The 111,352-nt window shown below is 45.9% G+C and carries 146 protein-coding genes and 18 tRNA genes (1 of these 164 cut by a window edge); 120 read left to right on the top strand and 44 right to left on the bottom strand.

The window, feature by feature from the left end:
• The 36 genes from B5G34_RS00765 to B5G34_RS00585 all read right to left on the bottom strand — a co-directional run.
• Positions 1-1,565, bottom strand: partial view of a phage tail tape measure protein gene (locus B5G34_RS00765; RefSeq protein ID WP_162609387.1) — the beginning only. It extends 4,237 nt beyond the left edge of the window; only the first 1,565 of its 5,802 coding nucleotides appear in the window; the start codon lies at positions 1,563-1,565; its stop codon lies beyond the left edge, outside the window.
• Positions 1,566-1,579: 14 nt separating this feature from the next.
• Positions 1,580-2,101 carry a hypothetical protein gene (locus B5G34_RS18250; RefSeq protein WP_140397153.1) on the bottom strand — a complete coding sequence of 174 codons (522 nt, stop codon included), beginning with the start codon at positions 2,099-2,101 and terminating at the stop codon, positions 1,580-1,582.
• Between the two features lie 34 nt (positions 2,102-2,135).
• Complete coding sequence (locus tag B5G34_RS00755) at positions 2,136-2,732, bottom strand: hypothetical protein (protein ID WP_087333547.1); 597 nt, start codon at positions 2,730-2,732, stop codon at positions 2,136-2,138.
• Positions 2,733-2,734: 2 nt separating this feature from the next.
• Positions 2,735-3,184: a DUF1064 domain-containing protein gene (locus tag B5G34_RS00750; RefSeq protein WP_087333546.1), complete on the bottom strand. Its 450-nt coding sequence runs from the start codon at positions 3,182-3,184 to the stop codon at positions 2,735-2,737.
• 44 nt (positions 3,185-3,228) lie between these two features.
• The gene (locus tag B5G34_RS00745) at positions 3,229-3,960 is read right to left on the bottom strand and encodes a hypothetical protein (protein WP_087333545.1); all 732 of its coding nucleotides are present in this window, start codon (positions 3,958-3,960) and stop codon (positions 3,229-3,231) included.
• 14 nt (positions 3,961-3,974) lie between these two features.
• On the bottom strand, positions 3,975-4,712 hold the full coding sequence (locus B5G34_RS00740; RefSeq protein ID WP_087333544.1) for a hypothetical protein: 738 nt from the start codon (positions 4,710-4,712) through the stop codon (positions 3,975-3,977).
• 1 nt (position 4,713) lies between these two features.
• Entirely contained in the window at positions 4,714-5,217 is a 504-nt protein-coding gene (locus tag B5G34_RS00735) for a hypothetical protein (protein ID WP_087333543.1), read from the bottom strand.
• Positions 5,210-6,187: a hypothetical protein gene (locus B5G34_RS00730; RefSeq protein WP_087333542.1), complete on the bottom strand. Its 978-nt coding sequence runs from the start codon at positions 6,185-6,187 to the stop codon at positions 5,210-5,212. Before B5G34_RS00730 ends, B5G34_RS00735 begins: the two co-directional genes overlap by 8 nt.
• Before the next feature lie 288 nt (positions 6,188-6,475).
• Positions 6,476-6,919 carry a hypothetical protein gene (locus tag B5G34_RS00720; RefSeq protein ID WP_087333540.1) on the bottom strand — a complete coding sequence of 148 codons (444 nt, stop codon included), beginning with the start codon at positions 6,917-6,919 and terminating at the stop codon, positions 6,476-6,478.
• Between the two features lie 4 nt (positions 6,920-6,923).
• Complete coding sequence (locus B5G34_RS00715; RefSeq protein WP_087333539.1) at positions 6,924-7,526, bottom strand: hypothetical protein; 603 nt, start codon at positions 7,524-7,526, stop codon at positions 6,924-6,926.
• A 36-nt stretch (positions 7,527-7,562) separates the two neighbouring features.
• Positions 7,563-8,573 carry a hypothetical protein gene (locus B5G34_RS00710; protein WP_087333538.1) on the bottom strand — a complete coding sequence of 337 codons (1,011 nt, stop codon included), beginning with the start codon at positions 8,571-8,573 and terminating at the stop codon, positions 7,563-7,565.
• Between the two features lie 25 nt (positions 8,574-8,598).
• Complete coding sequence (locus B5G34_RS00705; protein WP_087333537.1) at positions 8,599-9,120, bottom strand: hypothetical protein; 522 nt, start codon at positions 9,118-9,120, stop codon at positions 8,599-8,601.
• 17 nt (positions 9,121-9,137) lie between these two features.
• Positions 9,138-10,679 (bottom strand): hypothetical protein, encoded by a 1,542-nt coding sequence (locus B5G34_RS00700; protein ID WP_087333536.1) that lies wholly within the window; start codon positions 10,677-10,679, stop codon positions 9,138-9,140.
• A 24-nt stretch (positions 10,680-10,703) separates the two neighbouring features.
• Positions 10,704-10,907 carry a hypothetical protein gene (locus B5G34_RS00695; protein WP_087333535.1) on the bottom strand — a complete coding sequence of 68 codons (204 nt, stop codon included), beginning with the start codon at positions 10,905-10,907 and terminating at the stop codon, positions 10,704-10,706.
• A gap of 12 nt (positions 10,908-10,919) precedes the next feature.
• Positions 10,920-12,407 carry a hypothetical protein gene (locus tag B5G34_RS00690; RefSeq protein WP_087333534.1) on the bottom strand — a complete coding sequence of 496 codons (1,488 nt, stop codon included), beginning with the start codon at positions 12,405-12,407 and terminating at the stop codon, positions 10,920-10,922.
• An 11-nt stretch (positions 12,408-12,418) separates the two neighbouring features.
• Positions 12,419-14,680, bottom strand: a complete 2,262-nt coding sequence (locus B5G34_RS00685; RefSeq protein ID WP_140397151.1) for a terminase — start codon at positions 14,678-14,680, stop codon at positions 12,419-12,421.
• On the bottom strand, positions 14,677-15,594 hold the full coding sequence (locus B5G34_RS00680; protein ID WP_087333532.1) for a hypothetical protein: 918 nt from the start codon (positions 15,592-15,594) through the stop codon (positions 14,677-14,679). Before B5G34_RS00680 ends, B5G34_RS00685 begins: the two co-directional genes overlap by 4 nt.
• Positions 15,595-15,758: 164 nt before the next feature.
• Positions 15,759-16,745, bottom strand: a complete 987-nt coding sequence (locus B5G34_RS00675; protein WP_087333531.1) for a tyrosine-type recombinase/integrase — start codon at positions 16,743-16,745, stop codon at positions 15,759-15,761.
• 95 nt (positions 16,746-16,840) lie between these two features.
• Positions 16,841-16,916 (bottom strand) — tRNA-Thr (locus B5G34_RS00670).
• A 3-nt stretch (positions 16,917-16,919) separates the two neighbouring features.
• Positions 16,920-16,995 (bottom strand) — tRNA-Met (locus B5G34_RS00665).
• Between the two features lie 4 nt (positions 16,996-16,999).
• Positions 17,000-17,073, bottom strand: a tRNA-OTHER gene (locus tag B5G34_RS00660).
• A 5-nt stretch (positions 17,074-17,078) separates the two neighbouring features.
• A tRNA-Trp gene (locus B5G34_RS00655) sits at positions 17,079-17,152 on the bottom strand.
• A gap of 3 nt (positions 17,153-17,155) precedes the next feature.
• Positions 17,156-17,243 (bottom strand) — tRNA-Tyr (locus B5G34_RS00650).
• 3 nt (positions 17,244-17,246) lie between these two features.
• A tRNA-Asn gene (locus tag B5G34_RS00645) sits at positions 17,247-17,325 on the bottom strand.
• Between the two features lie 17 nt (positions 17,326-17,342).
• On the bottom strand, positions 17,343-18,413 hold the full coding sequence (locus B5G34_RS00640) for a metallophosphoesterase (protein ID WP_087333530.1): 1,071 nt from the start codon (positions 18,411-18,413) through the stop codon (positions 17,343-17,345).
• 280 nt (positions 18,414-18,693) lie between these two features.
• On the bottom strand, positions 18,694-19,809 hold the full coding sequence (tnpB, locus tag B5G34_RS00635) for an IS200/IS605 family element RNA-guided endonuclease TnpB (protein ID WP_087333529.1): 1,116 nt from the start codon (positions 19,807-19,809) through the stop codon (positions 18,694-18,696).
• Between the two features lie 32 nt (positions 19,810-19,841).
• On the bottom strand, positions 19,842-20,612 hold the full coding sequence (locus B5G34_RS00630; protein ID WP_162609386.1) for a PhoH family protein: 771 nt from the start codon (positions 20,610-20,612) through the stop codon (positions 19,842-19,844).
• Positions 20,613-20,628: 16 nt separating this feature from the next.
• Positions 20,629-21,252, bottom strand: coding sequence for an ATP-dependent Clp protease proteolytic subunit (locus tag B5G34_RS00625; RefSeq protein WP_087333527.1), 624 nt, complete (start codon positions 21,250-21,252; stop codon positions 20,629-20,631).
• 347 nt (positions 21,253-21,599) lie between these two features.
• Positions 21,600-22,577: a hypothetical protein gene (locus tag B5G34_RS00620; RefSeq protein WP_087333526.1), complete on the bottom strand. Its 978-nt coding sequence runs from the start codon at positions 22,575-22,577 to the stop codon at positions 21,600-21,602.
• Positions 22,578-22,918: 341 nt separating this feature from the next.
• The gene (locus tag B5G34_RS00615) at positions 22,919-23,905 is read right to left on the bottom strand and encodes a hypothetical protein (protein WP_162609385.1); all 987 of its coding nucleotides are present in this window, start codon (positions 23,903-23,905) and stop codon (positions 22,919-22,921) included.
• A gap of 256 nt (positions 23,906-24,161) precedes the next feature.
• A complete protein-coding gene (locus B5G34_RS18245; RefSeq protein ID WP_162609384.1) occupies positions 24,162-25,106 on the bottom strand; it encodes a hypothetical protein in 945 nt (314 codons plus the stop codon).
• A gap of 152 nt (positions 25,107-25,258) precedes the next feature.
• Positions 25,259-25,927 (bottom strand): hypothetical protein, encoded by a 669-nt coding sequence (locus tag B5G34_RS00605; RefSeq protein WP_087333523.1) that lies wholly within the window; start codon positions 25,925-25,927, stop codon positions 25,259-25,261.
• Positions 25,918-26,121: a hypothetical protein gene (locus B5G34_RS00600; RefSeq protein ID WP_087333522.1), complete on the bottom strand. Its 204-nt coding sequence runs from the start codon at positions 26,119-26,121 to the stop codon at positions 25,918-25,920. The genes B5G34_RS00605 and B5G34_RS00600 overlap by 10 nt, the downstream gene beginning before the upstream one ends.
• A gap of 47 nt (positions 26,122-26,168) precedes the next feature.
• Entirely contained in the window at positions 26,169-26,414 is a 246-nt protein-coding gene (locus tag B5G34_RS00595) for a hypothetical protein (protein ID WP_087333521.1), read from the bottom strand.
• Between the two features lie 49 nt (positions 26,415-26,463).
• Positions 26,464-26,823 (bottom strand): hypothetical protein, encoded by a 360-nt coding sequence (locus B5G34_RS00590; protein WP_087333520.1) that lies wholly within the window; start codon positions 26,821-26,823, stop codon positions 26,464-26,466.
• A gap of 11 nt (positions 26,824-26,834) precedes the next feature.
• A complete protein-coding gene (locus B5G34_RS00585) occupies positions 26,835-27,857 on the bottom strand; it encodes a hypothetical protein (RefSeq protein WP_140397148.1) in 1,023 nt (340 codons plus the stop codon).
• Positions 27,858-30,253: 2,396 nt separating this feature from the next.
• Between B5G34_RS00585 and B5G34_RS00580 the strand changes: the two genes are divergently transcribed.
• The 5 genes from B5G34_RS00580 (at position 30,254) to B5G34_RS00560 (ending at position 32,423) form a co-directional block, all read left to right on the top strand.
• The gene (locus B5G34_RS00580) at positions 30,254-31,105 is read left to right on the top strand and encodes a hypothetical protein (RefSeq protein ID WP_087333518.1); all 852 of its coding nucleotides are present in this window, start codon (positions 30,254-30,256) and stop codon (positions 31,103-31,105) included.
• A gap of 147 nt (positions 31,106-31,252) precedes the next feature.
• Positions 31,253-31,468: a hypothetical protein gene (locus B5G34_RS00575; protein ID WP_087333517.1), complete on the top strand. Its 216-nt coding sequence runs from the start codon at positions 31,253-31,255 to the stop codon at positions 31,466-31,468.
• A gap of 56 nt (positions 31,469-31,524) precedes the next feature.
• The gene (locus tag B5G34_RS00570) at positions 31,525-31,716 is read left to right on the top strand and encodes a hypothetical protein (RefSeq protein WP_087333516.1); all 192 of its coding nucleotides are present in this window, start codon (positions 31,525-31,527) and stop codon (positions 31,714-31,716) included.
• A 14-nt stretch (positions 31,717-31,730) separates the two neighbouring features.
• Entirely contained in the window at positions 31,731-32,084 is a 354-nt protein-coding gene (locus B5G34_RS00565; RefSeq protein ID WP_087333515.1) for a hypothetical protein, read from the top strand.
• Positions 32,085-32,210: 126 nt separating this feature from the next.
• Positions 32,211-32,423, top strand: a complete 213-nt coding sequence (locus tag B5G34_RS00560; RefSeq protein ID WP_087333514.1) for a hypothetical protein — start codon at positions 32,211-32,213, stop codon at positions 32,421-32,423.
• A gap of 104 nt (positions 32,424-32,527) precedes the next feature.
• Here B5G34_RS00560 and B5G34_RS00555 read toward each other — a convergent pair whose 3' ends face one another.
• On the bottom strand, positions 32,528-32,782 hold the full coding sequence (locus tag B5G34_RS00555; RefSeq protein ID WP_087333513.1) for a hypothetical protein: 255 nt from the start codon (positions 32,780-32,782) through the stop codon (positions 32,528-32,530).
• A 169-nt stretch (positions 32,783-32,951) separates the two neighbouring features.
• Here B5G34_RS00555 and B5G34_RS00550 point away from each other — a divergent pair, with 169 nt between their 5' ends.
• The 65 genes from B5G34_RS00550 to B5G34_RS00285 all read left to right on the top strand — a co-directional run bounded on the left by B5G34_RS00550 (position 32,952) and on the right by B5G34_RS00285 (position 67,747).
• Entirely contained in the window at positions 32,952-33,266 is a 315-nt protein-coding gene (locus B5G34_RS00550) for a hypothetical protein (protein WP_087333512.1), read from the top strand.
• Between the two features lie 16 nt (positions 33,267-33,282).
• Positions 33,283-33,414 carry a hypothetical protein gene (locus B5G34_RS19340; RefSeq protein WP_275532282.1) on the top strand — a complete coding sequence of 44 codons (132 nt, stop codon included), beginning with the start codon at positions 33,283-33,285 and terminating at the stop codon, positions 33,412-33,414.
• Positions 33,415-33,458: 44 nt separating this feature from the next.
• On the top strand, positions 33,459-33,896 hold the full coding sequence (locus tag B5G34_RS00545) for a hypothetical protein (protein WP_087333511.1): 438 nt from the start codon (positions 33,459-33,461) through the stop codon (positions 33,894-33,896).
• 65 nt (positions 33,897-33,961) lie between these two features.
• Positions 33,962-34,150: a hypothetical protein gene (locus B5G34_RS00540; protein ID WP_087333510.1), complete on the top strand. Its 189-nt coding sequence runs from the start codon at positions 33,962-33,964 to the stop codon at positions 34,148-34,150.
• A 16-nt stretch (positions 34,151-34,166) separates the two neighbouring features.
• Positions 34,167-35,771 (top strand): hypothetical protein, encoded by a 1,605-nt coding sequence (locus B5G34_RS00535; RefSeq protein ID WP_087333509.1) that lies wholly within the window; start codon positions 34,167-34,169, stop codon positions 35,769-35,771.
• The gene (locus B5G34_RS00530) at positions 35,743-36,678 is read left to right on the top strand and encodes a hypothetical protein (RefSeq protein WP_087333508.1); all 936 of its coding nucleotides are present in this window, start codon (positions 35,743-35,745) and stop codon (positions 36,676-36,678) included. Before B5G34_RS00535 ends, B5G34_RS00530 begins: the two co-directional genes overlap by 29 nt.
• Positions 36,675-36,863, top strand: coding sequence for a hypothetical protein (locus B5G34_RS00525; protein WP_087333507.1), 189 nt, complete (start codon positions 36,675-36,677; stop codon positions 36,861-36,863). Before B5G34_RS00530 ends, B5G34_RS00525 begins: the two co-directional genes overlap by 4 nt.
• A 66-nt stretch (positions 36,864-36,929) precedes the next feature.
• Positions 36,930-37,268, top strand: a complete 339-nt coding sequence (locus tag B5G34_RS00520) for a hypothetical protein (RefSeq protein WP_087333506.1) — start codon at positions 36,930-36,932, stop codon at positions 37,266-37,268.
• 11 nt (positions 37,269-37,279) lie between these two features.
• Positions 37,280-37,525 (top strand): hypothetical protein, encoded by a 246-nt coding sequence (locus tag B5G34_RS00515; protein WP_087333505.1) that lies wholly within the window; start codon positions 37,280-37,282, stop codon positions 37,523-37,525.
• A 13-nt stretch (positions 37,526-37,538) separates the two neighbouring features.
• On the top strand, positions 37,539-38,108 hold the full coding sequence (locus tag B5G34_RS00510; RefSeq protein ID WP_087333504.1) for a hypothetical protein: 570 nt from the start codon (positions 37,539-37,541) through the stop codon (positions 38,106-38,108).
• Positions 38,098-38,337, top strand: coding sequence for a hypothetical protein (locus tag B5G34_RS00505; RefSeq protein WP_087333503.1), 240 nt, complete (start codon positions 38,098-38,100; stop codon positions 38,335-38,337). The genes B5G34_RS00510 and B5G34_RS00505 overlap by 11 nt, the downstream gene beginning before the upstream one ends.
• Before the next feature lie 12 nt (positions 38,338-38,349).
• Positions 38,350-38,850 carry a hypothetical protein gene (locus B5G34_RS00500; RefSeq protein WP_087333502.1) on the top strand — a complete coding sequence of 167 codons (501 nt, stop codon included), beginning with the start codon at positions 38,350-38,352 and terminating at the stop codon, positions 38,848-38,850.
• A gap of 53 nt (positions 38,851-38,903) precedes the next feature.
• On the top strand, positions 38,904-39,827 hold the full coding sequence (locus tag B5G34_RS00495; RefSeq protein ID WP_087333501.1) for a DUF932 domain-containing protein: 924 nt from the start codon (positions 38,904-38,906) through the stop codon (positions 39,825-39,827).
• 30 nt (positions 39,828-39,857) lie between these two features.
• A complete protein-coding gene (locus B5G34_RS00490; RefSeq protein ID WP_242956728.1) occupies positions 39,858-40,121 on the top strand; it encodes a hypothetical protein in 264 nt (87 codons plus the stop codon).
• Positions 40,122-40,130: 9 nt separating this feature from the next.
• Positions 40,131-40,772, top strand: coding sequence for a hypothetical protein (locus B5G34_RS00485; RefSeq protein ID WP_087333500.1), 642 nt, complete (start codon positions 40,131-40,133; stop codon positions 40,770-40,772).
• A gap of 62 nt (positions 40,773-40,834) precedes the next feature.
• Positions 40,835-41,611 carry a ParB/RepB/Spo0J family partition protein gene (locus tag B5G34_RS00480; RefSeq protein WP_087333499.1) on the top strand — a complete coding sequence of 259 codons (777 nt, stop codon included), beginning with the start codon at positions 40,835-40,837 and terminating at the stop codon, positions 41,609-41,611.
• A 108-nt stretch (positions 41,612-41,719) separates the two neighbouring features.
• Positions 41,720-41,911 carry a hypothetical protein gene (locus B5G34_RS00475; RefSeq protein ID WP_087333498.1) on the top strand — a complete coding sequence of 64 codons (192 nt, stop codon included), beginning with the start codon at positions 41,720-41,722 and terminating at the stop codon, positions 41,909-41,911.
• A 141-nt stretch (positions 41,912-42,052) separates the two neighbouring features.
• Positions 42,053-42,346: a hypothetical protein gene (locus tag B5G34_RS18240; RefSeq protein ID WP_140397147.1), complete on the top strand. Its 294-nt coding sequence runs from the start codon at positions 42,053-42,055 to the stop codon at positions 42,344-42,346.
• A gap of 28 nt (positions 42,347-42,374) precedes the next feature.
• Complete coding sequence (locus B5G34_RS18235; protein ID WP_140397146.1) at positions 42,375-42,656, top strand: hypothetical protein; 282 nt, start codon at positions 42,375-42,377, stop codon at positions 42,654-42,656.
• A gap of 16 nt (positions 42,657-42,672) precedes the next feature.
• Positions 42,673-42,945, top strand: a complete 273-nt coding sequence (locus tag B5G34_RS18230) for a hypothetical protein (protein ID WP_140397145.1) — start codon at positions 42,673-42,675, stop codon at positions 42,943-42,945.
• Positions 42,946-42,949: 4 nt separating this feature from the next.
• Positions 42,950-43,612, top strand: a complete 663-nt coding sequence (locus B5G34_RS00465) for a metallophosphoesterase family protein (RefSeq protein ID WP_087333496.1) — start codon at positions 42,950-42,952, stop codon at positions 43,610-43,612.
• 164 nt (positions 43,613-43,776) lie between these two features.
• On the top strand, positions 43,777-44,682 hold the full coding sequence (locus B5G34_RS00460) for a hypothetical protein (protein WP_087333495.1): 906 nt from the start codon (positions 43,777-43,779) through the stop codon (positions 44,680-44,682).
• Positions 44,683-44,724: 42 nt separating this feature from the next.
• On the top strand, positions 44,725-45,027 hold the full coding sequence (locus B5G34_RS00455; RefSeq protein WP_087333494.1) for a hypothetical protein: 303 nt from the start codon (positions 44,725-44,727) through the stop codon (positions 45,025-45,027).
• A gap of 6 nt (positions 45,028-45,033) precedes the next feature.
• The gene (locus tag B5G34_RS18610; protein ID WP_162609383.1) at positions 45,034-45,204 is read left to right on the top strand and encodes a hypothetical protein; all 171 of its coding nucleotides are present in this window, start codon (positions 45,034-45,036) and stop codon (positions 45,202-45,204) included.
• Between the two features lie 12 nt (positions 45,205-45,216).
• Positions 45,217-45,513, top strand: coding sequence for a hypothetical protein (locus B5G34_RS00450; protein WP_087333493.1), 297 nt, complete (start codon positions 45,217-45,219; stop codon positions 45,511-45,513).
• Positions 45,514-45,524: 11 nt separating this feature from the next.
• Positions 45,525-45,794 (top strand): hypothetical protein, encoded by a 270-nt coding sequence (locus B5G34_RS00445; protein WP_087333492.1) that lies wholly within the window; start codon positions 45,525-45,527, stop codon positions 45,792-45,794.
• A gap of 18 nt (positions 45,795-45,812) precedes the next feature.
• Positions 45,813-46,409 (top strand): hypothetical protein, encoded by a 597-nt coding sequence (locus B5G34_RS00440; protein WP_087333491.1) that lies wholly within the window; start codon positions 45,813-45,815, stop codon positions 46,407-46,409.
• A gap of 108 nt (positions 46,410-46,517) precedes the next feature.
• Positions 46,518-46,751: a hypothetical protein gene (locus tag B5G34_RS00435; protein WP_087333490.1), complete on the top strand. Its 234-nt coding sequence runs from the start codon at positions 46,518-46,520 to the stop codon at positions 46,749-46,751.
• Positions 46,752-46,859: 108 nt separating this feature from the next.
• Positions 46,860-47,249, top strand: a complete 390-nt coding sequence (locus B5G34_RS00430) for a hypothetical protein (protein WP_087333489.1) — start codon at positions 46,860-46,862, stop codon at positions 47,247-47,249.
• Positions 47,250-47,253: 4 nt separating this feature from the next.
• Positions 47,254-47,652: a hypothetical protein gene (locus tag B5G34_RS00425; protein WP_087333488.1), complete on the top strand. Its 399-nt coding sequence runs from the start codon at positions 47,254-47,256 to the stop codon at positions 47,650-47,652.
• A gap of 14 nt (positions 47,653-47,666) precedes the next feature.
• Entirely contained in the window at positions 47,667-48,575 is a 909-nt protein-coding gene (locus B5G34_RS00420; RefSeq protein ID WP_087333487.1) for a DUF4121 family protein, read from the top strand.
• 483 nt (positions 48,576-49,058) lie between these two features.
• On the top strand, positions 49,059-49,271 hold the full coding sequence (locus B5G34_RS00415; protein WP_140397144.1) for a hypothetical protein: 213 nt from the start codon (positions 49,059-49,061) through the stop codon (positions 49,269-49,271).
• Between the two features lie 4 nt (positions 49,272-49,275).
• Positions 49,276-49,473, top strand: coding sequence for a hypothetical protein (locus B5G34_RS18225; RefSeq protein ID WP_140397143.1), 198 nt, complete (start codon positions 49,276-49,278; stop codon positions 49,471-49,473).
• Positions 49,445-49,786, top strand: a complete 342-nt coding sequence (locus B5G34_RS00410) for a hypothetical protein (RefSeq protein WP_087333485.1) — start codon at positions 49,445-49,447, stop codon at positions 49,784-49,786. The genes B5G34_RS18225 and B5G34_RS00410 overlap by 29 nt, the downstream gene beginning before the upstream one ends.
• Positions 49,780-50,061 carry a hypothetical protein gene (locus tag B5G34_RS00405; RefSeq protein WP_140397141.1) on the top strand — a complete coding sequence of 94 codons (282 nt, stop codon included), beginning with the start codon at positions 49,780-49,782 and terminating at the stop codon, positions 50,059-50,061. The genes B5G34_RS00410 and B5G34_RS00405 overlap by 7 nt, the downstream gene beginning before the upstream one ends.
• A 4-nt stretch (positions 50,062-50,065) precedes the next feature.
• Positions 50,066-50,320, top strand: coding sequence for a hypothetical protein (locus B5G34_RS18220; RefSeq protein ID WP_140397140.1), 255 nt, complete (start codon positions 50,066-50,068; stop codon positions 50,318-50,320).
• 223 nt (positions 50,321-50,543) lie between these two features.
• Positions 50,544-51,515, top strand: a complete 972-nt coding sequence (locus tag B5G34_RS00400; RefSeq protein ID WP_087333483.1) for a hypothetical protein — start codon at positions 50,544-50,546, stop codon at positions 51,513-51,515.
• A complete protein-coding gene (locus B5G34_RS18215; RefSeq protein WP_140397139.1) occupies positions 51,512-51,814 on the top strand; it encodes a hypothetical protein in 303 nt (100 codons plus the stop codon). The genes B5G34_RS00400 and B5G34_RS18215 overlap by 4 nt, the downstream gene beginning before the upstream one ends.
• A gap of 16 nt (positions 51,815-51,830) precedes the next feature.
• The gene (locus B5G34_RS18210) at positions 51,831-52,121 is read left to right on the top strand and encodes a hypothetical protein (protein WP_140397138.1); all 291 of its coding nucleotides are present in this window, start codon (positions 51,831-51,833) and stop codon (positions 52,119-52,121) included.
• A 99-nt stretch (positions 52,122-52,220) separates the two neighbouring features.
• Positions 52,221-52,457, top strand: coding sequence for a hypothetical protein (locus tag B5G34_RS00395; protein ID WP_087333482.1), 237 nt, complete (start codon positions 52,221-52,223; stop codon positions 52,455-52,457).
• Between the two features lie 7 nt (positions 52,458-52,464).
• Complete coding sequence (locus B5G34_RS00390) at positions 52,465-52,797, top strand: type II toxin-antitoxin system PemK/MazF family toxin (protein WP_087333481.1); 333 nt, start codon at positions 52,465-52,467, stop codon at positions 52,795-52,797.
• Between the two features lie 12 nt (positions 52,798-52,809).
• Positions 52,810-53,631, top strand: a complete 822-nt coding sequence (locus tag B5G34_RS00385; RefSeq protein ID WP_087333480.1) for a tyrosine-type recombinase/integrase — start codon at positions 52,810-52,812, stop codon at positions 53,629-53,631.
• Between the two features lie 63 nt (positions 53,632-53,694).
• On the top strand, positions 53,695-54,813 hold the full coding sequence (gene tnpB, locus B5G34_RS00380; protein ID WP_087333479.1) for an IS200/IS605 family element RNA-guided endonuclease TnpB: 1,119 nt from the start codon (positions 53,695-53,697) through the stop codon (positions 54,811-54,813).
• 162 nt (positions 54,814-54,975) lie between these two features.
• Positions 54,976-55,299: a hypothetical protein gene (locus B5G34_RS00375; RefSeq protein WP_242956726.1), complete on the top strand. Its 324-nt coding sequence runs from the start codon at positions 54,976-54,978 to the stop codon at positions 55,297-55,299.
• Positions 55,300-55,346: 47 nt separating this feature from the next.
• Entirely contained in the window at positions 55,347-55,580 is a 234-nt protein-coding gene (locus B5G34_RS18205) for a hypothetical protein (RefSeq protein ID WP_140397137.1), read from the top strand.
• A gap of 12 nt (positions 55,581-55,592) precedes the next feature.
• Positions 55,593-55,994, top strand: coding sequence for a hypothetical protein (locus B5G34_RS00370; protein ID WP_087333474.1), 402 nt, complete (start codon positions 55,593-55,595; stop codon positions 55,992-55,994).
• A 36-nt stretch (positions 55,995-56,030) separates the two neighbouring features.
• Positions 56,031-56,378: a hypothetical protein gene (locus tag B5G34_RS00365; RefSeq protein ID WP_087333472.1), complete on the top strand. Its 348-nt coding sequence runs from the start codon at positions 56,031-56,033 to the stop codon at positions 56,376-56,378.
• The gene (locus tag B5G34_RS00360) at positions 56,375-57,256 is read left to right on the top strand and encodes a hypothetical protein (RefSeq protein ID WP_087333470.1); all 882 of its coding nucleotides are present in this window, start codon (positions 56,375-56,377) and stop codon (positions 57,254-57,256) included. Before B5G34_RS00365 ends, B5G34_RS00360 begins: the two co-directional genes overlap by 4 nt.
• Positions 57,257-57,620: 364 nt before the next feature.
• Positions 57,621-57,788, top strand: coding sequence for a hypothetical protein (locus B5G34_RS18605; protein ID WP_162609382.1), 168 nt, complete (start codon positions 57,621-57,623; stop codon positions 57,786-57,788).
• Positions 57,778-58,356: a hypothetical protein gene (locus B5G34_RS18200; protein WP_140397136.1), complete on the top strand. Its 579-nt coding sequence runs from the start codon at positions 57,778-57,780 to the stop codon at positions 58,354-58,356. Before B5G34_RS18605 ends, B5G34_RS18200 begins: the two co-directional genes overlap by 11 nt.
• A 237-nt stretch (positions 58,357-58,593) precedes the next feature.
• Entirely contained in the window at positions 58,594-59,082 is a 489-nt protein-coding gene (locus tag B5G34_RS00350) for a hypothetical protein (protein ID WP_087333465.1), read from the top strand.
• Between the two features lie 141 nt (positions 59,083-59,223).
• The gene (locus B5G34_RS00345) at positions 59,224-59,922 is read left to right on the top strand and encodes a hypothetical protein (RefSeq protein ID WP_087333464.1); all 699 of its coding nucleotides are present in this window, start codon (positions 59,224-59,226) and stop codon (positions 59,920-59,922) included.
• A 174-nt stretch (positions 59,923-60,096) separates the two neighbouring features.
• Positions 60,097-60,513, top strand: a complete 417-nt coding sequence (locus B5G34_RS00340) for a hypothetical protein (protein ID WP_204245884.1) — start codon at positions 60,097-60,099, stop codon at positions 60,511-60,513.
• 668 nt (positions 60,514-61,181) lie between these two features.
• Complete coding sequence (locus B5G34_RS00330) at positions 61,182-61,469, top strand: hypothetical protein (protein ID WP_242956725.1); 288 nt, start codon at positions 61,182-61,184, stop codon at positions 61,467-61,469.
• A 15-nt stretch (positions 61,470-61,484) separates the two neighbouring features.
• Positions 61,485-62,336, top strand: a complete 852-nt coding sequence (locus B5G34_RS00325) for a tRNA(His) guanylyltransferase Thg1 family protein (protein WP_242956723.1) — start codon at positions 61,485-61,487, stop codon at positions 62,334-62,336.
• Between the two features lie 55 nt (positions 62,337-62,391).
• Positions 62,392-63,345, top strand: coding sequence for a prohibitin family protein (locus B5G34_RS00320; protein ID WP_087333460.1), 954 nt, complete (start codon positions 62,392-62,394; stop codon positions 63,343-63,345).
• A gap of 59 nt (positions 63,346-63,404) precedes the next feature.
• Complete coding sequence (locus B5G34_RS00315) at positions 63,405-63,731, top strand: hypothetical protein (RefSeq protein ID WP_087333458.1); 327 nt, start codon at positions 63,405-63,407, stop codon at positions 63,729-63,731.
• Between the two features lie 7 nt (positions 63,732-63,738).
• Entirely contained in the window at positions 63,739-64,059 is a 321-nt protein-coding gene (locus B5G34_RS00310; RefSeq protein ID WP_087333456.1) for a hypothetical protein, read from the top strand.
• Positions 64,060-64,188: 129 nt separating this feature from the next.
• Entirely contained in the window at positions 64,189-64,902 is a 714-nt protein-coding gene (locus tag B5G34_RS00305; protein WP_275532281.1) for a phosphoadenosine phosphosulfate reductase family protein, read from the top strand.
• Positions 64,903-64,907: 5 nt separating this feature from the next.
• Entirely contained in the window at positions 64,908-65,177 is a 270-nt protein-coding gene (locus tag B5G34_RS00300) for a hypothetical protein (RefSeq protein ID WP_140397134.1), read from the top strand.
• Between the two features lie 12 nt (positions 65,178-65,189).
• On the top strand, positions 65,190-65,540 hold the full coding sequence (locus tag B5G34_RS00295) for a hypothetical protein (RefSeq protein WP_087333451.1): 351 nt from the start codon (positions 65,190-65,192) through the stop codon (positions 65,538-65,540).
• Positions 65,541-65,720: 180 nt separating this feature from the next.
• Positions 65,721-66,245, top strand: a complete 525-nt coding sequence (locus B5G34_RS18195) for a hypothetical protein (protein ID WP_140397133.1) — start codon at positions 65,721-65,723, stop codon at positions 66,243-66,245.
• On the top strand, positions 66,230-66,523 hold the full coding sequence (locus tag B5G34_RS00290) for a hypothetical protein (RefSeq protein ID WP_087333449.1): 294 nt from the start codon (positions 66,230-66,232) through the stop codon (positions 66,521-66,523). Before B5G34_RS18195 ends, B5G34_RS00290 begins: the two co-directional genes overlap by 16 nt.
• A gap of 148 nt (positions 66,524-66,671) precedes the next feature.
• Entirely contained in the window at positions 66,672-66,962 is a 291-nt protein-coding gene (locus B5G34_RS18190; RefSeq protein WP_140397132.1) for a hypothetical protein, read from the top strand.
• 23 nt (positions 66,963-66,985) lie between these two features.
• Positions 66,986-67,747 carry a DUF1848 family protein gene (locus B5G34_RS00285; RefSeq protein ID WP_087333447.1) on the top strand — a complete coding sequence of 254 codons (762 nt, stop codon included), beginning with the start codon at positions 66,986-66,988 and terminating at the stop codon, positions 67,745-67,747.
• 249 nt (positions 67,748-67,996) lie between these two features.
• Here the strand turns inward: B5G34_RS00285 and B5G34_RS00275 are convergent, their stop codons facing one another.
• Positions 67,997-68,578, bottom strand: coding sequence for a hypothetical protein (locus B5G34_RS00275; RefSeq protein WP_087333441.1), 582 nt, complete (start codon positions 68,576-68,578; stop codon positions 67,997-67,999).
• Between the two features lie 110 nt (positions 68,579-68,688).
• On the opposite strand from B5G34_RS00275, the gene B5G34_RS00270 reads away from it, so the two are divergent.
• The 28 genes from B5G34_RS00270 (at position 68,689) to B5G34_RS00140 (ending at position 83,158) form a co-directional block, all read left to right on the top strand.
• Positions 68,689-69,276: a hypothetical protein gene (locus B5G34_RS00270; RefSeq protein WP_087333439.1), complete on the top strand. Its 588-nt coding sequence runs from the start codon at positions 68,689-68,691 to the stop codon at positions 69,274-69,276.
• Positions 69,277-69,278: 2 nt separating this feature from the next.
• Positions 69,279-69,779: a hypothetical protein gene (locus tag B5G34_RS18185; protein WP_162609380.1), complete on the top strand. Its 501-nt coding sequence runs from the start codon at positions 69,279-69,281 to the stop codon at positions 69,777-69,779.
• 54 nt (positions 69,780-69,833) lie between these two features.
• Positions 69,834-70,400: a hypothetical protein gene (locus tag B5G34_RS00265; RefSeq protein ID WP_087333437.1), complete on the top strand. Its 567-nt coding sequence runs from the start codon at positions 69,834-69,836 to the stop codon at positions 70,398-70,400.
• A gap of 152 nt (positions 70,401-70,552) precedes the next feature.
• The gene (locus tag B5G34_RS00260) at positions 70,553-71,254 is read left to right on the top strand and encodes a hypothetical protein (protein WP_087333435.1); all 702 of its coding nucleotides are present in this window, start codon (positions 70,553-70,555) and stop codon (positions 71,252-71,254) included.
• Positions 71,255-71,354: 100 nt separating this feature from the next.
• Positions 71,355-71,789 (top strand): hypothetical protein, encoded by a 435-nt coding sequence (locus tag B5G34_RS00255; RefSeq protein ID WP_087333433.1) that lies wholly within the window; start codon positions 71,355-71,357, stop codon positions 71,787-71,789.
• 27 nt (positions 71,790-71,816) lie between these two features.
• Positions 71,817-72,092: a hypothetical protein gene (locus B5G34_RS18180; RefSeq protein WP_140397130.1), complete on the top strand. Its 276-nt coding sequence runs from the start codon at positions 71,817-71,819 to the stop codon at positions 72,090-72,092.
• Between the two features lie 27 nt (positions 72,093-72,119).
• On the top strand, positions 72,120-73,052 hold the full coding sequence (locus B5G34_RS00250) for a metallophosphoesterase (RefSeq protein WP_343286543.1): 933 nt from the start codon (positions 72,120-72,122) through the stop codon (positions 73,050-73,052).
• Positions 73,053-73,065: 13 nt separating this feature from the next.
• Positions 73,066-74,034: a Fe-S-oxidoreductase gene (locus B5G34_RS00245; protein WP_087333431.1), complete on the top strand. Its 969-nt coding sequence runs from the start codon at positions 73,066-73,068 to the stop codon at positions 74,032-74,034.
• 99 nt (positions 74,035-74,133) lie between these two features.
• Positions 74,134-75,159, top strand: coding sequence for a nucleotidyltransferase domain-containing protein (locus B5G34_RS00240; RefSeq protein ID WP_087333429.1), 1,026 nt, complete (start codon positions 74,134-74,136; stop codon positions 75,157-75,159).
• A complete protein-coding gene (locus tag B5G34_RS00235) occupies positions 75,134-76,489 on the top strand; it encodes an HD domain-containing protein (protein ID WP_087333427.1) in 1,356 nt (451 codons plus the stop codon). The genes B5G34_RS00240 and B5G34_RS00235 overlap by 26 nt, the downstream gene beginning before the upstream one ends.
• A 17-nt stretch (positions 76,490-76,506) precedes the next feature.
• The gene (locus B5G34_RS00230) at positions 76,507-76,803 is read left to right on the top strand and encodes a hypothetical protein (protein WP_087333425.1); all 297 of its coding nucleotides are present in this window, start codon (positions 76,507-76,509) and stop codon (positions 76,801-76,803) included.
• Between the two features lie 340 nt (positions 76,804-77,143).
• Positions 77,144-78,328, top strand: coding sequence for a hypothetical protein (locus B5G34_RS00220; RefSeq protein WP_140397129.1), 1,185 nt, complete (start codon positions 77,144-77,146; stop codon positions 78,326-78,328).
• A gap of 58 nt (positions 78,329-78,386) precedes the next feature.
• A tRNA-Pro gene (locus B5G34_RS00215) sits at positions 78,387-78,462 on the top strand.
• A gap of 3 nt (positions 78,463-78,465) precedes the next feature.
• A tRNA-Gly gene (locus tag B5G34_RS00210) sits at positions 78,466-78,540 on the top strand.
• 70 nt (positions 78,541-78,610) lie between these two features.
• A tRNA-Ser gene (locus B5G34_RS18600) sits at positions 78,611-78,701 on the top strand.
• Positions 78,702-78,805: 104 nt separating this feature from the next.
• Positions 78,806-78,881, top strand: a tRNA-Gln gene (locus B5G34_RS00205).
• A gap of 3 nt (positions 78,882-78,884) precedes the next feature.
• Positions 78,885-78,960: transfer RNA gene (locus B5G34_RS00200), tRNA-Lys, on the top strand.
• A gap of 3 nt (positions 78,961-78,963) precedes the next feature.
• Positions 78,964-79,054, top strand: a tRNA-Ile gene (locus B5G34_RS00195).
• Positions 79,055-79,255: 201 nt separating this feature from the next.
• A complete protein-coding gene (locus tag B5G34_RS00185; RefSeq protein WP_087333419.1) occupies positions 79,256-79,669 on the top strand; it encodes an NUMOD1 domain-containing DNA-binding protein in 414 nt (137 codons plus the stop codon).
• Between the two features lie 34 nt (positions 79,670-79,703).
• Positions 79,704-79,779, top strand: a tRNA-Thr gene (locus B5G34_RS00180).
• A 1-nt stretch (position 79,780) separates the two neighbouring features.
• Positions 79,781-79,856 (top strand) — tRNA-Ala (locus B5G34_RS00175).
• A gap of 3 nt (positions 79,857-79,859) precedes the next feature.
• Positions 79,860-79,934: transfer RNA gene (locus B5G34_RS00170), tRNA-Glu, on the top strand.
• Positions 79,935-80,065: 131 nt separating this feature from the next.
• A tRNA-Leu gene (locus tag B5G34_RS00165) sits at positions 80,066-80,150 on the top strand.
• A 15-nt stretch (positions 80,151-80,165) separates the two neighbouring features.
• Positions 80,166-80,250: transfer RNA gene (locus B5G34_RS00160), tRNA-Leu, on the top strand.
• A gap of 396 nt (positions 80,251-80,646) precedes the next feature.
• Positions 80,647-81,297, top strand: coding sequence for a hypothetical protein (locus B5G34_RS00155; RefSeq protein WP_087333417.1), 651 nt, complete (start codon positions 80,647-80,649; stop codon positions 81,295-81,297).
• Between the two features lie 353 nt (positions 81,298-81,650).
• Positions 81,651-81,738: transfer RNA gene (locus B5G34_RS00150), tRNA-Ser, on the top strand.
• 197 nt (positions 81,739-81,935) lie between these two features.
• Complete coding sequence (locus B5G34_RS00145; RefSeq protein WP_087333415.1) at positions 81,936-82,754, top strand: hypothetical protein; 819 nt, start codon at positions 81,936-81,938, stop codon at positions 82,752-82,754.
• The gene (locus B5G34_RS00140) at positions 82,751-83,158 is read left to right on the top strand and encodes a DUF1071 domain-containing protein (RefSeq protein WP_162609379.1); all 408 of its coding nucleotides are present in this window, start codon (positions 82,751-82,753) and stop codon (positions 83,156-83,158) included. Before B5G34_RS00145 ends, B5G34_RS00140 begins: the two co-directional genes overlap by 4 nt.
• 16 nt (positions 83,159-83,174) lie before the next feature.
• Here the strand turns inward: B5G34_RS00140 and B5G34_RS00135 are convergent, their stop codons facing one another.
• A complete protein-coding gene (locus tag B5G34_RS00135; protein WP_087333410.1) occupies positions 83,175-83,378 on the bottom strand; it encodes a hypothetical protein in 204 nt (67 codons plus the stop codon).
• Between the two features lie 70 nt (positions 83,379-83,448).
• Here B5G34_RS00135 and B5G34_RS00130 point away from each other — a divergent pair, with 70 nt between their 5' ends.
• From B5G34_RS00130 to B5G34_RS00070, 13 genes are all read left to right on the top strand, one after another.
• Positions 83,449-84,120, top strand: a complete 672-nt coding sequence (locus B5G34_RS00130) for a vWA domain-containing protein (protein WP_087333408.1) — start codon at positions 83,449-83,451, stop codon at positions 84,118-84,120.
• 24 nt (positions 84,121-84,144) lie between these two features.
• A complete protein-coding gene (locus B5G34_RS18175; RefSeq protein ID WP_162609378.1) occupies positions 84,145-84,402 on the top strand; it encodes a hypothetical protein in 258 nt (85 codons plus the stop codon).
• A gap of 10 nt (positions 84,403-84,412) precedes the next feature.
• On the top strand, positions 84,413-86,593 hold the full coding sequence (locus tag B5G34_RS00125; protein ID WP_162609377.1) for an RNA ligase: 2,181 nt from the start codon (positions 84,413-84,415) through the stop codon (positions 86,591-86,593).
• A gap of 121 nt (positions 86,594-86,714) precedes the next feature.
• A complete protein-coding gene (locus B5G34_RS00120; protein WP_087333404.1) occupies positions 86,715-87,233 on the top strand; it encodes a cell wall hydrolase in 519 nt (172 codons plus the stop codon).
• Positions 87,234-87,244: 11 nt separating this feature from the next.
• On the top strand, positions 87,245-88,399 hold the full coding sequence (locus B5G34_RS00115) for a DNA cytosine methyltransferase (RefSeq protein ID WP_087333402.1): 1,155 nt from the start codon (positions 87,245-87,247) through the stop codon (positions 88,397-88,399).
• Between the two features lie 244 nt (positions 88,400-88,643).
• Positions 88,644-89,474 (top strand): thymidylate synthase, encoded by an 831-nt coding sequence (thyA, locus tag B5G34_RS00110; RefSeq protein WP_087333400.1) that lies wholly within the window; start codon positions 88,644-88,646, stop codon positions 89,472-89,474.
• 7 nt (positions 89,475-89,481) lie between these two features.
• On the top strand, positions 89,482-89,961 hold the full coding sequence (locus B5G34_RS00105) for a dihydrofolate reductase (RefSeq protein ID WP_087333398.1): 480 nt from the start codon (positions 89,482-89,484) through the stop codon (positions 89,959-89,961).
• Positions 89,958-90,482, top strand: a complete 525-nt coding sequence (locus B5G34_RS00100; protein ID WP_087333396.1) for a hypothetical protein — start codon at positions 89,958-89,960, stop codon at positions 90,480-90,482. The genes B5G34_RS00105 and B5G34_RS00100 overlap by 4 nt, the downstream gene beginning before the upstream one ends.
• A gap of 25 nt (positions 90,483-90,507) precedes the next feature.
• On the top strand, positions 90,508-93,918 hold the full coding sequence (locus tag B5G34_RS00095; RefSeq protein WP_087333394.1) for an LAGLIDADG family homing endonuclease: 3,411 nt from the start codon (positions 90,508-90,510) through the stop codon (positions 93,916-93,918).
• A 14-nt stretch (positions 93,919-93,932) separates the two neighbouring features.
• Complete coding sequence (locus B5G34_RS00090; protein WP_343286542.1) at positions 93,933-94,409, top strand: deoxyuridine 5'-triphosphate nucleotidohydrolase; 477 nt, start codon at positions 93,933-93,935, stop codon at positions 94,407-94,409.
• Positions 94,393-94,593 carry a helix-turn-helix domain-containing protein gene (locus B5G34_RS00085; RefSeq protein ID WP_162609376.1) on the top strand — a complete coding sequence of 67 codons (201 nt, stop codon included), beginning with the start codon at positions 94,393-94,395 and terminating at the stop codon, positions 94,591-94,593. Before B5G34_RS00090 ends, B5G34_RS00085 begins: the two co-directional genes overlap by 17 nt.
• Positions 94,594-95,167: 574 nt before the next feature.
• Positions 95,168-95,713: an RNA polymerase sigma factor gene (locus B5G34_RS00075; protein ID WP_087333388.1), complete on the top strand. Its 546-nt coding sequence runs from the start codon at positions 95,168-95,170 to the stop codon at positions 95,711-95,713.
• Positions 95,710-96,927, top strand: a complete 1,218-nt coding sequence (locus tag B5G34_RS00070) for a hypothetical protein (protein ID WP_087333386.1) — start codon at positions 95,710-95,712, stop codon at positions 96,925-96,927. Before B5G34_RS00075 ends, B5G34_RS00070 begins: the two co-directional genes overlap by 4 nt.
• A 71-nt stretch (positions 96,928-96,998) precedes the next feature.
• Here B5G34_RS00070 and B5G34_RS18595 read toward each other — a convergent pair whose 3' ends face one another.
• The gene (locus B5G34_RS18595; RefSeq protein WP_162609375.1) at positions 96,999-97,148 is read right to left on the bottom strand and encodes a hypothetical protein; all 150 of its coding nucleotides are present in this window, start codon (positions 97,146-97,148) and stop codon (positions 96,999-97,001) included.
• Positions 97,149-97,269: 121 nt separating this feature from the next.
• On the opposite strand from B5G34_RS18595, the gene B5G34_RS00065 reads away from it, so the two are divergent.
• Both B5G34_RS00065 and B5G34_RS00060 read left to right on the top strand, forming a co-directional pair.
• Complete coding sequence (locus tag B5G34_RS00065) at positions 97,270-98,145, top strand: LysR family transcriptional regulator (RefSeq protein ID WP_242956721.1); 876 nt, start codon at positions 97,270-97,272, stop codon at positions 98,143-98,145.
• A 103-nt stretch (positions 98,146-98,248) separates the two neighbouring features.
• Positions 98,249-99,442, top strand: a complete 1,194-nt coding sequence (locus B5G34_RS00060; RefSeq protein WP_087333382.1) for a coenzyme F420-0:L-glutamate ligase — start codon at positions 98,249-98,251, stop codon at positions 99,440-99,442.
• A gap of 39 nt (positions 99,443-99,481) precedes the next feature.
• Here the strand turns inward: B5G34_RS00060 and B5G34_RS00055 are convergent, their stop codons facing one another.
• The 3 genes from B5G34_RS00055 to B5G34_RS00045 form a co-directional block, all read right to left on the bottom strand.
• The gene (locus tag B5G34_RS00055; protein ID WP_087333380.1) at positions 99,482-100,030 is read right to left on the bottom strand and encodes a GNAT family N-acetyltransferase; all 549 of its coding nucleotides are present in this window, start codon (positions 100,028-100,030) and stop codon (positions 99,482-99,484) included.
• Between the two features lies 1 nt (position 100,031).
• On the bottom strand, positions 100,032-100,586 hold the full coding sequence (locus B5G34_RS00050) for a phosphatase PAP2 family protein (RefSeq protein ID WP_087333378.1): 555 nt from the start codon (positions 100,584-100,586) through the stop codon (positions 100,032-100,034).
• A gap of 75 nt (positions 100,587-100,661) precedes the next feature.
• Positions 100,662-101,174, bottom strand: coding sequence for a DUF4330 domain-containing protein (locus tag B5G34_RS00045; RefSeq protein ID WP_087333376.1), 513 nt, complete (start codon positions 101,172-101,174; stop codon positions 100,662-100,664).
• Positions 101,175-101,289: 115 nt separating this feature from the next.
• Here B5G34_RS00045 and csaB point away from each other — a divergent pair, with 115 nt between their 5' ends.
• The 6 genes from csaB to rpoD all read left to right on the top strand — a co-directional run bounded on the left by csaB (position 101,290) and on the right by rpoD (position 109,744).
• Positions 101,290-103,512, top strand: a complete 2,223-nt coding sequence (gene csaB, locus B5G34_RS00040) for a polysaccharide pyruvyl transferase CsaB (protein ID WP_087333375.1) — start codon at positions 101,290-101,292, stop codon at positions 103,510-103,512.
• A 5-nt stretch (positions 103,513-103,517) separates the two neighbouring features.
• A complete protein-coding gene (locus B5G34_RS00035) occupies positions 103,518-104,594 on the top strand; it encodes a glycosyltransferase (RefSeq protein WP_242956719.1) in 1,077 nt (358 codons plus the stop codon).
• Between the two features lie 65 nt (positions 104,595-104,659).
• Positions 104,660-105,322: an HAD-IA family hydrolase gene (locus tag B5G34_RS00030; RefSeq protein ID WP_087333373.1), complete on the top strand. Its 663-nt coding sequence runs from the start codon at positions 104,660-104,662 to the stop codon at positions 105,320-105,322.
• Between the two features lie 130 nt (positions 105,323-105,452).
• On the top strand, positions 105,453-106,457 hold the full coding sequence (locus B5G34_RS00025) for a deoxyguanosinetriphosphate triphosphohydrolase (protein ID WP_087333370.1): 1,005 nt from the start codon (positions 105,453-105,455) through the stop codon (positions 106,455-106,457).
• Between the two features lie 157 nt (positions 106,458-106,614).
• Entirely contained in the window at positions 106,615-108,405 is a 1,791-nt protein-coding gene (gene dnaG / locus B5G34_RS00020) for a DNA primase (RefSeq protein WP_087333368.1), read from the top strand.
• A complete protein-coding gene (gene rpoD / locus B5G34_RS00015; protein ID WP_242956717.1) occupies positions 108,398-109,744 on the top strand; it encodes an RNA polymerase sigma factor RpoD in 1,347 nt (448 codons plus the stop codon). Before dnaG ends, rpoD begins: the two co-directional genes overlap by 8 nt.
• A gap of 247 nt (positions 109,745-109,991) precedes the next feature.
• On the opposite strand, the gene B5G34_RS00010 is transcribed toward rpoD, so the two are convergent.
• Complete coding sequence (locus tag B5G34_RS00010; protein WP_087333364.1) at positions 109,992-110,672, bottom strand: Crp/Fnr family transcriptional regulator; 681 nt, start codon at positions 110,670-110,672, stop codon at positions 109,992-109,994.
• Positions 110,673-110,815: 143 nt separating this feature from the next.
• Between B5G34_RS00010 and B5G34_RS00005 the strand changes: the two genes are divergently transcribed.
• Entirely contained in the window at positions 110,816-110,998 is a 183-nt protein-coding gene (locus B5G34_RS00005) for a hypothetical protein (RefSeq protein ID WP_087333362.1), read from the top strand.
• Positions 110,999-111,352 lie beyond the last annotated feature (354 nt).

Here is a 111,352-nt window from a genome sequence, read left to right as displayed (position 1 = left end):
GCCTTAATCATACCCATACGGGACAGCATTGTATTGTAGAATGTACCAGTGGATTCAGGAGCTTCCTGCATTGTTTCATTCACAACTGCAAGCTGGCCAACCACTTCATCCAGTGACAACCCAGCAAGCTTTGCGTTTGCGGCTGTTTTGCTTAAAGCAATAGCAAGATCACCGGCAGATGTTGCGGCAACCTGATCGGTCGCAACAAACTTATCGACCACTCCTAAAGCATCGTCCACACTAAGTTGATAACCCTTCATTGCAGCTGTTAAAGCTGTAGCAGCTTCGCTGCTATCGATAAAGCCGGTGATCGATAAGATCATTGAATCTTTGATTAGTGTGTTTGTCTCTTCTAAATTAAAACCTTGTCTCTGCCATTCGACAGCGGCATCTGCTACACTTTTTGTTGTGCCGCCAAGTTCCTGCGCCATAGTATTGTAGCTCTGCAACAATGCCCTGGCTTCGCTCACGCTGTTGTTCATCACGATACGCAAATTAGTAAGAGCTTCATCCATTTCGTATATGGTCTCAATTGCTTCACGCATACCGCGAATGAATTGCATAGTTAAAGCACTAGAGATTAAATATACTGAAAATGTCTTAATTTTATCATGAAGATATGTAAATGCGTTTCCGCCTTCATACCCCATGCTTACCATTTCACTTTTCAGAGCCTTAATTTTTGTTGTTGCGGATGATAATGCACTAGCATTACCAGTAGATGCGGCAGTTTTAAGCAAAGTGTTAATTTGCTCAATCTCTGAAGCATATTGCGTAAGCACAGTTGGTTTAACCCTCTGTAAATATTGGCCAAAGCTAGCAAGTTGTGATTTTGCGTTTGCAATACTATTAGCTACCTTTTCAGAGTCGCGAATTTGAGCAGTGGCTGCTTGCTTGCTGCTTGCCTCTAACTTTTTATAGTAAGCGTTCATCTGCTCTAATCCGACATTACTTGCCAATCCAATATTCTGCATCCAACGATCTTGATCTGCAAGCCGCATCGCATTGTTATACTCTACATATTGTTGGTATGAGCTTGGCGTTTGAAGCTGAGCAAGATTGTATTTTAAAGCTTTGATTTGTTCATTAGCTTCAGCAAAAGACATTTTGTTGCCTGTCGCAACAGCTTTGTTTAAGTTTTGCGTAATTTGCTGTATCTCTTTATTGAACAGACGGAGCTGATCTGGGCTCATTTTCGCAACATAAGAATTAAAATTTTGTGCTGCTTGATATGCCTGTCCAATTCTGTTAGCAAGGGCTATATACTCCTGTTCAAAGCTACGAGCTGCATTTTTTGCAGTGGATGTACCCGTAGTGCTGCTCTGTTGTTTGTTTCCTGTATTTGTGCTCTTGGCTGTTCCATTAGCGCTAACATTTACATTAAAGACCTTGCTTGATAAAGCTTTTTGAATGTCATCAACAATTTTTTTAGTGTTTATGTTAATAGAGAGCCCGCCAGCAAGCTGACTCTTAAGTTGATTCTGGATCAATTTGGCAGATTCGCCATTCGCAGTGTATCCGCCAACAGCTCCAATCAAAAGACTAATATCCGCCTGCTTACTCATTGATTCACCACCTGTCATTTATAATTTGCGCCGAGTGTAGCTATTGCACCAACATGAGACATGTTAAAGTCAAAAATAGCCTGCTTCATAAAATCATCTCCAGAATAATGCTGGCGACTGCGCACTTGCTCACCATGCCACTCACCAAAAACTGATCCTGAAGCATGCCATCCATTCGATAAATGCAACACAATATTTTCCACACCGTCGCCCCAACGGCTATCTGGTGAAAGAGATGGCCGAAATACAGCACTTGGAGCAAAGCTAATATCGATGCGATATTTACCATCTGAAGTTGGAATTGGTTTTCCAACAATATAAGCAGCGTCATTAGAAAGATCTGAATCAGCCAATGACGCAGGGAGGTTCTCTTGAATACAATGAATCAAATCTTTTACAATTGTCATATATGATGTGCTAATAACTGTGTCACCAAGAGTTCTTCCGTTTTTATTTGCTTCATCGATTGCTTTTTGCACTTTCTTTTTGCCAGCAGGAGAAAGTAAATATTGGTTTAAAATTGTCTCGATACTCATTTACATCCCCCTTTTTGCAAAAAGAGAAGCAAGGTTAAACTCCTTGCTTCTCTTGATTTGCTGCGACAATCTCAATAATCTTGCTATTGTCAAGCGTGGCAATATTATTGATGGCACCAACTAATGCGTTAGTATCAACATCCTTGAATTCATCAGTCAATGTAGTAAGTGTTGCTGTAATGGCATCAATATTCTGCATAAGTTCATCAATTTTCTTTTTCTGCATGTTGATATCGGTTTCAACTCTATATGCGATTTTCTTTTGTGCCGACTCGCAAATATGATTCCATTGGCTAGGATTAACACAACTCATCAATTGCCCCATAACATTGCTTCCATACGTAAGCATATACAACCTATCCAATCCAATCTCAACTTTCAGATTAGTGTAGTACGCAATAAAATTCATTAACACTGATGATTGATATGCTTCTGGTGTATATTCTCCATCAATAAACACGGCATCAACAATGCTATTTACACACCCATATTCTTCCCCTGGAGACAAAAATGATTTAACCGATACAATGATCTCTTCTCCATCAATTTGAAAACTAACACTTTCTTTGGTTTCATCCTTACAAGCCTTAATCATTTTATCGACCTTGTTAATAGATACCTTGCGATCCATATTTATTTCCTTTCTTTATCTGCAGATTTTTTCTTTTTCCTAAGTTTTCTTTGTGCAACTACGTATTCGTAATCACAAAAACCGCCATCGATTTTTGAATAACATATCCATCGATAATCAATGTCCGGATATGTATGCCAAAACATTTTTCTTTTTATTTTTGCAACTGCATCCGGCATACCTTTAATATCAATAACTTCAATCCTTCCATCCGCATACTCAACATAAAAATCTGCTATATACATAATAGCCTGAACTTGTTTACCATCATGAGTAAATTTTGGTTGCAACACATATGGCTTTTGTAATTCAAAAGCAAGAATCTTGCCGCTTCCCAGACCGGGCAAAATTACATCACGATAGTATTTCATCTCAACGATACTATCAAAAACAATCCCGTCACATGTCCTTTTCTCAGTATCAGAACTCACATTATATTTACTTCTACTCATAAAACATAAAACTAAAAAAGAGGGGGCAAAGCCCCCTCTTTTAATTATGCTCCTTCATCCTCGATTAAGATCATATCCATGATGTTATCGTTCTGATCAGACAGAAGATCAAAGTTAATGGTCATAGTAGCAGGATCGCCATTGTTACTGAAGCCAAAAGACAGAGTCTGTTGAGGACTCGCCTTATACACAACAAGTTTATAAGGATAGTTGATACCGTCTTCACCCTTCATCAGAGTCTCACCATAAATGGTCACGGCCTTCGGGAAGGTGGTAGACTTGATGGACATTTTCTTCACACCAGAAGTCAGTTCCTCAATACCATACACAATATAATTTCCGGTTTCCTCGCCAGTCAGAGTAATGGTGTGGTCATCCAGCGTAGCTTCGACAGGAGTGCCCAGGTCATCAGCTTCAGCATACACATTGATGCTGCCAGGGATCAAATTGACCTCAGGAGGCACAGTAATGGAACCAGCTGTAGCCTCAAGAACAAGACGCTTAATGAACTTTGCGGTGTTTTCGATCTCTGCACCAGTGCAGATAGAGAACAGCTCGCTAGTCAGCAGTTGAGTCTCAACCGCCAAAGTACCGCCCTTTTCGCCATAAAAGGTAACACGCTTAGGATGGCCTTGGCCTCCGTATGCAAAGACCTGCTCGCCAGTAATCTCCTGAGTTGTTGCATTGGCATAATCCAGGACGTGAACAGGACGCTGAGTAGCGAAATCGCAAATGGTTAAATCGCAAACTTCACGGTTAGCAAATGTAACTGACATATTGTCATTCCCTCCTATTGTTTATTCTTATACCATAAGGAAAAATCAAATGGCTCTGTACCCCAAGCAGCCCATTTCAAACTACAGACATCAATCTGCGTTTTTGTATCCAACCGATAGAACTGATCGTACAGTTGATATATGGTTAAATCTCCAATATTCAGAAGATTGTATGAATTGCTTTGAACTGAAACCGCAGAGACAACATCATAAATAGCCAACATTTCTCCCGTAGTCTTTTTAGCCTTTCGCCCTTTTTTTAGCTTTGCAAATATTGCCCTTGCTTTATTGTTTGCAAATACACATTCATTTTCCGACATCTCTGCTTTTATGTAGTTTGCTTTTAGAATTACATCTCTCACATTCTTATATGTGTTGCTGTCAACAATAGAGACTCTTTTCTTCCCGTTGTAAATAGAAAATCCGCAAAGTTCATAGTCATACACTACCGTTTCTTTGATAAAAAACTGAAGTGCTTTCCATAAAACTTCACGGAAAAAATCAACGGATATCAACAAACTAAAAGCATCAATGCGTGCGCGAGCATCATAGGATAGTTTTTCATACTCATCCCGCGCTTTGTATAAATCGATTACATCATCTGTGTTATATGAAATAATCGACAAGTATTGGTTGTACTTTTCAAAAATTTCAGGATCGCTTATATCGACTAATTTGACCTGCTCCACTGTACACAACCCAGGGATCTGGATGTCGCGGCCCAAAATCAACGCTAATTTTGTTTCAGACATATCAGTTTGCCAAATTAAAATCCGGTATTGAATAAGTTAGTGTCTTTTTTGCAAATGAAGCGTTCCCAGACGTGGTTGTCCTCACATTTTTTAACTCCAACTTACCAATACCAAAATCCCTATCAAGCCTTAAAGCAAAGTCAATATAGCGAATTAGATTGTTTAGGCGATTTCCTCTCATGCTTCCAAATTTTGCGCGGTCTAAAACCATAATGGCGTGAGAGCACAAAACTGAAATATACAATTCCAATGTTTTTTGTGCTGATGTTCTAACTGATACAACGTCAGTATCAACGCATATCGCAGATAGAACTTCCTGTGTTGTACCAGGAATATATTCGTAGTCGTAAAATGATTTCCAGTTTCCCTTCTGGTCCATAATATCAGAAATTTTTGCATCCTTTTTATCAGCCAGAAGATCAATGACTTCTTGTTGCTGTGATAATCTTTCAATGACCAAAGCCGGGTAATCAACCAGTTCATCAAGGTTAGTGTTGTCAACCATAAACATCCACCACCTCAATTGACTTTCTAGCTATTTCTTCTCCGAGGCGATCAGTCACATACAATTCAATAATCGCACCTATTGCTTGACTTTCTGCAGACAACAACACAGAATTATCCGCATTTTGCTCCATATGAACAAATTCATGTTTATCTGTTTGCACAGAATAATTCCAAGCAATATTATTCTGACCTTCAACCGATGGGGTTAAGGTATACAAAAATGTTCCCAGTCCAGCTCGAAGAATATCCATTCCACTTATTGTATAAATGTTTGGATTTTCTTGGCCTTCATTACTTTGAACATAATCACACACCATAAGGTCAATATTGTCATTCGGATGACAGGCCTCATCTTGGCTTAAATTCCATACGATAAACCCATTTTCGAGATCTTGATATACATTTGTTTGCTGGTCAACAGATGTGCAGCTATAGGTCCTTGGTTTCCCATTGATAAGTTCGAGCATAAAACGCTTATCAAGATCCACCAGCTTCGTTTCGTCGTCGTATGGTATTTGCACCTTATATTCACGGTTAGATACACTAATCTGGGTTCCATTTGTCACATTAGAGGTATAGGGCTTTGTCATCAAGCACCATCGTTCAATGATGTCTTTTGTTGCTGGGTTTTGCCACCTGATTTGTCTGTTGCATTGGGCAATACGTCCTTTATAGGCGATAGTATTGTCAAAATCCAATTCGACAACCAACCAATGCAAATTTTCCCAAACAACAATATCTCCGATTTTAATTGTGTCACCTGGCATTAAAACAAAAGTCTTCTCATTTAATGCCTGAGTTGATGAAACAATCATTTTTTTCAGTTCTCCATCCACTAACGTATTTTTAGCGGAAGGAACCTTTTCAAATTGTGTAATCAAAGCCTCTTTTTCACGAGATATAATTCTATCGCGTGAAGTCATGCCTTTATGCTGTAACTGCTTGGCATACAAATCCCAATTTATCAATGGAGATCACCCCCAAAATCAAACTTTACAAGCTCAATCTCTGCAATAATCTCAAAGGTTAATCTCCTACATTTAAAATGTGCAATCTTTGCGTCCATAAGGTAGTTCACCAAATTTGCAATCTTAATGTAATGCTTATTGGATTGTAAATCTGGAAATGTTTTAAAAGCACCCATAACGTCAGACGACAAACTTTCAAGATACGAAAAATATTTTTCTCCGCCGTTGTCAGATTCATATGATGTCAAAATCTTATAAGATGCCCCTATCAAATAATCCAAAAAAATATCAAGCATTATTTGTACTCAACTCGGCAATGTTAGATGTTTTGTAACTGTATAACATCATCTTTTTTCGAAAATCTTTCTCCATAAGTTCCTGCATTTTCATCATTTTGTCAAGTAAATTAGCGGGGCTGAAAAAGCTATAGTCTCCAGAATTCATCAGGTTATAGAAATTTTCTTCGTTTGCTACTTTTGGTTTAGCCCAGTAATAAGCTTCTCCAGTAGCTAAGATCTCAATAATCTCCTCGTCCAGATCATTATTGAACTGGGCAAGGAGATCATCTCTATCCGACAAATCAACCTTACAAATCCTAGAGAAATCAACAACAGCGCTTTTTAGGAAACCATTAAGAATCGCCTCTCTGTCTGACGGTTGAAAATCAAGTAGACCATAAGCGGAGATTTTTTGAATGGCTACTTGATGAATTTCACTATACGGTGTTGGCATACAATCACTCCATATTCTCTACCAGAGAACAACCAAGCACTTCTTCAAGCGTCTGAATTTTGCTTCGAGAATCAAGAGTTCTATCCTCAATCTTCTCTAAAGCAGCATACATCACCGTCTTCTTTTGTCCAGAAGACAATTTAGACACAGCAGACTTCAACTCCTCCATCGGGAGATTGAATAACTCATCAATCTCTTCCACGTTCAAAGTATTTTTGTAAAACTCATTGATGTGCAGATAATCAATCACATCTGGATCATCAAACAAGATCCAGTTGTTCTTAAAAAACTTTGGATGACTATTTCTCAGAGTTTTTAAATCCGCAATTTCTACGTAGTCTTCATCCCCAAAATTTTGCATCTTCAGGGTATAGCCAGACTTTGGAAGCCCAATTACAAGAGTTCCATGATATCCATTTCGGATCAACACAGAATCAGTCAGTTCAAAATTAGGCTTAGGTCGCTTAACTGCCTTGATCTCAGGTTGCACAACCTCTACAGTTGCAATATTTTCTTGAGCGGCAGAAGGGGCCGCAACAGCGGCCCCTTTCTTTGCACGACTGGTGGTCTTAGTAGAGTTAGTATTAGTGGTTCGCTTAGTAGCCATTCCTTGTGTCTCCTTTTAATCTATTTTGTTTGCTTATTAGGTCATCTCGTATACACCAAACTTACGACCGACAACCACGCCGACGACGTAATAGGTGATGTACATAACCTCCATAGACATATCAGCGTTCTCAGTAGCATCATCAGTGATCTTAAACACATCATCGCCACCAACGACCATCTTGATGAAGCGATCCATATTGGAAGGAATCACATAAATCTTATCGTCATCAAAGATAAACTCATCGCTTCCAGCCTTCAGACGCTGAGGAACAACAATCACATCGATGCCGTTCCACTTCATGGGATAGCCATAATTGTAAATATCACTCTTCTCCTCAGTGCTCACATTGGTGGTTGCCTTAATCTTGCGAGCACCCTTCAATGTGCAAACAATAGTCACAGTGGCACCATCATTGATAGCAGAAACACGCTGGCACACATCCAGCAGAGCATCCTCATCATAAGTACCAGCGGTAGGATAATAATCCTCGCCCAGAGTATCCTGAGTCACACCGCTGAATGCACCATAAATATCGTCCAACTGACGCTTAGTCACAGCCTCAGTAACCTGATCAACCAGATCATTGATGTCAGCGCGGCCAGACAGAACGCGAGTCATCTCCTCGTATGCCTTAATGCCATGGGCAGTAGGTACAAGGGTCACAGAGCTGCGAGCAGCCACACGCTGACGGCGAATGCCCTGAGTGCCACGAGCGATATCGGCCACAACCAGATTGGCCTTCTCCTTGACGGTAAACTCCGCACCATCACCCTCAGCAAGGTTCTTCTGCTCAACAAACCGATTGAAGAACTCATTACCAGTCAGACCCTCAGCACGAACCTGATCAATCAGGGTCTCGATAATGGTGTACATCTGAGGGTTATTTCGGAAAGACTTATAGGTCAGCTTGGTGCTACCGCCATTAGCATCGATCAAAGCCTGACGAATGGTCTCACGAGCCTCGTCCTTAGAGAACTGCTGAACACAGCCATGACGATAGTCCAGCATCAACTTAACAAGATCTTTGGTATTCATATCTGCCATGATTTCATTCCTCCTTTAAAAAAAATTAGCCGCCAACGCCAACGTGAGGCGCGACAGCAATCACATAGTATTTCACAGATCCAACGGTATCAATCTCAATAACCTTGCCGATCACCAAAGCAGAAGCAGTCTCGGTAGCGACGGTATGGATCTTAGTCTGGTCAGCCTTCACTTCAACAGCATGGCCGACAGAAGGAGTGCCGTCCAAAGCCTCTGCAGTCACAGAGAAAATATCACCGTTATGGAAGATGTAAGCACGAGCAATGTCACCCTTTTCATTGGTGAACTCATCCAGATTATGCTTGCGCTCATCCACCATATACTCAGGAGACGCAATCAGGGCGATAGCCTCCAGCTTAGTCTCAGCGGTGGGCTTCACTGCCTTGAAAACCTCTCGCTCGCCAGTGATCAGAGAGTCAATCGCAACAACATTGCCGTTATCAATAGCGGCATAATCGGAACCATCGTGATAGCGCACAGAACGCAGCAGGGAAGGATCAGTGGTTCCAGCCATCAGATCCAGCCGAACAATTGCATGATTAGCCATATATTTTTCCTCCTCTTTTACTTTTTGCGGCTGTATTTTGCAAACAGACCGCCATACAGTTCTTCATTATTTTCATTTGCTTGAGAAACAGCAACACGCACCGTTGTCTGTTTCTTAGCGGGCTTAGAAAACGCCATAGACATCTTGCCTTTGATGGCATAACATTCTTTCTCAAGATCGCTAAGGTCTGAGAAATCATAGGCAGTTTCTGACAGTGCCTTAAATTCCTCGTTTTCAGCAAGTTCAGCAAACCGCTCCAAAATCTCATCTACCTTCTTCTTGTGCTCTGCTTCCTGGGTTGCCATCTTAAAAGAATTCAGAGCATCATACGCATCATTGTCATAAGAATGAGTCTCCTTGTATTCGCTAAACTCATTGGAAAGAGCCTCAAATGCAGTACGTGATTGCTCTAATTTTGCATTCTCCTCTTCTGTCAGCCAGCGCAGAATCATCCGCTCAAACTCACCAGTGATAGAAGCGGTCGCAGTCTCTTCGTCATAAGTGTAAGAGAACCGGCCATTAGTGGATTCATAATCCCCGGCGGCATTCCACACATCCTTTTCGACATATACATACTCATCATCAAAATCAACCAGGTAGTAGTAAGTCTCTTGGACAAGTTTACCGGCTCCGTCTCGAACAATCTCTGGGTCAAGAGCGTTGCGCAAAGCATCGCGGCGCTGATTGTAGGTAGCAGAGAACATCTGCTCACTGGGAACATTTTCAGGATCGCCTTCACCATTATTGTTGATGTTCGCATTTGCAAACTCAGCAACCTTGGCTTCAAACTCTTCCTCAGTCATCTCCGCAGAAACCTCAAAATTCAAATCTTCAATTTTGAGGTTATACTTTGCGAGAATTTCAAACTTCTTCTCCTCAGTCAAACTAACTTCCCCTCCTTCTGTTTTGTTATTGTCAGAATAGTAAGCACGCAACTCTTCAAGCATAAGAGCAAATTGAGCCTTATAATCAGATACGGCCACATTCGTTCCGATCTGAACGCTTGCGCTTTCAAAACATGGTTCAACCGAATTGCCTAAAATGCACAAAGCTTCAAAATTCATATTTTCGATGACACAGTAGCCATCTTTGTCGATCACATATTGATCAACATTGATTTCCATTGACTGATGCCATACTCCCTGAGAAGCCAAACATTCGTAGCCTGGTTGTCGCTTCCAAAGAATGACGTTGCAAAACAGATACTCGCGAACAGTACCGTCTTCCTCAGTCACTTCCTGCCAAGACGCATTCATTGTTTCAGGGACAACTCCAAAAGGTGTGGTTGCCGCCTCAACAGCAACAGTCCCGTCATCATTAACTTTTACTCTAACGTCATGACTACCAAAGTCCTCAGCCTCTGCATCGAAACGTCCAACAAGGGGGCAGTTTGCCAATGACGGCAATGCTTTCTCAAATACTTCCTTACTGATATCGCTTCGGTTTCGATTTCGTCCTGAATACGCAATGGCCACCCGACCAGCCGCAAAAGAAGGATTAAGGTCTGTGAGATTGTCAAATTTCAGGTCAAAGTTAATCCCGATCTTTTTGTTCTTCACTTATTTCACCTCCTCCTTTTGCAGCTAAAAGGCCATGAAAAGATTTCTGACAATTTTACATTTATTTGTTTTCACGGCGTTATCTATATCAAAACAAAAATGTGCGGGATTTGAATAATCAAAAATCCGCACATCTTGTTTGATATTATATTGAGTTGTAATCTCTACAGCTCCGGATGCCACAAGTTGATTCGCCAGAGCTTCATCAAACACAAACAAAGCATTCATAAACACACCACCTTATCTGTTTGTATTTGCCTCAGATTCACGAGTCTGTACTCCGGATTCTTGCAGCTCAGTATCGTCAGCTGTTGGGCGTCCGGCGGATGACTGTGTATAGCCACTAACCAATGGAGTTAACTCTCCCATGCCAAGCATATTCATCTCAACATAATTCAAGCCAACAACATCATTCGGAGATAACCCAAGCGCAGAAGCATAAGAACTCTTCACTGGAATCCCGAGCGCTGCAGCATCCTTATAATAAGAAATCCAATCACTTTGGTTAAACTTAGTGATTGGAAGGAAATTGATTTTGAATTTTGTTGTGCCGGACATCTGCTTGAGAATACGGTTAATCAATCTCTCACATTGATACACAATGGCGAACACGATTTCCTCATCCGAAGAAATAGAAAGCTTTAGCGCTCCAGCAGTGTTATTGTCAGCAGAGCCAAACAGCAAAGGTGATGTGCCGCCTTCTCTCCAGAATTGCTCCTCAGATCTTGACACAGTATCAACATCATTCAGATTTCCACTCTTATCAAAACTATAAGAAGAAGCCTTCATAGGAGCCATGAAAGCTCCAACGTATGGAGGCAAGGCGTTCACCATATGCTCATAATATTGCAATGCGAGATCATAATCCATTTTTGGAGTTCCGTCATCGTCAACAGGTATCTCTAAGCCAATCATTTTGTAGTTAGAGATTTCAGACGCGGTCTCCTGCAAGGACTTATAAGTCTCAATGTCGTACAACATCGGCAGCGTGGATGCCCACGGGGGTATGCTATAACTTTTAGTAGTCTCATCTGCCTTCAGACAAAATGATATTGATTCTGGAATCTCAATCCATCTTTGCTGCGAATTCGCTTTATACTGTTCATATAAAGTAGTAAACTCAGGCGGATACAACATCAATTCGTCTTCTTTTACCTGACTAAAGTCAACTGCATACATCCATGTTCCATCGACAATAGACGATAGTTTGCAGATATCAGGGTTAATTCTTTGAATAAAATACGAATTTGAACCTGACCATTGAACACCGTAGAATACGCCCTCACGCAAAGCAACCAACATAGCTTTTTGTAGTTCATGCTTTAGGTTCATCATATCTAGCTGCGCTACAGCCTTCAGATAAGATTTCCGGAAAGAATCTTGCTTCACTTTAGATACATCAAAATCAATCGGAGTAAGATTATATGCCCACATAAACATATAAGCATAATATTGGATCAAACGCCGGTATTGACTTGATGCATCATACATATAGATGGATGCATTCCGGATATTTTTTTCGTTGCTTGACGGAGACTGCATATACTGCAGTATTTGTTCTTTTGTGTATCTGGTAAAAGTAGTCGATGTGCTCCGATTGCTCAACAGATCAACCAGCTGTTGTTTCTGCAACTGAGCATATTTCCATGCAAAATTATATGCGCTTTGATGACGAGCAATATCATCGTCCGAAGGTGTCACAATTATATTTTTACCATCATGTTCCATTGCGTCACCTCCTACTTCTTAATGTTAGGCGCTCTGAAATTAAATACAGGGACGCTCTTTTTCTCCTTAGGTTTTGTCAAAAGGTCTTTACGTCTTTTTGTTGTGAGGGCATATGCCGCCATAGCAGCTGTATAAGATCTATCATCGTGCATTGTATTTCGTTTATCTCTAACGAGATCGTAAGAAATACCGCCTCCGGCAGACTCATATCGGCACATATACGACATTTCGTTTTTCAATAGGTTAATCTGCGCCAAAGCCATCTGCTCTTCTTGTGAGAGCTTTGCTTCTTGGAATTCTCCATTTGGAAGCTCAACTGTTATATGATCTTTTCCGTCATACTCTGTGAATTTCATCAAATTTAGCTTAACAACCTTTTCCAAATCACTATACATCAACGCCTTAAAACCTTTAGGGTTAATCAAATGTACGATAGGCATAGCGTCAACGTATGTTTTTCGAGCAGTTTCATACTGTTTGTGATCAGGATCGATTACTCCTCGATGCTTGTTGCCATGACGATCAGTCCAATCAGCCATCAGCTGGTCTGCCACTGCACTGATTCCACCGCCACCTGCACCAGCATCAATGTAAAGTTCGATATTTTCCCATTCAGCAGCGCGAGCACCATTATAAGCAATCATCGTATCTTTGATGATATCTAATTGTGCCGGCATTGGCAAAGGAGTCTTCTTAGATGTTCCTGGATCAACCATAGAAATCACATTCTCTAATTGCAGATAATATCCTATCGATTTATCTTCAATCAATTGCCATACACTCAGAACACTACCATCGAAGTTTCTAGCAGGGTCATAGCACAGAATAAATTTCTTTTTGCCGGTATCATTACAAAGCAATGGTAATCTCAAATCAGAATTTCTGATCAGAGACTCCATCGAAACTACAGCGTTCTCTCCTCCGCCTTTTCTAAATCTATTGAAAAGCTCTCGTTCTGCAGAATCAGGATCGTCTTCCATGGCCTTCTTAATCGATTCATCTGTTAGGTGAGACTCAATCAATACTCCATTTACTGACGAATAGTTTTTAATTGCATGAGCATTCAAATCACATACGAAGTAATTCGGGTCTCCCATCAGCATCTTCTTTGAGAACATCACATATTTTGAATAATATGGGTATTCAACATCTCCGGCAGAAGAGGCATAAAGAAGTTGCAACGGCATCGTTTTCGGCCTAATGTATTTAATCTTACTGGTACTTAAAGCAAAGCTAGAGTCAAGATCAGCAAAATGCTCCGTGGCCGCCATCTGCTCTTCAGTTTGCCATGCACATTCATCGTATAGAACTGATCCACGCTTACCACGAATTGCATTCAGGTTTGTAGACAAAGTTGTCAATCCAGAGTTATTGTATAGTTTCATGGTATGCCCAGCTGGGTTGTGTATAAATCCAGTTTCAGAATTTGCGGATTTTACAACCTCACCAGCGAACAAATCGTTTGCGGAAGCAAACGAAGGGATTCTTTGAAGTGCTATATCCTCAAGCTTCTTAAACACTTCTATACTCTGAGCTGCAGAGTTAGTGCTTATATACACTTGATAATCCGGAATCAGCAACATTTTTGTCATCAAAAAAACTGCCGCTAGAGTTGTGTTGTGAGTAACAGTCATCTTCTTTCCGCACATAAACAACCCTTTTTCATTATCTACTTGAATGCATCTCGTTGGAACAGATTCAGTCTTTATAATCTGCTCTATCTTTTTCTTGTTTCCTTTGTGATCAGGGTATAAGTATAAAGAAAGATCAGGATTAAACGATATGAATCTATCGATATGTTTTGTAGAACTGGTCACATATGAACTATCTGATGTCGATAGTGTCCATAAATGGTCAGCATCAGCGACAATACATTCTCCATCATCAAACGTAATTTCATAACACACATTTCCAACATAAATCGGGGAAACATATGAGACTGTAGTTGGATGGCCATTGTTGTCTAATATAACATCTCCAGCTTTCAGCTCTCCCATAGTGGTATATCCAGATGGTGTTGGGATAGGAGTGCCAACAGCAAGAGCTTTCCCGCTGCCACGACATGCAAGCCACAGGACAAACGGCTTATCCCAACTTTCCATAAAGCACCATCGCTGATAGTCCATAAGCTCAATCCCGAAAAAGTAATTTGCAAACCAAACAGGATTTTTACGGCCTTCGTTAATGATTTTAGTAAAGCGCTCATACTCTTCTAAGTTTCTTTGAGATAATTCTACAGTTGTTTTTGGGAAAAACTGTTCCAGTAGAATCACCTCTTTTTAATTTTATAAGACTCCAATTCTGCAATTTTATTTTTTAAGCATCTATTTTCTTCTTCGAGTTCTTCACATTGTTCCGTCTTTGATTGAAGCATTTCTCTTTGTTCTTTGATCATATCAACATAGTCGCTATCATCTAATGAAAGCTGATCAAGAATGCTTCTGTTGCTGATATCTGCCACTTGCCGCATAGCTTCTGCAGTATGGATATCAAACAAATTAGTCCTGATTTGCTCAAACCCAATTTCTGCAATTTCCTTCATCTTCATCGAAAGAGTGTTTTTCCCTGCTCGATTACTGTCGTTGTAATTTGCAGAAAGTCCATTATCTTTAACGATTGTAGATATAGAATTCAAGAATTTACCTTTCGTATCACTTAAGGCTCTTAACTTTGTTTCATTTGGCATCTTCAGCATCAATTCTTCATTGATTACCTTATCAATTTTTCTACACTGCAAATGTAGTTGTGTAATTTGAATGATAGCTTGAATCTTACTGCTATCATCTCGAACACCTTCAGCATCACAATAGCCAGCAAGCATATTAAAGCAATACTTCCGATCTTCATCAGTAATCTCGTCCACATCAAATGGATCATAGCCAATTACAGATATGGCATAATTCATATTCTGAGTGTCTTTTTTAGTCCATTGTGATGCACGCCAATCTCGAATTGCCTCTGCATCCTTTCCCAATTCACCATCTGCTAAAGATGTTTCAAAATTACGATCTTGATATTGCTTCATTTGGATTTGCCTATAGTACCCAGATAAATCAAGCGTACCATCATCACCAAGATTTCCAAAATACACCGTTGCAATATAAGGCCAATCCAGCAATGCACACAGGCACTTTATGGCTTTTTCTTGGTCTTTATAGGTATCAAGATAATCTTGATGAATCTTCATTACGCAATCTTTACAAATTACCGCCACGCCATCTGAATGCTTCCACAGATATGAATACCTGCTTTTGTAGTATGATGATGCAGGTTTTGCGGTATCACAGCATATACATTTGTATTTTTTGTTTGCAACTGTAGATTTTGTTCTAGTAGCCGTAAGAAGCCCCCCTAAACACCGTATTTATCGCGGCTCTCTTGGAGTCTCTTCTTATCTTCACGCAAGTAATGTTTTTTCGTAACATCCAATCCTTGATGGTGAAGTAACGCACTAATTTCTTCTATTGGAGCTCCAGATAATTTCATGATCTGGCTTGCACTATGTCTAAAGTCATGAGGATGTAAGGTCGGAACACCAATCAGCAGCCCAATCTTTTTGCACCAATCATTTAATGTACTATTTGCAATAGATGCTTCTCCTCCGCGATTCGGAATATAAAATACCCAGCCACTATCTTGAATATTATTAGACTGCCTAAAATCCAACAGCTCATGCAAATATCCAAGAACCTCTGCAGAAAAATACAAAGTAACAATGTATCCTTCTTTTTCCAAGACATTGTTAATTAAACGATCTTCCCATTCAATCTGATCCCATTTGATATTGCTGATCGCATTTACTCTCGCCATGGTAGATAATGATAAAAATGCATACAACCTCATCATCAAGGCAATGTGCTTTGAATGTGTAGTTTTCGCACTCTCAACTTGGCCGTTGAGTTTACTCCTCATATCTTCAACTTGCTCTATTGTTAAGAATGTCTGTTCAACCACGTCCGTGTCTTTCTTTGGGCGATCTATAAATTCCATTGGGTTTTCTGAGACGATCCGCTTTTTCCTAAGATATTTATAAAAAGCGGCAATAGAAGACATCCTACGTTTAATTCTCCTGGAATTATTGCCTTGCTTTTTACACCAATATAAAAACTCTGTGATATCATCTTCATTGATGTCTAAGATAGATTTATTGTTTTGATTATCGTAAATATAAATCCACCAACTCTGCAAGTCGTTCAAATACCCATAAATGGTCTTTTCGCTTAACTCACGAAGCTCCATATCAATTTGGTATTTTCTCCAATACATCTTTGTTTCTTCGTTGATAAGCTCTAGTTTGTCTGGATCATATAATCGAATGGGAGCACTTTTTTGAGCCACTAAAAATACCCCCTAACTGTATGTAAAATAAATGGCCCTGCCGCAGCAGAGCCACCGAATTCGCGCCTTATAACTTACGAATCCTTATCGTTTTATGGAGCTGGTGACAGGGATCGAACCTGCGACCTGTTGGTTACAAATCAACTGCTCTGCCAGCTGAGCTACACCAGCATGTGGTTGCGGATACTGGAGTCGAACCAGTTCCTCGAAGCTTATGGGGCTTGTGACTTAACCGTTTGTCCTATCCGCAATATTGGTGGACCAGGCAGGTATCGAACCTGCATCCTCCGGTTTTCAGACCGGCGCTCCGACCGTAAGCTACTGATCCAAGAGTGGCAGGGGTAGAAAGAATCGAACTCTCATACCCGGTTTTGGAGACCGTCACTCTACCATTGAGCTATACCCCTAAATGGTGGGCCGGGTAGGAGTCGAACCTACGGTGTATCTTACGTGCTTGATTTACAGTCAAGTGTCATCGCCAACTAGACATACCGACCCATATGGAGGACCCTGTGGGACTCGAACCCACGACCTTACGATTAACAGTCGTATGCTCTAAAACCAACTAAGCTAAAGGTCCATCAAGAGGGAAACCTCTCAGCTAAACTTTATATCATATAAACATTCAATACCGGTATCATTAACAACTAATACCATTTGTTCAGGCTTGTTTTGTAGCCGATGATCCATACAAAAATTATCTGGACCAGACAGGCATCCACTTTCAATTACCTTAGAATCATACACAGTGCGGAATCCATTTGTGTGTCGATGACCAGCCATTACGATATCAGGTTTGGCACCAAAGAACATTGTAAGTTTTTGCACTACGCTTTCCATCGTGTCTTTATCACCATGAACACCATAGACAAGATTTCCTCTCACAGAAAATCTAGCAACGCTCTCTTCATCATTATGGTCGTAAATATGTACGTTCTCATATTCGGATAATTTTGCCTGCATATAAAACGGAACGAGAGTGTCAAGGTTTTCACCTTTTGCATTCTCTTTTTTATTCTGAAATAAACGAGAATGATTTCCAGCAACAGAATACACATACACATCCGCAAACATTGGGCTGAGTTCTTTTACAAACTCACTAACCGCAATAGAAACAAATTTCAGCTGCTCAAGCGTATTCATATTCGATTCGATTCGTAACGGGGTATGAATAGCTCCGCTGATCAAATCTCCGCCCAACAAGACATAACAGTTGTTTGCCCGATGTCTTGCTGCAATTTCTTCAATGCGGCCCAGATACTCCTGCAACCTATGAATCATTATCTCTTCATTATAACGATTGCAAAAATTATCAATGACCAACCCAGCATGCAAATCCGTTAAGTGAACAATAAGATCACAATCTCCATCGCTACATACTGAGTTTGCTTGGTAGCCATGGAATGGCTCTACGGATTCAGAAATGATCTGTTTCCAGAGATCCATCATGGTGTCAGCCCTGGCTAAATCTCGCTTCAAGCGGTTTAACTCATTACGTTCGTCACGTAAGCGGATTCTTTCTTTCTCAGCTTCAAGGCGCTTAGATTCAAAATAACTTCCGCTATCATCGGGAGGGCCTACCCATCCTTCTTGGATGTACATGGAGAGCAGGGGCCACGACTTCCGAACAAAGTCGCGGCTATAATTCTCCCCCGTCTGTTCGTTCATAAATGCTACCACATCAGCCCACTCAGTTTCATCGTCTGGGTCGCTGCGGCGCAAAAGCAAATCATATAGTGCCTGTAAATATTTAGTTTTATCTATTTGTGTTCACCTGCCCATTCTTAAACTTGACACTCCCCCCTGTCTAAAGTCAGGGGATTCTTGGCTCGACGATCACCGCCCAAGTATTTTGCAGTTGCCCACAAAGCACCGGGGTCTTACACGATCTCCCCAAGCGTTTTGGTAGGTTCCGGTGTGTCCCACCGTACCGTTGGAAAATTATTATTTAAGCACTGGCCAGCAGCCTCAGTCCTTCATGCAGGATGTTCTGGGCGGCGTTGACATCCCGGTCATGCCGGTGGCCGCACTTTGGGCATGTCCACTCCCGGAGCGCCAAGTCCTTGGTCTCTGCATTCTGATAGCCGCAGTGGTTGCACAGCTGGCTGCTGGGGTAGAAAGTGCCCACCTCAACCAGCTGCTTATGCTGCCAGGCAGTCTTGTATTTCAGCTGCCTGACCAACTCTCCCCAAGAGGCGTCGGCAATCGCCTTGGCCAGTTTATGGTTGGCCATCATGCCTTTTACATTGAGGCTTTCCACGCAGATAATGCCATAGGCCCTGACCAACTGAGTGGTCAGCTTATGCAGGTAGTCCTGCCGGCAGTTGGCGATGTACTCATGCTGCTTGGCCAAGCGGAGGCGGGCCTTCTCCCGGTTGCGGCTGCCCTTTGGCTTTCGGGACAGCCGCCGCTGGAGCTTGATGAGCCGCTGCTCTGCCTGCTGCAGGTGCTTGAGGTTGCTGAATTTCTGGCCGTCGCTGGTGATCACCAGGTTTTTGAGGCCCACATCAATGCCGGCGACGGCACCGGTGCTGGAATACTGTGGGATATCTACTTCCGTGCAGCATAGACTCACGAAAAACTTACCGCTCCGGCTCATGCTGACGGTAGCGTGGAGAATCCGTCCATGTACAGGGGTTGAGACCTTGGCCTTTACCCAGCCCAGCTTGGGAAGCCGGATCGCCCTATCAGATGCCTGGATGTTTTGTCCAACCACCTTGCTGGTGTAGCTGGCGCGGCTACGATGCTTGGACTTGAACTTTGGAAAACCAACCTTGCGCTTGCCTTTGCGACCGGCAAAGAAATTCTTGTAGGCCTGATCCATCTGTAGCACTGAGGTCTGCAGGGCGGTGGAGTCTACCTCTTTAAGCCAGGAGTAGGACCCCTTCATCCCATGCAGCAGTTTCACACAGTCGTAACCGCTGAGTTGGTTTCCTGCGGCGTAGGCACCTCTGCGGGCAGCCAGGGTTTGGTTGTAGACGAAGCGGGCGCAACCGATGGTTTTGCGTATCAGCTCCTCCTGCGCCTTGTTAGGGTACAGGCGAAATTTGTAGGCTTTCTCCACAAACGATACATCCTTTTCTGGTTTTCTTACATCTATATGGTATGCGGTTGCAACGAAACAAATTTTAATTGGCCAGGGGGATATAAGGCGCCTTCGATAAGAGCGTCAGCATGGCTCGAAATCCAGCCTCTGTGGTTAATAGTCAAATTACAGACTTGGCAATGCTCCTTGTTTCGAAAATGGTTCAGATATGGCACAAACCCACTCAAAGACTCATCCGGAAGATCACATTGTCCGTCATGGCCAAGGCAGATCACCTTGCAATTATCTGCGCATCGAGTAAGAATCTTCTTTGCATCACGGAACGTAAAATTCTGCATCTCGTCGATGATCACAACCCGATGATCAAAGTTTGATCCACGAGTGTAAGTATGGGTGATGAGTTTAACAAAACCAGTTCCGTTCTTTGCATTCACCAAAGATTCATCATCAATGTCAGTAAACGGATTCATATCACACCGTTGCATCGCTTGGTAGAAAGGCTCAAAATATACCTCGCTTTTCTGGCTGATATCGCCTGGCAAATATCCTTGACGAGATTCCTCGCATGGGCTTGCCACGCACAAAATCCCATCATACAGACGATACTTTACGAGTAGATGAGCTACACCCATCGCGATAGTGGTTTTGCCAGTACCAGCTGCGGCATTGACAAAAATAATATCGTTGTCTGGATTCCAGATCGCATCTACCAGCACTTTCTGCTCTGGGTCAAGATCCAATCCATAGAAGGGATGACCGTGCAACGTCTCAGGAGCGGGGCCATAATCCTCAAAGTTTGTACTCTTCTTCTTAGTTGCCACTAGCGGCACTCCTATCTCAAAGGATTTCGTTTACGGATGAAACGATAACATCCACAAGACCACCATCAAGCATTTGGTCAGCGGTAAAATACCAATCTTTATCCTTCTGCTTCTTATAGGTCTTTAGATCAATCTTAGTCTTACTCAAAAATAGATCTTGGAGCTGGGCATCCATCGTATCAAAGTGCTTTGTCGCACTCTGCAGTTGCTCCATTGTGCCAGACAATCCACCAGAACCAGAATGCCACAGTGCGTGTGAATGAGGCATAGCAAAACGCTTATGACCAGCAATCAGCAACACGCACGCTGCGCTCGCTGCTAATCCCATGTTGACGGTATACACCGGAGTCTGACTACTCAAGATCGCATCCAGAACAACCAGCATAGCATACGCATCTCCGCCACCAGACGCGATATAAAGCTTAATCGGCATCCGATTTTCGATAGGAATAGATGCGTCATCATCCTCTGCGTTCCACCGAACAATCTTCTTTGCAATTTCAATGGTGTCTTCGCTCACAGCAGAATCGATCCACAGAATGCGATTATCCACTGACTCGTAATAATTCAGCAGATACGGATCAGGCAACTGCTTATTTGCGCCGCTACCAGCAGGAATTTGAATTTCAAAAGTATCCAATAGACCATATCTCCTAATCAATTATTTTTTGGAACACGACTATCGTTGTACTTCTTTAAGGCACTCAGAACAGCACGCGATTCAACAGCAAAATGCTTACCGTGGCATGTCTTAGCCAACACTTCATGGGCAAGCCCATTCTGACGAAGATAATCAACTTCGTCTTTTCTGACATAAATCAGAACAACACATCCCTCATTATCAATTTGGAGAAGCAAAAACTAGGAACTTCAAGAAAGCATCTTGTGTACTTTGCTCCTTTTTCTCCCTTATATAGGAGATCGCTCAAACCCGGAAACTATTGCGCCACAACGGTTTCCGGGTTTTGTATTTTTTCATTTATCCCTTTATTTTCCATACACCTGCTGTGCCACAACGGTTTCAGGAATTTTCTTAAATGCTGATTTTTTTGCGGTTTTTCTGCGTTGTGCCATTCGATTAGATATCTTCCGGCTTTGTGCAGCACACGACTTACACATTACCTGTCTATTGGATTCTCGATAAAAACGAGCTCCGCACTTTACGCACATTCCAGTTTTTCTGCCAATGTTCCGCTTAATATTCTCAGCAACAATATCGCCAAAGCACATCCAAAAGATATTCTTTCGTTTGCTCTTTCTCCGGATAAACAGTTCTTTGATTAAAACATCCGTCACAAAATAAATGTCATTGCAAATTTCCAAAAGCGAGTCGATAATTTTTTGATATCCATATAAGCTTCTCGGAACCCCGCGCTCATCACGCCCAGCCTTCATCGCATCAGACTTAGACATCGTCCCATAAGTCTCTATAATCTTCTGGGTAATATCGTTCGTCGGGACGATACTTTCACGCATTAACATCTTAGGATCAAACTTTCCAAGAGATTGCGTTTTAAAATCCATCTTTATTTTTGGAATAATATATTCAAGTCGATTTACGGGGCTGCTGTTAATTGGCTCTACCTGTGCTTCAGTCTTATCTTTTGCATACACAAAAAAGTGAGGAACTTTCTTCTTCGTGTACCGATGAATCATAGAGTGTATTTGGTCAGGGCGCACAGGCTTATAAAGAGTTTTTGCAAAATCAATAGTGTAATTATTCTCCATACAAAGAAGTTTCACTACGTCAAGTCTATTTTCGCAACTTTCTTCGTTCCAGATAATCGAAATATCGTTTGATATCTGACCAATATTTCCTCCGACATAGGCCAGAATCATACTGTCATATATATTTTCTTTGGTGATTGGCTGTGCGCCAGCTTTCTTCATCTCGTAATACAAAGGGACAATCTTTTCTGTATTACGCTTCGCTGCCTGCACAATATCAGGATCTTGAACCACCAAGGACTTGTCTCCGTCGCACATAGAGATACTGACTATATCATAGCCATGCGGTTTCCCGTTTAGGCCCAACGTGCTTCGGCGCGAGGAATTTCACCACACGCCTACTGTACTCAGTCTTGCTATTGCCCCGCACGGACAACAGCTCCCCTTTCCATAGTCGATGCAACTTCCTTACCATAGGTTGCTGGCAAGGCTCGTCACAGGATAGCTCTCACGTCCCCTGTTAGCCGCCCTGCTATCCGCCATTTCCTGCGGAGCCTACCGTCAGAGCGACACCTCGGATGTCCGAGTTCTCGTTGTTTTATATCCCATGGTTTCCCTATGGGTTCGACCGCGACGAACTAATCGAATTGCAAAATCTTACTTATAACATCATGGACACTTGTTACAATAGCATTGGTTTTAAACCACCGGCCGAGTTCATGATCAGCCCCAACCATATTGGTTCTAACTGCGTGTTCCACATACAGGTGAGGACTTCGCAGACAATCCAGCTCTACCCCTCCAGCAAACAGTGGGCAATACACTTCTCCATTTCCTAGTAATCCACTTGGGTTTTTGTCTCCATAAAACAACCATTGGCAAAATGCGTACATATCTGGAACAATAAACGTGTAACATCCATCCACATCCAGCTTACCTGCTTTTGCTTCTTTCTCGATGCTCTTTTTAATCTCACGAAGCGTCTCTTTACTGTATTCATCCTGGAGGAGCTCCGGATATAACAACAACGATTCTTGGAATCCATTCCGGCGCTCATTCTCTTTAGTGGCACCAAATACCTTCAACATTGTGTTTCGATCAGATGCAAGGTTCTCTAGCTTAGTACGAGTTCCTTTGCTGATGTTCAGTAGCTCTTCATCGGTAAGGTCAGTTAGAGTTTGCAGCATCTGATAGTTGATTTTCGCTTTTTCAAACTGCGTTGGTTCCAAATTACATACGCATGCTTGGCACCCGTAACGCTCGAAATAGTCGCAATATTGTTCCCACGACTCATAATATTTCCAAAGTTTAAACTGACTCTTCGTCAAGATTACCTGAATGTCTTCCGCTAAGATATCGTGTTCTACTCCGTAAATATCTTTAACGATCCCATGATTAACAAGCGGATCTTTCCTGTTTGCCTCCCGGATAAATTTGTCAAAAGGAAATGCGTTTAGCAATCCTTTGATCCAAGCCGCCCGGAACATAAAGTTTTTCCTGCTAACATCAAGGCGAACCATCCCAGATCCATCTGTATGTGTAATCGGAACAGGGGTAGTCTTCCGTTCTACGGAATATGTCTTATCATCAATAAAGTCAACCAAGTTCATGACTTCAGTTTCCATATCATCAACCACAATTGTTTTTCTGATATTAAACTCGTTCCATACATCTGTGGCAGAATTATTTAAGGCGAGGTATGCTAAATATTTCCTAAATACCCTCGGTTTCCCGATATTTATTAGGGGAGTAGACTATATCATCACCCTCCAAATGAAGGGGCGTGGCGCTTCGCCGCCGGAGTTTCACCGGACGACTACAATTAGTCGTTGCACCTTCCCTTACGGGCTTGGCACAGAGATTGGCATATAAATTCACTATTTATTTTCGTTTATTAATTTCCTCAAGCATAACATTTAGGGAACTGTTCAAGTCGTCATCATATCTTATCTCGTATAACATGATTTGTTTTGCTTCACAATAGTCTCGCTTCATTGCATCACTATATTGGCGTTGATACAATCCAAACAGTCCGCAATCAATATAGTGTTGAGCGCCCTGATACTCGACCAACATAACAATATCGTCATTATCGCCCAGTATAGCAAAATCAAATCTCAATAAATTCCCATGTCTATTTCTTAAATCATCAAACGAATATTCTCGAAGAAATTTAACGCAATGCTCCGTCAAAAACTCTGAAATATAACGTTCCCCTCTGGAAGATCGATTCTGACATCCACAACTTGTTGTAACACCACTTCTCAAATTTCCGCCTTGCACAACCACGTCATTACCACAGTCACATCGACACAGCCATCTCGGCAGTGTTGTTATTTTAGAACCAGTTCTATAAACATAATCCTCCGCTCTTTCAACAACCACCAGTTTCCCAAACCGACGGCCAGTCAAATCAATAAGCCCAGACCCTTTAGGCCTTTTTGTCATGCAGCCACATGATTTTGTATGTCCACTTTTTAACTCTGAAAAATTTACTGTTGTTTCTTTCCCGCAATCACATAAACAAACCCATCTGACTTTGCTTTGGCCGCTCGGAGTAATATGATTTTTATCTCTATTTATGATTGTGAGATTTCCAAACCTTTTGCCGATCATATGTGATAAATCTTTTTGGCGTGAAGCAATTTCACGGCTGAGGCATCCACATGATTTAGTAAGACCATATCTTAATGCGTGCGAGGATACAGATTTCATAGTGCCGCAATCACAAACACATTTCCATAATGTCCTATTGCTGCTTTCTGTGCTTTTATCTCTTTCTAATACTGTCAATCTCCCAAATCTTTGCCCAGTTAAATCAATCAATGCTCCTATTGTCTCACCTCCAATCCTATTGTTTTTTAAAAATATAGTGAATTTACTTAGCTTCTCCTGTTAGCAAGGCTTTCGCCTCACACCCCAGATTTCTGGGTTCACCACGTTTTCGATACACGTTACCGTGTAAAGGAACCATTTTGTTAATTCGGATTTATCCCGCCTTGGTTATTGATATCTTCAACCGTAAGCCCGCACATCAGGCGGCCCATGATTCTATGATAAGTGTCTTCTTTGATGAACAGTGAACGTTTCGTTCTTATTTGCCCCGCCGAAGCCGTCAGGCACACATAACGATTTTCGTTTAAATGAAACCCGTTTAGAACGATGTCTTTCAGTACCTTGAAGTAGCACGTTTTGACTACGACCAATTCATCTGTCAGGGTGTTGGTCTCTATCCCGACCATCCTGGTCAATTCGGATTCAAAGATCGAGATAACATTTCGGTCCCTTAAAAACTCATGGCGAAATGTTCGAATCCCCTGATACATTTCAAGCTTATCCAACAGCGCTTTCTTTGTTTGATTGATTGGGTCAATCAGATCTTTTGAGCGCTGCTTCAAATCATCCACTATTTCTGTCGTAAGCGGATCGCCATCATATTTTGCATCCTTTAAAAGCCGCGCCATTTTCTTTTCCGTTATTTTTTTGCTAATAAATGCAGTCCATATATCAACAACCTTTTTGATCTGTTTTCTCTCGTATCTCATTGCATCTATCTTTCGATTGAGCGCCATCTCTTCATCAGTGTAAAATGCCTTTGTATCGACAGAATATAAGTGGACTTGCTTATCAAGTGCTATTAAGTCCACCTCCAGAAATCTACTTCAGCCCACACATAATCATCGTCCGCAATTTCAATATTGCCATCGCCATATTCTTCTTCCGCCAACAGGAAATCTTGTATTGATAATCGTTTCATCTCTTGGAGATACTCTTCTTCTCGTTCTTCATCTGTTTGATTCCACGGAGGAGAGAACGGTGGTCGCCCGTCCGCACGCATCATATACCACCCCCTTTCCGTTAAAATTACTCAAAAAATGTTGATTTTCACTATTTTTTGCTGTTTTTTCGTCGTTTTTCTCTCATTTTGTAGCATTTTTCCTCAAAAATCACATATAATTGGACAAAAAATGCCATAATTGTAGCGATTAGAATGATCAGAAGGAAAAAAGGCCAGCAAATAACCGTTAAAATTACTTCTGGAATGCTGTAACACAAACAGCATTCATACTCAGCTTTCGCAACCAACAGCCCAATTACCACATACACAATTGCAATCACAATCGCCAGAACCATCAGCTCACCTCCTTGTTTGTAATTATCGTATCGTTTTTTATATAGGTATTTAAGCGGAATCCCCATCTTCCATCAATTCCTTTGCGGTTCGATAATAGACGGAATACTTTTTTACCACTCCCCTACGTGCCCTGGAGCACAGCTGGTAAAAGGCGTCACACGACATACCGAGCGCCGATGCACATTCCTTCGTGGTGCCAAAAGCAAGCAAAGTATCATCGGCTGCCAGATATACCGTCCACTCTCCTGGGAGATTTTTTTCTTTCCCGAAATAGTTTGCCGGACGATCCGTCCTGCGCCTCCAAGACCGAATTGTATTCGAAGAAACTCCACATGCATTTCCAATCTCTACATCATTGAGGCCGTCTTCATATAGCTTATCAGCCATGCTAATCTGATCCTGAGTCATACTATCTCTCCTTAATGCATTTTAGGTACAAAAATATGATCGCCCTTTAAAATGTCAGCCGCGTAGTAAAAATGTGGATTGATGCATAATACTTTCTTTGCACCATACGTTGTCTGATAAACAACCGGCTCTTTCTTCCCGTTCCGAGTAAAACTAATCTCACATAACTTATCAACCAGCTCGTAAGAGTGTGTTTTACTAACTCCAAACAGAGTGGCAATATCCGTCTTTCTTAAATACTCCTCATGATTCTTAATTCCAATCTGGTCTCCGGGGCAAAGAACATTGGTGTATAAGTTCACAAAGGGAATCAACTGTATAATGCGTCCAATATAGACATGCCTCTTCGGCGGCGTACTCTCTACGGCGGACTTATACTGATTGGCAAACAGTTTGCCGCATCTCCCATTCGAAACATCTCCGATCTTCCCTCTCCACATCACATGCTGCTTAAAAGACTCCGGATCTGGATGCCCATCAAACAAGCCAGTTTCCTGCAGGGCGTCCATTACTTTTGATGGCCTGCCCTTAACTCCAATCTTCCTGTAGTCGAACACATCCCATTTGCTATTATGGACTCCAACATAAAATGCCCGCGCAAGAAGTGCTGGATTACAATCTTTCATGAACAAAGAGTATTTCTGAAACCGTACCCAAAAGAATGGGCCAAACTCAAGCGCCATATACTCTCTCTTTTTGATGCCACTCTGAATGCTCTTAGAAGGGGCGATGACATCTCCTATCTCATCATCTGACTGTGGTGCAGGCCTATACCCAGAACGGCCGCGCTGCGAGAAATCAATTTTCTGCCGGATCTCGTATGGTATCTGATCGACGGTCTCGGTTTTTTGATAGACGATGCTCCCATCAACCACATCTCTCCAAACTTCAGTCTTTTCAAACTGCTCTGCGTTCCCCATACCAATCCCCCAGTTTAAAAATTTTTTGAGAATTTTTAAAAAAACACTTGACAAACAAAAATCCGAATCGTTCGAGGACTGTAAAATTCCCATGAACGTGACGTTTTTTCCCATAAACGTAACATTTACACCCCTCAATCCCTTGTGCCGCAATGGGTTTACTTATATTATATATATACCTTATTATGTGAATTCGTTTTCTGGTCCCGAAACAACGGATAACAAGGACCTTTTTCACCCCCGGAAATCACCGATTTTATAAAAACGGCGTCTCCTGAAGTCGCCGCCGGATCGCTTCGCTTTGCCCGTACAGGGAAAATGTTTGTTATGGACGAACGGTGATCCAGAAGAGTTTTCCGGAAATCAATTGAGTCCGGAATTTTGACTCGCTTCGCTCGAAATGCGGCTTCGCCGCAAATTATTATTTTTTTGCTCGTACACACTCAATAGATATGTTAGTCATCCAATATTTGTATACTACAATTATAGCACCGCCCCCATTGTGTGTCAATATTTATATCACTTTTTATATCGCTATGTGTTTAATTTGACCAAGCCGCAGATCAGCAGCCCGGTGCGATCGGACGTACTGCCCCGGTCGCCGGTAGAAATAAAAATATATTTTTTATTTTTTTATTTTTTCGATATTGATCAACCACCGAAACCTCGGCGGTTCCTGTAGCGCTTACAGAACTACTGTTTTCGATAATCACATAAAAAAGAAATTGCCCGTAGCCATCAGGTTTACGGACATTTTTTTGTGTATCGATTGTGGCAGAAGGAATTCAGGGTTTCAATTTTTTGCAATTTAAAATGTTTTTAAAATGTTAAACGCTGAAAGTGTTGTGCCAGAAGAGATGTAGCGTTTTTACCGTGAAAAATGTTCGATATTTGATAGGGAAAAGTTCAAAATTTGACAGTGAGTGAAAAAGATGTACTACCCCGTTTTCCTCGGAAAAAAGTGATCAAAAGTATGTAAAATACCCCCTTCCCCACTGTTTTATTCAATTTTCATGTTTGGCACTAGTCGAAAATTGAAGCGCTGATTCATAACTTTACTAGCAGTTTAGTGATTGTACTGTTGTTCGTTAATTTATTGTTTTTCGATAATTGCCCCGCCCGGTTACAACTGTAACCTACTACAACTGTAGTACCAAATTATCCATCATATTACAATCTCAATACATTGTATCACGCTTTACATTCTAAACATTTGCTTACACTTCCCTTTTGTGTTTACGTTTCCACTTTTACCCTTTTGTTTCCATCTATTCCCTATAATGCATATTATTCATTTGTTTTGCATTATTATTCTAATTACCCTGATTATTCCAATTATGTTTTGTTGTTCCATTTTTCCCGGCCTCTATTCCCTACCGTTTCACTATGCTATGGCATCCTGGGTAATTCCTAGTTTTCTAGTATGGTATGCTGCCCGTATCCCCTGCGCCCTGTCTGGTGTCTGGTGTCCCCTTGTCTGGTATCCCACTTTTTCGCGCCTATATGGAATATATACCTTAATTAAACGCCGTGTTACCATATTCTACCATTTATTGCTTGTTTCTCCCTTTTTCTTCATGATTTTTACAGTGTCACGGGATATTTTGAAAAATTTCTTTTCTTAGTGCCGCAAGGGATTGCGGGTTTTTTTATGATTTTTTGAAAAATAGTTGTTGACAGCGATTAACCGTCATGCTATGATTGCACCGTCAGCAGGGCACGGGCTGACACACCGGCCCCGGCGGTATATCCGGGTGAATCCCTCTAGTGGTACCGTTCCCCACATACGAACGGCGGCGGGCTGAGTCTCCGACATGACACGCCCACCAGTGGCACGCACTGGTACATAATGTGCGGTATGCACCTTGAAAAAGGAATGACGGACGGTATCCGGCTTGTGTATGCAAGGCGGTGCAATCAACTGGTATGTATGTACCGGTGCAACCGTTCAGCCGTTTTTACAGCTGTCCCCTAGAAACCGGGGCCGACGCACGGGGAAACCAGCCATTGCAAGCCAAAGGGGCACTAATGGAGTTAGGCCATTAGTGCAAGCTCTGAGGGCGTGGCGTGTGCTACCCCTCCGCCAAACCAGCGGAGGATAGATGAGGGTAGGGACAGAGGGACAGAGACAACCGGGGGTAATCTGTGGTGGATTGACCGCGACGGGAGCGTTTGAACATAGCAACGAACCTATACAATAGGCTGGTTGGTGTGTTCAAACACGCCAATACATAGCAAAACCGCCCTACCAGTCTGCCCAAATCAGACCAGGAAGGCGGTGGAGCTGGGAAGGGGGTGAACTATGGAACCCTTCCGTATGGGTGCCCTGTGGGGCGTCCGTGTGGGTGGTCGGCTGATTGTGTTTGAATCCTATTCCGCCGCTTGGGATTGGATTGACGCCCAGTCAGACTAGCCACAAGGCCGGGGGCGATAGCATCAATCCCGGCTTTCTTACATTGTAGCACAGACCCATTACATAATCAACATATTTTTTTGAAAGGGGTATAACTATGAACACCAACACTACCACCATGTCCATCAATGAGATGATTGAGGCCCTGAACTCCGAGAGCAACGTGGCCACCGCTGACAAGTTCTTGGCTGAACTGAATGAGTCCATCAAGGCCGAAAACAAGGCTATCATTGCGGCTGCCGTGGAGTCCTTCGTCAAGTCCGCTGAGGCCTCTCCCGCCGACTTCTTCCGTGCCTTCATCGCTGATCCCTTCGTCAACGTCAAGCGCGTCAAGAAGGACAGCAAGTCCGGCGAGTATTCCGTGGTCGATGCTGTCCGTCAGGTCTCCTTTGCTGAGGTGGAGACCGCCTATGGCAAGGCTCACAAGGGTCAGACCTTGGCCCAGTCCAAGCGTTATGTGGGCATGATTGCCCGCTTTACCCACAACCTGCACGCCAACCTGTGCGGCGCTCTTTCTGAGGAAGGCTCCCAGGTGACTGTGTGCAAGTACAACGGCCAGGCCGTGGAAGAGTACGACTTCAACGGCACCAGCATCGGCAAGCTCCAGACCCAACTCAACGCCATCGTGAGCACCATCCTGCCCGAGGGCATGACCCTCCAGATGGTCAAGGCTGACGTGCGGGCCATCATGGCGGCGCACCAGACCGAGAAGTTCATGGAGTTCACCACGGCGGCGGAGAAGAAGGTCCTCAACCAGATCTTCGGCTCTATGCGTATCCGTATGGCTGGCAAGGCCTACACTGTCAACTCCAAGGCCCTGTGTCACAAGGCCAAGGAGTCCAACCAGACTCCCGCCCAGGAGGAAAAGACCTCCAAGATCCCCGAGCGAGCCGAGGCTGAGCAGATCCTCAGCCCCAATGGTTCCACCAAGGCAACCAACGTCGCCTAACCGACGCAGCCGCCCAACCAGGGCGGCTATGGCTCCATGCACAAGCCTCCACGTGGCGGAGCTGGAAACGTCTCAGACGGCGAATTGTGCGAACCAAAAATATGCCCAGGGCCCTTTGCACCCATTTTTAAGAACGGAGGCAAGATTATGTTTAGATTTATGAAGCGCTTCCACAAGGCCAAGAAGCCTCAGCAGCGCCCTGAACCCGTAGAGCGGGAGTATCTTGTGGTCTATGAGGAAACCGTAGGCGGAGCGGTTCCTATTTGGTCCATCCGTACCACTTCCACCGAACTGGCCAAGAAGGCGTTCCTTGACGCCGGATTGGTATGGCACCGCATTGTCGGTATCGCCCCTGCCTGTTAAGTGAAGCCGCCAAGAGGCGGATTTTCTTATTACATAACAAATCTGGAGGTATTACTATGAAAACTGTCACTATGAACGAACTGGCCAAGACCTATGGCGTGGAGGCCCCCAAGCCCGCACACGTCCGGAACAAGGTGTGCAAGAAGTGCGGTGGTATCATGACCAACGTACCCGGCACTAACCTGTTCGTCTGCCAGGGCAACCCCGGCAAGCCCTGCGATAACACCACCCTGTCCGCAGCTATGTAAGGAGGTGGTTGTAGGTGCGGTATCAGATCGTGTACAGCAAGGCTGGAACTGCCCAGACCACGTGGAAGCACAGCATGGAGTCTGCCATCAAGCTGGCAGATGATCTGCGCTCAGCCGGGTATACTGTTACTGTGGCAGAGCACTCTAAGGCCGGAAGCCGCACGGTGAGGCATAACAAGCTGTATTTTGTAGAAATCTTCCGTGCAGACAATGGCGTTAATCTATGGGGGAATGTCATTGCGGCCAGAACCGAGAATAAAGCCATCAAAAAGGCAATGAGGGAAGCCGGACTGTGTGGGAAACCCATGGAGATGTTTCAGTTCTCAACTGACCTTATTCTTCCTTTGTCCGCAGAGGCCATGCTCTGACCCTGACCCAGCCGCCCAGTTTATGGGCGGTTGGAGTGAAGGCCAGATTGTTCACACATAAGGCCTTGAAGCTGAGGCCAAGATACGCTATAATCCATACATATCTATGTATTGGAGGGGCGTATTATGGCTCATAATCATAATTCATACACGTCTAACTACACTAAAGAGAATTATGACCAAGTCCTATTTAAAATTCCCAAAGGGAAAAAGGAATTACTCAAACAAGAGGCCGAAATCCGTGATATCCGAGACTCCCAAGGGAAGCTGTCTGTCTCCCGCATGATTGTGCTTGCCCTTGAAAAACAGTACGGGCTAGACCTTCATACCAAAGAATGAGCGTCAATGCACTTATTTTAGAAGCCCTCTGGAAGTGCTACCGACTCGATCTCAAAACGCCCGTAGAGAGGTCGGAAGAATAAGTGGCTCTGGCAAACTGTTATTTATCTGTAAATCATTTTATTGAATTCTGCATCCGTAGCAAGAATTATATCTGCTTCATGGGAGCCAAAAACAGCTTCAATCGCTTCTTTTTGGGATAAGCCCATTCTCCTCATTTGCATAATTTTCCCAACGCAAATGTTGGTGATCTTTTTATCAAGTTCCTGATAACACGTTGCGCAGAGAGAAAATTTCCCTTTCGTCAACTCGATATCAGATACTTCCTTATCAGACCCGCAACAAGAACAAGCAGCCATACCAATCTCCTTTTGTTTACCAGAGCCGCCCTAATTATATATCTATTTTTTGTTTTTGTCGATAAAAGAATAATTTCATACACACAAGCCCGCCGTTTAGGCGGGCTATTTTTATGCCCATAAGCCCGCAGTTAATGCGGGCTATTTTTATAGCTATGAGGTGAAAACAATGAAGAAAATGATTTGCTTTTTCGCGGTTTTGATGGTGGTTTGTTCCGCTTGCGCCTGCAACGCTCCCCATATCCAAAAAGGATATGTGTACGACGCAGCCATAGACAGCTCCGCCGATCATTGGGCTGTCATTGGGACAGACGCCGGATATGCCATTGTCGTAAACAAAGACCAGTACGGTGTGGATTGCGACGATTCTGTGTATGTCACCATGCATAACGGTGAGGTTGTTCAGATTCAAAAATCCGATGACGATTTTCTGGATGAGACAAAAGATGTTGAAACAGAAACAGTTATCAATCTTTTCGATTAAACAGGAGGAAAATCTTATGTCTAAGACGAGAGAACAGCGTCGTCAGGCGGCCAAAACCCGCGACACCATCTATGCAGCCATCGTCCTTATCGGGGTTTTTGTGGTTGCGTGCGCACTCCCCAACTGGATGGATATCCTTGTCCATTGACGTTTAACACCGATAAATTTTGTGATACAACAAAGGAGGACAACATGAAGCAGATTTATGTTTGTGAGAAGTGTGGAGCCCAGTATGATGACTGGAATGCGGCTGTTCGGTGTGAGGATTCTCACCGGAGCGTCCAGGTCATCGAGCGTTGTGACCTTGACGAAGCGGAAGCGGACGCCCTGCTTGTCGAAGCCACTAAATACAGACAGGGATGCGCTCTCCCGGACGTTATCCCGGTTAAGTTCCACGTCCACACCGACAATGGCGGTTATGCCACCGACGAGAACGGGCAGTACATCTATGAATCCGCTCTGTATGCTCTCGTCAAGACCAGCAATGCCCAGAGGGAAATGCTCGAAAAACTCGATACGTCTATGACTATCCGCCGCAAGCATGACTATGAGGAATCCGAGCGTTGGCGCAAGGAGTGGGAGGCCACGCAGGCGGCTGAAGCGGCGCAAGATTCCGAAGCAAACGAGTAATAGGCTCTAAGGGGTGTGCCTTTAAACGCCCCATTCCAGACATAAAAAAACAAGGAGGAATACATATGTTTATCCCGCTCAGTGATTCTATGCCCTGCAACCGCTTCGTTGGTACGGCTCTTTATGAGCGCATGGAGGCTTTCGCAGACCGCCTGATTGATGAGCTCTGTTCCAGAGGTCAGGTTTCTGACCTCGATTTGGCCGTCGTTGATCAGCCTAGCATTAAGGTCCCCTATCCCCGCGACTGGGATTAAAAAGGAGTGTGTATTTATGAGTATGGAAGAGATTGTTGCGCGGGCCGAGCAGAATATCCGGAACGCGATTGCGGATTATGACCGCCACACCACGCAACATACCGTTCTGGAGGACATCACGGATGAGTTCATCCATAAGCTGGCGGAAGATAGCAGCTATGCAAAGCAGGGATTGCGCGAACTGTTTAGCAAGTCGCCGGCATGGCATCCTGAGCTTGATGCCATCGTCATCAATGGTAATCGCACCAAAGAGCCTAATTATGAACGGGCGTACCACATTGCGTGCGACATTGTGGATGACAAATTCCGCGAATTTGATCTTGATGATCGTTGGTATCAGTTGCGCGATGCAATTTCGTGGTTTTGTTCGTCGAGTGAAGAGCAGGCATCCGACGCTGGAGGTCTGCAGGCCATTAGATTTCTCGCGCCGAAAGCATATGCTCCCGGCAAGAAGGTGAGCCGAGTTTTTAGAGCATTCTGCAATGAGCTCGGCGTAGCGGATGAGACAGCAGGAAGTGATTTTCAGCGGCTATTTGCTATGTTCGCTGACGAAATCAATTCTAAGAAGATTGATTTCAAGCTGTTTGTGTCCATCAACCCGGCCCACCTTCTCACGATGAGCAATCCCAAAGAAGATGTCCGGGGGAAGTGTTTGACTAGTTGCCACTCTTTGAACTCCACTGAGTATAGCTACAATAACGGTTGTTGCGGCTATGCCAGAGACGCGGTGAGCTTTATCGTCTTTACGGTAGACGATCCCAACAACCCCGAACTTCTCAATAACCGTAAAACCTCCAGACAGATTTTTGCATATCGCCCCGGTTCTGGACTTCTTCTCCAGAGTCGTATGTATAACACTTCTGGAGGTGTTTATGGAGCAGCGGAAGAGTCGTCCGTTTACAGGGATTTGATCCAGAGAGAAATTTCTGACCTTGAGGGGGCAGATAATCTTTGGACAACTGGCCCGTCTTATTCCTCCAAGTATGAAGATTATGTTTATGCTGATAGGGATTTTGGAGGATATCAGGACTGGATCTACGGTGAGTTTGATGGCCATATCAGTATCCGAAGCGACGCTGATCATCCTGAGCCGTTGTGCATTGGGGAAGCTGGACTGTGTGTTGTGTGCGGAGGTCCTATCAACAGCAATATGTATTGCGATAAGCATATGCCTATGCCATATCATTGTGACCTTTGCGGTGAAGGTTGCGAAGAGGCGTATGAGGTGTTGAATGCAAACGGTCAGTGGATACGTGTATGCAACAACTGCTTGAGAGAGCACTATGTTCAGTGCCAATATTGCGGAACGTGGCATCTTCAGTCCGAAATTGTTGTTCTCAATGGGCAGAATCTGTGCAGAGAATGCCATGAGCGGCACACTCGTACCTGCGCAATCTGTGGAACCCTTCATATGAAAAACCAGATGGTTCGTGTAGTCATTGGGGACCGTGTCGAATGGGTATGTGCTGAGCATACATCTCGCTTTAAGGTGTGTCCGTCTTGTGGGATGTATCATGATCATAATGATGGTGCATGCCCCGTCTGTGGCTATAAGGCACCTACTTTTACTTTAACCAAACAGGAGGTTTCTGATGATGAACTCTGGACGCTTGCATTTTGAAGATATCCTCAGAGCGACACAACACCAGTTGTATGATATGCTCAAAACCTTGTTTAGTGAGCATATTGCGATTGCCGAGAAGGAATATCTGCTTATCACTGGGGAAGCTCCGGTATTGCTCGTAGCGCACCTTGATACAGTTCATGACAAACCCGTGGAAACAATCTGCTATTCGAAGTACGGAACGATTCTGATGTCTCCCGAAGGAGTTGGAGGCGATGATCGTTGCGGCGTGTTTTCTCTTCTGGAGATCTATGAGCAATCCGTCGTAAAACCTTGGCTCCTGTTTACATGTGACGAGGAAATCGGTGGTTATGGAGCCTTGGCTTTCTGTAGAGGGTTGGCCCAAGGCAATATTCCGGAGGAACTTAGCTCCATCAAAATGATCATCGAACTGGACCGGAAGGGCAGTAATGATGCAGTCTTTTATGACTGTGACAACATGGATTTTGAATCCTACATCGTGGATAAAGGGTTCAAAACGAGCATCGGGTCGTTTAGCGATATCTCTTATGTGGCTCCAGATCTTGGTGTGGCGGCAGTCAATCTGTCCTGTGGGTATTACAACGCCCATACTTTGCACGAGTACATCAACATAGATCACATGAACAACACCATCGAAAAGGTGGTGGGCATTGTTGCTGAGTCTTTGTCTGACGATGTGCCGCATTTTGAATACATTGAGGCCGAAAGAACGGTTTGGTCGTGGAACGATTATAAAAACTCTGCCACGAATTTCGATGGCACAATTTCCTTATCGGACATTCCGGAAGAAATCAGAAGCGAATACATTGCTCTTCTTAGCTATTACACTACGGAGGAGCTGGAATATTTTCGTTATGAGATGGGAGATAGTTCTATTCTCCTCCTTTATCAATCTGAATTTGAAGGTGGTGATCCTCTGTGAGACGCTTTCGTTGCATCAAAGGAGACGGGTATTACTTTACTCCAGGCCTTGTTTACACTCTCAACAAAGAAAACTCTGTAGACGGCAATAGAGGATCAACTATCAACCGGATTGAGTATGAAACTGGTATTGAGTGGCTCGAAAGGATGGAGAATATGAAATTTGAGGAGCTTCCCGAAGAATAAGGCCCTGGGCGGCGTGCCTTCAAACGCCGCACCCCAGATTTAAGACAATAAAAGGAGACTTTTATCATGAAGATTTTATCAAGGAAGGATTGGGAAGTATACGCCATTTTCTATGGTGTCGATCCGATGTGGGGAAAACGCTTTCTGTCTCAGGCAAAAGCGAAGACTCCGGAGTATAAGGAACCAGTTTGGCGGACAGCATTTCAAAACGAAGATAGCTGGACTGAGAAATGCTTTGTCCCCTACCACTTCAGCGAAGATACATGGAGAGAGTTTGAAGAAGATAACTGGATCTATTCGAACTCTCTTTATGATTGCACTGGCCGGACATTCACTGTTGGGATCGAACACTTCAATGTTCCCGGCGGCACATGGATTTATCATCACAAAGCTTTGGACGTGTAAAGGAGGTTATTATGGGAACTCACGAATCCAGGATGCAACTCATCAAGGCAATGCACATTGTGGTGTGTAGTATGAACGACGAGGAGGCCTACGCAAGATGGATCTATCTGGTGCCCGATTGTGCCACGGTGGATGATTTTGACGACATTGCCCAGGACGATGATCTGTACGGGGATTGTTGTGACCTGTTCCGGGAATTGGTGCAGGAATACGGCAAGTCCGGGTTTTACTCCATAGGCGACTACAGGTCATTCTGAGAAAGGAATATTTATGGGACGTGGAAATGTTTGCGTCTCTGGCAAATACGAAGGGCTCTACTACATCGATAACGACGACATTCATGTATACCGTCGCGACGATCCTTTCGCTGATGAGCCGGAGACTACATTGTTAAAGGAACTTGGAAGCGCGGACATCAATACCGGGAAATGGATTTATGACGAGGTCGGAACCACGGAAGAAGAAGGAGACATTCTTGAATGCTTTATCGACAGTTTTACCAGAATGTTTCCTAGTTTCCAGCGAACGGAAAAATATCGTTGGGTTCGCAACGGATGGTATGGCGACTTTTGTCGCAGAGTCATCATGGAGAACGGCCTGTTTTACATTGCCATAGAGGACAACGAATGGTCTCTTGCGGTCGAACTCCTCCAAAAGGGCAATACATATGAGGATGGCTACTTGTCTGATGATGGTCGTCTGGAAGGACTTCAAGCAAAGCACTTCCAGCGTTATCTGGATGGGATGAAATTATGTTTGCTGGAGCGAGTGCCTAGTATTGGTGCCAGAACTGGTGCTTGGACGCATGGAGTGATTAGGAGAGATACATATGACCAGTAAAGAATTCATCAAAGAGGTTCGTGACCATTTGCGCAATCATAAAGGAGAATGGTATAACCATCTCCGGTTGGTTGACGGGCATGAGGTTGGCTTGAAATTCTACGGCCGCTCGATTCAGATTTTGCGGATCAATGGAGTGGATCACGGAGGACTGTGGGATATTGCTACTCAGAAAGCATTTATTGCTTATATTGAGGGGGCTCTTATCTCGTCCGGGATTGTAATGTAAGGAGGGTTTGTTATGTCGTTTGATATTCATGAGGTGCTTCTTCCGTCTCTCACGTATGACGACTTCGTGCTTATGGCGCAGAACTGCAACCCGGAGTCCACCACGCTTCGAGATGAAGTGCGGCGTCTGCTCGCGCAACGTCGCAACGAGCTCTGGGAGATGTTTTTGGAGCACGAAGAAGATATCATGAAAGCGGCATTCCCGGAACAATTTCCGGTTGAGTTAACACATAAAGGGAAGCACGTTTATACTAAGGGTGACTTCCGTGGATACGGGGCGCTTGCTGTGTTTGACTTGGTTGATGGTGAGGTGGTCCAGGATCTGATGGACCTCCTCCCCCCTGCCTATTATAGCTCAAGTCTTGCACAAGTTGGCGAGCCGTGTGACTCCGTCCGTGCAGATGATGACCAGTATTATCCTACATACGCTACCTTCAGGTTTATTGCCATGGAGGGAGAACACGAAGTATGGGAATTCTGTGGTGATTGTCTGAGGGGACACACAACAAAATAATTTTGACTTATGAAAGATATAAAAGCCATTAAATAAAAAAGGAGGAAAATAAAATGGCAGCTAATGTGGAAACTATGATGTATGTGCGTGAGAAGCCCTGGCACGGACTGGGAACTGAGGTGTCTGAGGCTCCTACCAGTGCGGATGCTCTTCGTCTTGCTGGCCTTGACTGGGAAGTACAGCAGAAGAACATCCAGGTGTGCGGAGGTTCCAAGATCGAGAACTACAAGGCGAATGTCCGGAGCACGGACGGTTCTGTGCTCGGCGTAGTCAGCGATTCCTACAAGATCGTCCAGAACGCAGATGCTTTCAGCTTTACCGACGAGCTGATCGGCGGAGATGTTCGGTATGAGACTGCGGGAAGCCTGAGAGGCGGCAAGAAGATTTGGTTGCTGGCAAAGATGCCTGAGCGGAAGATTGCTGGCGATGCGGTAGAGCCGTACCTCTGTTTCTCCAACACGCACGATGGAACCGGAGCTATTCGGGTTTGCATGACTCCGATTCGGGTTGTATGTAACAACACCCTGAATCTGGCCCTGAATACCGCGAAGCGTCAGTGGTCTGCTCGCCATACGGGCAACATCGAGCAGAAGATGCAGGAGGCTCGTATGTGTCTACAGCTTGCTGACGCTTACATGGATGGTCTTGGGGACTATGCCGACAAGCTGGCCAATAAGACCATCAACGACGAGGAACTGGATAAGATCCTTAACGAGATGTTCCCGGTCGAGGAGAATGACTCCGAGAGAAAGAAGACCATGGCAAAGAAAGCCAAGGATGAGTTTATGGTGTGCTACTGGCGGCCTGATATCGCTCAGTTCCTGAACACTGCTTGGGGCGTGGTGAACGCCATGAGCGATATGGTTTCCCATTCTGAGCCGCTCCGCAACACGGCCAACTATCGGGAAAACAACTGGGGTCGGATCATGGACGGCCATAAGATGCTTGACAAGCTGAGCTCTCTGGTTGGCGTGTAAAATAAGTTTCCTATAAGTGAGGATGGTGTTATGAAAGAAAAATGCGCACCTGGGCTTCCTGAGATGTGCTTCTCCACCCTTCTGACTACCGGAGACCTCATCTGCATCAAACGTGGAGAGGTTGGTTACTACCCTTCCGAATGGGACACTGGTGACAAAGAGAAGAATGTGGAACTGGCCGACCAGCTGAACGAACAGTTGGGTGTGAATATGTGGCAGCGGCAAGCCATGGAGGTAGGTAGTATGTGCGGCTGGGATGTTCCCGGAGCCGATCCCAGTCAATACATTAGATAAGGAGGGTTTATGACATACCATGCATATGATCGAGATGAATTGAAACCTGCGAGTTCGATTCGTGTGGAGCATATCATCTATGAAAACGAACAAGAAAGCAATGTTGAAGATCTTCTTTCTGCCCCGCTCCAAGATCTGGTCGCCTCCAGAGAAAAAAGTGTGGAGGCGGAGCGGGAAGTGTTCATCCAACTGAAAAGTCTGGCGGAAAAATGGGAACAGCAAGCTGGAGTGACACTCTTATATGACAAAGCAATTGAGTATCTGAAAACTCCGGCATCTAAGCACACGTCGAACCAGTGGGTAGATGATGGATATCGGTACATAATCAGCAATGCTGTGTATCAGATGTCCTACTCCATTTCTGAAAACACCAGATACAACAGTCAGCTTCAGAGAGTTGTTCCATATTCGTGGACTTTGCGCTGGAGTATTTATACCAATGCTCCGAGGTCTTCCATGCAAATGAAGATTGCTGGGCAGGACCGGAAAGTATTTACGACAATGGAAGGACTGGATAAATATCTTGCAGGAAGAATCAGGGCTTATCAGCATCTTTTTGCTGAGATTTATCCAGAAATTCCGAAGGAGTATGCCGATTGCTTCAAGGTCAACGGGATGCTTCTGCCTGGATATAAGATCGCATCCAAATAACATAATACTACAGTTAAGAAGCGCCCATTAGGGCGCTTTACATATTTAAGGAGGATTTACACATGAACGCCATCATCAGCTCTATCAACACTACCGCTTGTGCCGCCGTTATGAGCAACGCCAAGAACTACGACGGTAAGCTCATCGCCCAGATTCCCATTGAGCTCCTGCAACTTGCTGATTATCAGCGGCAGGAAGGTTCCACCGTCAAGACCATCGCACAGAACTGGGACAACCGCAAGTGCGATCCTCTGATCGTTTCTTTCCGGGACGGCGCTTTTTATGTAGTTGATGGCCAGCATCGTATGGCAGCGGCCAAGCTGATTGGAAAGAGAGACCTCACCTGCGTCATTTTCGAGATGACCTATGAGGAAGAAGCCGACTACTTCGCAGACCAGATGGAAAATGTCCGTGTCCTGACGGTTCTGCAGCGTCTTCGCGCTAAGGCAGAGGCCGGATACGGATACGCAAAGGATATCTTTGAGATCTGCAAGGATCTCGATGTGACGCTCACCAGCAGTCGCAGACACGGTCCTGGTTGTTGCTCTGCTATCAACGCACTTACTCGAATCTATGCCACCTATGGTCGAGATGCCGTTATCTCCATCCTGAAGACGATCGATGAGATCGGGTGGCATTATACCAAGGGTGGTTATAGCAGCGTCTCTCTGCGGTCTCTGTGCCGTCTCCTCTCCTATGTTGGAGATGCTGAAAAGATGGTTCGCGTCGCAAAGGAGATCGTGAGAAACCGTTCGTTTGACGATGTGATGGCGGAAGCATACACGACTTTCCCCGGTCGCGGAGCTACGAGCGCACTCTCTCAGCTTCTGGTAGCGTAATAGCGCCGACGTTTAAAATATATATAAACTGTGATATATAATATTATGCACAGTTGTTGAGGGGGTATCCCCTCTCATTAAAAACAAAATCACAAAGGAGAATCTAATATGAAGACTGTTTCCATTTCTGAGCTCGGTAAGATTTTTGGTGTGAAGGCTCCCCTTCCCCGCCAGGAGAAGGTAAAGAAGTGCCGCAAGTGCGGCACCGAAATGGTCCACCCTGCCGGTACGAACGTGTACATTTGCCCCGGCAAGAAGGACGGAAAGGAATGCGGGAACGTGTTCTATACCAAGAACTGATAAAAAAGTAAGCACAACGCAAAGAGGGCGGGGTAAACGCTGCGTGCGTTACCGTTTTTTGATTTAGGCCGCGTGCTTAATGTTGACTCTGCCGCCCTCACCAGAGGACGGCAGGGATGAGCATTAAGGGTGGTGATAAAGATGGATTTACACTTTCCGTCATATGAAGAAGTTTTAGAACAGGGCAAGAATGGAGAATGTTCTTATGTTTTGTTCGGCGTTTACCAGCATGTGTATTGCAGATTTACTTATATGGAAGATGGATGGGACGGATTCCATCTTGATGTGATGTGCGAAAACTTCGTTGATAGGTTTTGGCCAAAACATTATTTCCCTGGGACAAGAGATGGATATGAGGCACTTAAGAATTGCGCTCGTGGCATCCGAGCAGAAATTCTTGCCAATCTCTTGAATCCAGATCAGGGATGGGAATAAAACAATTATTTTATAGGGAGCTGGTACCGTGGATATGAAGAAAGTTGTTATATATCTACTTGTCCATGATATGGATGGAGATAACAGTTGGTGGTCTGATGTTTCTGCACATACCTCTCATGAGAGTGCTTTTAATGAGATGGTTTCTCAGTGGTCACAGGCAGTTGAAGATTATGAGTATTTTGGATCTGGACACGGAGACGATGATGAATGCGTTTGCACTATCAGCTCCGCTACCATCAGAATGTTCGACGAGATGGATCACTGGAGAATTGAAGTTCATGCCATTGAAGTGCCGGGGGAAAATTGATATTCAAGGTGATAACATGGCAAAGAAAACTCTTGAACCGGCGCATCACTCCCTTGTATTTGTAGGCGGTTGCACCAGAGAGATTGCCAAAATCTATGCCTACGACCACGATGGTAGAGCTAAGACTGACAAAAAAATCCGGTCTGAGGCTATGTTGCATATCCGGGCGTTTGCTGCCGAGCGCAATTTCAAAATTTACTATGTCCGCATCTGGAATAAAGATGGTGTAACCGTTTTTGATGTTGGTAGTCATACTGAGTTTTTCCATTTGATCCCGGAGGTGAATTGACAGTATGGAGAGTAAACGCATTATAGCTATTGGGGATATCCATGGCTGCTACCATACCATGGTAGATCTACTGCTCAAGGTTAATTATAACAGTGCCACCGACACCCTGATTTTCTTGGGAGACTACATTGATCGTGGCCCGTTTAGTTATAAGGTAGTCAAAACCCTTCAAAAGCTCCAGAATCAGGTAGGAAAAGACAAAGTAATCTGTCTTCGGGGGAATCACGAATCGCTCCCTACAAACTATTCCCATGCTGTCTGGATGCGCAATGGCGGAATGTTTACACTTTATGACTACGCAAGAAATGGAGCAGAAATCCAGGAAGAATTTGGATGGTTTCGGTCTCTGCCTTTGTACCATCAAACGGAACAGTTTATTTTCTGTCATGCCGGCCTTACCCATCCTGATTTGATTAGCAACAGCGAAGAAGATTTGCTCTGGGGCAGAACATGGCTTGAAATTGACGCCAGGCCCCGCGAAAAGCGCGTAATTTTCGGCCATACCCCATTTAGAGAAGTTCCTTGCTTTCCGCGAACCGGCGACATTGGTATTGACGGAGGTTGTGTCTTTGGAAATCAACTTTGCGCCATGATCATCCAAAAGAGTGGAGAGTATGACTTCATAACCGTTAAGAAATCCCCAAAGGATATGGAGGACACCCAATGATCGCTACCAAAAAAAAGTAATATTCCTACCGATAAGAAAATTGCTGTTACGACCGAAGAACTGCAAGCCATGCTGAGTTGTGGCCGCTCATCTGCCGTACAGATCGACCAAATGGCAGAAGCCCGCATCCAGGTATAAAATGAAACTTCTATGGAGGAACTGATATGAGCTACTGGAAGTGCGTAAAAGAATCTTCCGCATCTACTGCATTTAGCGAAAACTGTATATATTACATGGACGAGCATGGCGTTTTGTCCGGAAACAACCACTCTGCATTTTTCCCTGGCTCATGCAGGGATGGGGTTGATTGGATTGAGAGTCATACAGGCATTCGTTTTGAACGTGTGAAGCGCCCATATAGATGCATCAAGAATACGGGTTATGATTTTACGGAAGGATTCATTTATTCCGTTGATGACAATGGATTTGTTGAAAACAATGGCGGTGAAGTGTTTGACCCTTGCGGATATGACAACGCGATCCAGTGGCTGGAGGCAAACACTGGATGTAGGTTTGAGGAGGTAAAAGATATGTTTTATAAGCCTGGAGATAGAGTGGAGATTGTCGGCAGCGCAATTGGCGAAAGATGGAACCCGGATGGACGTATGGACAAATGGCTCGGCCGCACAATGACTATTGATTATATTGAGGATGACGCATACATCATGAAAGAAGATAACGGCATGTGGTCGTGGTTTCCTCATATGATCAAAGGTTTGGCTTCTTTCACACTTAGCGATTTTCGCTCTGGAGATCTGGTAAAAACCAGGCACGGGCTCTGGTATATGTATTTTGATGGCGGGGATATGGCCGGATTTTGCAAACATTGTATAGACACGAACACTGATTATTATTGTGACGATCTTACGACTGATACCGGCGATGACCGGTTTGACATTATGAAGGTTTATCGCCCTCACCATATGTCCGCTGATATTATGGCGTCTTTCAACAATGTTGAATCGATTTTAGATCGGTGCGATCTGGTTTTTGAACGCAAAGAACCCAAGAAGATGACAGTCGCAGAAGTATGCGCTGCTCTTGGCTACGAGGTGGAAATTGTACAGTAACAATGAGGGGCGCTGCCCCTTACATAAACAAGGAGGTCAATTATGAGCCATATTGTTCAGTTTGCTTTTGATTTTGATGATGCTCGCATCACTGAGCTGGTAGAGGCTCAGGCGGCCAAACAGGTGATTGATAAAATTACAAAGGATGTTGAAAGCATTCTTTATACCAAAAGATATGGATATCAATCTGACGCCCCCATTCGAGAGTTTGTGGCAGATCGTGTCAACGCAATTATTGACGAGCATAAAGATGCCATCATCAACGCTGCGGTTGAGAGGCTTGCAGATAAGCTGGCTAGAACAAAACTTGCAAAAGAAACTTTGGCCGACGCAATGAAAGGGTGACGGTTGATGAAGCAACAAAATTACGCTTTTATCATCCGCAGAAAAAGCTGTTCAGAAGTTAAGTATTTCCGTGATGCCTGCGAGTCCGCAGCTCGTATTCAGGCCGAGGTTTATGCAAGCCGATTTGATGATGCGAAGGTTGTGCGGGCAACAAGGGTGAACGTTAATAATTACTAAGGAGGAAGTTCGATGATTCGTAAGACTGATATTTATGTGTTCCAGAAGGTTACGCAGCTTGCCCCGTTTTATGAAGCGCGTAGAACTGCTACTCCGCTGTATGCCGAGGGAAACACCAGAGTGAATCTTGTTTTGACATTTGGCCTGGATGATAACGGGGCTCTTGTCGCCAAGATCAACTGTCCTGTCAACCCTCTTCCTGTAAAAGGTGAGTTTTATCCGGCTGGCAAGAATGCCGTTCTTCACTTTTTGCGTAAGAATGGCTGGGAATGTGTATACCGCGTAAGCAATAAAGTCCTGAATATGTAAGGAGAATAACCATGAAATATCTGTTGGTTGAAGTAATGGAGCGGGATATTTCCGCTCCTATCTTTTTTGACACACATGAAGATGCTCATTCCGAAATGTGCCAGTGCGTAGCAGATGTTCTCGGTGTAAACAAGGAAGAGATCGTTGAGTCGTATTTGTCTGGAGATGACTATGATGATCAGACCTGTGTTCTTGAGAATACTGCTTGGACAGAGCGTCATGGGAATAACTTCGATTGGAAGATCTTCAAGTTGAATGATGCTGGAGAATTTTTTGATTGATATTTAAGGAGGATATGTATGAGCCATTTTACTGTTGCCGTTTTTACACCTACTGGCGCTGAGGTTGACGAGCTTCTTGCTCCATTTCAGGAGGGTGGTCTTGATGAGTGTCCTATGGACTATCTGGAGTTTGAAGAGGACGACGACTACGAGGTGGATGATATCAAGGGCATTAGAGGCTATTGGTTTAATCCGAATGCTAAGTGGGATTGGTATTCTATCGGAGGACGTTGGAGCGGTCTTCTTCTGGTTGATGGGAAGAAATGCGATCACGCATTCGCTTCTCAGGTAGATTGGTATGGTATGGAACAGGAGCGACTCAAGGAGCTGGAACCGTTTGAGGCCTGTTCAGCTAGAAAGTGGTACAAGCCAGAGTATTTCCAGAAGCTTTATCCGACAGAGGAAGATTATATCAACGCCAATACGATGTTCTCGACTTATGCTGTGATTACTCCGGATGGAGAATGGAACGCACCTGGAGAAATGGGATGGTTTGGATGTAGTTCCGAATCTCCGGATGAAGGCCGTACATTTAAGAATCAGTATTGGAAGAACTTCATTGAACCTGCCATTAAAAACAATTGGCACATCACAATTGTGGATTGCCATATCTAAAACTTATGGAGGGTTTTATGGCACATATGAAGATAATCTATCCGGAAACTATGAAGGAACTTACCTTTTGCTTCAGATCACACACTAAAACCAAAGAGGTGGTTTGATATGTTTAAAGCAGAGTTTGTTCTGCCGGGAGAAACCGGCAGGCAGATCGTAATTGCGGAAACAGTAAAGGAGCTGGTCGGCACAATGATCAATGAGAGAGGATTCCCTGACCACTTCATTGATCTCCCAGATATTGAACGGTGGTTTGCAGATGACAAACACTACCGTTATATCAGGATGTTGTACACCATTCAACGTGGTCCGGATCGTATGACGGAATATACCTCATTGTAAAGGATGATACATAAATGATTACAAAATATATGATTCCTATGCTGGACGATCCGCCGAGATCATAAGGCAATAAAATCTTTCTTTTATCACTTGAAAGGAGAATGAATAATGAGTGTTTCTGGAAATATCCCCTCTCGTAAAGGGTTCTATGTTGGAGATATCTGCTATGTTCTGGGCGACGAGCTTTACCACAATGTGTGGGGGAAATGGTATGGTTATAAAGATGGCATCTTCAAAGATCCGAAGACACACCTGCATTTTGCTGTTGCTGGTACGGCGTATGGCGACGGGTGTTACCTCGGCAATGACGGCAGTGAATTTCCCGTTGATGCTGGAGTGATTGGCTTGGTTCCTTTGGAGCTGGTGGGAAAGTATGATGGACTAGAGTATGGTAAAGTCGTAGAAGTTCCTGGAATTGCTTATTTTAAAAGCGAAGGAGGAAAATTTGAGGTTGAATTGCCGAACGGAGAGGACCTTCTAATCGATACGGAGGGATGAATTCATGTATAAAAACGATAAGGATTGGCCGGCTGCACGATGCGAAGAACTTGCAAACCGCATTTATGAATTTCTTATAAAAAATGATATGTGGATTGATGTAACAATCTACTATAACTGCAGGGCAATGATGTCTTGTGGCGAAGTAAACGGAGAATGGAAATGCTCATATAATGAGGCTCCGATTATTGTTGAAGACCAAGATCCTCATGATTACTTTGAGTACGTTAACCCAAATCATATTTTATCCATGTCTTTTGAAGGCCCGTTTTATGCCTGCATGAACGGCGATGCAGGAGACTATGGATGGTATATTTCTCAGGAATTTGATGAATTGCTTGCCGAATATGACCTCTATTATGAACTTGGAAACGGATGGAATCTTACACTCTATAAGATATAAGGAGGGATATATAAATGTATACCATCGAATCACTGTCCGATATTAACCATCGGTTTGTGCGGGCACACTTTCGAATTACTCAGGATGATGTTGACCATATCAACGCTCTGATTAAATACATTGAATCCAGCAGAAAGGACAGTCCTATGGCCGGTGATGTAGTGCGCCTGACCAACAAATGGAGCGAGTATTACCCTCATGCCCACATTGAATCTGATGCCAAAGGTGAATTACATATTTGTGAATCTCCCTACATTCCGTTTGTTTATGTCGCAGATGATGCACTGCATTTTACGACAAGCGGCGGGGCTTGGGGATTTTATAAATCTTCTGATCTTCGATATGTTGGAAAAGAACTTAAGTATTTCTGCGATTGGGGACATTGCGGTCCGTGCGCAGATGGAGCAATCGATTTTCAGGCAGAAGTAAGTGTATGGGAATATATTTCTCCGGATCTTAAATATGGAGAATACACAACCAAGGATTGGGAACGGCATTGTGTGCATCATCTAAGCAAGCCTGACGAGTTTGGTTATCGATATGTTGGAGATGGGGTCGCTTTCAAAACTGATGCAGAATACTTTGCATGGCTCTCTACGTATCATGGCGTTGAGTTTGAAGGCAGCATAGGCGATTCCGGCAAGACGTATGTAGTCTTTACTTACAAGAAGGATTGCTATTATATTTCTCGCCAAGAATGGGATGAGCTCCCCCTCCCTACTGATACCAGAATGATGAATTGTTCAATCATACCGATCAAATATCTTGTTGATGATGACAATCACATCATCCACGAGTACAGATATACGAATCGCGTAGAAAACAACGATAGAACCGATATCGCGTATCGAGTTGGCTTCAATAAAGTAAAATCCGGAGACTTTGAAAGGATGTTGATGAACTGTGGGAAGGCGGAGAACTAAGCCAGATCAGGTCCCGGTAATTTTTAAAAAGCTTGATGGTCAAGTTGTTGGCTTTTTGTTAAGACATCCTGTGCAGTACGGGAATATTATGGTTTTTAGTGAAACCGGATTTGACGAGAGGCCAATGAGAGACTATTTTGATAGCCAATATGTATCTCCGCGTGAATACGCCCCGCTTCTAAGAACTATGCAAGCACTTGGGAACAATGTATTTGTCAGAAATAGAATGACATATGCAGACAGAATGTATTCGTGGAAGGTGGTTTAGTGTGAGCCAGGGAAAGCACATGACTCTTATTTTTCTCAATAAGGATTGCGGATGGTATGAAGCTGTATGTTATGATACCAGAGCTCGATGTTACCAAGACTATCGGTTTTTATATTATAGCAAAAAGGCTGTAATTGCAACTTTACGACAAAATTATGGAGTGGTTGTTCCTCGGGAATTTTCATAAAGGAGAAAAAATGAAGGACTGGAGAATCATGTACGACGAAGAACATATGGCCGATCTCAATCGAGAGGATGATGGTACTTCAATCGAAGAGCTAGGCCGATTTGAGGTTGTGTTCGATGTTGGAGATGAGCGCTATTACTGTTTCATCGATGCAATCAATATGCACGAAGCTCTTGGCCAGTTTTTCGCTCAGCACGAGAATATTACGTATCTCAATATTGTTGATCATATGGAGGTTTAGTGTTATGAGGAAAGAATCTTTTTATGATAAGAAGCTTACGGCATATTACGACTGTCACTACAAGAATGTGGATCATGAAGTGGAGTGGTATGTGAACCCGGCGATCAATCAATGGAAGTTTTGTCTTCGTGGCATTATCGTTACATTAGTTTGTGATGAAGAGGGGATCGTTAATGAAAAGTACGGACATGAAAATCGTTGAGATTGCAGAGGCGCAAGGATGGGGTGTGAGCATTATTGATGGGGAGTATGAGTTTGAAACATATTCTCCCGCAGGAGAAGATTTTATCTTTTCCATACCAACTAATGATGATCCTTCGTATGTTGTTGGTTCTATCATAAATTATGCGGATAGTTTTGATGTGGACGAGCACGTCGAACTATGGATTGGGGGCCGTGGGCAAAATGGTATCCCGTCATCCATTCGAGAATTGGTTGAGGATGCAGAAGAAATCAAAAGCATGCTTGATGATTTGGCTGAAGCTATGAGAAAGTTGGTGCATAAAGAATGGTAGTTTATGTTTTGGTACATCATTGTGATACACCTGATGTTGAAACACTGGATGTGATCGGTGTGTATGGAGAAGAACACTTTGACATGGCTCATACTGATATGATTAAAGAACGAGATCGAGTGATCGAGGAGTTTAAGTCTATTTGGCCGGACTGGGAATGGGATGAAGATATGTGTGACGAAGGCAATACGTATGCCTCCCTTGGTAAGATGGGAATTGGATTTTGCAACGACACTATCTATACTTGGGAGATTGTGAAGAGAAAGGTGGCATAGGGTTATGGGTGATCAAGAATATGACATCAGCCTTAAGACAAGCATAGGAAATCTTTGTGTTCGTGCTTGCTCTAGTAGCGAATACCCCGCAATTTCCGTTTGTTTAAGACGTAATGATGGGGTTGAAATTGACTTGGCGTTTATTGAGGTTGATGAAACAGATCGTTCGGCAAATGCATATGTGTACGAAAACACAGCCACTGAGGACTGGACTAAGAAGTTCCGTTGGGCAGAAAACGAAGTAAATATTTTACTTTAAAATACGCATTTTAATGAGGTGATTTAATGGATGCATACAATATATTGTGGGATGTTGGCTGTGAAGATGATGCACTATTCCTTCCAAAAACAATCCATATCCCGGACGGAATGGAAGATGTAGATGAAATATCAGACTATCTCTCAGACGTTACTGGATTTTGCCATGATGGGTTTTGTCTGACTAACCCTCATAAGAATTAGTTTATCGAGGAGCGATACATATGACACTTGAAGAAAAGAAAAAGATTGCAACTGAATTTTTGGAGGACTATACTTATCCGTTCCAGCGAAACGCAGATGGGACTTACTCCTTTGAGCTCTACGCAAATTACGATGATTGTCTTTCTGAGAAACAGATTGCAACAATCGTCGAGAGTGATGATCCAGAAATGGCTATGTATGAGCTTCTGGATGAGGCATATATGGAAGCTGTTTGGTATGAAGAGGACAATATCAGATCCGCATTCCAGACATATATGTTTGATCACTACCCCGATGTTGATATTGAGGATGGTTCTTTGTGGGAGATTGTTAGAGATTACTTGCTGATCTCCCCTCCTTATGATCACTATTGGAACCAAGATGTATGTGTAGATATTATGTTAGACACCGGGGACGGAAATTATGATTTCGTTCTCAATCCTCACTATCCTTGCTATTATGGAAACGAACAGAATCAAACCATTGACGATCTGTCATCCATTGTATGGCTTGTGAAGCAGCAGGGCTACAAGAAGAGTCGGCTACTCAATACATTCAAGCGAGACGCAGAAGGTGAATCCTCTCCCCTTCTTAAAAGTATTTATGTAGAGGAAGCCAACCTCCCGTCTCATATGGCAACGCTAACCTTTATGGTCAGAATGACTGTGCGTCAGCTCGCAGAGATTAACAAATTAGTTCGACTGCAGGATCGCAATGGGCATTTTTATGATGCTAGAAAAAATCCGTATTGTGGATATATTGTTTTAGATAAGTCTACTCCATGCGGACTATACGATCCTTGGTGTGGCGGTGGCAGCGTTCTAGACATTCAACTTGAGCACGATGTCCGCATTCCGGCAAAGTTTATTTGGCGAGCTGTGCCTGATGGTGCTGGCCCTGGTTACAGTATCGGAAGTGTTTATGGAATGTGTGAAAGTGTTTGGCAGGACACCTTAAAGAAAATTCATGAGCCGAAAGGAGTTGTGGCATGAAAAATCATATTTATGTTGATCAAAATGGATATTGGCATATTGAATGCGGTGAAAATCATACTGAAATTCCGCCTCGGGTTGCGGCTCTGCTGTTTGATAAAATGGTAGATGATCAGCTTTGGATGGAGGTTATGCTGCGTATTGATTCTTGGAGTATACAAGAAATTTATGATGAATTTTCTTGTAGCCGAGAAGAAATTATAGAAGCAAAGGATTTGATTGTTGAGCATCTTCGTAACTTCACTTCTTATGATCTTTCTGAAGATGATGTGTGTGCAGCAATTGCATCCTGTGTATAGCGAGAGGTGATATATAATGAGCCCATGTTTTACGTGTCAATCTTGTGATTGCTGGAATTGTCCTAATCGCATTTTTGCTAACCCGGAATTCGATGTCACCGATACAGTAGTTGAAAATCTTTGGAAAGAAATTACGGATATCGCATTTGTGGAAGATACCAGCGGTGAATTAGTGTTAGACCAGCCTTGGAGAGGGTTCCCAGTTGGTGAATTTACGCAAGATGACTGGTTTTATTGGGTGGACGCCCATCATAGCAAAGGTGTTGGATGGGTGTACGAAAATATTTCACCTTACGCAAATTCATAACAAGAAAGGTGTTGATTTTTTGTTAAAATATTAGACAAATCCTTCAATTTTTGATATAATTTAATTAGTATCATAACCATTAAAATTTGGAGGATTTATATGTGGATACTTTATTTAATTATTGTAGCTTTTATTTTGAAAAGCGCGGCTGATGCATCTATCACGATCAACGAAAGATCAAGACAACGTAAGGAATGGAAAGAAGTGTCGGCACTTGCAAATAAGCGGTTAGCGGAAATTGAGGAACAGAAAAAGAAAGGACCGGTGCTAAGCGACGAAGAATACAAAAAATTACAGAGAATGGCAATGCACTCTGTTAGTGGAAGGAGAAGATGATTATAACATGACCAGAGGTGAAATCTACCTCGCAGATCTTAATCCTGTAGTTGGTTGTGAACAGGGCGGTATTCGCCCTGTTCTTGTTGTTCAGAATGATATCGGCAATACATATAGTCCAACTGTGATTGCCGCAGCGATTACGTCTAAAAACACGAAGAAACCTCTACCAACCCACATCAACATCAAGCATCGTGATGGGCTTCCTAGAAATTCAACCATTCTACTTGAGCAGGTTCGTACTTTAGACAAAACTCGTCTCATTCAAAAGCTGTGTTCCCTCAGCGAGAAAGAGATGGATGATGTTAACCGTGCTTTGCACGTCAGCTTTGCACTATAAAGGGGTGGTGATATGAACGCGGTCATAGATTTTGAAGATTACACCAAAAAAGGCTTTACAACCTATATAAAATGTGATACACTAGACACAGAAGATACCTTCCAAGTTGCTGAATTGATTGAAAAGAGGTCAAAAAAGGTACTTCCGTTTGACAGTGAAGACGAAGTGAATATGGTTGTAACTGAGCTCGCCAATAAATCAATGCGCGACATGTGTTTGTTCGTGATGGGTTGTAACACACAATTACGAATTGGAGATCTGTTGGAGTTCCGATGGAAGGATGTGCTCGATCAGAACGGGAATATCAAAGATGAAATTAGTAAGATTGAAAAGAAAAACAGAAATCTGAGACACATCTATGTGAACGATGCCATTAAACTTGCGATCTCTTTGTATAGAGATAGTATTGGAGATGTGTGCTATATGGACTATATGTTCACAAGTCAAGGGCCAAGAAAGCGATTTCAAACAGCAATCTCTGATGGCAATATAGTGCTTCGCTCGCAACCAATCACGGAACAGCTTGTAAGTGGGGCTATTCGGTCTGCAACAAAGAGGGTTGGATTGTGGAGAGAAAACAGAAGGTTTTCTACGCACTCAATGAGAAAAACTGGAGCTCGCGCTGCGGCCGGATACTTAACTGGCCGTCCTCTCCCCGATTCGTTAAAAATGGAAGCAGCCTCAATTGAAAGGGTTAGAGGTATGCTGGGGCATTCTAATCCATCGATTACTGCTAGGTATATCGATCTCCAAGACAAGTTTGATAAAACCGTATACCTTTGGATGAATTTAGGTATAGAAGCGCTCACCGATATAAAAAACGATACGCGATAAGGGGCGTTTTTACATGCAACATATCATAACATCCAAATCCACGCAAGAAAGGCGGTTCCGCTCATGGAGAAAGCCTACAAGTTCCGGTTGTACCCCACAGCAAAGCAGGAAGAGCTCATCCGTAAGACCACCGGCTGCAGCCGCTTCGTCTATAACCAGACCTTGGCGGCCCGGAAGACGGCCTATTCTGCCGGCAGCCCCATCAGCGGCCACGACTGCGTGAAGCTGCTGCCCGGACTGAAGGATACCTACCCTTGGCTGCGGGAGGTTGACTCCACAGCCCTGCAGACCTCCGTACTCCACATGGACCAGGCATACAAGAACTTCTTCGCCGGCCGCAAGGGCAGGCGAAAGGTGGGCTTCCCCAAATTCAAGGCTAAACACCACAGCAAGGCCAGCTACACCAGCAAGGTTGTTGGACAAAACATTCAGGCCAGCGACCGGGCGGTGAAACTGCCCAAGCTGGGGTGGGTAAAGGCCAAGGTCTCCACCCCGGTACAGGGACGGATTCTCAACGCCACCGTGAGCATGAGCCACAGTGGCAAGTTTTTCGTGAGCCTCTGCTGCACCGGGGTGGAGATATCCCAGTATCCCAGCACTGGCGCCGCCGTAGGGCTGGATGTCGGTATCAAGGATTTGGTGATCACCTCAGATGGGCAGAAGTTCGACAACCCAAAGTATCTGCAGAAGGCGGAGAAGAAGCTCGCCACCCTCCAGCGGCGGCTGTCTCGAAAGCCAAAGGGCAGCCGCAACCGGGAGAAGGCCCGCCTCCGCCTGGCCAAGCAGCATGAGCGCATCGCCAACTGCCGGCAGGACTACCTGCACAAGCTCACTACCCAGTTGGTAAGGGACTACGACATCATCTGTGTGGAGAGCCTCAATGTAGGAGACATGCTCAAGAACCACAAGCTGGCCAAGGCCATCGCCGATGCCTCTTGGGGTGAGTTGGCCCGTCAGCTCAAGTACAAGGCCGCCTGGCAGCACAAAATGCTGGTAGAAGTGGGAACCTTCTTCTCCAGCAGCCAGCTATGCAGCCGATGTGGGTACCAAAACCCAGAGGTCAAAGATCTTGCGGTGCGCGAGTGGACCTGCCCGCAGTGCGGAACCCACCACGACCGGGATCAAAACGCCGCCCAGAATCTGCTGATGGAGGGTTTGCGGCTGCTACAGGCCAGCGCCTAAAGAATCAAGTATTCAAGGTACGGTGGGACACACCGGAACCTACCCAACGCTTGAGGAGAGGGTGTAAGACCTCGGTGTTCTGCGGGCAACTGCAGGGTACTTAGGCTGTCCTCGATGAGCCAAGAATCCCCTGGCTTTAGCCATGGGGAGTGTCAAAAGGGAATGATTGGAGTCGAGGATCTGTGGGATCTGAGTGTGACTGCCCTTGATTCTATTTTCAAGGGGCTGAATGCTCAGGAGAAGCAGTCTAATGAAGAGAGCCTTCTCGACACTCCGACTAATGAGGATGTTGAGACTTCTACGAAGATTGCGATTATCCGGCATATCGTACAGGTGAAGCAGAAGGAAGCGGCTGATCGAAAGAACGCAAAGGCTAAGGCTGAGCAGAAGCGTAAGATTCGTGAAATCATCGCTGAAAAGCAGGACCAGGCGCTCCAGAACAAGTCTATTGATGAACTGACCGCTCTGCTTGCTGAGCTTGATTAACCCCTTCCCCGCTATGCGGGGATACATATTTAGATTGGGGTGATTGTATGCAACAGTTTACAAGAACAGAGGTTGCTTGGATTATTTCCGCATTAAAAGAAGTTGCCGAAAGATATCAATTTGAAGCTACGGAATACAAATACAACTGTGGATGCACTGGATATGCCTCTGAAACATCATTAGCTCCTTTTTTATATTTAAGGAGTGAACAATTGTTTGGGATCGCAGATCGGTTGCAGGCTATTCTTGATAACAACGACAATAAAATCAGGATTTTATAAGGAGGATAATTGATGTATATCGGACTTTTATTTGGAGCACTGGCTGGATGTATTCCTGCGTTGATTTTTGTGCTTGCTCCGGACAATTATGCAAAGAAAAATGTAATTAAAGCAATTATTTCTCTTGTATTAGTTGCATGTTTTGGTGGTGCTTGTGGAGCATACTATGATAACTACGATGTGAGCATCAAAGTCGCAAAATACGAAGCAGCCCATAAAACCTATATTTTATCGGTTGAGAATTCTGAGATCAGCGAATACGAACGTGTCTCTATTCTCCAGTCTACAATGGAAATCAACCAAGAAATCGCAGAAACCAAAACCTATGTGAACTCTTGGTTTGCATTTTATATTACTGCAGAAAATAGGGATGCTGTTAACAATCTTAAGTTGATTGGTGATGCACCCCTATAAACTTTGCGACACGCTTTTGATGCACAGGAGTATGTTATGAAAGAAACCAGAGTGTTTACTACCAAGATGTTGCAGGCGATCATCCAAAAGAATCGAGCAGGTGTTCCGTTCAGGAAAATCGCTGCTGAATATGGAGCAGATCCTGATACTATTCGCAACATGCTGATCAGGAACAATGAGATTCCTACTCGTATGCCAACATGCAAAAATTCTTATACGATCTATGATCGTGAGGGCAATGTTGTTGTATTCGGAACATCCAAAGAATGTGCTGAGTATATGGGATGGAAGCGAAATACGCTGTACGGATTTTTGTCGCGTCAGCACTACCAAGACCTTCCGTGGACCATTGTAAAAGAAGATTTTGAGGGGGCACTCCAATGAAAGCACAAAGTCTTAGTGTGGTTGTACCTAACCCGCAATGCATCAACACCTGTAAATTTTGTGTAAGCAAAATGAGTGCAAACCAATACAAGAATCAGATGGATGACAACCTACCATTCTTCGATCTGTATGTAAAAGATTACTTAAAACGTCTGAGTTTTGCAAAAGACAATGGTTGCAATACTGTGATGTTAACTGGAGATTCTGAGCCTCAACAAAATAGAAAATTCTTAACTTACTTCGGGTTGTTTATGCAGCTGATGGCCAATCCTTTTCAGTGGATTGAGATGCAAACCACCGGCGTGCTCTTAGATCAAAACTATCTCCGGTTTTTGAGAAATCACGTTGGGGTAAATATCATCAGCCTCTCCATTTCTTCTTTTGATGATAATGAGAATATGGAAATCATCGGGTGCCCTGCTCCTATTAAATTTTCGTTGGATGATTTGTGCCGGGAAATTAAAAAATATGACTTCTCCTTGCGGTTTAGCATCAATCTATCGAGCGCATTTGAGGCATATACACCAGAGGAGTTGTTCTCGACATGTTATGACATTGGCGCAGACCAAGTGACGTTGCGAGTTCTCTATGCTTCTTCATCTGATACGGAGCAAGGCAAATGGGTATATGACCATACCTTATCTCCTCAGAAAACACAAGCCATTTCTGAATATGTAAAACGTGTAGGGCATCCTCTTGGCAAGCTTCCGTATGGAGCAACAAAGTATTCTGTGGATGGTATGTCTGTGGTGCTTGATGACGACTGTATGGGTAAAAAACAGTGTGAGGAAGCAACAGATACTTACAAATACCTAATCCTACGCCCTGATTGTAAGCTATATAGCGCTTGGGATGATCCAGCAAGCTTAATCTTTTGATGGAAGGCATGAGTTAATGAGATTACGCAATCCATATGGACTATATAAGGCAGCATCAAAGCCAGGCCGTTTCTCCCCTTTTAAGGAAGACAAAATGAGAATTGATCGGGCATCGGCAGAGTTTTGCACAAACTGTAAGCGTCCATTTTGCAAACATGGAACGTGTCCAGATTTACGTGCATATCAGAAGGAGATGCGCATGGCTCAATGAATATAGATAGAATTTGTGATTATGATGAAGGCTATAACCGATCTGATGCATACGAGATTGGATGGTGCTTTAAGTGCAGAGCAAATCCAAATTGTCCATACCACAAGAAGGCAGTTCGTGAACATCAGAGATTTTTTGGAGGTTCGGAGCGCGATGAAGAACATTACATTTGAGTTGCCGGATGATGTTATCTGTGTGTCGATAACTAGTTTGTCCGGAAATGCTTCCGAATTAGATTTTACCACTAGGAATTACGGAGAAGAAAAACTTATTGAAGGTGTTGTCGTTCCGTGGGAAAGGGATAAGATGAATGAATTTTGAAGATGCCGCAAATATTTTAGACCCTGAAACCAGTCTCGATACCCTAAATAAAATCGAATACTATGCAGGGTTCAGAGGCGAAGATGCCGTTCAAGAGGCTGTAACAGAGGCTTGTCGCATTGCCGCTAAGGTTTTGCGGAATATGGTGAACATCAAGCCATTGCCTCTTGATCATCTGTGCGAAATGGACGGATGGCCAGTATACCTCCCAGAGACGAATTGCTGGGCCTTGGTCACAAAAGATGTTTTTGCTACGCTACTTACGTTTCCAGATGGGGAAAGATGCAGTGCAAACGACTGGTACAAGCAAGTTGGTCCGGCATACACCTTCCATTCCGCCTACATCGACAGGGAGGCGTGGGAGCCGTGCGGAGAATGTGCGCCTAACTGTTCGTGGTGCAAAAATAACAATGAAAGTTCAAGAACAATACCAAAAGTGTGTAGAGAATGTAAGCATCATAGCAATTATGAGCCGGAATACAAGTTTTGTTGTGAGTGCGGCCGCCCGCTAACAGAGGAAGCCTGGGCGATCTGGAGAAGAGGACGGGAGCAAGGACATGAAGTGTAAATTTGAACATAATGAAGACTGTTGTAACAGCGGTTCTCCTCAGTATATGTGTAAGTGTAAACCTGACATTTGTCATAGTGCAGTTCCTATGTCACGAGGGGATGTTATTCGTAGTATGGATAACCTTCAGATGTCGAAACGGCTCATTAACATGATTGCTGATTTGTGCGAAGACGGGGTGCCGAGCGAAGAATATGCATTGCGTTGGTTCGAGATGCCGGCAGAGGAGGCCTGAGCTTGGATTACATCAAGATAGCTGAATCAATTGCGTTATGCGGGAAAAGTCATGGTATTGATAAGTGTAAAAGTGGGTGCATCTATTACTCCGGGAACGATATGAACAAATGCATCCCAAAAATGACAGCTGATTGTGCAGATGCAATCATTAAATTGTATTACGAAAATCAGGCTTTATATTGTGGTCTCTCCCCTATTCGCTTGGATGAAAATTCCGCTAAGTCTATGGAACTCGCCATCGAAGTGTCTGAGCTATCTCAGATGCTTAAAGAGGAAAAGCGTCGCAATGCGGAGGTAAAGAAGGAAAGAGATGCCGCAATACAGCAACTACATGGGTATTGTCCAGCTTGTAAAAGCTACACTCCGAATCATAACGAAGGCCCATGTGAAGAATGCAAACATGAGTATTTTCAATATCAGAACCCTTTAGCCAAAGATAATTGGAAATGGAATGGCGGAGATAAACAGGGTTCTGCAAGGAGAATTTGATGGAGAAATGTGAAACTTGTTTTTGGTGCCAGAACGGTAAATGTACCAATAAGAACAGTCCGATGCTTGGTGTATCGCTAAAGCCATGCTTCAGCTGCGATAAGTGGAAGAAGAAATAAAGGGTTTGTAAAGGAAAGATCAATGACTAAAAAAGAAATTATCGATGGGCTACGATCTTGCAACACAGATTTTTTGACCGAGAAGATTGGCGCATTTTTTTCTGACTGTGTGACACAGGCAATTCAGTTTTTGGAAGCAAGTACAGGAACCGAAACCAGTGAACAGGCAGTTAGTGCTGATAATCTGAATCTAATCAACAAAATAAGCCATCGTCCACTTTCTGCGGACGAAGTGTATGTTTTCTCTATCCGCTTATGTGACAACGAAATTGATCGTGACAGCGAACGATTCCCCGTAGACACGCTAAATGAATTGGCTTCTATGTTTATCGGCATGAGTGGAATCTTTGATCATCAGTGGATTACATCACGGCAAAATGCCCGCATTTTTAAGACTGAATTAGTAACAGATGAAACAACCATTACGGTTGCTGGAGACCCTCTCTGTTACCTAAAAGGATATGCGTATATCGTCAAATCTGAATATACCAAACCACTGATTGAAGAAATTGAGAATGGGATCAAGAAAGAGATAAGTGTTGGTTGTGCAGTCAACAAAGTTCAATGCTCTATTTGCGGAGAAGATTTTTATGACAAACGCAAGTGCCCACACGAGAAGGGTCGTGAATATGGTGGAAAGGTGTGTTGGGCTGATCTACTGTATGTAGACGATGTGTATGAATGGTCTTTTGTTGTTAGTCCTAATAAGCGGCGCAAATAAGATGATTTACGCTCCTGTTATTCATGCAAAATGGGAGATTCAATTGGATTTATCTCGTTCCACTGGTCAATCAATATGGAATTGTACGAACTGTGGGTATCCGGTGGGAATTTGGACAGCAAACAGCATAAGATGCCCCGCATGTGAAGCAATTATGGGAGCGGAGGATGATCAATGAATAAGGTTATTGCGATAGATTTTGACGGAACGCTTTTTGAGAACAGGTTCCCCTCGATTGGAGAGCCTAGGATGCGTGTTATCGAAAAGGCGCTGGAGGAACAGCTCAATGGAGCGGACTTGGTTCTCTGGACGTGCCGGGAAGGAAAGCTTCTAGACGATGCTCTTGCTGCGTGCGCAGAACATGGTCTGTACTTCTCTGCTGTTAACGATAGTACGGATGAATGGAAGAAAGGGTTTGGTAACTCCCCGCGTAAAATCGGGGCAAATGAATATTGGGATGATAGATCAGTGAACCCGGATTCTATTGATTACCTTCTGAAGGAGCAGATTGAGTCGCTTGGCATTAGCCGTGTGATCGAGATGATATCGGCAGCCGAACGAGAGGGGCGTTATATCACATATGGCGAGTAATGGTGATCGCTACGGTGTGTGTGAATACTGCGGAGATTCGTTGATCCCGATCTGGTTTATAGAAGAAGAAACAAGAATTGAGTATGGACATTTAGTTAAAACAGGAAGATCTCGTCGCGCGGTATCGCATCTAACGTGCCCAACCTGTATGAAAAACTATAGTGTCGATGATTCATTTGATGGTCTTTGGAGGAAAGATGATTAGGTACATTACGGGAGATATTTTAAACTCTAATGAGGACATCATTGTCCAGCAAGTAAACTGTCAAAATGTAATGGGTTCCGGATTAGCTAAAGCTATTTACACTAAATGGCCTGTTGTGAAAACAGAATACCACAAATACTGCAATAAGTTTACTACGCCATATGATCTGATGGGGAAAGTCCAGTACGTCTCCATTGGAGATGGAAGATATGTTGCGAATATTTTTGCTCAATTGAATTATGGACGTTGCCATCATATATGCTATACAAGCTATTCGCATTTTGAGACATGTCTAAGATCTATTGCAGACCGATGCCAAAGTAAAACAATTGCAATACCGCACGGGATTGGGTGCGGATTAGCGAACGGAAAATGGGAAATTGTATCTGATTTGATTCATCTATATCTTGATAATTTGGATGTGGTGATTTATCAAAAACAATAAAAGGAGTTCAATTATAAGATGCTGAATAAAAAAATTTTGATTTTGTTTGTTTGCATTGCTTTGGTAGCTTCGCTATTTTTAACTAGTTGCACTACTCAGGAAATGGTGAAGAATTTTGGCGGCGATATGGTCGTTGAACTCGATCCTGGTGAAAAGCTCGAAATGATTACATGGAAGGATGATTCTCTGTGGTACTTAACCCGTCCTATGCGAGCTGATGAATTTGCAGAAACTTATGTTTTTGAGCAATCTAGTGCTTGGGGGATGTTTGAAGGTACCGTTACTGTTATTGAAAGTCAAAAATAATAAAGGAGAATCAATGTGAGCAACAAGAAAGACTCTCTCGGAGATCGGATGAAAGGATACGAAAATATCCAAAGAAACTATTTAACACGACGAGTTCCCGTCATTGTCCGTGTTGATGGAAAAGCATTCCACACTTTTACAAGAGGAATGGAAAGACCTTTTGATGAAGTTCTCCTTAAAAGCATGAGGCAGACAATGAAGTATCTGTGTGAGAATGTGCAGGGTTGTGTGTTCGGATATACGCAATCTGATGAAATCACTCTCATTCTCACTGATTATGCAACCATCACTACAGATGCATGGTTTGGTTACAACGTCCAGAAAATGTGTAGCGTAAGCGCAAGCATGGCAACGCTGGCATTCAATAAATTCTTTTCTGAAAATGTTGATGAGTGGGGTCGGGATCATCTTCCTGGTTGGGATGAAGGTGGCACTAATCAGCCTGTAGATCCCGCGCTTATCAAGATGGCGGACATATACTGCAGTAAATTTTCTTCTGCAATGTTTGATTCGCGTGTATTTTCAATCCCAAAAGAAGAGGTTTGCAATTGTTTGATTTGGAGACAACAAGACGCCACAAGAAATAGCATTGAGTCTGTTGGCCAAGCATATTTCAGCGCGAAGCAACTCCATGGGAAATCCTGCAACCAGATTCAGGATATGTTGTTTATTGAAAAGGGAATCAATTGGAATGACTTCCCTATTGCTTATAAACGCGGTTCTGCCTGTAGAAAAGTAAGAGAGTCTGCGATTGTAAAAAACAGAAAAACTGGTGAGGAGACTGAGGTGATCCGAAGCCGGTGGCTTATTGATATTGACATCCCTATTTTTACGCAGGATCGTAGCTATATCGAAAGCCTATTGTAATTGTGTAATGATTGGCATATGCCTTCATTAAATATTAAAAACAAGGAGTAAAAGTATGATTGTTCTGATGGTCGTCCTTATTGTGCTGGGCGTCGTGGCGTTCTGTTTGTTCAGCGCCGCAAAGAAGTATTGTTCAAATTCAAGGAGCTCGGCCGACCAAGAATATGTAAAAGTGTTTGGCCGGTTACGCTTGATCATTCCAGGTATTTTGGCTGTTATCCTCGTAGTGGCCTTTTTGCTGAGCGGAATCCAGATTATTGACTCTACTGAGGTCGGCGTTGTCCGTACTTTTGGAGAGATCAACGGTAAGATTACCTCTGGTCTTAATTTGGTGAACCCCATTTCTGACACCGTAACTAAGTATGACCTTCGCGTACACATTCGCCAGGCTCAGTTTGCATCTTATACGCAGGATGCACAGCCCATGACCGCATCCATCGAATTCCAGTATGCTCTGAATCCTGATCGAGTCATGGATGTAGCGAAAGAGTACGGTTCCTATGAGATTCTGGAAACCAAGCTCGACAACGTTGTGCAGGAAAAGGCAAAGATTGTGTTTGCAAAGTATAGTGCAATGACCCTCTTGGAGAATCGTTCCACTCTGTCTGCCGAGGTTGCTGATGAGGTTAAAACTCTTGAGGATCTGTATCATGTGACTTTTACGTCCGTCATCGTACAGGACATTGATTTTTCTGATGCTTTTGAGGCGTCCGTAGAGGCTAAGATGACGGCCGAACAGGATGCGCTGCGTGCAGAACAGGAGAAGAAGACGGCTGTTGTGAAGGCTGAGCAGGAGGCCGAAGTGGCAAAGATTGAGGCCAATGCCGCTATTGCTCGAGCCCAGGGCGAAGCTGAGGCAATGCGCATCACTCGTGAGGCCCTGCAGAATATGCCTGATGCGTATATCCAGCAGATGTGGATCGATAAGTGGGACGGCAAGTTGCCTACTGTGCAGGCTGGAGAAAGTGCTAGTGTGATCGTAAATCCGGGCGTGAAGAACGTAGAGTAATGTTTTGAGAGCCCTGCCGTTGGGGCGGGGTTCTCCTTTTTATACTTATTGGAGGGTTTATGTATAATAATTTTGACATTAGACACATGATGAGATTTGCGGGAATTCAAGAATGCGATGATGATGAAACTATTCTTGAAAAGGTTTCGATTCTTTTTACAAAAGTATTGAATACAACAAATGGAATTAAGATGAACGACTACAGCTGGGAATTTTCTTATGTTGACGGAGGGGATAAAACCAAGTTTGAAAAAGTTGGCCCGGATGGAGTCGTAGCAAGCCTTGAAATGGATTCAGATACTTTCGAATACACGGGGACGAATCTTGATGATCCGGATATCCAAAAGATGCTTTATTTAATGGCACTTGGACTCTTCTATGGGTGAGTGATTTATGAAAAAGTTAGATTTGCAGACTGGCTACACTACAGTTCAAGGCAGAATCTTTAAAATAGAGTTTTGGACTGAAGCTTATTTTGGGTTGCCTTTTGTGAGCGTGTCGGAAGTTGTTCAAAAAGAAAAGACGTTTGGCATATTCTTCAAAAAGAAAAAAATAGTTGATGAGGAAATTGTGATTGGATCTGGTTGGACTGAATCGAGCAGATTGCAATGGGCATTGAACCGAATTGATGAATACTTAGAACGAGAAGCAGAAAAAAATAAAGAGTTTGAGCAGATTCAAGATTTCTGCAAAAAGAACAGAGAAAGGAGCTAACACCAATCCTGGTAGACCAGGTTGCCGGAGGATTGATAAGTCCGGCGTAAAACCGCTTGTTGCTGCGTGAAAGCCCTATAGGCCGGTAGCATGGGAGGATTAAGCTGTTGACCGCATCCAGCTTGGTTTGTGGTCGGTGTGAAGCACATAGCAAGTGTAAGTTTTGGCAAGGACAGCTTGGCAATGTTGCTGTTGCTCATGGAGGAAGGTTGGCCGCTGGACGAAGTTGTGTTCTATGATACGGGGATGGAGTTCTCGGCCATCTACAAAATTAGAGATCAAGTCAAAAAACTGTTGGACGAGAAGGGCATAGTGTTTACTATCCTAAAACCTATGTACGACTTCGAGTGGAAGATGTTTGAGAAACCCGTAAACGGCAGGAATGGCTTCCACTATGGTTACTCTTGGTGCGGCGGAAGATGCCGCTGGGGAACGAGAGACAAGCTCTCTGTTGTAGAGCGATACTGCAAAGGTTCCGCTGAGTATGTGGGGATCGCTGCGGATGAAAAGGTCCGGCTAGAGAAAGAACGGGTCGGGAACAAGATCTTCCCGCTTGCAATACGCGGAATGACAGAGGCGGACTGCCTCAGATATTGCTATGACAGGGGCTTCTTCTGGGAGGAAGAAACGGAAAGAGGCCTCGTCAGACTTTATGACATCCTGGATCGGGTTTCCTGCTGGTGTTGTTCAAATAAGAACCTGAAGGAGCTGCGGAACATCTACACGTACCTACCAGAATACTGGAGCCGTTTAGAAGCCCTACAAAAGAAAACAGAGCGCCCGATGAAGGGCGTTGGGAAGAGCGTGTTTGAGTTGGCCGAAAGATTTAAAAATGGAGGATGATAAAAATGAGAGATAGACAGGTTGATCTCCATACTTGTCCGTTCTGCAAAAAGGACGTTGTTTATATCGGTGTGCATGATGATGAAGGGAATTATAAAGGTCGTATTGGCTGTGAATATGAGTCCGATCCATGGAGCGGCCTTACTTATGGCCTGCACCATGAAGGATGGGGCGAATGTATTCTTTGTACAGACGGAGATAACGAAACGCTTGGTGGCCTCGTGTTTGACACGCTAGAAGAGGCAGTAGATGAATGGAATAAGTGCGGTTCGTAATAGGAGGTACGTATGTCTAACAAATTAACTCGTATGGCAAAGCAACTTCTCAATATTGAAGAAGATCTCCCTTGTCGTTTTGATTATGCTAGAGATCGGCATGCGCATATAGACGATTTTGATGTGTATGTTTTTGAACAGACATGGGGCAGCACTGCTTTGGGATTTGGTGGCATTGGAGGCCAAGCCATGACCACTGAAAATACCTATGTGTTTATTCCTTTGAACTGCGATCAGCCGTGCTTCGTGTATTTTGGAAGCAGGTTCGCGTACAAAGTGGAATATAGTGATATCTTCATGAATGACGTGCGTTCTGGCCATGTAGAGTCTGTCTCGCGTTCTGGCAAGTACACTCCGCAATAAATTAAAAGGAGAAATGATATGGAAGTATATTTTAAAAACGATGGATCGTAGGCATATAATGCTTCGGAGATCGTGATAAGAGAAACACGGAAGTGCGATATATGTCTCAGGAATTATCAAACACTAATACACTATAACTTTTTGTATGAAGAGTATGAAGGCCAATAAGAGGATAGTTTTATGAAATTAGTAAATGCAAAGATTTATGAAGAGCAAATACGGAGAAAAATGTGGGAAGTTTGGTACGATGAAAAGTACCAATATTATTTTGGTGGATGCGAACGGCATGACTTTTTTATAGGAGATGGATCTGACGGATATCAAAAAAGATATTTTGCCGTATTAAACGACAGCGATGAACTCTTAGGGTATATAGGATATTCTGTTGATACTGACATAAGAGTTGCAATGTGGTTTGGAGCTATCAATTTTTCAAACGACAAGTATACATTTGGTAAAGCGATATGGCAGGTAATATGTGATTGTTTTGTTAAATTTGGAATGAATGTGATTGAATGGAGTGTGGTTTGTGGAAATCCGGCAGAGAAAAGCTACGATAGATTGTGTAAAAAATTTGGCGGAAGAGTTATTGGAGTGAGACGAAAAAGGGCTAAGGATTTAGCAGGTAATTTACACGATGACAAAATATATGAAATTGAAAAAGAAGATTTTTTACGTACTGCAAAATCATGGATGAAAAAATAAAAGAGCTGATCGGGCGTCGCCGCCGCCAGATCTTAGTCCATAGCATTATCTATTATCGGTTGAACGATAACCTAATCCCAGACTCTACTTGGGCGGCTTGGGCGGTCGAGCTGAAGCAATTGCAGGACCAATATCCGGAGATAGCAAAGCAGTGTTGTTATGCTGAGGCATACAAGGATTTTGACCCATCTACTGGATACAACCTCCCCCTCTACGATGAGAAAGCAATATCTGTTGCTCATCATCTTATCAATTATAGAGATAAGAAAGGAATGTAAAAGGTAGATTTTATAGTTATGAAAATCGATCTTTTTATGTTTATATACGCCAGAATCAAAGCTAAGCATCCAGATTGGTCATCCAAAAAGATCAGGTCTTGCGCAAGATGGGCGTACAGAAAATCAAAAAACAAGAAGAGGAGAATATATGTCTTATACAAATATCAACAGTTTAATGATATCACATAAGGTTCTAGGAGTCCCAAACTCGTGCGAGCCCCTTGCCATAGAGATAGAGCGAGATCTTGCTATACTGAAAGAAAAAATAAATTTACTCAGAACTCAAAGAGAAAAATCTGCAACAGAATATATTCACAGAACTGGAATTCATCTCAATGGCGGTGATTCATTTTACGATACAACATATGGATCTATTTACGCTTGGGTAGATGGCCGCGCCATCCTGTTGAGTGATCAATTTACCAACATGACAATATAGAAACAAAGTGGTGAATTTTCATAATGCCAAAATATAAAATTGGAATTACAGAAGCCGGAGACGCCGGTCTTGACCTTTCTTGGGAGCCAAAGCTTTCAGCGGTCGATGGCGCAATACTGATCACAAAATGCATCTCTCCTTCTTTCTACGATGCTGTATTGCGCAACAAAGATAAGGTAATTGTACATGCTACATTTACCGGCTATGGAGGAACTGTATTAGAACCCTGTGTTCCCTATCCATATGACAACTATGATGCTCTCATTCGCTTAATTGAGAGCGGTTTCCCGAAAGAGAAAGTTGTTATTCGTGTTGACCCTATTGTACCAACAGTTAAAGGCATCGAAACCGCATACAACGTCTTTACATCGTTCATCGAAAATGGATTCAATAGGTTTCGGGTAAGCATTATTGATATGTACCCGCATGTAAGATCTCGGTTTGTTGACGCAGGCCTTCCTCTCCCCTACGGAGAAAATCGTTTTTCACCGTTGCCTGTACAGGTCGAGATGGTGGATGAGCTGCTTGCTTGTGCCAGGCTCTTCTGGGAGACAAATGGACACGGTTGCTCTTTACGGCTTGAGTCATGTGCGGAACCTGGGCTAACTCATGCTCTGCAATGTGGTTGTATATCGGCATATGACCTGCAGTTGCTTGGCTTGGAACCAGAAGATATGCCTACAGGGCACCAAAGAAGAAATTGTTTGTGTTATGCCGGGAAGACTGAACTTCTTTCTCATAAGAATCGGTGTGGGCACCGGTGCCTCTATTGTTACTGGAGGTAAGTATGATGTTGCTCTGCAAAAAATGCGGGAATCTGGTGTCATATAATTCATACTTTGGGGCTTATTATTGCTCTACTTGTGGAGAATATTTCCAACCCCAGTATGAGGGGAGCACACAACAATTGATCGACGAGCTCAGGAGATATGGAGCAACGCACAGGAACGGAAAGATGGGCTCATCGTGCTTTGTTCCAAAAGACTTATTAGTCGCTGCAGCCGATCGGCTTGAACTCATAAAAAGCAAGTAAATTAGTCAAGCGTTCTAACAAACAGATAAACTATAGCTCCGCCTATAATGAGATTAACCAATATGTTTCCAACAACCACAACCCAAATATCAATCCAAGAAAGAACATTATATATAAACGACGACACCAAGAACTCCACATTTATGGCTACAAAAGAAAATATAAAAAAGAGGCATACAACCACTATAGTTTTAAAAATATCCGGATTAAATAGCAACATTTGGGAAAAGGCAACAATAGAAAGCCAACTAAATGAAACAAGGCCAACAATATACACTAACACAAAGTAGTCTTGGTAAAATTCAGGCCTATAAAACGGGAACAGCCTACTATTTAACAAAAAATCAACGACTGGCTGAAAGAATTTGTTAGATGTTATATTAGCACTTTCTGAATTCCCAATATGATATACGATGCTCGACATAATTACCAATCCAAAAAACGCAACGCTCACCAAGATCAGGTATTTCTTTATTGGAAATTCTTCTTTCTTGATTCGTTCTAATGTTAAAGATATGACGATTGATATATAGGCAACTACAATCGAAATAATAGCTACAAAAAATGTTTCAAAACTAATCACAAGAACAACTCCCTTAATTTTTATTTAAAGGATGTCTTACAATATATCACATATAAGGTTGTTGTTCAATTATTCTGCGCCAAATATTATGGACAACGAGGTATAAAAACATGAAAACTCCACGCAAAACTCCTACAGAAGAGCAAAAAGAATGGATGAAAGCGTCTGGATATACTGAAGCTCAAATGGATGCATTCTGGAACGATAATATTGACACTAATCCAATCGTCTGGAACCTTAATTCTCATGGCATGTCTTGGAGAGATATGAATCTATCTTGCGTCCAGCGGCTCCCTACTCAAAAAGAGAGAGATCTAAAGGCGTTGGAGGAAAAGCGCAAAAAGGAACAGGCCGAGAGAGAAGCCACAGAAGCCAAAGCCATCGAGCTTCAATATTATGAAGAGCATTTTGATGAAATCATTATTGATAAGATCGATCGCAAAGAAAAACTAACACGGAGCGAGCTGAGCGAACTTGTTTATGGATGTGAGATCGAAACTGGCTATGGCGAAAATCGCCGGTGGACTCGATCTGCTACCACCATTATATCTCTGAAAGGAAGATATTTTTCTATCGACTGGGAAGAGGGTCTGACAGAATGTCAAGAAAACGAATTTTACAGTCAGCCTGTAGAAGTCGAGAAGAAAACATATGAAAAGACCATTACGGTAACGGAGTGGGTTCCTAAAGGGTGTTGATTTTGATTAAAATCTCAGAACAATATTGCTTTTTGTGTGACGAATGTCCACTTATCTCAAAAGATGATCTGGAAAGAAGACTAGCATTAGAAAAAGAATATGGTGAATTTCAATTTGATCATCTCTGCTGTGACAAAATAGGACATGCATTTTTTATTGGAGACTATTGCGAAGACGCTTTCCTCTATGTTAAACCTCAAAAAAAGCAAGGTAGACGCACTTCTGGATTAGCCCACCGTAGATCTATGACGAAAAAGAAGAAAGAAAAACTGATAAATGCAATTATCATTGGCGCCGTTTCTTCTGTATCTGGCTATGTGGATTATGATTATGTTGATGGTGTTTGGACGCCTGTTGGAAAATACGTAAAACGTGCAAGACATTCAAACAGAAAAAAGTTTTACAAAAAATTTTCCAATCGCCGATTGCGGCATGGATCAGAATACGGCAGCGGTAAATCTGGATACAAGCGATGTTTTGATTACTGGTGGGAGATTTTTTAAAATAAACTCAGATAAAAGATCCGTTTTATAACAGTTGGCTGGAGGTTGATGTGAATGTCGATGACACATGAAGAAGCGGCCCGGATTCTTGACCCGGATACCACACGGGAAGCGCTGAACCCATACGCGGATTCTCCGGTGGAGCGTATGAGACTGTTGGATGCAGCGTGCCGGGTTGCGGCGGATGTTCTGCGGAATAAATTGACCGGGGAACCTCTTACTATGGAGCAACTGCGAGAGATGGACGGTCAGCCTGCATGGTGCGAAGAGCAAAAGGAATGGGGCATAATCCACATTGACCCTGATGGGATGTGGGCGAATATTCCGTTTTTCCGGGGCGTTTATTGCGACCTAGACGTTAAGTACAACGGACTGACTCTGTACGCCTACCAGCCCGCCCACATCGATCGGGAGGCGTGGAAGCCGTGCGGTGAAATGTGCCGAAATAACTGTGCGACCTGTGACCACAATGCGGACGAAGTGTTTGGTGATGCGGATTACTGCAAAGATTGCCATAGATATTCCAAGTGGGAATCTTCCATTCACAAGTATTGTGAACGATGCGGCAGGCCAAGAACGCCGGACGCCTGGGCCGAGCTGGAGAAGAGGATTGGGGTGTAAACAGTGGGGACTTGCGGTGAATGTATCTATTGGCGTGATGATCAGTGGATTATGAATAAGTACGGAGAAGGCTGTGGCATCTGCAAACAGAGTGGACAGGTGACATTTTGTTCGCATCCATGTCCTCTTTGTGTGAAAAGAGATGGTTAATTATGGACTATAAGAAACTATCAGATGATTTACTTTATGGGTGTCAGCAAAACTGCGCAGACTGCGTGTATGCCGGGGATCATGAGTTCGAATGTACCATAACGAAGCTGGCCTCTTCTGCTATCGCAAACCTATTGATAGAAAACCAAGCGTTACGAAACGCCGCTAATGGTTTTAAGGAGCGTGCTGAGGCAGCGGAGTACGAATTGGAACAGAAAGATATTTACTATGATCAGATGGTCGATGCTTTTGCGGCAATGGACAGTGCGGATCTTGAAGCAACAAAAACAAAATTAAGGATAGCAGAAGCTCGTGCAGAAGCAATAGAGCAAGACAGAGATCGGTTGTTGGAGGCTATGAAGCCTAACTGCCTTATGTGCGACTCGATGCACGAAAACGGAAATTGTACGGAAGTTGGAGGCTTTTGCACTGCTATACCTGCGGCTCATTGCCCTTTGATTCCGAGACTTATGGATCAATTAAACGCAGAAAAGACACGAGCAGATAAGGCAGAAAAAGAGAGGGATGCAGCCATCAAAGAGTTGGATGGTGTATCCAATGCTGTTGGCGATCTTTCTGATTTCGTTGATGATCAAATCTACCCGCTAATCCAATACGATATGTATGCCGCGTTGCGTGATAACATTTACGCTATTACAACATGGGAAAAAGAATCAGAATGGTCCGGTATAAGAGAGGAATAAGCATTGAATCATAAGCTATGTTACGGTATGTGTGATCGTTGTGTATGGAAATATAACGGCGGATGTAGTGAGTGGGGATAGATATAAAGGAGGAGTGAGTGTGGAGCGGTTGACATATCGCCATAAAGACCAGAACGGGAACCCAACGGATTGTATATCCCAACAGATCAATTTAAAATATATTCCTCGAAAAGATTGGCTTGAAAAAATAGCTATACGCTTGGCTGACATAGAGGACATCCTAGGCGAAGACTACGACCTAGACCGCCTACGGGAGCTGGTAGAGGCTGACCGGGACGGGCGGTGTGTGGTGTCGCCGTGCAAGGTTGGATCTCCAGTCTGGAGAGTTTATGACGACTGCGAGTTTCCTGGAGATTGTTATACAAAGCAAAAATGTAAAGGGTGCGAATACAGAAATGTTTTTGCGGAAGAACAGGCGTTTTGTTTATCTATGTTGTCTCAAAACGGGAAACTTGAACATCCGTATTATACAAGCCTTGAAGCTTCCGAAGACACATTGGCAGGAGAACGGTAACGGACGTTGCGGCAATCGGAGGAATAAATGATCGAATACATCAATAAAAAAGACACAATCGAAAAAATACGGCGTATGCCGAGAACAGTAAACCCGGATTTAGTCCAATACAGCTTGGTAAAAGGAGTTATTGCTGGTATGTTATCTGCCGACGTTGTTCCAGTGGCGCATGGTCGGTGGGAGCCTGGGAATAGAATATGCCCAGTTTGTAAGCAAGACAAGTTCAAAGATCTTGATGCAGATATCTGGGCTGATTGGATGCCGCCCCACTGCCCAAATTGTGGCGCAAAAATGGATAGATAAAATCTTAATTTTATAAGGAGACATGATGTGTGCGATCTTCTGGAGACATACGGAGAAGCAGTTTCCAGCGCTCTTGAAAATCTCTCAGAAGACGAGATTGCGATATATTTAAATAAACGATATGAGATGAAGATATGGCTACATGTCTCCGTATTATTCTTCAAGTGGGCCTATTTATATTTACGATGGAGATCTGAAAGAAGCGAAGTGATACCGAATATGATTTACATCACAGGAGATACACACGGCGATTTTAGTAAATTTGGGAATAGCCGTTTCACAGAAGGAAAGTTTTTAACAAGAGAAGACTTCGTAATCATTTGTGGAGACTTTGGCGGAGTCTGGGATGGTAGCCGTAGAGATCAGTATTGGCTTGACTGGATTGAGTCTAAACCATTTACGCTGCTGTTTGTTGACGGCAACCATGAAAATTTCGACCTGCTCAATTCTTTCCCTTGCGACGAATGGAAAGGCGGAAAGGTTCATGTTCTCAGAGAAAACATTCTTCACCTTATGAGAGGACAGGTATTTAACATCGCCGGGAAGAAATTTTTTACGATGGGCGGAGCTGCATCCCATGATGTGTGGGATGGAATACTGGACCCCGATGATCTTGACTTCAGCACAACTTACTGGAGGATGCGCCGGAATGGCAGCATGTTCAGAGTAAAAGGCATTGATTGGTGGCCAGAAGAGATGCCTTCCGATTCAGAATATGCTGAAGCCATTCGCAATTTAGAGAGTGTTGGTTGGGATATTGACTATGTTATTACCCACTGTGCTCCAACATCACTTTTGAATAAAATAAGCACATCTTATAGGAGTGACCAACTTACAGATTTTTTGCAACTCATTAAGAGGATGTCTCCGAAGACAAAATGGTTTTGTGGCCATTACCACCAAGATATGCAAATAACCGATCATTTTCAAGTTTTGTACAATAAGATTATTCATATTTAAAATAGGAGTAATTATGGAAATTGTTAAAACCCATACCGGTAAAATTTATGTAGACAGAGATAGAAGCCTTGAGTTTTTAACTGTTGGAGACTACGGGAAAGAGAATAATATAAAAGCAAACTTTCTTGGATACACAAAGGAAATCGAAGGCGTTGAGCACCATGATGTAGATCTTGCTGATAAGTGGGTTGCTACAATCAGCACACAAAAAGGATGCCCCATGCATTGCGGATTTTGTGATGTGCCTTTGTTTGGGTTTCATGGCAATTGTTCTGAAGATGACCTTGGGTATCAGATTAAAACAATCATTCATGGTGAACAAATCAAAAAAACTGCGAGATTTAATGTTCATTTTGCGCGTATGGGGGAACCTACTTTTAATCCAAATGTGCTGTCGTTTACCGAAGACAAGCTGGATGCCCTGGTAGCAGAATGCGGGTTGGAGGCAGATACAATTCATCCAGTCGTATCTACTATGCTCCCGCGTAGCAATATGATGGCTGAAGATTTTGTGCGATATTGGTGTGACATCAAAAACAACGCTCGGGGTGGAGAAGCCGGTCTTCAATTTAGCATTAATAGCACCGACGATGCGCAACGGGATAAACAGTTTAACGGAATGTCTATGCGACTTCGTGCAATTTCAAGATTAGCAGACACTCTCCCCTCCCCCGTTGGCAGAAAATATACATTGAACTTCGCCGTGACCAATGAGACAATTTTAGATCCAAGCGTTTTGGACGATCTATTTGACAAAGACAAATTTGTTGTAAAAATTACGCCTATCCATCAGACTTCAACGGCCCTTCTCTCAGGATTTGATGTAGGGGATTCTTACCAGAAATATTCCGTTTACAGTAAGTTCGAAGCTCCCCTTCTCGACCATGGATGGGATGTTATTGTGTTTGTGCCGTCGTATGAAGAAGATAGCGACCGCATCACATGCGGCAATGCACTGATCAGTAACGCAAGAAAAAATTAGGGTTGCATTTTAGGAAATCGCACGTTATAATACAAATGTTCGATTTCCTTGTTTTCTTATCACCATTTGGTACTGTTTATTGGACACAAGGAGGGTTATATGGATTACCGTAAGATATTGCAGTCCCCCGAATATAGCTTTCTCTCCACAGAGCCAAGGCTTGGAGACAATGTGTTGTTCTTGGTGATGGGTGGTAGCCATGCATATGGAACAAATACTCCAACATCAGATATTGATGTTCGAGGGTGTGCGATGCAGTCCGCTTCAGACCTGATTGGGCTTTCATCGTTTGAGCAATTCCAGCATGGCGGAACCGATACAGTAATTTACGCATTCAATAAATTTGTGCATCTGGCGTGTAACTGCAATCCAAACATTATTGAAATGTTGGGCTGTTTACCTGAACACTATCTTAAAATGACTCCAATTGGCGAACAGATTATTGCAAACAGAAAGCTGTTTTTGTCTAAAAGAGCGATTCATTCATTTGGCGGTTATGCCACTCAGCAATTGCGTCGCTTGGAAAACGCATTAGCTAGAGACCATTATCCAGCCGAAGATAAAGAGCGCCATATTATGGGATCTTGCAACAATGCAATGCAAACTTTCCCATGCAGATACAAAACCTTCTCTCCAGAACAGATTCGTTTATATTTAAACGACGATCCGTGCGATGTTAAAATTATGGCTGATGTATCAATGTCAAAAATGCCATTGCGCGAATTCATCGGGATCATGAACGAACTGACAGAGGTAGCAAAAAACTATGATAAACTCAACCACAGAAACAGCAAAAAGGATGATGATCATCTTAACAAACATGCAATGCATCTGGTTCGCCTCTATTTAGAGGCTATTGATATCTTTGAAAAAGGAGATATCATCACTAACAGAAAAGATGATTTACCTTTGCTCAGGAAAATTCGCGCTGGAGAGTTCCAAAAAGCAGATCATTCCTACCGCCCGGAATTTTTTGAAATTGTTTCAGATCTTGAAAAGAGATTCAATTACGCTGTAGAAACAAGCGATTTACCTAAGAGCCCAGACATGAAAGCGGTTGAGGAATTTGTTTTTGCGGTCAATAAAGAGGTGGTCATGAATGCAACACAACTGGAGCATTCCTGATGGAGCGAGTCGGATTTTAGCCAGGCTTAACCAGTATGGATATGAGGCGTATCTGGTTGGTGGGTGTGTAAGAGACCTTGTCATGGGGCGAAAGCCCCATGATTGGGATATATGTACCAATGCAAAGCCAGAGCAGGTCGTGGATATTTTTAAAGACAAACATGTCATAGAGACTGGTTTGAAGCATGGCACCGTGTCTGTTGTTTATGACGGAGTGTATGAAGTCACGACATATAGAATTGATGGAGAATATGAAGATGGGCGGCATCCTAAAAAAGTAGAGTTTGTGTCAGATTTGCGGGAAGATTTAGCCAGGAGAGACTTTACGATCAACGCCATGGCGCTTGGTCATGATGGAAACATTATCGATTTTTTTGGAGGTGTCTCTGATGCAAACAAAAGAATCGTGCGTTGTGTAGGACGCCCTGCTGATCGCTTCGGAGAAGACTGGCTCAGAATTATGAGAGCTATGAGATTTGCGTCGGTCCTTGGATTTGACATGGATGCAGAGACCTTGTCTTATATACAGTCTGTTAATTATATTCCGAATGGCATTTCTGCGGAAAGAATACAAGCTGAACTTCGTAAAATGGTGGTCGGGATCAATGCGGCTGAAATTTTAAGACAGTGCAAAAACATTTTGTTTTTAGTTGCTCCAGAGCTTCGTGATATGGATGGGTTCCATCAAAATTCTCCATACCATATTTATGATGTGTTCGAACACACTCTGCACGCGATAGACTATGCGCCTAGAAATGAAACAGTTCGATTGGCATTGCTGTTCCATGACGCTGGTAAACCGTACTCATACTCCGAGGATGAAAATGGAGTCGGGCATTTTTACGGACATCCAGCATTAAGCGAACCGATCTGCAGGGATGTAATGTCACGTCTCCGTTTTGAGAATCGAATCATTGAAGATGTTGCTCATCTTGTAAAATATCATGATATCACTTTCAATTGTGAGCGAACATACATCAAGCGTTGCCTTAATAAGCACGGGCGAGATATGTTGCACATGCTCATATTTGTGCGGGCCTCAGATATATATGCACAATCTACTGTGAATCAATCTGAAAGACTTGCTAAAGTTCGTTTGTTCTCTGAGATGTTACAGTATGTTTATGATTCAAACGAATGCTTTTCGCTTCGCGATTTAGCAGTCAACGGAAATGATTTAATTCAGATTGGATTTAAACCAGGTCCAAATCTCGGGAAGATGTTGTCTATGCTGTTAGAGAATGTTATCGATGGGAAACTCAAAAACGAGAAAGAGACACTTCTTGAATTTGCACTACCCTACCTGACAGTCTCGCAGTTTTTGATGTAATATATAGGAGGATCGAGATGAATAACAAACGACGTAAAGAGATTGCAAAGTGTATCGAAATGCTGAGCAAGAAATCACCGGAAATTAGAAACGCCTTAGAAGATCTGAATGACATTCTGTTTGAAGAAGATGAGTACCGAGACAACATGCCTGAAAACCTTCAGGGAGGATCACGGTATGAAGATTCAGAGGAGGCCAGCGATCTTCTGAACGAGGCAATCTCCTATTTGGACGATGCTTTGGATGAGGACGATTCCGACGCTAAGTTGGAGTTGGTTGAATCAGCAATAGGAGCATTGAATAACATCAATTAGGAGGCTGCAATGACTATTGTTACAAACGCAAAGCAATACCAAGTCCCAATAAAAGTCCTTAGGCAGTATAGCTTTTTTGGATTTCGAATATTCGACATAAAGAGCAAAGAGCTATTTACATTGTGCAAGGATTTGTTTTTTCTGAAACCTCGGAAAGTGCGAGCTGTTATTTCGCCAGAGAATGAGTCGTACATGGTTGTCTTCTACTCTTCTGGGACAATAAAATTGACGATTTATTTGGACGATGACGAAATAAAAGCGATATAAAAAACGATATTCATGTTGACACACAGAAATACTTGTGTTACAATGTGTATATCAAAAAAGGAGGTGTCTCTTGGTGGCTGTGTATAGCCAAGTCACTATGATCAGCGAGATGGAAAAAATGATCGCTGTGAGTGGCGCTGACTTTAGAAACGAGCTGTATGACTACGTAAAGAATGAAATCGGGCTATCAAATGCGCAAGCAACATCTATTCTGCAGGGAGAATCACTCTGGAAATTTTCCAATAAAGTGTTGATTGCTCTCGCAGAATTTATGGCACCTGCTATGGGCATCCAGGCACAAGAGGCATGCTCCTGCTTCAAAGATGCAGATGACATTGATCCAACTCCGTTTGTAGAGCGGAAAAAGAAGTTTTTGGAAGAGAGCGGCCATAAATATATGGCAAGCAGATGCAACAAAACATTCAACCATTTGCTGACTGTTTACGAGCTCAAATACAAAAAAGATATTTGCGAAGCGACAAAAGAAGAGCTTGTAGATGCGATATCCAGTGGGAATACAATTAACTACCGCACAATGCAAAATGTATTGCCTATTATTAAGCACTATATTGAATGGTGTGTTGAAAGTGGTCTGTATGTTCCGTATAAAGTTGAGCTGCTTTCTTTAAAACCAAGCGATATGGATATTCGCAAAGCAATTGCATCGAAACTTGTTGCTGGTCCTAAAGAACTTTGCGAAATTTTAACACGTGCTGATGGGCTTGTTGATGCACGGACTATTATATGTGCTGTTCTGGTATGGCTTGGAGTTTCTACGGAAGAGTTGCCTTTTTTGCTTGACTCAGATGTATCAATCGAAGATCATAAAATCAATACTCCTTATTTTGGAGTTGTTGATATACCAGATTGTCTCATTAAATTTTTCGTTGCATATCAAAGGTACCTCTTTTCTTCCGGGGATTCAATGTTCGAAATTGAGCAATCTGATAAGTTCTTAAAAAGACATATGAGCTGGAAAGAAATCAACGGAACTACGATCAAAGAAACGACGATCAGACAAAACCTTAGTTCGTTGAATGGCAAACTAAAAGTTTTCCCGGATACGTGTTATGATTTGACAAGTAAGGGATTGTATATGTCCGGATCGATGTGGAGACTCTACAATATCGAAAAGGCGTCCGGAGAAATTACCGATGAGGATATTATTCGCGACGCAAGAATCTCTTTCAAAAATCGGTCTCAAAAAATCGCATGGAAACGGATATACAAAGCCTTTAAGTCTTTATATTCGGAATGACGCGCATAGCGCGTCATTCTTAAGGACATCGATATATATTGTGTAACTTATTTTACATCTGGGTGTAGCGCAGTTGGTAGCGCACGTGACCTGGGCTCACGGGGCCGGGGGTTCGAATCCCTCCACTCAGACCATATGCACCAGTAGTTCAATGGTAGATCGTATGCCCTCCAAGCATGATGTTGCGGGTTCGAGTCCCGTCTGGTGCTCCATGCGGAGAATGTTCGTCACTCCCAAAATAATCGAACGTAGGCCATTGCATCAGAATTGAAAGGCCTACACGGAGCCATAACCCTAACTGGTAAGGGACGTGTTTGCTAAACACGCAGTAGCCTAAAAAGGTGTTTCAGTTCGAGTCTGAATGGTTCCGCCATTGCCCTGTTGGCAATTTACATTTCTGTAAAAGCCAGTCGGATGCATACGATGATCTACGGACGCAGGGATTTAGGAATGAGATGCGTCTTATTCCTAATATACAGGGGTGTAGCCAAGCGGTTAAGGCCCGTGACTTTGACTCACGTATCCGGAGGTTCAAATCCTCTCATCCCTGCCATATGCTCGCGTAGCTCAGCAGGTAGAGCAGTTGCCTTTTAAGCAACGGGTCAGGAGTCCGAATCTCCTCGCGGGCACCAACTGGAAGCATAGTTTAATGGTAAAACAGCGGGCTTATACCCCGTAGCTACAGATAATAGGCTGATTCCGGTTCGACCCCGGATGCTTCCACCAAATTAAAAAAAATAACATTAACGGGGTGATTGTATAGATCAAGAAAATTTATGGAAGGACATTCCTGGATATGAAGGACTATATCAAGTAAACCAATATGGAGAAGTTTTTAGTTTTTACAGCAACAAAACCTTAAAATACAGCCTAACTTCCGACGGTTATAAGCAATATAACTTATTCAAAAACCACCAACGAAAAAATATGCTTGCTCATAAGGCGGTTGCGCTTGCGTTCATTCCAAACCCTTATAACTTACCATGCGTCAACCACAAGGATGAGGATAAGTCAAATAACTTTGTTGAGAACTTGGAGTGGTGCACAATTGCTTACAACAATAACTATAGCGATAATGGGCGTCGGTCCGGGATAAAAACTTCAAAAAAAGTTTATTGCTATAATTTAGACGGAACTTTATATAAAATATTTGGTAGTGCTAAAGAAGCAGCAAAAAATTTCGGTATATCTGATGGAACAATTTCCGGATCGGCGCAATGGAAAGAATATACTCCAAATAAAAAGAGAGTTGTGACAGCCGGAGGTAAAATTTTTTCGTTAAAAGAACGGACTAAAGAAGAGATAATCAATAGATTGTTATCATGCAAAAGGAAACATTAGATGTGGTGTATTGATTTTGCAAACACACCAATTCGCTGGCGTAGCTCAGCAGGCAGAGCACCGGCATCGTAAGCCGATTGTCGCGGGTTCAATTCCTGCCGCCAGCTCCATGGGGTTGTAGTTCAGATGGGAGAACACCTGCTTTGCAAGCAGGGGGTCACGGGTTCGAGTCCCGTCAGCTCCACCATATGGTGCCATGGTCAAGTGGTCAAGACACTGCCCTTTCACGGCAGTAGCACGGGTTCGAATCCCGTTGGCATCACCAGCGGCAACTTGATGTTTCTTTGCCGCCCTCCTTTCTAGCTATATAAGATCAAAGTCAGGTAAGGGTCTCGCTTATGTCATCTGCTACATGACATAAGTGCTCCAGTGCAATTCTGGTGAGCCTGACAATACCCCGAACTGGTGGAATTGGTAGACACGCTGGTCTCAAGTACCAGTGCTGCAAAGCGTTCCGGTTCGAGTCCGGAGTTCGGGACCACTTTAAACCGCATATAGGAGTGTGGCGGAATGGTCTACGCACAGCACTTAAAATGCTGCGGCTTTACGGCCTGGGGGTTCGAATCCCCTCACTCCTACCAGATGTATGATTCCACATGCTATCAAAGCGAACGGGTCTTGCTGATGCGCGGAGTGGTCGCGGTCAGTTGAACAATTATTGATTTGGCACGCCCTTGCCACAATAGAAGTAGAACGGTTCCGGCTGACACATCCAGCGGAGGGGCGCAAGAGTACCGTGATTATTGGAGCTATCCCCTAATGGTTGTGAATCAAGGTGAGGATAGCAAGGTGAGGCAACGCAGACCAACACGCAGACGATTCAGCGGTATTTAAACAATCTGAACGGTAATAAGGTGCGTCTAGGCGTTGAGTAGTGAAACAACCAAGAAGGTTGTATGGTAATTTAGCTCCAATGATTGTGAGATCATCCTGAAATCAGGTTGTATTTTAAAATTTAAAGTTAAAGGAGAATGATTATGAACACCGAGAAAATGACTGTTCACCGCGCTTTGGCAGAACTGAAGACCATCGATTCTCGCATCGAGGCTCAGATCATGAAGGCAGATTTCTGCTGTGCCAATAAGCATTCCAACAAGAAGATTAAGGGCGATACGATCGCGGCTTACGAAGATGCAGCTCGCTCTGCGTATAAGAGTGTCATCACTCTGATTAACCGCCGTAACGCCCTGAAGAAGGCTGTGGTGCTTTCCAATGCTCGTACCATCGTTACTATCGGCGGTATCGACTATACCGTCGCTGAAGCCATCGAAATGAAGAACCATGGCATCGACAATCAGCGCAACCTGATGGATGTGATGCGCCACCAGTTCCGTAGTGCTTCCAACGAGATTGATCGCCGTAATGGTGATGAACTCGAACGCAAGGCGACTGAGTATGCCCTCGGTATGTATGGCTCCAAGGATGCCAAGAACATCGGAGAGGAAGCTGAAGCGGCAAAGAAGACCTACATTGAGAACAACACCTACGATCTCATCGATCCTCTGAAGATTCGTGAGAAGATCGACGATCTGGAGGAGAAGACGTCTACCTTTATGACGGATGTCGATGCGGCTCTGTCTGTGTCTAACGCGATCACTGAGATTGAGTTCTCTTATGAAGTGATGTAATTGATGTGCTTGCTGCCTACCGAAACCCTTGAACCATAACACGTTTTTGTTTCTGATATCTACAAAAATGTTACTAATAAAAGAAGATATCATTCTTTTTGCTTGGGTGCAAAAAAGTCAGATGACTGTATAATGCAAAATTATATAAACAATGGCTGTAAAGCTCAACGCTTAAAGAACAAAGCTTATCTGGCCTGCCGTTGGCCGGTTAAAGAACAACGCTTAATTGATCCTAAAGTTTAAGAAATAAGCGTTAAGTCCTAAAGCTTTATGAAATCCTTGATGTATGGTTTGGCGTTGTTATGATTGGCCGAAGGGTTCCCACAAGGCTGGTAGTCAGCAAGCCACTATATGGGCAGATGGCCGAGCGGTCGAAGGCAACGGTCTTGAAAACCGTAGGCCGGAAACGGTCCGAGGGTTCGAATCCCTCTCTGCCCGCCATTACATATTGAAACGAGCGTGATATCGAAAAGCATAACTTCACAACTGAATATAAAATTCCAGAACTTATGGGGCGTTTATATACGACTTGTTGAACATCTTTTTGTATTGGTATTAAGTTGTTTTTATGAAAGACAATCTGAAACTTTCCGCCGCATTTGTTCTGTTTTTTTATACCCAAAATAGAAAAGCAAGAGGTGACAATAATTAACAAAAACGTATTTGAAGAAGAGATTAGTTGGATTCGCAACCCCCTCATCCAGCAGTTTGCCATGAAAGCTGTCAGTATGTTGCCGGACTACTTCTTTACTGTTGCGGCATCGTCCACAGGAAAGTATCATCCGAGCTATGCTTTAGGCGCAGGAGGACTCGTCAGGCACACAAAAGCGGCCGTAAAAATTGCTCATGAATTGCTTGGCCTTGATATGTACAAGCGAGCATATTCATCTGATCAGCAAGATTTGATGCTTGTCGCTCTGATGTTGCATGATGGCTGGAAGCATGGCCTTGATGCTACGCCAGGAAGTTTTACTGTTGCTGAACATCCTTCTGTATGTGCAGCATGGATTAAGCAGTCTGAGCTATCTCGATTACTTCCAGAGGATCAAATCGACTTTTTGTGTGGTTGCATTGAATCACATATGGGTCAGTGGAACACCGACTACAGATCCAAGAAGGCAATTTTGCCGATTCCAAAGACTCCGGCGCAAAAATTTGTTCATCAGGCCGATTACCTCGCAAGCCGGAAGTATCTTATTTTTGACTTTGGCGACCACTACTACGAGCCTGAGGATGATAACCAGTCAACAAGCGAGCCAGAAAAGGATCGCAACCTTGAATTGGCTATTGCATGTATTGTAGATATCTGCAAGAAGCTGATCGAATCTGGGGTGTCGCGAGACGATGTGTATCGTATCGTCTCTGAAAATAATGGAGGGAATCGAAACCCGAATTCCATTAAAACAGTTGAAGTTGCGGTTACCATTAAAAACAAATTGGAGGAATTACAAAAGTGAGTACGTTTACTGTATTGTCTGAGATTGACATCACTCCATATCTCAAGAAGAAAAATGGTATGTCTTATCTCCCTTGGTCTTCCGCGTGGAGCCTTGTTAAGACGCGGTTCCCGGATGCGAGCTACGAGGTTGTAAAGACCGAAGACGATGTGATCTATTTTACTGACGGGAAGACTTGTTGGGTTGAAACTCAATGTAACCTTGCCATTAAGCAACTAGACCTAAAAGAGCGCAACATCTGCAAAAATGGGGATGAGTTTTATATGGGCGATGACGGGCAATTTACCATGTACATCGATACAGTAAGGAAAGAATTTGCGCAAAGTTCAATTTCGACTCACAGATGGCCGCTAGAAGATTCCATTGTACCAATGTTTAAAAAAGTAAAAAATAGCCGCCCATAAAGGGCGGCCACAAAGATCAGAGCTCGACACCAAGCTTTTCTGCAATATCCTCAAGGGACATTCCTGCCTGCTTAGCCTGATCAATAATTGATTTCGCAGATACAGGATGAAGAAGGCGATGCTTCTTCTCTTCGAGAATTGCAATCTCAGCCTTTTTCTTGTTGATCTTTTCGTCGAGAGCAGCCACACGCTCTTCGACACTTCTCACTTGCCGTGCCATTTTAAGCACCTCCTTTTTGCAATCATATCATAACCATATTTTTAAGTCAATAAAAAAGAAAGGTAAAAATATGAATACTAACTTAACTGAAATCATTTTTCTTGTTGATGAAAGCGGCTCTATGTTTTCTATGAAAAATGACACTATTGGAGGATTCAATTCGTTTATTGAAGATCAAAAAAACAACGAAGGTGATGCAAACATTACTCTCGTGAAGTTTGCCAATACTCACTCATATGTGTATGAGGCTGTTGATCTGCGAGAAATTAAGCAGATGACTGGAGCAGATTATAACCCCGGAGGATGTACAGCGTTGCTGGATGCAATTGGCGACACCATGAACGAGGTTGGAAAGCGCCTCTCTGATACCCCTGAAGATCAGCGACCCGGTAAAATCATCTTTATTATTACTACCGATGGATATGAAAATGCAAGCCATCGCTTTACTAAATCGCAAATTAAAGAGATGATTGAACACCAGCGGACTAAGTATAGTTGGGAGTTTATGTTCATTGGTGCAGACATTGATTCTGTATCAGAGGCTGTGTCTCTTGGAATCGATGCCAAAATGGCAGCCAACTACAGCAAAACTAGCATCGGAACTGAAGCACTTTATGGAACTCTTTCGTGCAGCGTAAGGGGTTATCGGAATACTGGAACCATTGCTGATAACTGGGGCGATAATCTTAGCGTCGATGTTTCTTCCTGCCAGTCGGATTCAACGACAAACACCATCAGTTAAGATATGAGAGGTATACAAGTAACAATGTTTAGCGCCAGAGATTTAAAAAATATATTATCTTCTAATATCCCGGACAATGCTCTGGTATATGTGAGAGCGGATTATGCAGATTATCTTGGTGAAGCTTCAAAAATGATTGTAACAAGAACCCCAATCACTGAACAATATCCAGACCCAAACAGTTTTATTTGGGAAGTTGAAGGATATGAGTCTCTGTATGATAAAGATGATCTAGCACAATATGATCAAGCCGCTCCGATTACAGCTATTTGTTTTATGTAATGAGGTATCTATGAGAGTTTTAATTTTACTGCGCGGTGCTCCTGGATGCGGCAAGACTACGTGGATTGAGAATAATGGCTTAAAGCCCTATTCTCTTTCCGCAGACGATCTTAGACTGATGTGTCAAAGCCCTATCTTAGGAGTAGATGGATCTTATGGCATCAGCCAAAGTAACGATAAAACTGTCTGGGAAATCCTTTTCCAGTTACTGGAAGCACGGATGCAACGAGGAGAGCTTACCGTTATCGATGCTACAAACTCAAAAACATCAGAAATGAATCGGTACAAAACGCTTGCCAGCGAGTATCGGTACAGAATTGTACTTGTTGATATGACCAACATTCCAATCGATGTATGCAAGAAACAGAATGCTATGCGTCCACAGTATAAGCAAGTCCCAGACGATGTGATCGAGAGGATTTATTCCAGATTTGCCACCCAGAAGATACCATCCGGCATCAAGGTTATTGCCCCTGATCAGCTGCAGTCAATCTGGTATAAGCCGATGGACTTATCTCAATATAAGAAGATTCACCACATTGGTGATATTCATGGCTGCTATACGGTTTTAAACAACTATTTAGGGGGAGAAATTCATGCGGATGAGTTTTACATCTTCACGGGTGACTATATTGACCGAGGACTGGAGAATGGAGAGGTTGTCAAATTTCTCTGTTCCATACTCGAAATGCCGAATGTTCTTCTCTTGGAAGGAAACCATGAGAGATGGATCTACTGCTACGGGAAAGGGAAGCCAGCAAAATCACAAGAGTTCGAAAAGAGAACCAAGCAAGAGTTAATTGATGCTGGAATTTCTGAAAAAGATGCTCGCATCTTATACAGAAAATTTGCACAATGTGCTTATTATCGCTTTCATGACAAGATTGTTTTAGCGACGCATGGTGGCCTGAGTTTAATTCCGGAAAATCTATCTCTCGTTCCAACAGAAGAGATGATCAAAGGAACTGGCCAGTACGATGACTATGAGATTGTTGCAAAAACATTCGATGAAGTAATGCCAGATAATGTATATCAAGTCTTTGGCCACAGAAACACCAAATCGTTGCCTACGCATTTATCCAAGAGATGTTTTGACCTCGAAGATTCTGTCGAGTTCGGTGGATCTTTGCGGGTAGTTACGCTTGATGAATCTGGGTTTCATACAATCGAAACCCGCAACACTGTATTCAGAGACCTAAACATCAAAAAGAAGAACAATGTTGATGCCGTTGATGTTACTTCACTTGTAGAGTCGATGAGACAAAACAAGTACATTCAGGAAAAAAGATTCGACCATATCTCTTCATTTAACTTTACGCCGAAAGCATTCTATGATAGGGCTTGGGATGAGCAAACCATAAAGGCTCGTGGGTTATTCATTGATACTGAGAGCAATAAAGTTGTCGCAAGAGCATACGAGAAATTTTTCAATATCAACGAAAGATCAGAGACCAAGTTCGGCGTGCTGAAGAACGTATTGAGATTCCCTGTTATGGCATACGTCAAGGAAAATGGGTTCTTGGGGCTCGTATCTTACGACCATAAAACAGGTGATTTATTCATCACAAGCAAGTCTACCCCAACTGGACCATATGCAAACAATTTACGAGAGATTTTTTATCAACAAGTTCAGGATGTTGACGCAGTTAAAGAATATCTCAAAAACAATAATGTAACTCTGGTATTTGAGTGTATTGATCCTGAGAATGATCCTCATATTATCAGATATGAGAGCAAAAAACTTGTTTTGCTTGATATTGTTGAAAATGATCCAACATTTAAAAAGCACCCATACTTTGATGTTGATTATGTATCAAATATGCTGAAGTTTGAATGCAAGCACCTCGCATATATTATCACAGACTGGCCGTCATTCTGCGATTGGTATAGTGAAGTGACAGCGGCAGACTATATGTATAGAGGATCTTACATCGAGGGATTTGTGCTTGAAGACTTTGATGGGTTTATGGTTAAGCTAAAACTACATTACTATAATATGTGGAAACACATGCGGAATGTGGTTGACACGGTGAACCAATTTGGTTATTACAAATACACCTCTTCTTTGATCTCAAAAGAAGAGAATCTTTTTTATGGATGGTATAAAACCATTGGGAAAGATTTGCCTGGCCCAAAAAACATCATTGCTTTGAGGGAGCTGTTTTATCAATATGCTTCTGGACAAACTTGAAACGGCTTTACGTTTAATAAACACAAAATGTGCGGTACAATAATAGTGGCGATATGCCATTTTTAATTTCCGTATCGATATAAATTGTGACACGCAAACCCATATAAGAAAGGAGGTATCTATGCCGTTTATTGCAAAAACAGGATGTCTAACCGCTTGCGCTCTTTTGTGTGGCATGGTGATCGGCTGGGTTAACCAGCCGACACCAACCACGATCACACCTGAGCCAACTGTTATTATCGAAGAGCATGTTGTAGAAGTGGAAACCGGGATCATCCCTTATTATAACGACATTGCTCAAACGGCATCGGATGAAGATATCTATATTTTAGGTTGCGTTATTCGCGCTGAAGCTGGGAACCAGTCTTTTGTTGGTCAAAAGGCGGTTGCTGAGGTGGTTTTAAACCGCGTTATGTCTCCAAAGTTCCCAAACACTATAAAAGAAGTAGTATACCAGAAAGGGCAGTTCTCAACTGCTTCTGTGCTGCACAAATATCCTCCGACGGATATGCAGTACCAAGTAATCGAATCTGTATTTCAAGAAAATGAACCAGCGTTGCCTAGCGACGTCTATTTCTTTGCTACTTATCCATTTCGAGAAGTCTATGAACAGATTGGAGACCATTATTTTTGTTACTAAGGAGTAACTGAATGGTCAAAATCCTGCTTGGAGGAAGTCCATGCACATACTGGTCTATCTCGAAAACGAAAGGAAGGGAAACGTCCGCATCCGGAGCTGGATGGGAATTATTTCTGAATTATCGAATCGCAAAAGAAAGATTCCAGCCAGACTTCTTCTTATATGAAAATAATTGGTCAGCATCTTCTGACATCAAACAACAGATACAAGAAGAGCTTCAATGTAAACTTTTTAGAATGAATAGCAGTTTAGTTTCTGCTCAAAGCAGAGACCGATTTTATGTTTGCAACTGGGAGAATGCCCTGCCAGAAGACAGGGGGATTTTGCTCAAGGATATTTTGGTTACATCAGATCCTGATATTGGACCTCTTTACGAACTAGATTTGCCGATCTTGACTCATAAAGAAATGTCTTATATGGTACGCCAAACAAAAGGTGGAAGAAATCATTTTGATTTTGGCCATTACCATGATGTACTGTCCGGTAAAAGTAGCTGCATCACAGCCAACACGGCAAAAGGAGTGCCATACAACGTGTTGTGTGAACCGATAAGAATAGGCACAATCAAAAACCATGCAAAAAATCAAGCAAAGCACAACAGCAAGCAATATCGTGTTTATAGCCCGGATGGAAAGTCCACAACTCTATGCGGAGAGGGCGGTGGAGTCGGTGCAAAAACAGGTCTATATGCAACGCCAAGATCATCTCGTGATCAATTCCCTTATTATCAGGTTAGGAACGGGAAAATACTGGTCGATGGAGAATGGCATTCTGTTGGGTTGCAAGATGGAGACTACATTATCAGAAAGTTATTGCCGGTCGAGGCAGAACGCCTACAAACACTGCCCGATAACTATACCGCATCAGTAAGCACAACACAAAGATTGCGAGGCCTTGGCAATGGATGGACCGCAGAAGCTATAATTCATCTTTTGAGCACTGGGTTAAAAAACATCCACAAAAACGAACAACTTCTTGTTCTTTCTATGTATGACGGAATAGGAACTGGAAGATATTGTTTACAAAAGATGGGCTTTATGAATGTGGAATATCATGCTTATGAAATCGATAAGTACGCGATGAAAGTATCGTCAAGCAATTATCCAGATATTATTTATCATGGAGATGCTTTCAAAATCAGAAACGAAGATGAAAGATGGTGGTAAAATGATTGTCGCAGTTGTCGCAATAATTGTTACTGCGGTGTGTGCTTCATATGCATTCTATAAAGTATTAACGAGAAACAAATTTTATCCTTGTGATTCGTGCAAATACCTCAAACAGAAAAATGGCCCTAACTATAAATATAAGTGTGAATGTCACAATATTTCCCCAAGTATGTTTGACAAAGCGCCATCGTTCTGCAGGTACTATAAAAAAGACGAACTGTCAATACAGGAGGAAAAATAATTGAGCTACGCGGACGAATTGTTTATTGAGAACTGCAAAGATATTCTGACCCACGGGGTGTGGGACACCAATCAGGACGTGCGCCCCCGGTGGGAGGACGGCACCCCCGCCCACACCGTAAAGAAATTCTGTATCGTCAACCGCTATGACCTGCGGGAGGAGTTTCCCGTCCAGACCATCCGCAAGATGGCCTTCAAGAGCGCGGTGGACGAGCTGTTGTGGATCTGGCAGAAGAAGTCCAACAACATCCACGACCTGAACAGCCACATCTGGGACGCCTGGGCCGACGAGAATGGTTCTATTTTGAAGTCATATGGATATCAACTTGGAGTAAAGCACATCTATCCAGAAGGAGAATTCGACCAAGTTGACCGTGTGCTCTACGACCTGAAGCACAACCCGGCCTCCCGCCGGATCATGACCAATCTCTATAACCACCACGACCTCCACGAGATGGCCCTCTACCCCTGCGCTTACTCTATGACCTTCAACGTCAGCGGACGCACCCTCAACGCCATCCTCAACCAGCGGAGCCAGGACATGCTCACCGCCAACGGCTGGAACGTGATGCAGTACGCCGCCCTGGTCCACATGATGGCCCAGGTGTCCGGTCTGGAGGCCGGCGAGCTGGTCCACGTCATCGCCGACGCCCACATCTACGATCGCCACGTACCGGTGGTGGAGGAGATCATCGCCCGCACCCCCTACGAGGCCCCCAAGCTGTGGATGGACCCCACGATTACCGATTTCTATGCCTTTACCAAGGACAGCTTCAAGCTGGAGGGCTATCAGTTCCATCCGCTGGAGCAGGCCATCCCTGTGGCTGTATGAGGTGAGCATGAACTTAATTGCATTAGTTGATTCTCATTGGGGTATAGGCAATGCTGGAGATCAGCTTGCCTATCTCCCCTCTGATTTAAAACGCTTTAAGGAATTAACCTCCGGTCATGCAATTATTTTTGGATCAAAGACAATGCTCACTTTCCCTCACGGACGGCCACTTCCAAACAGAGACAACTATCTACTCACTAGGCGTAATGAGTTTGTGAGTGGAGTAACTGTATGTCACAGCATTGAACAAATTCTTTCGAAAGCCCCAAATGACGCATTTGTGGTTGGCGGAGGAGAGATCTATAAACAGCTTGAACCATACTGTGATACTGCTTTTATCACAAAAATGGCTAAATCTTATAAAGCGGACACATGGTTTCCAAACTTAGATCAAAACTCAAAATGGAGATTGATTGACGAGTCTCCATTGCAAGAAGAAAACGGGATTCCGTTTCGATATATAACATACAAAAGGAGAACAGAATGAGCCGATTTTTGTTAATCGTCGGCCCTTCAGGCTCCGGAAAGACATCTGTATGCGATATGATGAAGCCTTACGGTAAAAGTCAGATCGCATCATACACAACTCGAAAACCTAGATATGCCGGGGAAGACAGTCATACGTTTATTGATAACTATGAAGAATGGAAATTAGACAATCCGGATGACACAATTGTTGGATTTACGTTCTTCGATGGTAACTATTATTGGGCAACTTCAAGCCAAGTTGAATCAAATGATTTATATGTAATTGATATGGCTGGAGTTGAATATTTCCGAAAGAACTATAAAGGGAATAAGGATGTTCGTATTGTTTATATTAAAGTTTCTATTATAGAACGATTCAAAAGGATGATTAAAAGAGGTGATTCAAAATGGTCGGTGATTAAGCGTATTATTGGAGATTTATACCGCTTTCGAAGGGCCAAACAAAAGGCTGATTTTATCGTTCGAAACGACAATATCTGGCGGTGTAGAGATCAAATTTTAGATTACATGGCAATTTGATATTTCTACAGAAGGAGAATGCGTATTGAACGATATACACACTGTTGAGGAATGGCTCGGTAAAGATAACAAGCTTGGGCAAGACATTTGGCACAAAAAGTATCAGAAGAATGAAGAAACCTTTGATGCGTGGCTTGATAGAGTCAGTTTAGGGAATCCGGCTTATAGACGTCTCATTGAACTTAAAATGCTTATTCCTGGAGGCCGCATTTTAAGCAACGTCGGCATTGATGATGACTCATGCGGAATGTCAAATTGTTATAGCCGTGGTTTTATCGAAGACGACTATAATGATATTATGCAAGCTGCTGTTGATATTGGGAAAACCTTTAAGTCTCAAGGTGGTCAAGGTCTAAGTTTAAGCAAGTTGCGCCCTAAAGGAACACCCATTGGTGATAATTACGAATCAGATGGCATTGTCCCTTTTATGAAGATTTATAACGAGGTTACACAAGGGACTTCCCAAGGTGGGTGTATTGAAGAAAATGAGCTTGTTTTAACATCTGAAGGATATAAGCCTATCAAAGATATCGAAGTTGGTGATAATGTCTATACAAAAGCAGGATATAAACCCGTGCTAACTGTATGGGATAAAGGTGAACAAGAAACATATAAAGTAACAACCAAAAAAGGATATACTATTTCTACCACTATTGACCACAAATATTGTGTTGATGGATTTAACGTATCTCCGTTGTCTTCTTTGAATATTGGAGATAAAATTTGCTTAATCACATCACAACCAAACAATATAAAGAAAGAACTTAACGAAAAAGCCTATTTCTTTGCTCATTTTTTAGCAAATGGCTATATCAGGAAAGACAACACTGGGAATATTACCATGCACAAAAAATACAAAGAAGTTGGCGACAAACTAATTTCATATCTATCCTCTTTGGGGTTTAATGCCTATTACAACAACAGAGAAGATGAAGATGCAATCAGGATTGTTCTAACAGTGCCAGTATGCAAGTGGATTAAAAAACAAGTAAAAAAGGACACTTGTAGTTATATTAGAGTTCCAGATTGGGTTCTAAACGGAGACGATGATTGTGTTCTTTCTTTTGTCGGCGGCGCAATAGACAGCGATGGTAGTGTGCGTAGAAATTCCATCTGTTGCGATACTATTTGTGAAGCATACGCCGAACAAATCTCTCTGTTAATGAAGAGAGTTGGATTATTCCCAACTATAAGCGTAAACTATAGAGAAAACGAAAACAATAAGCGACCAATTTATCGGGTATCCGATTCCATTAGAGATGACATTTTAACGTATTATAGCTATAAAGTAGCTAAAACCCATGTTCCTTATGCTAAAAACAGCAAATATGTAACTCCATACACAATGAAGAACACGGGCTTGTCTAAAAATGATGCAAAACATTTGGCTAAAATTAGCAAAAATACAAATATTGGTCTATACACATACCTACAAGTAAAAGATAAGCCGTATGCTCCAATGATTCTTGATGAAATTTCAAATATTGAATATATTGGGATTCGTCATGTATACGATATCGAAGTTGCCGATGAACATAAATTTTTCTGCAATGGCATTTATGTGTCCAATTCTCGTAAAGGCGCTCTCCTTATGAGCCTTGATGCTTGGCACAAAGAAGTTATGAATTTCATCACTATTAAGTCTGAAGAAGGTTTAATTGAAAAAGCAAACCTAAGTTTGGAAATTGACAATGAGTTTATGGAGTGCGTACAAGCATACTATGAACGTGGAGAAACAAAAACCATCACCAGAAAAGAGTCCTATAGCGGACATGAAATTGAATGGGAAGTCACTCCTATTGAAGTATTTAAGGCGTTTATCCATAACAACTATGAGTGGGGAGACCCTGGATGTCTTTTTGTTGATAAATTCAGAAATTACAATCTGATGGAATTCTGTGACAATTATCAGATTGAATCGTGTAACCCTTGTGGGGAACAACCTCTTCCGAAACACGGTGCATGCAATTTGGCCGCAATCAACCTGTCTGAGTTTGTTGTTAACCCCTACACAAACGATGCTGGTTTTGATTTTGATGCCTTTGAAGCGGCTGTTATGCTTGGAATCCAATATCTCGATAAGATTGTTGACTTCAATGCAAACAGACATGCACTTCCGCAACAGAAAAAGATGGCGTTAGAGTTTAGAAATTGCGGGCTTGGAGTTATGGGATATGCAACTATGCTCATGAAGCTTGGACTGCAATACGGCTCCGATGATGCAATTCGTTTTTCTGATGATCTGTTCTCATATATGTTTGTTACTGCCGTTCGCTCTTCTTCACAAGAGGCAAAAAAGCTTGGAACATTCCCAGGGTATCGTGATCAGATTTTTAACAGCAATATCATCTTAAATCACTTTGGGAATGGTGCTATTAGTGATCTCAGATCGATAGGCCTTCGTAACTGTAGCCTGCTCTCAATCGCACCGACCGGATCTATTGCAACCATGCTCGGAGAGTCAGGCGGAATTGAACCTGAATTTGCCATCTCATATACAAGACGAACTGTTGGCCTTACCGACAATGAAGACCATTATTACACCGTCTACTGCAAGGCTGCCAGAGAATATCTTTCCTCTCATCCTGAGTGTGATGGAGTCCTTCCAGAATGGTTTGTGTCTTCCGCCGACATTGACCCCATTCGCCGTGTCAAAACTCAGGCTGTTATCCAGAAGCATATCGATACTGCCATCAGTTCTACTGTCAATCTTCCTGAAGCCGCATCTGAGGACGATATGGCCCGTATCTATATTGAAGCATGGAAACAAGGTACTAAGGGATTGACTATCTTCCGTTCTGGTTGTAAGCGTGAGGCTATTCTCACCACCGGAGACACTGCACCAAAGAAAAATGAACAGAAGAACGATACATGTACCGACTGTCTTAACAGAGGTATGATCATTGGTGTTGATGATGACTTGATGTCAATCAAGAAGACAATCATCAATGGGTGCGGTAAATTTTATCTGCATGTCGATTTTGATGAAACCTCTCTTGAATTTTTAGAGACGTACATCGATATTGGATCTGGCGGAGGGTGTGAGCGGAATCTCCAGTTTATTTCTCGGCTCATGTCTCTTGCTTTGCGTGCTGGTGTTCCGCTGGAAGCCATTATTGATCAAGCATATAGCATTCGTCCTTGTAATGCATATCTTGCTCGCACAAAATCAAAAGGTGACACTTCACCTGGAACTTCTTGCCCATCCGCAATTGGCAAAGCACTTGAAGAAATGAAGAAAAAGGCAGTTTATCTTTACGGCGATGACACTGAAGAAGCACCAGAGGTTGTCAGTGATCCAGCCGCAAAAAAAGCAAACAACACAAAAACAAATCACAATGATAGTCCTTCGAAATGTCCAGAATGTGGAGCTCAACTCCGGTTTGAAGGCGGATGTGATGTCTGCCCAGAGTGCGGCTATTCTCATTGTGGATAATGGAGGATGAATCATTGAAGAAGTTTAGCAAAGTTAGTTATGAACAGTATGCCGCTGCCGTCGGCGGAGACGTGGATTTGCGAGAAGAATACGAAGCCATTAAGTTGCCCAAGCGGGCAACTACTGGCTCCGGTGGATACGACTTCTTTGCTCCGTGCGATATCTGTCTTGCCCCAGGAGAAGAAATCAAAATTCCTACTGGAATTAGAGTTGCTCTCGACCAAGACAAGCTATTAGCATGCTTCCCTAGAAGTGGCCTTGGTTTTAAGTACCGGCTTATGCTTAATAACACCGTTGGAATCATCGATAGTGATTACTATGGATCTAGCAACGAAGGCCATATGTTTGCCAAATTATATAACAACGGAAATCAGGACGTTTTCATCAAAAAAGGTGAAGCGTTCATGCAAGGTATTATCTTACAATACTTTTTGACTGATGACGACGATGCAGATGGGGTGAGAGACGGTGGATTTGGATCAACAGGATGATGCCAAACTACTATATAAGGTTAGCGATTTAAAAAAAATATTTGGAATAAAAAGTGAGCTGGTATATAAGCTAGTTAAGCTAAATGGATTCCCAACAATAAGAATCAACGGAAGATACTATTTCCCAAAAGATCAGCTCAAAGAATGGATTGAAGCCAACATCAACAAAGATATAGACATATAAAAAATAGGCCTGCTTTTGCAGGCCTATTTTTTAGTTTTTAGCCATCCAATCCATGAACCCTTCATAACGATCAATTTCTCTCTGGGTCCACGTAGATGGAGATCTTCTCATTTGATCTTCAAATGCAGATTGTTCATCGTTGCTTGACACAAACATAAAAATCACTATAATGAACAATATCACAACAGCCACATATTTCAACATAATCACCTCTTTTTCAGATATCATATATATATCACACAAAAACATGCAAGTCAATTTCTGCATCAAAATTTATAACCGTTTTATCAAAAAAACAGTTTCGATTTTTGCAAAATTGGTGCAGTAATTGGTGTAATAATTAAATTAAATATGCGGTAGTCATTGCAAGAGTAAGGGTTGCAGATTGAAGGTTATGTTCTGCAAAAGCTCCACCCCCAGTTCGAATCTGGGTGTCGCCTCCATAAAACCGACGATCGCAAGATCGTCGGTTTTCTTTTTCCCCGCAGAAAAAATCCCCGTTCAGGTGCAACCTGACGCTCCTTTCCTGTGATATGATTGGTGAAAGCAGCTTTCAATCTGTTGGGGGCCGGTTATGAGAGACGCAATCCTGCTGGAAAAACTGAAACGAGGCGATCCAAAGGGGCTGGAGCTTCTGATGCATGCCTACCTGCCCTATGTGTCGGTCATCGTGTGGAATATCCTCCGGGGCTCCATGGCTCCGGAGGACGCGGAGGAGGTGGTCTCCGACGTGTTTCTGGCAGCCTGGAACCAGGCCGCCGACCTGGAGTGCGGCCATATCAAGAGCTGGCTGGGGGCGGTGGCCCGGAACAAGGCCAAAAACAAGCTGCGCCAACGGGGCCGCAGCTTGCCACTGGAGGAGGACCTTCTGGACCTGCCCGGTCTCAGCGATCCCATCACCCGGCTGGAGCAGGCCGAGGAGCAGGAGCTGGTCCGCCGGGCGGTAGATGCCCTGCCGGAGGATGAGCGGGAAATCTTTCTCCGCCACTACTATTACACCCAACCGGTCAAGGAAATCTCTCTCACCATGTCCCTCAACGAGTCCACCGTAAAATCCAAACTGAGACGGGGGCGCATGAAATTGAAAGAAGCACTGATGAAAGGGGGCGCCCTGGAATGAAGCGCAGCATCTCCGATCTGCTGGACCACTATAGGGAGGACCGTGTGGACCTAAAGGGCGACACCCCTCTCTCCCCTGTCAGGATCAAGGAGCTGACCATGAAACACATCTGTGAAGAAACGGGCGGGAACAGGCCCCAGGCCGCCCGCCAACGGAAGCGGTTCTTTTCCCGGGGCCTGCTGGTGGCCGCCCTCCTGCTCTCCCTGTGCTGCCTCACCGCCTTCGCGGTGGTGTTCACCCTGCGGGACGCGGCCCGGGCGGATATGGGGGTGTCCCAGGATGACCCCATCCGGGAATGGACGGAATATGATAATCCCCTGCAAACAGGGACTGAGACAGCGCCCCAGGCCACCCTGGTGGCCACCATGTGCAGCGGCAGCCGGCTTTACGCCTATGTCGCAGTCTCTCCCGTGCCCGAAGAGGCCGCCGCAGGCACTTCCCCGGAATGGGAGTGGGGTCCCCGGGGCGGATTGGACGGATGCACCGCCCTCCATCTGGAACAGGCCGGCTACGACCCGGACACCCGTACCTCCCTGGTCAAGGTATCCATGACCCTGGAGGACAAGTCGCTGGAGCAGGTGGAGGTGAGCATGAATCTTTGTCATGACCTCAAACCCATCGCCGCCTATGGCCCGGTGACTGTCCCGGTGACCGAGAGCCAGGCCCTCACCTGTCCGGCGGATATTACGGTGGTCAACACCACCCGTCAGCTGAAGGAGGCCTGGGGCCTGCGGCCTGACATGCCAGCGTTTTCCCAGTACACCCAGGAGGGCACCATTGATCAAATCTCCATCTGCGCAGGCTATATCGAACTGGAGATGACCACTCCCACTCTGGAGGAGTGGACCGCCGTCTCGGGCGCGGAGGTACTGCTGGAGCTGGAGGAGCAGTCCGACACACCGCTGCCTCCCCAGCTGGAGGGCTATCTGGTCCGGAGGATGTTCGGCGGCAGCTGGTCAGTCAGCGTGGAGGAAACGTTGGCAGACGCCCGGCTGAACTACCGGGACGGCACTTCGGAACTGATCCGCCAGATCCCCAGCCCCTATGCCGGGACCTGGCTCTCTGCCGAGGAGCCCTACCCCGATGCCAGCGAGGACGGAATCCGGCGCTACCGCTTTACCCCCCTCCAGGCCTTTGACCTGAGCCAGGTGGAATCCATCACCATGGCCGGCAAGACCTACCCCTTCCCCCAACCGGATGACCTGTCCCCATAAAAACCGCCCAGGGGGCCTGCACTATGGCAGGCCCCCCGGGCCTTATCGGTTCTCCCCAACCGAAGCAGAGATCAGATTTCCGCACCGCGGACACAGACCTGGAGCGCTTTCCAGGGGCTTCCCTTCCAATAGGTCCGCATGACGTTTACCGACATACCCTTCCCCATCAGCTCATAGCCGTTGTGCTTCCGATCCATCACCATCATGTTGTTCTTCTTCATGGAACTCGCTCCTTTCTGTCGTAACGCTCTTGCCTTCCTTCTGGCTATAGTATACAATAGAGTTCACCATGATTCAAACGAATCTTTTTCATATAATATATGACTAAAAGGAATGATATCTATGAGCCTGATCAAGTATCAGATCCTGCTGAAAACCGTGGAGCTGGGGGGCATCACCAAGGCGGCGGAGGCCCTGGGCTACACCCAGTCGGCGGCCAGCCGGATGATCGCCGCCCTGGAGCTGGAGTGGGACATGGAGCTGCTGGTGAGGGGCCGGGGCGGCGTCCGTCTCAGCCCGGCGGGAGAGACCCTTCTCCCCTACCTGCGCTCGGTCTGCACCGCCCACAAGGAGCTGGAGGAGCAGGTGGCCGACCTCCACGGGCTCACCCGGGGCACCCTGCGGGTGGGCACCTTCACCAGCGTGTCCATCCACTGGCTGCCCTCCATCATGAAGGAATTTCTCCAGCGCTACCCCGGCATCCACTTTGAACTGGTGAGCAGCTGGGAATTTGCCGAGATCGAGGACATGGTACGCCAGGGGGCGGTGGACTGCGGCTTCCTGGGCCTGCCCGCCGGGGAGGGTCTGGATACCGTGGCCCTGCGGCAGGACCGGCTGATGGCGGTGCTCCCCCCGGACCATCCTCTGGCGCACGCCCCCTGCTACCCCATGGAGCGCTTCACCCAGGACCCCTACATCCGCATCAGTGAGGAGCGGGACGTGGAGATCGACCTTATTTTTCAGCAGGAGGGCATCCACCCCAATCTTCAGTACACCGTCAACGACGACTTTGCCATCCTGTCCATGGTGGAGCAGGGGCTGGGGGTGAGCATCATGCCCGAGCTGGTGCTCCAGAGCTCCGGCCGGTCCTTCGCCGCCATCCCTCTGGAGCACCCCCGCAGCCGGCAGATCGGGATTGCGGTGCGCAGCGGCAAGCTCCTCTCCCCTCTTACCGCCCGGTTCCTGGACACCGTCCAGTGGTGGAACGCCTGCCAATAAATGACACGTTTCATGAAAAATGTTTTACATCCATATAAAACTATAGTATAATTGGAATGCTGCAAAAGACGCAGTGAATTGAAATATCTAGGAGTGTTGTTCTATGAGCCGGATGGTCGGCACCGTATCCATGGGTATCCGCGCCCCCATTATCCGCAGCGGAGATGACCTGGCCGAGATCGTCACCGGGTCTGTCCTGGAGGCGGTCAAAGACGGCGCGTTTTCTGTACGTGACCGTGACGTGGTCGCTATGACCGAAGCCATCGTGGCCCGCGCCCAGGGTAACTACGCCTCGGTGGACGATATTGCCGCCGATGTGAAGGCCAAGCTGGGCGGAGAGACCATTGGCGTCATTTTCCCCATTCTCAGCCGCAACCGCTTTGCCATCTGCCTGCGCGGCATTGCCAAGGGCGCCAAGAAGATCGTTCTGATGCTGTCCTACCCCTCTGACGAGGTGGGCAACCACCTGATCGACGAGGACGTGATGGACGAGAAGGGCGTCGATCCCTATAAGGACGTGCTCTCCCTGGAGCGCTACCGGGAGCTGTTCGGCTACACCACCCACCCCTTCACCGGCGTGGACTATGTGGACTACTATTCCAACCTGATCCGGGAGTCCGGCGCCGAGGTGGAGGTCATCTTCGCCAACGATCCCCGGGCCATCCTGTCCTACACCAAGAACGTGCTGGCCTGCGACATCCATACCCGCGCCCGCACCAAGCGCCGCCTGGTGGCCGCCGGTGCCGAGAAGGTCTTCTGCCTGGATGAGATCATGACCGCCCCTGTGAACGGCAGCGGCTACAATGAGAAGTACGGCCTGCTGGGCTCCAACAAGTCCACCGAGGACAAGGTGAAGCTCTTCCCCCGTCCCTGCCAGGATCTGGTGGAGGACGTGCAGGCCCGCCTGCTGAAGGCCACCGGCAAGCACGTGGAGGTCATGGTGTACGGCGACGGCGCCTTCAAGGACCCCGTGGGCAAGATCTGGGAGCTGGCCGATCCGGTGGTCTCCCCCGCCTACACCGCAGGCCTGGAGGGCACCCCCAACGAGCTGAAGCTGAAGTACCTGGCCGACAACGACTTTGCCGCCCTGTCCGGCGAGGCCCTGCGTGAGGCCATCAAGGGCGAGATCAAGAAGAAGGACGGCTCCCTGGTGGGCAAGATGGCCGCTCAGGGCACCACCCCCCGCCGCCTCACCGATCTGATCGGCTCTCTGTGCGATCTGACCTCCGGCTCCGGCGACAAGGGCACTCCTATCGTCTATATCCAGGGTTATTTTGACAACTATACCACGGAATAATCACAAAAAGGCTCCGGTTCCATGAACCGGAGCCTTTTCTTATACCAGCGCTTTGCTCATCAGCACCGCGGCCTGGCTGCCTCCATCCGTTCTGTAGGCGTCGGGCAGCAGCCCGCAGCGCACAAATCCCCGCCCCTCATAGAGGGCGATGGCCCGCTGGTTGTCCTCCATGACCTGGAGCTCCATCCGCTCATAGCCCATGTGACCGGCCTCCCGGCACAGCTGCTCCACCAGAGTCCGGCCCAGGCCCAATCCCCACCAGCGGCGACGGATGGTTACCCCCATCTCCGCCCGGTGGCGGCACTTGCGGTTGGAGGCCGCCGGACCCAATCCGCCCAGGCCGATGAGCCTGTCTCCCACGAAGCACCCCAGCATGAGCCGGTCGGTGCTGGTCAGCTGCCGTTTGAGGAAGGCCTGTTCCTCCCGCAGGGTGCCGGTAAGCTCCTCGGGCAGAAAGGCAGTGAAGGGGCTCTCCGCCGCCACCCGGCGCAGATGGCGGAGCACCGCCTCCCCGTCCTCGGCCCGGGGACTGCGCAGCAGGCAGCGGGTGCCGTCCCGCAGCACCACTTCCCGTTCTTCCCCCTTCATGCTACGCCTCCCAGCCCCGCCAGGCGGCCAGCCGCTTCCAGATCAGCCAGGCCAGCCAGCCGCACAGCAGGCCCACCGCCATGCCGGCCACAACGTCCGTGGGGAAATGAACGCCCACATAGAGCCGGGAGAAGCCCATCAGGGCGGCCATCACCACCGCCACCACCTTCATCCAGCGGCGGGGCAGGGTGCGGCACCATGCGGAAGCGGCCGCAAAGGCGGCGCAGGTGTGGCCCGAGGGAAAGGAGTTTGGGTCGTGCTCCGTCACCAGGGGCACCAGCTCCGTCAGCAGCAGCCAGGGCCGTTCCCGGCCCACCAGATGCTTGAGCACCACATTGGTACACAAAAGACCCAGCAGCATAGCAATGAGACTGACAAAGCCCGCCTTCCGGGTCTTAGGGATGCACAGCAGCACCAGGGAGAGGGCGATCCACAGCAGGCCGGCGTTGCCCAGCTGGGTATAAACTTTAAAGAATGGGTCCAGAATCCCGTTGCGCACCACGTCCTGGAGCCACAGCAGGATCCCGCCGTCCATATTCAGCAGCCATTGGGGCATAACATATTCCTCCGATTGGAAAAAGGACGGCGGTATGAAACCGCCGCCCCTCTGTTTGATTGATGTTGGGTCTGATTACTGGGCCTCGTCGCCCCAGGTGCAGTCGGTGACCACGCCGGTCAGCTCAAACTTGTCGGTCTTGACGATGTGGTTCTTGCCCACCCGAACCTCCTGGGTACCGATTTCGGTGGTGATGGCGTTGGACACGTTGCACTCCACCGTGAAGGTCAGATCCAGCAGGTCCTTGTCAGCGGGCAGCTCCACGGTGCCGTCGGTGGTATCCACGCTGACAACATCCTCATGGGGAGCGGCAGTGACGGAGGTCACCTGACCGTCCAGCAGCTCGCCGGAAGCCATCAGAGTGGAGGGGATATACTTCTGCACGTTCTCGTACACTTCAGGCTGAACATTTTCCACCAGCACCGTATAGGTCACATGGGTGCCGGCGCTACCGCCGCCGATGGCACCGCTGCCGCCGGGCTTGAGGAACTTCACGCCCAGCACCGCCGCCGCAATAACGATCACCAGGATCACCAGCAGATCCACGATGTTGATTTTACCAAACAGTCTTCCCTTTTCGTCTATCATCTTTTTGCAGCCTCCGAGGTTGTAAATTCATGTCGCGCTTGGTACAATGATACCGGGTTATTGTATCATAGATTCCCACAAAGACACAAGTACTTTCTTTGGAGGTTTTGCTTTCATGAAGGTCATGCACCTCATTTCCGGCGGTGACAGCGGCGGAGCCAAGACCCATGTCCACATGCTGCTTCAGAATTTATCCCGCACCATTGATGTGACCATGGTGTGTTTTATGGAGGGTCCCTTTTCCCAGGAGGCCCGTGAGCTGGGCATCCACACCGTGGTGCTGCCTGGACACAACCTGCTGAAGGTCCGCAATCAACTGAAAAAGATGATCATAGAGGGCGGATACCAGATCCTCCACTGCCACGGCGCCCGGGGCAACCTGATGGGGGCCCTGCTGCGGAAGGCCACCGGCCTGCCCGTGGTTACCACCGTCCACTCCGACTACCGGCTGGACTATCTGGGCCGCCCCTTCTCCCGCATCACCTACGGCACCATCAACACCATAGCCCTCAGAACCCTGGACTATCGCATCGGCGTGTCCGACGCCATGACCGACCTGCTCATCTCCCGGGGCTTTGATCCGGACAAGCTGTTCACCATCTACAACGGTATCGACTTCACCCCCCGCACCCCCGCCCTGGACCGGGAGGCCTACTGGAAGAGCGTGGGTCTGAAGGCCGATCAGGACTCGGTGGTGGTGGGCATCGCCGCCCGCCTCAACCCGGTGAAGGATATTGCCACTCTTGTGCGGGGCTTTGCCCTGGCCCATCAGGAGTGCCCCCACCTGCGGCTGCTCATCGCCGGCGACGGCGAACAGATGGGCATGCTGAAGGATCTGGTGAATCAGCTGGGGGTGACGGAGCAGGTGTGCTTTGCCGGCTGGATCTCCGACACCGACAGCTTTTACAACGCCCTGGACATCAACACCCTCACCTCCCTGTCCGAAACCTTCCCCTATTCCCTCACCGAGGGAGCCCGGGCCGGTCTTCCCACGGTGGCCAGCCGGGTGGGCGGCGTACCCTACCTGATCGAGCACGGCATCCACGGCTTCCTCTTTGAGGCCGGAGACGCCGAGGGACTCTCCCGCCACCTCATCACCCTGGCCAAGGACCCGGAGCTGCGCCGGCACATGGGGCAGCGGCTCTATCAGCGGGCCAAGGAGGACTACTCTCTGGAGAGCACCCTCCAGCGGCAGCTCACCATCTATGAGACCATCCTCCGCCGCCAGAGCCGCAAGGCCGGCCCCCGGGACGGTGCTTTGGTGTGCGGCGCCTACGGCCGGGGCAACGCCGGCGACGACGCCATTCTGGAGGCCATCGTGGCCGAGCTGCGGCAGATCGACCCCGACCTGCCCATCTGGGTCCTGTCCCGCAGCCCGTCGGATACCCGCCGCACCTATCGGGTCAACTCCATCTATACCTTTAATATTCTGAAATTCCTGCGACGGATGCGCAAGACCAGGCTGTATATCAACGGCGGCGGCTCCCTGATGCAGGACGTGACCAGCCACCGCTCCCTGTGGTTCTATCTGTTCACCATCTCCTGGGCCAAGCGTCTGGGCAACAAGGTCATGATGTACGGCTGCGGCATCGGGCCCATCCACTCCCCCGCCAACCGCCGCCGGGCCTCCAAGGTCCTCCAGAAGAGCGTAGACGCCATCACCCTCCGGGATACCCACTCCAAGGCGGAGCTGGACGACATGGGGGTGACCCGGCCGGAGATCATCCTCTCCGCCGACCCCACCGTCATTCTGCCCGCTGCCCCCGAGCCGGTGGTGGACGGCATTCTGGAGAGCCAGGGCATCGACCCCAACGGCAAGTATATCGGCTTTGCCCTGCGGCCCTGGCCGGGCTTTGAGGCCAAGGCCCCCATCTTCGCTGCCGCCGCCGACTACGCCTATGAGAAGTACGGCCTGACCCCCGTGTTCCTTCCCATCGAGCGCCGGCTGGACGTGGACGCCGCCAGACTGGCCGCCAAATATATGAAGGCTCCCCACCACATCCTGACCTACACCGGCAGCTCCGACCACACCATCGGCCTGTTTGCCCGGATGCAGGCGGTGCTCTCCATGCGCCTCCACGCCCTGGTCTTCTCCGCCGGGCAGGGCGTGCCCCTGGTGGGTGTGGTGTACGACCAGAAAATCAGCTCCTTCCTCTCCTATATCGGCCAGGACCTCTACACCGACCTGGATCAGGTAACGGCCGAGACCCTGTGCGGCTATATCGACGCCGTCCACGCCCGCATTGGGGACTCCGCCTTCCTGTCCGGCGGCGTGGAGCGCCTGCGCCAGGTGGAGGAGCGCAACCAGGAAACTGCCCGCCGCCTTTTGAAGGAGTAATCCCATTGAAGCAGATCCTATGTCTGGCTCCGGAACCATGGAGCACCATCCCCACCCGCACCCAGCAGCTGATGACCCGGCTGAAGGACGCCAAAATTTTATTTCTGGAGCCCCCCTCCTGGGACTACCGCAAGCCTGGCCGGAAGGTACGGCCGGGGCTGACTGTCCATGCCCTCCCTCCCGTCCCGGAGGCGGGGGAGGACCAGCGGCTCCTCCGTCTGATCCGCTTCCGGCGGCAGGCCCGCCACATCCTCAAGCTGATGGATGTGCACCGGTTTCGGGAGCCCCTGCTGTGGTGCACCGCCCCGGAGCAGGTCCATCTGCTGGATGCCATTCCCCACCACGGCCTGGTATATGACTGCGGCCAGGACTGGATGGACACACCCCCCGAGTGGGAGAGCGACCTGGCCCTTGCCGCCGATGTGGTGTTTGCCGCCTCGGAGGGGCTGGCGGACCACCTCTCTCCCTGCAGCGACAACATCGCTCTGGTCCCCAACGGGGTGAGCTACCCCATGTTCTCCCGCACCATCACTGAGTGCCCCCCGCCCCTGGCCGATCTCACCGGACCGGTGCTGGGCTTTGTGGGCACCATCTGGGAGGACACGGATCTGGCCCCGGCCATCCAGGCCGCCCGGGCCCTGCCCCGGTGCACCTTCGTCTTCGTGGGACGGCGGGACCGGTACAATCCCCAGCTGCGCGCCCTGGAGGCCCTGCCCAATGTGCGTCTGCTGAACCGCCAGCTGCCGGTGGACATCCCCGACTACCTGGCCCGGTTTGATGTGTGCCTCCACCTGCTGCGCCGCTCCGACTACGGCGCCGACATCGTGCCCTGCCGGATCTATGAATATCTCTCCTCCGGCAAGCCCATTGTGGCCATGTTTTTCCCAGACCATGTGGAGCACTTCCCCGACGTGATCTACGCCGCCCACAGCCCCGGCGAGTTTGTACGGCTGTGCGTCCGTGCCCTGGAAGAGCCCCAGGGCTGGCCCGCCGCCCGCCGGCGGGAGCACGGGGCGGCCGCCGCCTGGTCCAACCGGGCCAGACAGGTGGTCCAGATCCTCTCTGCCAACGGACTTTACTGACCCATGATGCGGGCGGTCCTACAGACCGCCCGCATTTCCTGCCATTGCTGATAAGGAGGCTTATTATGATCCCCTATTCCACCGTGATCTTCGACCTGGACGGCACCCTGCTGGATACCCTTCAGGATCTCTGTGACAGCACCAACTATGCCCTTGCTCTCCACAATATGCCTGCCCGCTCCCTGGACGAGATCCGCCGCTTCGTAGGCAACGGCGTGGGGCTGCTCATCCACCGTGCGGTGCCGGAGGGCACCCCTGATGACCTGGAGGCCCAGTGTCTGGCCGACTTCCGGGCCCACTATCTGCTGAACATGGAACACCGCACCGCCCCCTATGCCGGCGTGCTGGAGCTGCTGGACGGCCTGAACAAGGCGGGGATCAAGCTGGCGGTGGTATCCAACAAGTTTGACGGCGCGGTGAAGGGGCTGTGCCAGACCTACTTCGGCGACCGGGTAAAGGTGGCCATCGGCGAGTCCCAGGGAGTGGCCCGCAAGCCGGCCCCCGACACCGTGTTCCGCGCCCTGGAGGAGCTGGGCGCCGACGCCCAGGGGGCAGTCTATGTGGGAGACTCAGAGGTGGACATTGAAACCGCCCGCAACGCCGGCCTGCCCTGTCTTTCGGTAAGCTGGGGCTTCCGGGACACCAACTTCCTCCTCCAGCAGGGCGCCCAGCGCATCCTCTCCTCCCCTGCCGACCTGCTGGCCCTGCTCACCGGTGCAGCAAACTGACGAATCAAGCTATTCTTCCCGCGGCAATTTCTAAGCACAACAGAAAATTCGCAAAAAAAGAAGGGTTTTTCAAGTCCGGCGGCGTATATAGGGTAAAGGCTGAAATTTGCTGAGAGGCTGGTGAGCGTCCATGGTACTGCGTGAACAGACCGAGGCCGCCGAGGCGGCCCTGCTCTCCCCCTATGCCTGCCTGTCCGCCCGCTCCAAGGGTCGTCAAATTCCTCTGGAGCCCTGCCCCACCCGGACCTGCTTTCAGCGGGACATCGACCGGATCGTCCATTCCAAGGCCTTCCGGCGGCTCAAGCACAAGACCCAGGTCTTTCTGGAGCCGGAGGGGGACCACTACCGCACCCGGATGACCCACACCATTGAGGTCAGCCGCATTGCCCGCACCATCGCCCGGGGCCTGCGCCTCAACGAGGATCTGGCCGAGGCGGCGGCCTACGGCCACGACCTGGGCCACACCCCCTTCGGCCACGCTGGAGAGCGAGTGCTCAACGAGATCATGCCCGGCGGCTTTGCCCACAACCAGCAGTCCCTGCGGGTGGCGGACCGGCTGGAGCGGGACGGCGAGGGGCTTAACCTGACCTATGAGGTCCGCCGGGGCATCCTCTGCCACACCGGCCCCGACCAGGCCGAGACTCTGGAGGGACGCCTGCTGCGGCTGGCCGACAAGATCGCCTACATCAACCACGACATTGACGACGCCATGCGGGGCAAGATCATCTACCCCATGGACCTGCCCCTGTCGGTCTCCCAGGTGCTGGGCTTCACCCACTCTGAGCGGATCAATACCCTGACGGTGGACATCATCACCCAGTCCGCCGGCAAGAACGACATCGTCCAGTCCCCCGCCTGCCGGGACGCCATGCACGAATTGCGGGAATTCATGTTCGAGTATGTCTACCGCAGCCCGGTGGCCAAGGGCGAGGAGGGCAAAGCACAGGATATGATCCGCCGCCTGTTTGAGTACTATGTGAAAGACCCGGACAAGCTGCCCCCCGAGTACCAGGATATCCGGGTGGAGGAGGGCGTGGAGCGTGCCGTCTGCGACTACATTTCGGGCATGACGGACAAATACGCCGTGGAGCAGTTCGGCGACGCTTTCATCCCCAAGTCCTGGAGTGTAAAGTAAACTCACTTTATGTATGCTGGAATACAAGGATTTTGAGCACTTCGCCATTTTGCCCGCCCTCATATCGGGCCATAAATTAGTAAGGCAATATAGCTTTACAGTTATCCTTGTATGAAAATGGCATGGATTGGAAAACATAGTCGGAAGGAGGACCTCAGTGGCCATACCAGAACAATTCATCGACGATCTGGTGTCCCGCAGCGACATTGCCGACGTGGTCTCCTCCTATGTCTCCCTCACCAAAAAGGGAAACAATCTGTGGGGGCTGTGCCCCTTTCACAACGAAAAGACCCCCTCCTTCTCCGTCTCCCCTGACAAGCAGATCTACCACTGTTTCGGCTGTGGCAAGGGAGGCGGTGTGATCTCCTTCATTATGGAGATCGAGAACCTGCCCTTTGTGGACGCGGTGAAGCTGTTGGCCAAGCGGGCGGGTCTGGAGGTGCCGGAAAGCGGCGAGAACGAGGCCTACCGCAAAAAGCGGACCCGGCTGCTGGAACTGTCCAGGGATGCCGCCCGGTTCTACCACGACTACCTGATCGGTCCAAACGGCCAGCGGGTACGGGACTACATCGCCCAGCGGCAGATCTCCTCTCGTACCGCCACCCGGTTTGGTCTGGGAGCCGCTCCCGACCAGTGGGACGCCCTCACCAAGGCCATGACTGCCAAGGGCTACACCAAGATGGACCTGATCGACGCAGGTCTGGCGGTGGCGGGCAAAAACGGTGGCATCTATGATAAGTTCCGCTCCCGCCTCATGCTCCCCGTCATCGACGTTCGGGGGGAGGTGGTGGGCTTCACCAGCCGCCTGCTGCCCGGTGAGGAAGGGGCCAAGTACCTCAACACCCCGGAGACAGTCCTCTTTAAAAAAGGACGGCTCATCTACGCACTGAATTTCGCCAAGAACACCAAGCGGCCCAATCTGGTGCTGGTGGAGGGCAACATCGACGTGATCACCCTGCACCAGGCGGGGTTTGATAACGTGGTGGCCACCATGGGCACCGCCCTCACCGAGGAACACGCCCGCATTCTGGCCCGGTACACCAAGGAGCTGGTGCTGTGCTACGACAACGACGCCGCCGGCAAGCAGTCCACCGACCGGGTGCTCAACATTCTGAAAAACGCCAATCTCACCGTCCGGGTGCTCCAGTTGCCCAACGCCTATGATGCCGAGGGCAAGCCCATCAAGCAGGACCCGGATGATTTCGTCAAAAAGTTCGGCCCCGCCGCCTTTGAGAAGTGTCTCAACGGCAGCGCCGGCCAGAACGACTACCGGCTGGACAGCCTGCAATCCAGGCACGACCTGTCCACCGAGGAGGGGCGGCTGGCCTATCTGAAGGACGCGGTGGCCACGGTGGCCGCCCTCCAGAGCCCCATTGAGCGGGAGATTTATGGCAACAAGGCCGCCGCGGCCGGCGGGATCTCCGCCGAAGCCATGGCCCAGGAGGTGGCCCGCTATCGGAAGGACAAGGCTTGGCGGGCCAAAAAGCTCCAGGCCAAAAAAGACCTGACCCCCGCCGTTCAGCTCCAACCCAAATCCAGGGAGCTGCGCTATGAAAATATCCGCTCCGCCCGGGCGGAGGAGGGTGTCATTCGGCTGCTGCTGCTGGAGCACGATCTGCTGGAGCAGACCGCAGCCCTGGGGCCGGATCAGTTCTCCTCTCCCCTTCTGGCCAAGCTCTACGTGCTGCTCAAGCAGCGGCACAGCCAGGGGCTGAGTTTGCAGCTGGGCGCTCTGTCCGGCACGCTGACGCCGGAGGAGATGAGCCACGTCACCGGCATTCTGGAACAGCCGGAATCCCGTTCCAACAGCAGCCAGGCGCTGCGCGACTACATAGAGATCATCGAAACAGAAGCCGCCAAGCGGGGCGGGGCCGGACAGGACCCGCTGCTGGCGGCCCGAGACAAGTTCAGAGAGAAAAAATCATATGGAGGACAACCGCATGAGTGAAAAGAAGACCACCGGTAAAAAGGAGCTCACCCTGAGCCTGGAAGACCAGGCCAAGCTGGCCCGCGACAACGCTAAGAAGATGGAGCAGGGCAAGATCGAGGTCATGAAGGTGGTAGAGGGCGTCCAGGGCGCCGAGAAGCTTGCCGAGCTCATTGAGCGCGGCAAGAAGAACGGCAAGCTCTCCTCCAGCGAACTGATGGACGTGCTGGAGAATCTGGATCTGGAAAGCGAGCAGATGGACAAGATCTACGATACCCTGGAGAACCTGGGTATCGACACCGTGGGCGACGACTATCTGCCTGAGCTGGCCGACGATATCATGCCCCCTCTGGAGGAGCTCAACGAGATCGAGGATCTGCCCGAAGAGGAGATCGTGGACCCCAACACCCTGGTGGACTCCTTCGGCATTGACGACCCCGTGCGGATGTACCTGAAGGAGATCGGCAAGGTCAACCTGCTCACCCCCGACGAGGAGGTACAGCTGGCTCAGGATATGGGCGCCGGCGACGCCGCCAAGGAGCAGCTGGAGGAGATGGAGCGGGCCAAGGAGGCCGGCGAGGAGGTCATGCTGTCCGAGGACGACATTAAGGAGCTGCGCCGCCTGGTGAAGCGGGGCGAGGCCGCCAAGCAGCGTCTGGCCGAGGCCAACCTCCGTCTGGTGGTGTCTATTGCCAAGCGCTACGTGGGCCGGGGCATGCTGTTCCTGGACCTGATCCAGGAGGGCAATCTGGGTCTCATCAAGGCTGTGGAGAAGTTTGACTACACCAAGGGCTACAAGTTCTCCACCTACGCCACCTGGTGGATCCGGCAAGCCATCACCCGTGCCATTGCCGACCAGGCCCGTACCATCCGTATCCCCGTCCATATGGTGGAGACCATCAATAAGGTCATCCGGGTCTCCCGTCAGCTGCTCCAGGAGCTGGGCCACGATCCCACCCCCGAGGAGATCTCCGAGGAGATGAACATGCCCGTGGACAAGGTGCGGGAGATCCTGAAGATCGCCCAGGAGCCTGTCTCCCTGGAGACCCCCATCGGCGAGGAGGAGGACTCCCACCTGGGCGACTTCATCCCCGACGAGGATGCCTCCGAGCCCTCCGAGGCCGCCTCCTTCACTCTGCTGAAGGAGCAGCTGGTGTCCGTGCTGGGCACCCTTACCGAGCGTGAGGAGAAGGTGCTCAAGTTGCGCTTCGGCATCGAGGACGGCCGCACCCGCACCCTGGAAGAGGTGGGCAAGGAGTTCAAGGTCACCCGCGAGCGTATCCGCCAGATTGAGGCCAAGGCCCTGAGAAAACTGCGCCATCCTTCCCGTTCCAAGAAGCTGAAAGACTTCCTGAACTAAGTCGCTTTTCAGGGCACTTCCTCTTTGAGGGCGCAGTTTTGGGGCCCCCGCGGGAGCCCAGCGCAGCGGGTCCCGTGGGGAGAGCCGGAGCGATGAAAGGAGCGAGCCTTCGCTTATAAGCGGAGGCGAGGGATCTGCAATCCGCGACGGCGACGCGCCATCCCTCCCGCTCCAAGAAGCTGAAGGACTTTTTGAACTAAGCAACAAAAACCGGGCGTACCGCAGCCACTGCGGTACGCCCGGTTTTTTAATTCATGGACTCCGGCAGCACCTTCAGGTGGAACCGCCGCCGGTCGGCCTCCAGCACCCCTTCCCGCTGCAGCTGCCCGATGGTACGGGACAGGGCGCTGCGGTCCACACACAGGTAGTCTGCCAGGGCCTGCCGGTCGAAAGGGATCACCACCGTGGCCCGCCCGGTCCGGGCGGCCTCCTCCTCCAGATAGGACAGCAGCCGCTCCCGGATGGTCCGGCCGGACAGGTGATTCAGCTTCCCATTTAAAAAGAGATTTTTCTCCGCCAGCACCCACAGCAGGTTCTGGATCAATATGCCATGGGCGGGACAGGCGGCGGCACAGGGCAGGGAGAGCCGCCGGCAGTCCAGCAGCAGGACCGCCGTATCTGCCGAGGCGGTCACCGTCACCGGCAGGCTCTCCGCCTCGGCGCAGGCATAGGACTCGGCAAAGAGCCGCCCCGGCCCCATCTCCCCCATGACGATCCGCTGTCCGTCCGGACGGATGCGGCTCACCTGCACCTTTCCGGCCAGTACCACCCCGAGGTGGGTGGCGGGATCCCCCGCCCGGAGCACTGCCGCCCCCTTGGGATAGCGGCGCACCGCCCCACCCATACAGTCCAACAGCCTCAGCAGCTCTTCCTCTCCCATACCGCGAAAGAGCGCGGCCCGCCGCAGCGCCCCCAGATAGTCCCGCATATGCACCCTCCGGCCTCTTTCTTTTCCCTGATTATCCTTGCCGCTATCCTATCAGATATTCCCCGGAAAGACAAGCGCCTCTTGCAATGCCCGCTCGAAACTGGTAAGATGAAACTACTTTATAAGAAACGGTGGTTGAAGTCATGACTGCTTACTTCTCTCTGGGTATTCTCTTTCTTGTCATTGGGCTGGTTTTCCTCTTGGTCCCCTTTGACAAGCTGAAAACCGTATTCCGTCGCATGCGCCACAGCATTACCACCAAGGTGGGGGGAGTCATTTTCCTGGCCGCAGGGATTGTGTCGATTCTCCTGGGCCTGGGCCATTGAACCACTCCGGCCGGCAGCAGAGGCTGCCGGCCTTTTTTGCGCTTGGCCGATCGGTTTTGCTCATTACAAATCAAAGCACTTCCTATTTGCCCTGTTTTATCCAGCTAATAACCCCCTATATTAGGCAGATCGCCCAAAATAAAGCCCACTTTTTTGTGTGCCGAATTGATTGTTTTTGATTGACTGTGATTATATTTGGTGCTATATTGATGTCACAACAAAGAGCAGTCAATTTCAATCAAATCCGAAAGACCTGCTAACAAAAGTCAAGTAGAAATTTTAGATTTGGGGGAGCGGCAAAAAGACAACACAAAATCAAGCCGCTGAGCATCTCAAAATCGAAACGGCGGCCAG

The organism is Flavonifractor sp. An82 (assembly GCF_002159265.1).
GTDB lineage: Bacteria > Bacillota > Clostridia > Oscillospirales > Oscillospiraceae > Flavonifractor.
Note: the sequence above shows the minus strand (reverse complement) of the source record. Positions and strands in the feature narration are given on the sequence as shown.

Bases quoted from the DNA above. Each gene is read 5' to 3' on its own strand.
- B5G34_RS18250 (WP_140397153.1), bottom strand. From the start codon at position 2,101: ATGAGTATCGAGACAATTTTAAACCAATATTTACTTTCTCCTGCTGGC.
- B5G34_RS00755 (WP_087333547.1), bottom strand. From the start codon at position 2,732: ATGGATCGCAAGGTATCTATTAACAAGGTCGATAAAATGATTAAGGCT.
- B5G34_RS00750 (WP_087333546.1), bottom strand. From the start codon at position 3,184: ATGAGTAGAAGTAAATATAATGTGAGTTCTGATACTGAGAAAAGGACA.
- B5G34_RS00745 (WP_087333545.1), bottom strand. From the start codon at position 3,960: ATGTCAGTTACATTTGCTAACCGTGAAGTTTGCGATTTAACCATTTGC.
- B5G34_RS00740 (WP_087333544.1), bottom strand. From the start codon at position 4,712: ATGTCTGAAACAAAATTAGCGTTGATTTTGGGCCGCGACATCCAGATC.
- B5G34_RS00735 (WP_087333543.1), bottom strand. From the start codon at position 5,217: ATGGTTGACAACACTAACCTTGATGAACTGGTTGATTACCCGGCTTTG.
- B5G34_RS00720 (WP_087333540.1), bottom strand. From the start codon at position 6,919: ATGCCAACACCGTATAGTGAAATTCATCAAGTAGCCATTCAAAAAATC.
- B5G34_RS00715 (WP_087333539.1), bottom strand. From the start codon at position 7,526: ATGGCTACTAAGCGAACCACTAATACTAACTCTACTAAGACCACCAGT.
- B5G34_RS00710 (WP_087333538.1), bottom strand. From the start codon at position 8,573: ATGGCAGATATGAATACCAAAGATCTTGTTAAGTTGATGCTGGACTAT.
- B5G34_RS00705 (WP_087333537.1), bottom strand. From the start codon at position 9,120: ATGGCTAATCATGCAATTGTTCGGCTGGATCTGATGGCTGGAACCACT.
- B5G34_RS00695 (WP_087333535.1), bottom strand. From the start codon at position 10,907: ATGAATGCTTTGTTTGTGTTTGATGAAGCTCTGGCGAATCAACTTGTG.
- B5G34_RS00690 (WP_087333534.1), bottom strand. From the start codon at position 12,407: ATGGAACATGATGGTAAAAATATAATTGTGACACCTTCGGACGATGAT.
- B5G34_RS00680 (WP_087333532.1), bottom strand. From the start codon at position 15,594: ATGAAGATTCATCAAGATTATCTTGATACCTATAAAGACCAAGAAAAA.
- B5G34_RS00640 (WP_087333530.1), bottom strand. From the start codon at position 18,413: ATGAACGAACAGACGGGGGAGAATTATAGCCGCGACTTTGTTCGGAAG.
- B5G34_RS00615 (WP_162609385.1), bottom strand. From the start codon at position 23,905: ATGGAAACTGAAGTCATGAACTTGGTTGACTTTATTGATGATAAGACA.
- B5G34_RS00600 (WP_087333522.1), bottom strand. From the start codon at position 26,121: ATGATGCGTGCGGACGGGCGACCACCGTTCTCTCCTCCGTGGAATCAA.
- B5G34_RS00595 (WP_087333521.1), bottom strand. From the start codon at position 26,414: ATGGTTCTGGCGATTGTGATTGCAATTGTGTATGTGGTAATTGGGCTG.
- B5G34_RS00590 (WP_087333520.1), bottom strand. From the start codon at position 26,823: ATGACTCAGGATCAGATTAGCATGGCTGATAAGCTATATGAAGACGGC.
- B5G34_RS00585 (WP_140397148.1), bottom strand. From the start codon at position 27,857: ATGGGAAAAAACGTCACGTTCATGGGAATTTTACAGTCCTCGAACGAT.
- B5G34_RS00580 (WP_087333518.1), top strand. From the start codon at position 30,254: ATGAACACCAACACTACCACCATGTCCATCAATGAGATGATTGAGGCC.
- B5G34_RS00575 (WP_087333517.1), top strand. From the start codon at position 31,253: ATGTTTAGATTTATGAAGCGCTTCCACAAGGCCAAGAAGCCTCAGCAG.
- B5G34_RS00570 (WP_087333516.1), top strand. From the start codon at position 31,525: ATGAAAACTGTCACTATGAACGAACTGGCCAAGACCTATGGCGTGGAG.
- B5G34_RS00560 (WP_087333514.1), top strand. From the start codon at position 32,211: ATGGCTCATAATCATAATTCATACACGTCTAACTACACTAAAGAGAAT.
- B5G34_RS00555 (WP_087333513.1), bottom strand. From the start codon at position 32,782: ATGGCTGCTTGTTCTTGTTGCGGGTCTGATAAGGAAGTATCTGATATC.
- B5G34_RS00550 (WP_087333512.1), top strand. From the start codon at position 32,952: ATGAAGAAAATGATTTGCTTTTTCGCGGTTTTGATGGTGGTTTGTTCC.
- B5G34_RS19340 (WP_275532282.1), top strand. From the start codon at position 33,283: ATGTCTAAGACGAGAGAACAGCGTCGTCAGGCGGCCAAAACCCGCGAC.
- B5G34_RS00545 (WP_087333511.1), top strand. From the start codon at position 33,459: ATGAAGCAGATTTATGTTTGTGAGAAGTGTGGAGCCCAGTATGATGAC.
- B5G34_RS00540 (WP_087333510.1), top strand. From the start codon at position 33,962: ATGTTTATCCCGCTCAGTGATTCTATGCCCTGCAACCGCTTCGTTGGT.
- B5G34_RS00535 (WP_087333509.1), top strand. From the start codon at position 34,167: ATGAGTATGGAAGAGATTGTTGCGCGGGCCGAGCAGAATATCCGGAAC.
- B5G34_RS00530 (WP_087333508.1), top strand. From the start codon at position 35,743: ATGATGAACTCTGGACGCTTGCATTTTGAAGATATCCTCAGAGCGACA.
- B5G34_RS00520 (WP_087333506.1), top strand. From the start codon at position 36,930: ATGAAGATTTTATCAAGGAAGGATTGGGAAGTATACGCCATTTTCTAT.
- B5G34_RS00515 (WP_087333505.1), top strand. From the start codon at position 37,280: ATGGGAACTCACGAATCCAGGATGCAACTCATCAAGGCAATGCACATT.
- B5G34_RS00510 (WP_087333504.1), top strand. From the start codon at position 37,539: ATGGGACGTGGAAATGTTTGCGTCTCTGGCAAATACGAAGGGCTCTAC.
- B5G34_RS00505 (WP_087333503.1), top strand. From the start codon at position 38,098: ATGACCAGTAAAGAATTCATCAAAGAGGTTCGTGACCATTTGCGCAAT.
- B5G34_RS00500 (WP_087333502.1), top strand. From the start codon at position 38,350: ATGTCGTTTGATATTCATGAGGTGCTTCTTCCGTCTCTCACGTATGAC.
- B5G34_RS00495 (WP_087333501.1), top strand. From the start codon at position 38,904: ATGGCAGCTAATGTGGAAACTATGATGTATGTGCGTGAGAAGCCCTGG.
- B5G34_RS00490 (WP_242956728.1), top strand. From the start codon at position 39,858: ATGAAAGAAAAATGCGCACCTGGGCTTCCTGAGATGTGCTTCTCCACC.
- B5G34_RS00485 (WP_087333500.1), top strand. From the start codon at position 40,131: ATGACATACCATGCATATGATCGAGATGAATTGAAACCTGCGAGTTCG.
- B5G34_RS00480 (WP_087333499.1), top strand. From the start codon at position 40,835: ATGAACGCCATCATCAGCTCTATCAACACTACCGCTTGTGCCGCCGTT.
- B5G34_RS00475 (WP_087333498.1), top strand. From the start codon at position 41,720: ATGAAGACTGTTTCCATTTCTGAGCTCGGTAAGATTTTTGGTGTGAAG.
- B5G34_RS18240 (WP_140397147.1), top strand. From the start codon at position 42,053: ATGGATTTACACTTTCCGTCATATGAAGAAGTTTTAGAACAGGGCAAG.
- B5G34_RS18230 (WP_140397145.1), top strand. From the start codon at position 42,673: ATGGCAAAGAAAACTCTTGAACCGGCGCATCACTCCCTTGTATTTGTA.
- B5G34_RS00465 (WP_087333496.1), top strand. From the start codon at position 42,950: ATGGAGAGTAAACGCATTATAGCTATTGGGGATATCCATGGCTGCTAC.
- B5G34_RS00460 (WP_087333495.1), top strand. From the start codon at position 43,777: ATGAGCTACTGGAAGTGCGTAAAAGAATCTTCCGCATCTACTGCATTT.
- B5G34_RS00455 (WP_087333494.1), top strand. From the start codon at position 44,725: ATGAGCCATATTGTTCAGTTTGCTTTTGATTTTGATGATGCTCGCATC.
- B5G34_RS18610 (WP_162609383.1), top strand. From the start codon at position 45,034: ATGAAGCAACAAAATTACGCTTTTATCATCCGCAGAAAAAGCTGTTCA.
- B5G34_RS00450 (WP_087333493.1), top strand. From the start codon at position 45,217: ATGATTCGTAAGACTGATATTTATGTGTTCCAGAAGGTTACGCAGCTT.
- B5G34_RS00445 (WP_087333492.1), top strand. From the start codon at position 45,525: ATGAAATATCTGTTGGTTGAAGTAATGGAGCGGGATATTTCCGCTCCT.
- B5G34_RS00440 (WP_087333491.1), top strand. From the start codon at position 45,813: ATGAGCCATTTTACTGTTGCCGTTTTTACACCTACTGGCGCTGAGGTT.
- B5G34_RS00435 (WP_087333490.1), top strand. From the start codon at position 46,518: ATGTTTAAAGCAGAGTTTGTTCTGCCGGGAGAAACCGGCAGGCAGATC.
- B5G34_RS00430 (WP_087333489.1), top strand. From the start codon at position 46,860: ATGAGTGTTTCTGGAAATATCCCCTCTCGTAAAGGGTTCTATGTTGGA.
- B5G34_RS00425 (WP_087333488.1), top strand. From the start codon at position 47,254: ATGTATAAAAACGATAAGGATTGGCCGGCTGCACGATGCGAAGAACTT.
- B5G34_RS00420 (WP_087333487.1), top strand. From the start codon at position 47,667: ATGTATACCATCGAATCACTGTCCGATATTAACCATCGGTTTGTGCGG.
- B5G34_RS00415 (WP_140397144.1), top strand. From the start codon at position 49,059: ATGTACGACGAAGAACATATGGCCGATCTCAATCGAGAGGATGATGGT.
- B5G34_RS18225 (WP_140397143.1), top strand. From the start codon at position 49,276: ATGAGGAAAGAATCTTTTTATGATAAGAAGCTTACGGCATATTACGAC.
- B5G34_RS00410 (WP_087333485.1), top strand. From the start codon at position 49,445: ATGAAAAGTACGGACATGAAAATCGTTGAGATTGCAGAGGCGCAAGGA.
- B5G34_RS00405 (WP_140397141.1), top strand. From the start codon at position 49,780: ATGGTAGTTTATGTTTTGGTACATCATTGTGATACACCTGATGTTGAA.
- B5G34_RS18220 (WP_140397140.1), top strand. From the start codon at position 50,066: ATGGGTGATCAAGAATATGACATCAGCCTTAAGACAAGCATAGGAAAT.
- B5G34_RS00400 (WP_087333483.1), top strand. From the start codon at position 50,544: ATGACACTTGAAGAAAAGAAAAAGATTGCAACTGAATTTTTGGAGGAC.
- B5G34_RS18215 (WP_140397139.1), top strand. From the start codon at position 51,512: ATGAAAAATCATATTTATGTTGATCAAAATGGATATTGGCATATTGAA.
- B5G34_RS18210 (WP_140397138.1), top strand. From the start codon at position 51,831: ATGAGCCCATGTTTTACGTGTCAATCTTGTGATTGCTGGAATTGTCCT.
- B5G34_RS00395 (WP_087333482.1), top strand. From the start codon at position 52,221: ATGTGGATACTTTATTTAATTATTGTAGCTTTTATTTTGAAAAGCGCG.
- B5G34_RS00390 (WP_087333481.1), top strand. From the start codon at position 52,465: ATGACCAGAGGTGAAATCTACCTCGCAGATCTTAATCCTGTAGTTGGT.
- B5G34_RS00385 (WP_087333480.1), top strand. From the start codon at position 52,810: ATGAACGCGGTCATAGATTTTGAAGATTACACCAAAAAAGGCTTTACA.
- tnpB (WP_087333479.1), top strand. From the start codon at position 53,695: ATGGAGAAAGCCTACAAGTTCCGGTTGTACCCCACAGCAAAGCAGGAA.
- B5G34_RS00375 (WP_242956726.1), top strand. From the start codon at position 54,976: ATGATTGGAGTCGAGGATCTGTGGGATCTGAGTGTGACTGCCCTTGAT.
- B5G34_RS18205 (WP_140397137.1), top strand. From the start codon at position 55,347: ATGCAACAGTTTACAAGAACAGAGGTTGCTTGGATTATTTCCGCATTA.
- B5G34_RS00370 (WP_087333474.1), top strand. From the start codon at position 55,593: ATGTATATCGGACTTTTATTTGGAGCACTGGCTGGATGTATTCCTGCG.
- B5G34_RS00365 (WP_087333472.1), top strand. From the start codon at position 56,031: ATGAAAGAAACCAGAGTGTTTACTACCAAGATGTTGCAGGCGATCATC.
- B5G34_RS00360 (WP_087333470.1), top strand. From the start codon at position 56,375: ATGAAAGCACAAAGTCTTAGTGTGGTTGTACCTAACCCGCAATGCATC.
- B5G34_RS18605 (WP_162609382.1), top strand. From the start codon at position 57,621: ATGAAGAACATTACATTTGAGTTGCCGGATGATGTTATCTGTGTGTCG.
- B5G34_RS18200 (WP_140397136.1), top strand. From the start codon at position 57,778: ATGAATTTTGAAGATGCCGCAAATATTTTAGACCCTGAAACCAGTCTC.
- B5G34_RS00345 (WP_087333464.1), top strand. From the start codon at position 59,224: ATGACTAAAAAAGAAATTATCGATGGGCTACGATCTTGCAACACAGAT.
- B5G34_RS00340 (WP_204245884.1), top strand. From the start codon at position 60,097: ATGAATAAGGTTATTGCGATAGATTTTGACGGAACGCTTTTTGAGAAC.
- B5G34_RS00330 (WP_242956725.1), top strand. From the start codon at position 61,182: ATGCTGAATAAAAAAATTTTGATTTTGTTTGTTTGCATTGCTTTGGTA.
- B5G34_RS00320 (WP_087333460.1), top strand. From the start codon at position 62,392: ATGATTGTTCTGATGGTCGTCCTTATTGTGCTGGGCGTCGTGGCGTTC.
- B5G34_RS00315 (WP_087333458.1), top strand. From the start codon at position 63,405: ATGTATAATAATTTTGACATTAGACACATGATGAGATTTGCGGGAATT.
- B5G34_RS00310 (WP_087333456.1), top strand. From the start codon at position 63,739: ATGAAAAAGTTAGATTTGCAGACTGGCTACACTACAGTTCAAGGCAGA.
- B5G34_RS00300 (WP_140397134.1), top strand. From the start codon at position 64,908: ATGAGAGATAGACAGGTTGATCTCCATACTTGTCCGTTCTGCAAAAAG.
- B5G34_RS00295 (WP_087333451.1), top strand. From the start codon at position 65,190: ATGTCTAACAAATTAACTCGTATGGCAAAGCAACTTCTCAATATTGAA.
- B5G34_RS18195 (WP_140397133.1), top strand. From the start codon at position 65,721: ATGAAATTAGTAAATGCAAAGATTTATGAAGAGCAAATACGGAGAAAA.
- B5G34_RS00290 (WP_087333449.1), top strand. From the start codon at position 66,230: ATGGATGAAAAAATAAAAGAGCTGATCGGGCGTCGCCGCCGCCAGATC.
- B5G34_RS18190 (WP_140397132.1), top strand. From the start codon at position 66,672: ATGTCTTATACAAATATCAACAGTTTAATGATATCACATAAGGTTCTA.
- B5G34_RS00285 (WP_087333447.1), top strand. From the start codon at position 66,986: ATGCCAAAATATAAAATTGGAATTACAGAAGCCGGAGACGCCGGTCTT.
- B5G34_RS00270 (WP_087333439.1), top strand. From the start codon at position 68,689: ATGAAAACTCCACGCAAAACTCCTACAGAAGAGCAAAAAGAATGGATG.
- B5G34_RS00265 (WP_087333437.1), top strand. From the start codon at position 69,834: ATGTCGATGACACATGAAGAAGCGGCCCGGATTCTTGACCCGGATACC.
- B5G34_RS00260 (WP_087333435.1), top strand. From the start codon at position 70,553: ATGGACTATAAGAAACTATCAGATGATTTACTTTATGGGTGTCAGCAA.
- B5G34_RS18180 (WP_140397130.1), top strand. From the start codon at position 71,817: ATGATCGAATACATCAATAAAAAAGACACAATCGAAAAAATACGGCGT.
- B5G34_RS00245 (WP_087333431.1), top strand. From the start codon at position 73,066: ATGGAAATTGTTAAAACCCATACCGGTAAAATTTATGTAGACAGAGAT.
- B5G34_RS00240 (WP_087333429.1), top strand. From the start codon at position 74,134: ATGGATTACCGTAAGATATTGCAGTCCCCCGAATATAGCTTTCTCTCC.
- B5G34_RS00235 (WP_087333427.1), top strand. From the start codon at position 75,134: ATGCAACACAACTGGAGCATTCCTGATGGAGCGAGTCGGATTTTAGCC.
- B5G34_RS00230 (WP_087333425.1), top strand. From the start codon at position 76,507: ATGAATAACAAACGACGTAAAGAGATTGCAAAGTGTATCGAAATGCTG.
- B5G34_RS00185 (WP_087333419.1), top strand. From the start codon at position 79,256: ATGCTTGCTCATAAGGCGGTTGCGCTTGCGTTCATTCCAAACCCTTAT.
- B5G34_RS00155 (WP_087333417.1), top strand. From the start codon at position 80,647: ATGAACACCGAGAAAATGACTGTTCACCGCGCTTTGGCAGAACTGAAG.
- B5G34_RS00135 (WP_087333410.1), bottom strand. From the start codon at position 83,378: ATGGCACGGCAAGTGAGAAGTGTCGAAGAGCGTGTGGCTGCTCTCGAC.
- B5G34_RS00130 (WP_087333408.1), top strand. From the start codon at position 83,449: ATGAATACTAACTTAACTGAAATCATTTTTCTTGTTGATGAAAGCGGC.
- B5G34_RS18175 (WP_162609378.1), top strand. From the start codon at position 84,145: ATGTTTAGCGCCAGAGATTTAAAAAATATATTATCTTCTAATATCCCG.
- B5G34_RS00125 (WP_162609377.1), top strand. From the start codon at position 84,413: ATGAGAGTTTTAATTTTACTGCGCGGTGCTCCTGGATGCGGCAAGACT.
- B5G34_RS00120 (WP_087333404.1), top strand. From the start codon at position 86,715: ATGCCGTTTATTGCAAAAACAGGATGTCTAACCGCTTGCGCTCTTTTG.
- B5G34_RS00115 (WP_087333402.1), top strand. From the start codon at position 87,245: ATGGTCAAAATCCTGCTTGGAGGAAGTCCATGCACATACTGGTCTATC.
- B5G34_RS00105 (WP_087333398.1), top strand. From the start codon at position 89,482: ATGAACTTAATTGCATTAGTTGATTCTCATTGGGGTATAGGCAATGCT.
- B5G34_RS00100 (WP_087333396.1), top strand. From the start codon at position 89,958: ATGAGCCGATTTTTGTTAATCGTCGGCCCTTCAGGCTCCGGAAAGACA.
- B5G34_RS00075 (WP_087333388.1), top strand. From the start codon at position 95,168: ATGAGAGACGCAATCCTGCTGGAAAAACTGAAACGAGGCGATCCAAAG.
- B5G34_RS00070 (WP_087333386.1), top strand. From the start codon at position 95,710: ATGAAGCGCAGCATCTCCGATCTGCTGGACCACTATAGGGAGGACCGT.
- B5G34_RS18595 (WP_162609375.1), bottom strand. From the start codon at position 97,148: ATGAAGAAGAACAACATGATGGTGATGGATCGGAAGCACAACGGCTAT.
- B5G34_RS00065 (WP_242956721.1), top strand. From the start codon at position 97,270: ATGAGCCTGATCAAGTATCAGATCCTGCTGAAAACCGTGGAGCTGGGG.
- B5G34_RS00060 (WP_087333382.1), top strand. From the start codon at position 98,249: ATGAGCCGGATGGTCGGCACCGTATCCATGGGTATCCGCGCCCCCATT.
- B5G34_RS00055 (WP_087333380.1), bottom strand. From the start codon at position 100,030: ATGAAGGGGGAAGAACGGGAAGTGGTGCTGCGGGACGGCACCCGCTGC.
- B5G34_RS00050 (WP_087333378.1), bottom strand. From the start codon at position 100,586: ATGCCCCAATGGCTGCTGAATATGGACGGCGGGATCCTGCTGTGGCTC.
- B5G34_RS00045 (WP_087333376.1), bottom strand. From the start codon at position 101,174: ATGATAGACGAAAAGGGAAGACTGTTTGGTAAAATCAACATCGTGGAT.
- csaB (WP_087333375.1), top strand. From the start codon at position 101,290: ATGAAGGTCATGCACCTCATTTCCGGCGGTGACAGCGGCGGAGCCAAG.
- B5G34_RS00030 (WP_087333373.1), top strand. From the start codon at position 104,660: ATGATCCCCTATTCCACCGTGATCTTCGACCTGGACGGCACCCTGCTG.
- B5G34_RS00025 (WP_087333370.1), top strand. From the start codon at position 105,453: ATGGTACTGCGTGAACAGACCGAGGCCGCCGAGGCGGCCCTGCTCTCC.
- rpoD (WP_242956717.1), top strand. From the start codon at position 108,398: ATGAGTGAAAAGAAGACCACCGGTAAAAAGGAGCTCACCCTGAGCCTG.
- B5G34_RS00010 (WP_087333364.1), bottom strand. From the start codon at position 110,672: ATGCGGGACTATCTGGGGGCGCTGCGGCGGGCCGCGCTCTTTCGCGGT.
- B5G34_RS00005 (WP_087333362.1), top strand. From the start codon at position 110,816: ATGACTGCTTACTTCTCTCTGGGTATTCTCTTTCTTGTCATTGGGCTG.